Below are 115,343 nucleotides of genomic sequence, written 5' to 3'. Positions count from 1 at the left end.
GTACCGCTTGCATTGTTTGCACTTGTATTTGGTTTTACAAATCAATTAACACGTCATCGTAAAATTGTACGTTGGACGATGCCGATTTGGTTATATGTAAGTTTATCTGGTGTTATTGTTTACTTAATGATCTCACCTTATTACCAATAAAAAATCTCAGCCTGTAGGCTGGGATTTTTTTATTAAGCAAATATTTTTGTGAAATGAAAAAAATATGGTATACAAAAGTATAGTTGCTTTTCATATAGAAGGGATGGTAAAGGAATATGCAAAATTTTGTATTTCGTAATCCAACGAAACTTATTTTCGGTAAAGGTCAATTAGAGCAGTTAAAAACTGAAATTCCACAGTTCGGTAAAAAAGTTCTTCTCGTATACGGGGGAGGCAGCATTAAAAGAAACGGTATTTATGATAATGTAATTTCTATTTTAAAGGATATAAATGCAGAAGTATTTGAATTGACAGGTGTTGAACCGAATCCACGTGTATCAACTGTAAAGAAAGGGATTCAAATTTGTAAAGAAAATGGTGTTGAATTTATTTTAGCAGTTGGTGGAGGAAGTGTGATCGACTGTACGAAGGCAATTGCAGCTGGTAGTAAGTACGATGGAGATGTATGGGATATTGTAACGAAAAAAACATTTGCTAATGAGGCATTACCATTTGGTACTGTACTTACTCTTGCAGCAACAGGATCTGAAATGAATGCAGGCTCGGTAATTACAAACTGGGAAACGAATGAAAAGTATGGATGGGGTAGCCCAGTTACTTTCCCGCAGTTTTCAATTTTAGATCCAGTTCATACTACTTCTGTACCGAAAGATCAAACAATTTACGGTATGGTAGATATTATGTCGCACGTATTAGAACAATATTTCCATCATGGAACGAATACAGAACTACAAGATCGTTATTGTGAAGCTGTTTTAAAAACAGTAATTGAGACAGCACCTAAGCTTTTAAGTGATTTAGAAAATTATGAGCATAGAGAAACTATTTTATATTGTGGTACTATGGCGTTAAACGGCATTTTAGCGATGGGAGTAAAAGGAGATTGGGCGACTCATAATATTGAGCATGCAGTTTCTGCTGTTCATGATATACCACACGGGGGTGGCCTTGCGATTTTATTCCCGAACTGGATGAAACATGTTGTAGAGGAAAATGTAAGTCGTTTTAAACAGTTCGCTATTCGTGTATTTGATATAGAAACAGATGGCAAAACAGATAAAGAAGTGGCTTTAGAAGGAATTAAGGCACTGCGTCAATTTTGGACTTCAATTGAAGCGCCAGCAACATTAGCTGATTACGGTATTGGAGAAAATGAAATTGATATAATGGCTAATAAAGCGATGGCGTATGGTGAATTTGGTAACTTTAAAAAATTAAATAAAGATGATGTTTTAAGTATATATAAAGCTTCTTTATAAGTGAATTTAGAAAAGAAACCTATTTGATTGTTTAATCGAATAGGTTTCTTTTTGCTGTTTATAAATGTTTATGGGTGTTTTTGATTATTTTTGATTGTTTGTGGTTGATTTTTGTGACCGTTTTCATTATACTGTAATCAAAGAAGAGGTGAATAAAATGTTAACTCCTGAACGTCATCAAATGATATTGCAACTTGTAAAAGAACAGAAAGTTGTAAAATTACAGCAATTAGTTGAAAGAACAGAAAGCTCTGAGTCGACAATTCGCCGTGATTTAGCACAATTGGAAAAGCAAAGGTTATTAAAAAGAGTTCATGGTGGTGCCGCTGTTTTAACAGGAAAAGGGCAAGAACCAACGATGGTTGAAAAATCATCCAAAAACATTCAAATAAAACAACAAATTGCTAATTATGCGGCTAGCGTTATTGAACAAGGTGATTGTATTTATTTAGATGCAGGAAGTACAACATTTGAAATGATTCCATTTTTAATAAATAAAGATGTGACTGTCGTTACGAATGGACTTATGCATATTGAAGCTTTAGTTGAAAATAATATTCGTGCGTATTTACTAGGTGGAATGATGAAGAGTAGGACGAAAGCTTTAATCGGTGCTATGGCACAGGAAAGTATGCAGAAGTATCGTTTTGATAAATGTTTTTTAGGTGCAAATGGTGTACATGAACAGCTTGGCTTTACAACGCCAGATCCAGAAGAAGCGCTCTTAAAACAAATGGCATTAACATTAGCAAACGAAGGATATTTCTTAATTGATGAAAGTAAGTTTTCAGAAGTTGCATTTGCGAAAATTGCAAATGTTGAAGAAGCAAATATTATTACAAACCATTTAGAAATTGATTTAAAAAAATATAAAAGACAAACCAATGTAATTGAGGCTGATAAACAATGATCTATACAGTTACTTTAAACCCATCTATTGATTATGTAGTACAAGTTAATTCCTTTGATTTAGGCGCAGTCAATCGAGCAGAGAAAGATATGAAGTTTCCTGGAGGAAAAGGGATTAATGTTTCTCGCGTTCTCCATCGTTTAGGTGTGGAAAATATAGCACTTGGATTTACTGGTGGATTCACCGGTCAATTTATTAAAGGTGTATTACAGGCGGAAGGCGTAATGACAAACTTCATCCAAGTAGACGGAGATTCCCGAATTAATGTGAAAATAAAAGGGCAAGAAGAGACAGAATTAAATGGGCAAGGTCCTAATGTGACAAATGAGCAATTTGAACAATTAATGAAACAAATCGAAAGTATGAAGCAGGGAGATTGCGTTGTGCTAGCTGGAAGTGTACCTGCATCTATCCCAACTACCTTTTATGAATCAATCGCAGCGCTCGGAGCTGAAAAAGGTATTCGAGTAGTAGTCGATGCGAGTGGAAGTGCACTGCAGCATGTAATTAAAAATAAGCCATTTTTAATTAAGCCAAACCATCATGAACTTGGTGAGTTGTTTGGAGTGGAGCTTTCAACAGTAGAGGACGTTTTACCTTATGGAAGAAAATTAATTGAACAAGGTATAAAACACGTTATCGTATCGATGGCTGGAGAGGGAGCTTTATTATTTACGGCAGAAGGTATATATGAAGCGACTGTTCCAAAAGGTGTTGTAATTAATTCAGTTGGGGCCGGAGATTCTCTTGTTGCAGGGTTTGTAGGCAAATATGAACAGACAAAAGATATTGAAAAGGCATTTCAATACGGCGTTGCAACAGGGAGTGCAACAGCATTTTCAGCTGATTTATGTAAGAAGGAAAAAGTAGAAGAATTATTGTCGCAAGTAATTGTAGCTAAGCGATAGGGGGAAGCAACATATGAAAATTACAGAACTATTAAAAAGGGATACAGTCATTATGGATTTGACAGCTTCAAATAAAGAAGCTGTCATAGATGAATTAGTTGAGAAATTAAATGGGGCAAATCGTTTAAATAGTAAAATGGAATTTAAAGAAGCTATTTTAAAGCGGGAGTCCCAAAGTACGACTGGAATAGGGGAAGGTATTGCAATACCTCATGCGAAGACAAAGGCTGTTAAACAACCATCGATTTGTTTTGGTAGAAGTGTAAGCGGTATCAATTATGAGTCGCTCGACGGACAGCCTGCACACTTATTCTTTATGATTGCTGCAAGTGAAGGAGCGAATAATACTCATTTAGAAACGTTGTCTCGTTTATCGACATTATTAATGGATGAAGGGTTTCGCAAGCAACTATTAGAAGCGAAGGATGAAAGTGAGCTTCTTCAACTATTTGATGAAAAAGAGAATGAAAAAGAAGAAGAGATTGAAGTCGCCAAACCAGAAGGAAATGAACCGTACGTATTGGCAGTTACGGCTTGCCCAACTGGAATCGCTCACACGTATATGGCCGCAGATAGCTTGAAAGCAAAAGCAGCAGAGCTAGGAATCGCAATTAAAGTTGAAACGAACGGATCAACAGGTATAAAAAACGGTTTAACAAAAGAAGACATTGAACGAGCAACAGCTATTATCGTAGCAGCAGATAAACAAGTAGAAATGAACCGTTTCGCTGGGAAGCATGTCATTCAAGTACCAGTCGCTGATGGGATTAGAAAAACGGAAACGCTTCTTAATCGAGCTGTAAAGCAAGATGCACCAATCTTTAAAGGTGTAAAAGAAGATGGAAAGGCAGAAAGTACGGAAAAAGAAAAAGGATTAGGAATTTATAAGCATTTAATGAATGGCGTAAGTAATATGCTTCCATTCGTTGTTGGCGGCGGGATTTTAATAGCGCTAGCGTTTTCGTTTGGTGGTATAAAGGCGGAAGGTCCTTTAGCTGAATTGTTCATGTCAATTGGTGGAGGAAAAACAGGTGCGTTTTTATTCCTTGTACCAATTTTAGCTGGATTTATTGCAAGTTCTATTGCTGATCGTCCTGGTTTTATGCCTGGTGTTGTAGGTGGATTTTTAGCGGCGAATGCGAATGCTGGCTTTTTAGGTGGATTAATTGCTGGTTTCTTAGCTGGATATGTTGTTTTAGGGTTGAAAAGATTATTTTCAGGACTACCAGTACAATTAGAAGGAATTAAACCTGTTTTGTTATATCCAGTCTTTGGATTATTGATTACAGGAGTTGTAATGCAAAAAGCAGTGATTCCGCCTGTAGTAGCATTAAATGAAATGTTGACAGGGTGGTTAAATGGTTTAAACGGTACGAATGCTATATTACTAGGTCTTATTTTAGGTGGTATGATGGCAATTGATATGGGTGGTCCAATTAATAAAGCGGCGTTTACGTTTGGTATTGCTGCAATAGAAGCACAGAATTTTGGAGTGCACTCAGCAGTTATGGCTGGTGGTATGGTACCGCCACTTGCGATTGCATTTGCAACTACATTCTTTAAATCAAAGTTTACAGAAGCGGAACGTAAATCTGGTTTAACAAATTATATTATGGGAGCATCGTTCATTACAGAAGGTGCGATTCCGTTTGCAGCTGCAGATCCGGTTCGAGTAATTGTAAGTTGTGTTGTTGGTTCAAGTATTGCAGGTGCGTTATCTATGTTATTCCAAATTACATTACCAGCACCGCATGGTGGATTATTTGTAATAGCGTTAGTAAATAAACCGTTACTATATATTTTCTCTATATTAATTGGAACGATTGTCTCGGCTATTATGCTAGGTGTTTGGAAAAAGAAAGTTCAATAACAAATGAAAAGAGAGCAGCTTTTAGTAGCTGCTCTCTTTTTATTACAAAAAAATAGGTTAACAATTAAATATTGATGTTTTTTGGTAAAAGATATAACGAATTGTGAATTTTTTGTAACAAAAAAGTAACACTGTAATTTTTTCTGGAAAAAAGTTCTTGTGCTCGTATATGAAAAATATATGAAAACCACTGGAGATTGTATGAGAAATACATTTTATTAATATGGAAATTTATGTTACAACTCGTTAATCGTATATTACGAATGCTTTGTAATTGTGTGATTTCTAAAAATTCTAAAAATCTGTTGCTATAATGAAAATACGAAAACAAAGCAAATGGAGGCTATTCATGAAAAAATTATTAGGTATAGCAACAGCAGCAGTTTTTGGTCTTGGGATTTTTGCGGGTTCTGCTAAAGCGGAAACAATTGTAACAACAGACGTATTAAATGTTAGAGAAAACCCAAATGTAGAGTCAAAGCTTGTAGGTAAAGTGTTAAGTGGGAATACACTAGATGTTATAAATACAGAAAATGGATGGACAAAAATTAAGTTGAACGGTAAGGAAGCGTTTGTAAGTGCCGATTTTACAAAGAGCACATATTATGTAACGGCGGGCGTATTAAATGTTCGTGCTGGAGCGAATACTGATTCTGAAATTTTAGGTAAACTTAATAAAAATGATGTGATTGAAACGACGAATCAAGTTCAAAATGAATGGTTACAATTTGACTACAATGGAAAAGTTGGATATGTTCACGTGCCATTTTTAACAGGAACAGCACCTGTAATCGAAAAGAAAGAGGTTGTAGCTCAAGAAGAAGCGCCAGCTAGAACAAATACGCCGGTTAAAAATAATACAGTAGTTAAGAATAAAGAGTCTGTTAAGAGTAACGATTCTATTAAGAATGTAGAATCAAGTAAACCTGTGGTAAAAGAAAAACCGGCTGCAAAACCAGTTGCAAAATCTACTGAAACAAGTGCGCCTACTGGTGGTCGTGAAATTACAGTAGAAGCGACGGCATATACAGCAGATCCGAGTGAGAATGGTTCGTATGGTGGTCGTGTATTAACTGCAATGGGGCATGATTTAACAGCAAATCCAAATATGAAAGTAATTGCTGTTGATCCGAAAGTAATTCCGCTTGGATCAAAAGTATGGGTAGAAGGATATGGAGAAGCGATTGCTGGAGACACTGGTGGTGCGATTAAAGGAAATCGTATTGATGTATTAGTCGGTTCAGATGGTAGTGCTAATAGCTGGGGGCGCAAATCTGTAAAAGTGAAAGTTATACAATAGGTTATCGATATTAATATAAAAAGCGGTTGCTTGAAATTATGTAAGCAGCCGCTTTTTATGGATTATTGAAATGGATAAATAGTTTTACCTGTAATAATTTTATATGCACTGCAAAATTGCGTTTGTATATATTCTGTATTTTTATTTTCTGGATGTAATGTTGTTTCATGAAGGGTAGAATGAAAAGCCCGTAGTAAACAATTTAGGGCGAAGTATAATTCCTCTTGTGAACAATTTTGTTCTTTTATAGAAGTAGCTAAAATGAGGTCTTTTGTCAAAGATGAAAAATTGAGGGTGGATTGTTTCATAGTTAACTCATCCTCTCGAAACTATTTTTATCATGTATATGCAGAATTGGACAAACTATGTTCTTTTTTCTGTATAATTTCATGTACCGAAATGAAAGAACTTGCAATCATGCCGTTAAAATTGGTAAGATTGGGTATAATCAATAGATGGAGTATATTACATAAAGAGAGTTGAATGATATGGGAGAAGTGCAACGTGAAAAAGTTGCTGTCATCATTGGACCAACTGCTGTTGGAAAGACGAAGTTAAGTATCAATCTTGCCAAAGCGTTGAACGGTGAAATTATTAGTGGTGATTCCATGCAGATCTATCGAACGATGGATATTGGAACTGCAAAGGTAACAAAAGCAGAGATGGACGGAATTCCACATTATATGATCGATATAAAAAATCCGGAAGATTCATTTTCTGTCGCGGAATTTCAAGAACGTGTTCGCAAGCATATTCGAGAAATTACAGAACGTGGTAAATTACCAATTATAGTTGGTGGGACCGGTCTTTATATACAATCTGTTTTATTCGATTATCAGTTTACAGATGATGCTGGTGATGTGATATACCGAGAGCAAATGGAAAAGTTAGCTTTAGAACGCGGTGTGGAATATGTACATAAAAAATTGCAAGAAGTAGATCCAGAAAGTGCGGAGCGTATTCATGCAAATAATGTACGACGTGTCATTCGGGCTTTAGAAATTTTTCGCACAACGGGTGAAAAAATGAGTGAACAAATTGAGAAACAAGAAAAAGAGTTACTCTATGATGTTTCATTAATTGGCTTGACAATGGATCGAGAAATGCTATACGATCGCATTAACTTACGAGTGGATTTGATGATGGAACAAGGCCTATTAGAGGAAGTAGAAGGGCTGTATAATAGAGGGATACGAGATTGTCAATCTATTCAAGCGATTGGATATAAAGAAATCTATGATTATTTTGAGAATCGAGTTTCTTTAGAAGATGCGGTATCACAATTAAAGACGAATTCGCGTCGTTATGCAAAGCGTCAATTAACGTGGTTCCGTAATAAAATGGATGTCACGTGGTTTGATGTTACAAACGGTGAAAAAACGTCAGAAATTTTACGATACATAGAAGGAAAGTTACAAGTAAAGTCGAATAATAGTAAGTAGAGAAAAAGAGGAGGATTCGACATGAAGCAATCAATCAATATTCAAGATCAGTTTTTAAATCAACTCCGTAAAGAAAATACGTTTGTTACGCTGTACTTATTAAATGGTTTCCAGCTTCGTGGACTAATTAAAGGATTTGATAATTTTACAGTCCTGCTGGAAACAGAAGGTAAGCAACAGCTTATTTATAAACATGCAATTTCTACATTTGTACCACAAAAAAATGTTTCAATTGAATTAGAATAGTAATGAATTATTGTACATAACAAAAAAGAGCGAGTTTCCTCGCTCTTTTTTTATTTGTCATAAACAATATATAGTGAAATTTAAGCGATTCTAAATACAGTAAGGCGGATGTTAGTATTTCCTGTTGCAGGGATCGTAATCTCATTAAGTGTAGATTGGACAGAGATTCTTGCACCAGCTGCTAATGTTTCTATTGTAGTAAATGAAAGTGAGTCGCCTATTAAATTTGAAGAGAAATTATCAGTTGCGACTGCTCCATTAATTGAAATTCCTACTCCGAGTGGAGCGCATCCTGGCGCAGTTGTAGAAATGGATACGCTAATTACATAAATACCACCGTTAATAACAGTAACTGTATCTGTGCCGTTGAAGATAATATTGTTTACGTTAATTGCAGTACTAAAAATAAAATTATTAAATTGCAGTACTGTTTGCTGAATATTGTTTGTTACAACAATTGTTGCTATAGGGAAGCTAGGTCCAGTAGGCCCAGTAGGTCCGGTAGGTCCACCAGAAGGTCCAGTAGGTCCAGTAACTCCTATGCCAGTAGCGCCGGTAGCACCCGTTGGTCCTTGAATGCCTTGAGGCCCGGTAGCGCCTGTGTTACCTTGAACACCTTGAGGTCCAGTGGCACCAGTAGCACCCGTGTTACCTTGAGCACCTTGAGGTCCAGTAGCGCCGGTAGCGCCTGTGTTACCTTGAACACCTTGAGGTCCAGTAGCACCAGTAGCGCCGGTAGCGCCTGTGTTACCTTGAACACCTTGAGGTCCAGTGGCACCAGTAGCACCTGTGTTACCTTGAGCGCCTTGAGGTCCAGTAGCGCCAGTAGCACCTGTGTTACCTTGAATACCTTGAGGTCCAGTAGCACCAGTAGCGCCGGTAGCGCCTGTGTTACCTTGAACACCTTGAGGTCCAGTGGCACCAGTAGCACCTGTGTTACCTTGAACACCTTGAGGTCCAGTGGCACCAGTAGCACCTGTGTTACCTTGAACACCTTGAGGTCCAGTGGCACCAGTAGCACCTGTGTTACCTTGAACACCTTGAGGTCCAGTGGCACCAGTAGCACCTGTGTTACCTTGAACACCTTGAGGTCCAGTGGCACCAGTAGCACCTGTGTTACCTTGAACACCTTGAGGTCCAGTGGCACCAGTAGCACCTGTGTTACCTTGAACACCTTGAGGTCCAGTGGCACCTGTGTTACCTTGAACACCTTGAGGTCCAGTGGCACCAGTAGCACCTGTGTTACCTTGAACACCTTGAGGTCCAGTGGCACCAGTAGCACCTGTGTTACCTTGAGCACCTTGAGGTCCAGTGGCACCAGTAGCACCTGTGTTACCTTGAACACCTTGAGGTCCAGTAGCACCAGTAGCACCCGTGTTACCTTGAGCACCTTGAGGTCCAGTAGCACCCGTGTTACCTTGAACACCTTGAGGTCCAGTGGCACCAGTAGCACCTGTGTTACCTTGAACACCTTGAGGTCCAGTAGCACCAGTAGCACCCGTGTTACCTTGAGCACCTTGAGGTCCAGTAGCACCCGTGTTACCTTGAACACCTTGAGGTCCAGTGGCACCAGTAGCACCTGTGTTACCTTGAACGCCTTGAGGTCCAGTGGCACCAGTAGCACCTGTGTTACCTTGAGCACCTTGAGGTCCAGTGGCACCAGTAGCACCTGTGTTACCTTGAACACCTTGAGGTCCAGTAGCACCAGTAGCACCAGTAGCACCCGTGTTACCTTGAGCACCTTGAGGTCCAGTAGCACCCGTGTTACCTTGAACACCTTGAGGTCCAGTGGCACCAGTAGCACCTGTGTTACCTTGAACACCTTGAGGTCCAGTAGCACCAGTAGCGCCGGTAGCACCTGTGTTACCTTGAGCACCTTGAGGTCCAGTGGCACCAGTAGCACCTGTGTTACCTTGAACACCTTGAGGTCCAGTAGCACCAGTAGCACCCGTGTTACCTTGAGCACCTTGAGGTCCAGTAGCACCAGTAGCGCCTGTGTTACCTTGAACACCTTGAGGTCCAGTAGCGCCAGTAGCACCTGTGTTACCTTGAACACCTTGAGGTCCAGTAGCACCAGTAGCACCTGTGTTACCTTGAGCGCCTTGAGGTCCAGTAGCACCAGTAGCACCTGTGTTACCTTGAGCGCCTTGAGGTCCAGTAGCACCAGTAGCACCTGTGTTACCTTGAGCGCCTTGAGGTCCAGTAGCACCAGTAGCACCCGTGTTACCTTGAGCACCTTGAGGTCCAGTAGCACCAGTAGCGCCTGTGTTACCTTGAGCGCCTTGAGGTCCAGTAGCACCAGTAGCACCCGTGTTACCTTGAGCACCTTGAGGTCCAGTAGCACCAGTAGCGCCTGTGTTACCTTGAACACCTTGAGGTCCAGTAGCGCCAGTAGCACCTGTGTTACCTTGAACACCTTGAGGTCCAGTGGCACCAGTAGCACCTGTGTTACCTTGAACACCTTGAGGTCCAGTAGCACCAGTAGCACCGTGTTACCTTGAGCACCTTGAGGTCCAGTAGCACCAGTAGCGCCTGTGTTACCTTGAACACCTTGAGGTCCAGTAGCGCCAGTAGCACCTGTGTTACCTTGAACACCTTGAGGTCCAGTGGCACCAGTAGCACCTGTGTTACCTTGAACACCTTGAGGTCCAGTAGCACCAGTAGCACCTGTGTTACCTTGAGGTCCCTGAGGTCCAGTAGGTCCAGTAGGTCCAGGAGGCCCGCCAGAAGGTCCAGTAGGTCCGGTAACTCCTATACCAGTAGCACCCGTGTTACCTTGAGGCCCAGTGGCACCGGTAGCGCCAGTAGCGCCCGTGTTACCTTGAGGCCCAGTGGCACCGGTAGCGCCAGTAGCGCCCGTGTTACCTCGAGGCCCAGTGGCACCGGTAGCGCCAGTAGCGCCCGTGTTACCTCGAGGCCCAGTGGCACCGGTAGCGCCAGTAGCGCCCGTGTTACCTTGAGGTCCAGTGGCACCAGTAGCGCCCGTATTACCTCGAGGCCCAGTGGCACCGGTAGCGCCTGTGTTACCTCGAGGCCCAGTGGCACCGGTAGCGCCAGTAGCGCCCGTGTTACCTTGAGGTCCAGTGGCACCGGTAGCGCCCGTGTTACCTTGAGGTCCAGTGGCACCAGTAGCGCCCGTGTTACCTTGAGGTCCAGTAGCGCCAGTAGCGCCAGTGTTACCTCGAGGTCCAGTGGCACCGGTAGCGCCAGTAGCGCCCGTGTTACCTCGAGGCCCAGTGGCACCAGTAGCGCCTGCTGGTCCAGTAGGTCCGGTAGGTCCTTGAATGAACGAAGCAGAATTAACTAGAGCAGTTTGTAATGCTGCTATTAATTTAAGGAGCTCTTGAAGTGTGCAAGGGTCAATTCGGAATAATTTTGTAATGTATAGTAAATAGTTAATGAGATTTTGAAGCTCAATAAATACAGCGCTTGCTACAAAGGTTGGATTTCTTAATATAGTTATTAAGTTTTTAATAATAGCTAACCCTTGTGCTTTCAGGGAGGAAGTAGCGTCTAGTGAACAAATAAATTTACTCAGTAGGTTCAATGTATCGATTAGGTCTTCAATATTTTGGGGAGATGGATTTGCGAAAAGTTTTGGGATTATTTTTGTTAAATCAATAATAATCGCACGAAATGTTCTAAGTTGAGCTTTAGTAATTGGGATTGATGGAGTATTCGGGATTCGTCCGGCGCTACTTGGAAAGCATGGTTTGGAGAATTTGTTTTGATTGTCGTTATAACGAGACATTAAATCTCTCCTTTCTCACGAAAATGTGAACGAAACTCATCATAGTAGATGCAGAAATTAGTTAAATGGTCATAGTAAAATCGTTTGTTTAAAGAAAAAATAGAAAAAACGCCTTACAATAAGGCGTTTTTTCTATTTTCTGCGTATTGATAATATCGCTTTAAGGAAATTTTTGATTTGAATCCAGCGAGTTTTATAATTTCTGATTCAGGAGTTTCTTTTTTTATTAAGTTTAAAATATAGGTGTTACGAAAATGTTGTCCTGAAATTCCTTTACGTAAATTGGCTCTAGCCACTTCGAGGCGAATCATTTTTTGTATAGCAATTTCCGTTAATGCCTTTGGTGCATCATTTTCATATACCCACCTGTATGTTCCACGGTTAAAATCGAATGCGACAAATAATGGATCATCACTATGGTATTTAGGACGAACTGGTTCTGGGATGCTTTTGTAATAAGTATATAGTTGTTTTTTGTCTTCTTTTGCTAATGTAATTGTTCTTTCTACACCTGCGGTTGCTGGGATTGATAATGTATTAGTTTCAAAGTGAACGTGATGCATTGTTAATGCTGTAAGTTCCTGTAAGGATAAACCGTAGTCTATCAATAGATTTAAAATAGCAATATTGCGATCCATTAATAAAGGGCGCACAGGAAGTTGTTTTTCTGAAAGTCCTTCTAATGAAGTGACTATATACTTTAATCTTTTTTCTTCATCAGGTGAAATGAAATCTTCGTTACGAAGTGTACGGTCTGGTTGAATAGATATTTCCATATTCTTCAATGGATTGGGAATGTTTAGAAAGTGATGCATTCTATTTAATACAGTAAATACACGATGCATCGTTTTTTCTGAGTAATGTCGATTCGTTTTTAAATCGGAAAAGTAATCTTCGTAGTCTTTTGTACAAAGTGTAGCCCATATATTACTGGAAGGGAGCTTTTTGTTTTTTTCTAACCAATGTCCGAAGTCTTCAACGTCATAAACATAACGTTTAATAGTTGAGGGTTTTCGGCCTTTATTCAATAAAAAAATAGAAAAGGCTTGTATTGTATCATGGAATTCCGTTGTCTCCATAGTCCCACCACCTTAATTATTTCTTATATTATAGCAAACTTTTCTGAAAATAGGCATTTACAAGGGGGACAGGAATAATAATATTTGGTGAGTGGATAAAGTGAAACTATAATCAGTGGGGATTTTGTTCATCCTCTGCGATTATTAGTTGAACCAATCGGGCATTTACGGGCGGTTAGCTCCCGCTTAAATACCAAGCGTTTGCTGAATGTCGAGGTGGGAGTCTTACTGCTCGCAAATAGCGGGATAAAATGAGGTGATTGTATGGAACAATCGATGCGAAAGAAAAACAACAATCAAATTAATATTGTGTTAAACCATCGAAAGAAAATTTCTTTGCCAGCCGCAGAAAATAAAACGGTAATTTCAAATGAAACTACAATTAAACATGAAATGCTGCAGAGAATTGAAGAAGAGATGGGGAAGCTTGTTGGGATGGATGATATAAAAAAGATAATAAAAGAAATATATGCTTGGATTTATGTGAATAAAAAAAGACAAGAGAAGGGATTGAAGTCTGAGAAGCAAGTGCTTCATATGCTGTTTAAAGGGAATCCGGGTACAGGGAAGACAACTGTTGCTAGAATGATAGGAAAATTGCTGTTTGAGATGAATATTCTATCGAAAGGCCACTTGGTTGAAGCTGAACGTGCTGATCTTGTAGGAGAGTACATCGGCCATACAGCTCAAAAAACAAGAGACTTAATAAAAAAAGCAATGGGAGGTATTTTGTTTATTGATGAGGCGTATTCTTTAGCTCGAGGAGGAGAGAAGGACTTTGGAAAAGAAGCAATTGATACGCTTGTAAAACATATGGAAGATAAACAACATGGTTTTGTATTGATTTTAGCTGGATATTCAAGAGAGATGAATCACTTTCTTTCATTAAATCCAGGGCTGCAATCTCGTTTTCCATTTATTATTGAATTTGCGGATTACTCGGTAAATCAGCTATTGGAAATTGGAAAGAGAATGTATGAAGATCGTGAATATCAGTTATCAAAAGAAGCTGAATGGAAATTTAGGGATCATTTACATGCGGTGAAGTATTCGTCGCAAATTACATCGTTTAGTAATGGGCGATATGTACGGAATATTGTTGAAAAATCAATTCGTACACAGGCGATGCGGTTGTTGCAAGAAGATACGTATGATAAAAATGATTTAATTGGAATATCGAGTATGGATTTGATGCTCGAAGAGGAGACGCACAGTACATAAACTGTGCGTCTATTTTTGTGTATAAGTTCGTTTACTCTTTTTTTGCTTTTTCTTGGTGCGCTTTATGGAAGCGTTCCATTTTAGCGCTCTTTTCGTGTGCTGAATTAGGGTCGTGTCCAAATTGGTTTACTGAACTTTTTTGAGCTCCTTTATTAACGTGGTTTGTCATTTGTATTCACCTCACTTTAAAAATTAGTATAAACATTATATAAAGAAAAAATCGTTAGAAAAGAAAAACCTCTTTACGATATGTAAAGAGGTTAGATTGCTATTTATGCATTGAACGTTCTTTCGTTTCGATACGTCTGTGCGGTAAATGCCATTTGTAATGAATAGAAACCATGCGGAAGCAAACAATTAAAATGAATAAAATGTAAAGGGCCCAATCGCTAACAATAATTTGAGCGCCAATTAAGAAACCTGCTAAAATTGTCCAAAAGGCATATACTTCAGCTCGAAGAACGAGAGGTTTTCTGCGGGCTAAAAGGTCGCGAATGATACCGCCGCCGATACCAGTTAAAACAGCTGCCACGATTGTGGCACTAATTGGTAAATTTAATTTTTGAGCATATAATGCTCCTTGTACAGCAAATGCTGATAAGCCGATAGCGTCAGTGATATTTTCCCACTTTTTCCAATGACTAATTAACTTATTTGGAAAAAGAAAAATAATAGTCATTGATAAAAGTGCGATTTGGAATAACATGTCTTGTTGCCAAAACGCGACAATCGGATAACCGATTAATAAATTACGAAGGGCACCTCCCCCAAATGCGGTTGCCATTCCTAAAATATACACCCCGAAAATATCATAATCCTCTTCCATTGCAACAATGGCTCCGCTTAGTGCGAAAGCGATTGTGCCTATGATGCTAAAAATCTCCCATGCCATGAATTTTCTCCCCCGCTAACTAGATGAAATGTGCTTCCTCTGCTATTATATTAGAAGGTTTAAATTTCGAAAAGGATGAGTGAACATATTTGATGGAAGAAAAAGAAAAAGTCATATTAGTAGGCTGTCAATTGCCGCAAGATGATGATGAAAAATTTATGCATTCCATGAAAGAGCTTGCATCACTAGCTAAGACTGCGAGAGCGGAAGTGTTAGCTTCAACAACGCAAAAACGACCAAAGTTTCATCCGGCAACTTACATAGGTAAAGGGAAATTAGAAGAGCTTACAATGCTAACTGAAGAATTAGAGCCGGATGTTATTATATTTAATAATGAATTAACGCCGAGTCAAATTCGGAATTTATCCTCAGTATTAGATGCGAGAGTAATTGATCGAACGCAACTAATACTAGATATTTTTGCGCAACGTGCGAAGTCGAGGGAAGGTAAGCTTCAAGTGGAATTAGCTCAGTTGCAATATACAATGCCACGTCTTATGGGGCAAGGGTTGTCCTTATCACGTCTTGGTGGTGGTATTGGAACGAGAGGACCGGGTGAGACGAAACTTGAGACGGATCGTCGTCATATTCGATCGCGTATTGATGAAATAAAGAAACAACTTGCAGTTGTTGTGGAACACCGAAAAAGATATCGTGAGAGAAGAAAAGACAATAAAGTATTTCAAATTTCATTAATAGGCTATACAAATGCAGGGAAATCGACACTGTTTAATAGATTAACGGAAGCTAATACGTTTGAAGAAAACCTTCTGTTTGCAACACTAGACCCAACGACGAGGAAGATGCCGTTACCTTCTGGTTATACAGTATTACTAACTGATACTGTTGGTTTTATACAAGATTTACCCACTTCATTAATTGCTGCTTTTCGTTCAACACTGGAAGAAGCGGGGGAAGCAGATGTTATTTTACATGTAGTTGATTCTGCGGATCCTAACTACATAGGGCATGAAAAAACAGTAAAACGATTATTATCAGAACTTGAAATTAATCATATTCCTATTATTACGTTATATAATAAAAAAGATGAATTACATCAAAACTTTATTCCGTTTCCGAAAAGTGATTTCTTAATGACTAGTGCTTTTGAAGAAAGTGATTTATTGCGTATAAAAGAAGCGATAGAAATGAAAATGAAGAAAGAAATGGATCGTTATCGAGTAGAAATCCCTCCGAGTGAAGGTAAGTTATTAACGCTTTTAAAGACGGAAACGCTATTAGCAAAGATGGAGTTTCTGGAAGATAAATTTGTATATGATTGTGCAGGGTATATTTTTACTCATTCATCGCTTAATGTGCAATTAAAGAGATTTTTAGTGGAAGAAGGAGAAAATAAAAATGTTTGATCGTTTGAAAAATGGAGAAAAAATTGCTCCAATCGTAAAAGAAGTAGAGAATCAGATTACAGAAGTACATAAACGTGCGGATGAAGTAATTGAAAGTAATCAGTTTCGTGTATTAGAAAGTTTTCGTAAACATAAAATTAGTGACTCGCATTTTATCCCGACGACAGGTTATGGTTATGATGATATTGGCCGTGATACGTTAGAAAAAGTGTATGCTGATGTATTTGGGGCGGAAGCTGGACTTGTTCGTCCGCAAATTATTTCAGGTACTCACGCTATTTCTACAGCGTTATTCGGTATTTTACGTCCAGGAGATGAGTTATTGTACATTACTGGGAAACCGTATGATACGTTAGAGGAAATCGTTGGTGTGCGTGGGAAAGGTGTAGGTTCATTTAAAGAATATAATATTGGTTACAATGCAGTTCCGCTAACTGAAGGTGGGCTTGTTGATTTTGAAGCTGTTGCAGCAGCGATTCATAGTAATACGAAAATGATCGGTATTCAGCGCTCGAAAGGTTATGCTACTCGTCCATCGTTTACTATTTCTCAAATTAAAGAGATGATCGCGTTTGTTAAAGAAATTAAACCTGATGTTGTTGTGTTTGTAGATAATTGTTATGGGGAGTTTATTGAAGAGCAAGAGCCGTGTCATGTTGGTGCAGATTTAATGGCGGGTTCGCTTATTAAAAACCCAGGCGGGGGAATTGTAAAAACTGGTGGTTACATTGTCGGTAAAGAACAGTATGTTGAAGCGTGTGCATATCGTTTAACATCTCCGGGAATTGGTGCGGAAGCTGGAGCGTCTTTATACAGTCTGCAAGAAATGTATCAAGGGTTCTTCTTAGCGCCACATGTTGCAGGACAAGCGCTGAAAGGTGCAATTTTTACAGCTGCGTTTTTAGAAAAGTTAGGAATGAACACGTCACCAGCGTGGAATGCACCAAGAACAGACTTAATTCAATCTGTTCAATTTGATGATAAAGACCGTATGGTTGCCTTCTGCCAAGCGATTCAATATGCATCTCCAATTAATTCGCATTTTACTCCGTATGCAAACTATATGCCAGGTTATGAAGATGATGTAATTATGGCGGCGGGAACATTTATTCAAGGTGCAAGTATTGAATTGTCTGCTGATGGTCCGATTAGACCACCGTATGTTGCATATGTGCAAGGTGGATTAACGTATTCGCATGTTAAAATTGCGATTTGTTCTGCGATTGATGAATTGATTGAAAAGAATTTATTAACAATTTCTTAAAGGGGAGCTGTCGATATCGGCAGCTTTTTTCGTATAAAAGTAACGATTTCTGCGATTAGAAAAAAGAATGAAAAAATTTATAAAAAATCATGTAAGAAAAGCTAACATCTATTGACACTAAACATAACATGTTATAAAATGAGAAGCAGTTAAGGCGAAGGAGGAACTGAAAAATGAAAGAAGATAGACGTTCTGCCCCGCTGTTTCCAATTGGTATTGTTATGGATTTAACACAATTGTCTGCACGTCAAATTCGCTACTATGAAGAGCATAATCTTGTTTCTCCAACCCGTACAAAGGGGAATCGTAGATTATTTTCATTTAACGATGTAGATAAGTTGTTAGAGATTAAAGATTTGTTAGATCAAGGCTTGAATATGGCTGGTATTAAGCAAGTGTTACTAATGAAAGAAAATCAAACAGAAGCAGTGAAAGTAAAAGAAGAAACGAAAGAAATTTCAAAAACTGAGCTTCGCAAAATACTTCGAGATGAACTACAACATACAGGTAGATTCAATCGAACTTCATTGCGACAAGGTGACATTTCAAGATTTTTTCACTAAAGATAACTGATTCTGAAGGCGATTAGAGGGACTAAGGAGGAATTTATAATGTCTAGATACACAAAAGAAGATATTTTCCGTTTGGCGAAAGAAGAGAATGTAAAGTATATCCGTTTACAATTTACGGACCTTTTAGGGGTAATTAAAAACGTAGAGATTCCAGTGAGACAATTAACGAAAGCTCTTGATAACAAAATGATGTTTGATGGATCTTCGATTGAAGGTTTCGTACGTATTGAAGAATCTGATATGTATTTATATCCTGATTTAGACACTTGGGTAATTTTCCCTTGGACAGCTGAAAAAGGTAAAGTAGCTCGACTAATCTGTGATATTTACAATGCAGATGGCACTCCATTTGATGGAGACCCACGTAACAACTTAAAACGTGTGTTAAAAGAAATGGAAGCTTTAGGATTTTCAGACTTCAATCTTGGACCAGAGCCAGAATTCTTCCTATTTAAGGTTGATGAAAAAGGAAATCCAACATTAGAATTAAACGATAACGGTGGATACTTCGACCTTGCGCCGATGGATCTAGGGGAAAACTGTCGTCGTGATATCGTTCTTGAACTTGAAGAAATGGGATTTGAAATTGAAGCATCTCACCATGAGGTTGCTCCAGGGCAGCATGAAATTGACTTTAAATATGCAAATGCAATTCGCTCATGTGATGACATTCAAACATTCAAACTTGTTGTAAAAACAATTGCTCGTAAACATGGTTTACACGCAACATTTATGCCGAAACCACTATACGGTGTGAACGGTTCAGGTATGCACTGTAACTTATCATTATTTAAAAATGGTGAGAACGTATTCTTTGATGCAAACGGTGACTTACAACTAAGTGATGATGCTCGTCACTTCATCGCAGGTATTTTAAAACATGCACCAGCATTTACAGCGATAGCAAATCCAACTGTAAACTCATATAAACGTCTAGTACCTGGATATGAAGCGCCTTGTTACGTAGCATGGTCTGCACAAAACCGTAGCCCGTTAGTACGTATCCCTGCATCTCGTGGTATTAGTACACGCGTAGAAGTACGTAGTGTTGACCCAGCTGCAAACCCATATTTAGTAATGGCTACATTATTAGCTGCAGGTCTTGATGGAATTAAAAACAAATTAACTCCACCAGCTGCAGTAGACCGTAACATCTATGTAATGACAAAAGAAGAGCGCGAAGAAGCAGGTATCGTTGACTTACCAGCAACATTAGCGCAAGCGTTAGTTACATTACAATCTAATGAAGTAGTATGCGGTGCACTAGGAGAACACTTACTTGAGCACTTCATCGAAGCGAAAGAGATTGAGTGGGATATCTTTAGAACACAAGTTCACCAATGGGAACGCGATCAATATATGTCTCTTTACTAAGAGGCTTGAACCCTTGATACAACTCGTATCAAGGGTTTTTTAATTCCCTATTATTACAATTTTATATGGTTGCAAAATGAAAAACAGCCACATAAAAGCCAATAATTAATAACAAGTAGTGATATCATAGAAAAACATTATCAGATAAATGTAAGTTTTATATAATTTGTGAAATGAAAAAGCCTTGATACTACGGTATCAGGGTTTTTTTAGTGAAGTTATTGGATATGTTAACTACTAGATAATGGATTGTTTTTGGTTATTTTGAATCATGTTACTAAGAAAATCTTTTCAAAAGAATTGATCTTATCTTTTTTAATCACTTGTGCTAAAACTTAATAATTCTTTACTGCCTTGTACAACGCGAGCGATGATTTTTATGTCCTCATCTGCAAGGCTATAAGTTTGTGGCTTGTGAATCAGATTATTACTCAATGATATTAACGTAATGATGCTCAGTTATAACACAGTCTTATTCAGAATTTCGTTAGTTCATTTTCTAAATTTAGGGAATAAATATAGCTTAGTACCTTGCAATAAACAATACTAAGTGGTATATTATGGATAAATCAGGTACCGTGTATTGAACAGTACTAAGATAGGGAAGGAGGATGGCACTTGAACGTTCAGTTTAAAAAAGGTGTGCTTGAACTTTGTGTATTAGCACTTGTAAAACGTAAAGATAGTTACGGTTATGAACTTGTTCAGCAAATCTCTAATAAATTTTTAATATCGGAAGGATCAGTATACCCTTTATTACGTCGTTTGACGAAAGAAGGGTATTTTCAAACGTATTTAAAGGAATCTACGGAAGGGCCACCTCGTAAATATTATCAATTAACAGAGCGAGGGGAGACGCAATTTCATTTGTTAGTAACAGAATGGCGTGATTTTGCGAAAGGGGTACAAGAAATTATTGAAGGGGTGGAATGGGATGAGTAAAGAAGGGTTTCTTAAAGAATTATTAAGTTATCTTAGAAAGTTACCAGAGGAAGAGAGGCAAGATATTTTATTGGATTATGAGGAGCACTTTCAGTTTGGACTAGAAGAGGGGAAAACTGAATCAGAAATAATTCAGGGCCTTGGTTCTCCGAAAGTAATCGCAAAAGAGTTACTTGCGATGTATCGCTTCGATGAAATGAAAAAAAATCCATCGACTTCAAATGTGACAAGAGCTGTTATGGCAGCGATTGGACTTAGTTTGTTTAATTTTATTATTGTGTTAGGCCCGTTAGTTGCAATTGTTGCTTTTATATTTTCTTTTTGGATTGGTGGTATTGCTAGTGTAGTAACACCATTTCTCGTTATTGGAAAAGTGTTTATGGGTACTTTTATATGGTTGGATCTTTTCGTTAGTATAACGTTTGTGGGAGTAGGTTTATTGTTATGTATTATCGCTTTTTATAGTACAAAGTGGTTTAAGAGATTGTGTGTACGATATGTAATATGGAACTTCAAAATGATAAAAGGAGAGTAAATGATGAAAAAACTATTTTTAATCGCTATCGCTTGTATCATTATTGGAGTAATAGGAATTTCCCAAACATATGAAAAAGCAGTACAAACTGCTGAAAAAGGCGATAAAGAAGATGTAATTAAAAACGAAACATTAAAAAATATAGAAGTTAAGTTAGATGCCGGAGATATTGTTATCCAAAAATCTCCTGATTCTTCTTTTTATGTAAAGCAATCAGGAGATGTACGTAAACAAGAGATTCGTATTGCAGAAGATGGTGACACATTAAAAATTATTGGGGAAAGAGAAAAAGGTGCTTCATTTGATTTTTCTTTTTATGATTTTAGGTTTCAAACGTCTAAATTGACTCTCCTTGTGCCCGAACGCTCTTATCAAGATGTAAAAGTAAATTCATCTGCTGGACAAATCGAAATGAGTGATGTGAAAAGTGATAGCGTAAGTGTTAGAACACTTGCTGGAGAAGTAGAGTTGAAACAAGTAACGGCTAAGAATGTGGAGGGATCGACAAAAGCTGGTGAGGTGAACTTTAAGAAGGTATTAGGGAAAGTGACCGCAAAAACAACAAGTGGGGAAATAAATATTCAAGATCATGATTCTAAGTATAATCTAGAAGCAAGTTCAACTGCGGGAGATATAGATATTACTTTATCGGAAAAACCACAAGATGCGGTAATTACTGGGCAAAGTGCTGCCGGAGATGTAACAATTTTTAATGAAGAAAATAATAACGTAACAATTGGCAATGGTAGTAAAAAGATTAGTGGTAAAACGGCTGCGGGAGATGTGACGATTGAAACTCGTTAATAAGAAATAGAATGTATGGAAATCTATCAAAATACAAAAAAAGAAGATAATTACCGTATATAAATAAGGTAATTATCTTCTTTTTATTATTTTTAATGTAAATCACGATATACGCCAATTACTTTCCCGATAACTGACACTTGTTTTAAAATGATAGGTTCTAATGAAGAGTTTTCTGGTTGTAGACGGAAATGGTCTTTTTCTTTATAGAAACGTTTAACAGTTGCTTCGTTATCTTCTGTTAAAGCGACTACAATTTCACCATTATATGCAGACTGTTGTTGGCGAACAACAACTAAATCTCCATCGAAAATACCAGCTTCAATCATACTATCTCCAGAAATACGTAACATGAACACTTGGTCTGCTCCAGCAACAATACTAGCTGGAAGTGGGAAATGTTCCTCTACGCTTTCAACCGCTGTAATTGGTAAACCGGCAGTAACTTTTCCGACAATTGGAACTTGAATAACAGATTGTGTTTCCGTATCCATTCGGTCTTCACCTAAAATTTCAATGGCACGTGGTTTTGTTGGATCGCGTCGAATGTATCCTTTTTCTTCTAATCGTGATAAATGTCCGTGCACTGTAGAACTAGAAGCGAGGCCGACTGCTTGACCAATTTCACGTACGGAAGGTGGATATCCTTTTTCTTGTACTTTTAGCTTAATAAAGTCGAGAATGTCTTGCTGGCGTTTCGTTAACTTTTCCATGTTTTCTAACACCTCGTTTTCTTTCATTTTTCTTATTAATAAGTATAACATGTGAAAAAACATTCTACAAACATAAGTTCGAACAAATGGCGGATTTATGTTACACTATAGGGAAATAATAGGGAGAAAGAGGGGTTCAAAATGAATGCAATTATTTATGCACGTGTGAGTACAACGAAAGAAGCGCAAGAAACATCATTATTACGTCAAAAAGATGAATTATTGCATTTAGCTGAGCGCTATCAAATGAATGTTACTAAGGTGATTGAAGAGCAGGCTAGTGGATATACAATTGAACGTGACGGTATATTAGAGGTGTTGGATACAATTCGAGACGAACAAATTGATGTGTTACTTATACAAGATGAAACGCGTCTTGGTAGAGGAAATGCGAAGATCGCGTTAATGCATTGTTTACATAAAGAAGGCATAAAAGTATATACGCATACACATAATGGTGAATTACAATTGTCGGATTCTGATTCGATGGTATTAGATATTATTGGTATTGTTGAAGAATATCAAAGAAAGATTCATAATATGAAAATTAAACGAGGTATGCAACGTGCAGTAGAAAAAGGTTATCGTCCAGAAAAAAATTTAAAAAATCGTCATTTAAGTGTAGGAAGAGAGAAAAAAGAAGTGCCAATTGAGGAAATTGTACGTTTGCGAAAAAGTGAACTCACGTTTGAAGAAATTGCAGCAACATTACGTGGATTTGGTCATAATGTTTCAAAGGCAACTGTACATCGTAGATATGTAGAGTATACGAAGCAATTGCTTGATAAAGAAGAGTAACTATTGTATGATAATAATCAGTTTTGATTAGAAGGGGGATTCGAGATGATTAATCACGAACTCGTTGAACGCATTAACTTCTTAGCGAAAAAAGCAAAAGCTGAAGGTTTAACTGAAGAAGAGCAACGTGAGCGTCAATCGCTACGTGAACAATATTTAAAAGGATTTCGTCAAAATATGTTAAACGAACTTAAAGGTATTAAAGTTGTTAACGAAGAAGGTACAGATGTTACACCGACGAAATTAAAAGCTTTAAAAAAGCAAGATAATGCAAAATTAAATTAAAAGATGGGCGAAGCCCATCTTTTTTATTTGTAAAAATCGTTATTTAATAACTTTCCAGTTGTTATTAACTGTTGCTTCTATCGTTTTATGTTCCAATATATAATTAGCGATAAGTTCAGACATATCTGTGGGTATATCTTTTACTACTGGTTTGTTTTGAAACATAAAGAAATTTCCCCCGCCACTTGCACGATAATTATTCATTACAACGTCATATTCTTCATTCATATTAAGAGGAGCACTGTCATGCTGTAAAGATTCTACTCTTTCACCAATTGGTTTTGAAATGTTTAATACGTATGAAATCCCTTCCCACATATCATAATTATAATGTTGTGGCTTTGGTTCTATGTAGGTAGGACTTACGGTGATGGATCCATCTGTTTTTAATGTGAAATAAGAAGCAGAGAGTTCAAGAGCGTTTTTTATATCTGCTCCAGTTATTCTAATTACTTTTAATGTGTTTGGATAAATATAATTAGAAACGATGTCACGCATTGTTACATGTTCCGTGAAACCTGGAGATGTATTATGGAACAAACTTGTACAAGAAATTGATACATTAGCTATATCCATCTGTATTTTATTTATGAATTCGATAAAAGGATGATCATGCAAACGAGTTTGCATAGCATCTGAAATTTGCATGCCCCCTTGAATGATTCCAATAGGTTGATCAAGCCACTTTTGTGTTTTCTCTTCGTAATCGGCTACCAATGAAAGTACATCTTGGTCCGTCTCAACTCCTTGTACAGATAATAATTCAGAAGAACTCTCTTTTTTCACCCATTTATGTTTTGTTTTTTCGAATGTTATTTTTACTTTTCCAACTGAGTGTCCATTGCATCCAGTCTGTAAAATTGTTACACCGTTAGCCATTGTGTGAGAAATTTCTCGGTGTTGATGACCTGTTAGTAAAAGATCTATACCTTCAATTTCATGGCACATTGCATATCCTTGGTTTTCTCCTGTTAACACTTCAGTCGGTACCCCGGTTTGTAAATCTCGTTCAACTCCCCCGTGATACGCTACGACTAGTAAATCTGGTTTCTCATGTTTGCGAATGTAAGAAACCCATTCTTTTGTAGTCTTTAATGCATCTTCAAATAGTAAATCTTTAATGTGATGGGGTTGTTCCCAATTGGGAATGTAATGCGTTGTCACCCCTAAAATAGCAATTTTTATATTTGATTCAATATGTTTTATTACATATGGTTTCCCGAAATAAGGTTTTTTACTGTTTTTATCTAAAATGTTTGCTGATAGGTACGGGAAGTTCGCAGTAGTCACAGCATTATTTAATATATCCATCCCGTAATTAAATTCATGATTGCCGATAATTGCAGCGTCATACTGTAAGTAATTCGCTAATAAGGACATTGGGTTTTTTTTGTTTTTTTCGTATGTAACATAATGATAAGTAAATGGTGTGCCTTGAATAAAGTCGCCATTATCAATTAAAAGAACGTTTCTATTTTTGGAACGTTCTTTTTTTATAAGAGTAGAAATTTTAGCTAAACCAAGTTCTGCTGGGGAGTTATCTTGGTAGTGAATAGGATAAACAGTGCCATGTATATCGCTTGTTAATAAGATGTTTAAAGTTACAGTTTGATTTTGTTCCAATATGACTCACCTTTTCTATTGTTATCTTCCAATTCATCATATCAAATATGTGAAGAGAATTTTAATGTGAGTGTATAGAATGTGTAAAGATTCTGTAAATAATCAATTATTTGTAAAAAATATGTGATATATTTCTTCATGTTTATGAAAGGTTATTTTATAACAATGAAAAATGGAGGCATTAACATGTTGAAAAAAGTTTTTGCAATGAGCACAACAGTTGTACTAGCAGCGGGATTATTAAGTGGCTGCGGGACGAAAGAGTCAAGTGCAAGTAAAAATGAAGATACGAAAAAAGGGTATGTACCGAAGACTTTAAATGTTCAATTTGTTCCTTCTCAAAATGCGGATACGTTAGAGGCGAAGGCAAAACCGCTTGAGAAGCTATTAAGTGATAAGTTAAATATTCCAGTAAAAGTTAGTATTTCAACGAACTACAATACAATTGTAGAAGCGATGGCATCTAAACAAGTAGATGTAGGATTTTTACCGCCAACAGCGTACGTATTAGCACATGAAAAGAAGGCTGCAAATGTAATTTTACAAGCACAACGTTTTGGAGTAGATGATGAAACGGGAGCTCCTACAAAAGATTTAGTAGATTATTATAAATCTGAGTTTGTTGTTAAAAAAGACTCTAATATAAATAGTGTAAAAGATTTAAAAGGTAAAAAGATTGGTTATCAAGATGTAACATCATCAGCAGGGTATGTATGGCCTGCAGCTGTTCTATTAAAAGAGGGAATTGATCCGTTAAAAGATGTGAAACCTGTTACATTAAAAGGTCACGATCAGTCGCTTATTGCTCTTTTAAATGGTGACGTAGATGCGGCTGTTGTATTCCAAGATGCTCGTAATATTGTAAAAAAAGATTATCCGAATATATTTGATCAAACGAAAATAGTGAAATTTACTGAGAAAATTCCGAACGATACAATTTCTGTACGATCTGATTTAGATGCAGAGTGGAGCAAGAAATTACAAGATGCTTTCATTGAAATTGGAAAGAATGAGGAAGGTCACAAAATCATTAAAGAAGTATATTCACATGAAGGATATGTTAAATCTGATGATAGTAAATTTGATATCGTTCGTGAATATGGGAAGAAAGTAAAAACGCAATAATACATATGAAAATGGCAGCTAGCTGAAAGGGGATGTTTTCAGTTAGTTTGCCATTTTGAATACATAGAAGGTAGGTAAGATGTGTGATAGAGTTTCGAAATGTCTCCAAAGTGTATCCAAATGGTACAAAAGGATTGAATAATATAAACTTGAAAATTCAAAAAGGTGAGTTTGTTGTAATGGTAGGGCTGTCTGGAGCTGGAAAATCTACACTTCTCAGATCTGTAAATCGTCTTCATGAGATTACCGAAGGAGAAATCATTATTGAAGGTGAGTCTATTACTGCTGCGAAAGGAAAAGAATTAAGGCGTATGCGCCGGGATATCGGTATGATCTTCCAAAGTTTTAATCTTGTAAAGCGATCAACAGTATTAAAAAATGTATTAGCTGGTCGTATTGGATATCATTCCACATTACGTACAACGTTAGGTTTGTTTCCGAAAGAAGATGTGGAGCTCGCATTTCAAGCGTTAAAAAGAGTGAATATTTTAGAAAAAGCATATGCACGTGCTGATGAATTATCAGGAGGACAACAGCAACGTGTATCAATAGCTAGAGCATTGGCACAAGAAGCAAAAATCATATTGGCAGATGAGCCTGTTGCATCGTTAGATCCACTTACGACAAAGCAAGTATTAAATGATTTGAAAAAAATCAATGAAGATTTTGGAATTACAACAATTGTGAATTTGCATTCTATTGATTTAGCTAGGCAATATGCGACACGTATTATTGGATTACATGCAGGAGAAATTGTTTTTGATGGTTCAGTAGAAGAGGCGACAGATGAAAAATTTGCTGAAATTTATGGAGATGTAGCACAGAAAAATGAATTGTTAGAGGTGGCAGTTAAATGAGTGACGTAACGATATATTCGAAATCGATACCGAAGCCGCCGAGTAAGTTAAAACATATGTTAACGTTTATTCTAGTCATTTTACTGTTGTGGGGAAGTAGTATACAGGTCGACGCATCATTTTCAAAGCTAGTAGTTGGTTTTCCTAATATGATGGATTTGTTAAAAGAAATGGTGCCGCCAGATTGGAGTTATTTTCAAGTTATTACAACAGCAATGTTAGATACAATACGTATGGCGATTATTGGGACGACTTTAGGAGCGATTTTAGCTATTCCACTTGCACTGTTTGCGGCAAGTAATGTGTTTACTAGTACATTTTTATACAGTCCAGCTCGATTGATTTTAAATTTTATTCGAACGATACCAGATTTATTATTAGCGGCAATTTTCGTAGCTATTTTTGGAATAGGACCACTTCCGGGTATTTTAGCTCTTACTTTTTTCTCAATTGGGCTCGTGGCGAAATTGTTGTATGAATCAATTGAATCAATTGACCCGGGCCCACTAGAAGCGATGACAGCTGTAGGGGCTAATAAGGTGCAATGGATTGTTTATGGAGTCATTCCACAAGTAAAAGCACACTTTGTTTCCTATGTACTATATACATTTGAGGTGAATGTACGTGCAGCGGCTGTCCTAGGTTTAGTAGGAGCAGGTGGTATTGGATTATATTATGATCGTACACTTGGATTTTTACAATATAAACAAACTGCTTCTATAATTATTTATACCCTTATTGTTGTTTTGTTAATTGACTACATTAGTACATTGTTGCGGGAGAAACTATAATGAATAGAACGACGATGATTGTGCCAAAACCGAAGAAACCGAGTATATATCGCTGGATTATTTTAATAGCACTTACAGTTGTATATGCATGGGCCTTTTCAGGAGTGCCATTAGAGGGGATAAAGGACACAGCAGGTGAAATTACGAAAGCAATTATGACAGGGATATTGAATCCAGACTGGTCGTATGTATCTTTGCCAGATGGTGAAGATTTATTACATGGATTAATTGATACGTTGGCAATTGCAATATTAGGTACATTTATTTCTGCATTTTTATCTGTTCCGTTTGCCTTTTGGGCGGCAACGAATATGAGTAGTGGAAAATTAACTTCAGGATCTGGGAAATTTGTACTTAGTTTTGTTCGTACGTTTCCTGAATTAGTTATGGCTCTTTTATTTATAAAAGCTGTTGGTCCAGGCTCTTTTGCAGGAGTATTGGCCTTAGGATTACATTCTATTGGAATGTTAGGGAAACTATATTCAGAAGGAATTGAAAACATAGATAATGGACCGACGGAAGCGTTACTAGCAACAGGAGCAAACCGTTTTCAAATACTTTGGTATGCAGTGTTACCACAAGTGTTACCGGATTTTCTATCGTATACGTTATACAGATTTGAAATTAATGTACGATCCGCTGCGATTTTAGGGGTTATTGGAGCAGGAGGGATTGGTACACCTTTAATTTTTGCGCTGAGTTCACGGAATTGGTCTCGTGTTGGGATTATTTTATTAGGTATCATTTTAATGGTAATTATAATTGATTTGATTTCAAGTTCGATTCGGAAAAGGATTGTTTAACTTATTTGAAAAGCATCGAAGTTAGATGCTTTTTTATGTTTTTAAAAACGTAAGTATAGAAGAAAATTGTATAAATATACAGATAATTCCCTTTCTTTTTAAAATAAAAATAATGAAAAAGTATGTCATATTGAATGCCCATACATTCCCGGAAACATTGATTTTTTTATAAAAAATCAAAAAAATATCAACATATTTGTCGATACATGTTGTATAATCTTGCGTGGGAAGCTATCATATAAATGTATAAAACGTTTACTAATATAAGCGAAGGGAAGAATAGCATGTCACATTCAATCGAACAACTTTCTATCAACACGATTCGCACATTATCCATCGATGCGATTGAAAAAGCAAACTCTGGTCACCCAGGAATGCCAATGGGTGCAGCACCAATGGCTTATACATTATGGACTCAATTTATGAAACACAATCCAAATAACCCAACGTGGTTTAACCGTGATCGTTTCGTATTATCTGCAGGTCATGGTTCAATGTTATTATACAGCCTACTTCACCTATCTGGTTATGATGTAACAATGGATGACTTAAAGAACTTCCGTCAATGGGGAAGCAAAACTCCAGGACATCCTGAGTACGGTCATACAGCTGGTGTAGATGCAACGACTGGTCCACTTGGACAAGGTATTGCAACTGCTGTAGGTATGGCAATGGCTGAAAGACATTTAGCTGCTAAATATAACCGTGATGCGTATAATGTAGTAGATCATTATACATACGCTATTTGTGGTGATGGAGATTTAATGGAGGGCGTTTCTGCTGAAGCATCTTCATTAGCTGCTCATTTACAATTAGGTCGTCTTGTTGTGCTTTATGATTCAAACGATATTTCATTAGATGGCGATTTAAATCGTTCATTCTCTGAAAGTGTAGAAGATCGTTACAAAGCATACGGATGGCAAGTAATCCGTGTTGAGGATGGAAACGATATTGAAGCAATCGCGAAAGCAATTGAAGAAGCGAAAGCTGACGAAAAACGCCCAACGCTAATTGAAGTAAGAACGACAATTGGTTTCGGTTCTCCAAACAAATCAGGAAAATCAGCTTCACATGGTTCTCCACTTGGTGTAGAAGAAACAAAATTAACGAAAGAAGCATATGCTTGGACTGCTGAGCAAGACTTCCACGTAGCAGAAGAAGTATATGACAACTTCCGTAAAACAGTACAAGATGTTGGTGAAACTGCGCAAGCTGAGTGGAACACGATGCTAGGTGAATATGCACAAGCATACCCAGAATTAGCAAACGAATTCCAAGCAGCAATGAACGGTCAACTTCCAGAAGGTTGGGAGCAAAACCTACCAACTTATGAATTAGGATCAAAAGCAGCAACTCGTAATTCTTCTGGTGCTGTAATTAATGCAATTGCAGAGTCTGTACCATCATTCTTCGGTGGATCTGCTGACCTTGCTGGTTCTAACAAAACATACATGAATAACGAAAAAGACTTTACAAGAGATGATTACAGCGGTAAAAACATTTGGTACGGTGTACGTGAGTTCGCAATGGGTGCAGCAATGAACGGTATTGCACTACATGGTGGTTTAAAAACTTACGGTGGTACGTTCTTCGTATTCTCTGATTACTTACGTCCAGCAATTCGCCTTGCAGCATTAATGCAATTGCCAGTAACGTATGTATTCACACATGACAGTATCGCTGTTGGTGAAGATGGTCCAACACATGAACCAATCGAGCAATTAGCAGCGCTTCGTGCAATGCCAAACGTTTCTGTTATCCGTCCTGCTGATGGTAACGAATCTGTTGCAGCTTGGAGACTTGCTTTAGAATCTACAAACAAACCAACTGCTTTAGTATTAACTCGTCAAGACCTTCCAACATTAGAAGGTGCAAAAGATGATACGTATGAAAAAGTAGCAAAAGGTGCATATGTAGTTTCTGCAAGCAAGAAAGAAACGGCTGATGTAATCTTACTTGCAACTGGATCTGAAGTAAGCCTAGCTGTTGAAGCTCAAAAAGCATTAGCAGTAGACGGCGTTGACGCAGCTGTTGTCAGCATGCCATCTATGGATCGCTTCGAAGCTCAAACTGCAGAGTACAAAGAATCTGTATTACCAAAAGCAGTAACAAAACGTTTCGCAATCGAAATGGGTGCTACATTCGGATGGCACCGTTACGTAGGTCTTGAAGGAGATGTGTTAGGTATCGATACGTTCGGTGCTTCTGCTCCTGGTGAGAAGATTATGGAAGAGTATGGATTTACTGTAGAGAACGTTGTTCGTAAAGTAAAAGAAATGCTTTAATGATTTCAGAAAAATCTCTCCGGCATGGAGAGGTTTTTCTATGTAAATGAGTTTTTTCGACAGAAAAAGTTTTTTATCTCTCCGCAGTCAGACAATCATTGCAAATTTTCTTATATATAATGAAGAGAAAAGGTTGTCCAGATTGGGAGTGGAAAAATGAAAACGTATGAATTGTATTTAATTCAAGAGGATATTGCGAAAGCTTATTTTGGTCGTGAATATTTGTTTTTTGATTTATTTGCTCGATTTTCAGAATCTGGGTCCCTTTCGGAGAAAAAAGTGTTATATAAGCAAATGATGTATATAACGATGCCATTGCAAGTAATGAAAATTCATCATAAATTAGAACAAGCTTTGCGCGTTCTTGGTAAATATGATAGAACACATCATACACATACACTTTATACGGGAGCGGAGTACGGCGAAATAATGGTGAAACCGCACTATATTCGTATGAATACCTCTGGAAATGTCTCTATGGAAACAACATTCTTTGAGGTGTTAAGAAAGTGTGAATTAACATTTTTAGCTATGGATTATGAAAATACAAAGTACGGATGGCTGAATCCTCTAAAACAAGTACGAACATATGTGTAAAAAATGTCGAATTGTATCTTGTCTTATTGAAAAGGTTTTAGTACACTGTAAGGTAGACAACATGAAGGAGGAAAATATATGCCAATTTGGTTAGGTATTCTAGTGGGCGTAGTAGCACTAGTAGCAGGCGTGGCGTTAGGATTTTTCATTGCCCGCAAATATATGATGAATTACTTACAAAAAAATCCACCAATTAACGAACAAATGTTAAAAATGATGATGATGCAAATGGGACAAAAACCTTCCCAAAAGAAAATCAATCAAATGATGAGCGCAATGAACAAGCAACAAATGAAATAAGCGCTAAAAGACACTCGCTAAGAGTGTCTTTCTTTTTGTTAGTTATAGTTTTTAAAACTTTTAAAAATTCTGTATTTTTGGTAAACTGAAAACATCGCTCATTTTAAGGGAGGAGGAAAAAAATGAAAGTGTTTATGAATTTAGCGTGGTTTTTTAAACAAGAAAAACGAGCGTACATAACTGGAATTATTTTATTGTTTGGCGTTGCACTTTTAGAACTTGTAGCACCAAAAGTAATTGGAATCGTTGTAGATGAAATTAATGATGGAACATTGACGACCGATAAGTTACTAAAATGGGTTGTACTATTAGTAATTGTAGGCATTACGATGTACATATTACGTTACATATGGCGTATTATGATTTTCGGGTCTTCGTTAAAATTAGCTCGCCAATTACGAAAAAATTTATATGAACATTTTACAAAGATGAGTCCATCTTTCTATCAGTCAAATCGAACAGGTGATTTAATGGCACATGCGACCAATGATATTCAAGCGATCCAGCAAACTGCTGGAGCGGGTGTTTTAACGCTTGTTGATTCATTAGCTGTTGGGGGATGTGTACTCGTAGCGATGGGTTTTACAATTAGTTGGAAGTTAACATTGTTAAGTTTAATTCCGATGCCGATTGTAGCCATTTCGACAAATTATTATGGAACGTTATTACATAAAAGGTTTCATAAAGCACAGCAATCGTTTTCGGAAATTAATGATAAAGTGCAAGAGAGTATGAGTGGAATGAAAGTGATTCGATCGCTTGGACAAGAGAAAGAAGATTTGCAGGCGTTTCGAAAAAAATCAGAAGATGTTGTGCATAAAAATGTGTTAGTTGCACGTATTGATTCGTTATTTGATCCGACAATCGCTCTTATCGTTGGATTTTCTTTTTTAATTGCAGTATGTTACGGATCGGTATTAGTTGTAAGAGGTGAATTAACAGTAGGTGATCTCGTTACATTTACGACATATTTAGGTACCCTCGTTTGGCCAATGTTAGCGTTTGGATGGTTGTTCAATATTATGGAGCGTGGGCGTGCTTCATATGACCGTGTAGAAAAAATTCTTTCACAAAAATCAGATGTAGTAAATAGAGAAAATGCTGTACATACGATAGCGAGCGGTAATGTTTCGTTTGCCGTTGATTCATTTTCGTATAAGAAAAATGAACTGTTACATTTAAACGATATTCACTTTGATTTGAAGAAGGGCGAAACGCTAGGAGTTGTAGGACGTACAGGTGCAGGGAAAACGACTTTATTAAAATGTTTAATCCGTGAGTATGATCATTTTAATGGTGAATTAAAAGTTGGGGAGCGAGATATTCGAGATTTAACACTTCATGGTGTCCGTTCTGCTATTTCATATGTGCCACAAGATCATTTTTTATTTTCAGCAAGTATTGGTGAGAATATCGCCTTTGGAAAGGCGGATGCTACATATAATGAAATTACCCAAGCTGCAGATATTGCTTGTATTCATAATGATATCCTCCAATTTTCAGAAGGATATGAAACAGTAGTAGGGGAAAGAGGCGTTTCGTTATCTGGTGGTCAAAAACAGCGAATCTCTATTGCTCGTGCTTTATTAACAAATGCTGAAATTTTAATTTTGGATGATTGTTTATCAGCGGTAGATGCAAAAACAGAAGAGACAATTTTAAGTGCCTTAAAGAGGGAAAGAGCAGGGAAAACGACGATTATTACTGCACACCGATTAAGTGCAATTCAGCATGCCAATCTTATTCTTGTTGTTGATGAAGGTAGAATTGTACAAAGAGGTACACATGAGGAATTAATGAAGGAAAACGGCTGGTATAAAGAAATGTATGAAAGTCAGCAATTAGAAGCTTTAGTTGAGAAAGGAGGCGTATGATGGTAGAGAAGAAGCGAAGTGATTTAAGTAGATTGCTTTCTTATATGAAGCCATATAAAGGGTTGCTATCTTTAGCGTTTATCTTTTTAGTTGGTGCGACAGTAACGGAAATGATGGGGCCTTTTTTAATTAAACAATTCCTCGATGAACACCTAGTACCGCGGGATTTTGAACGATCAGCACTCGTTACTTTATTTGTAATTTACATAGTTGCTCATTTATTAAAAGTATTATTTACGTATTTAAATCTATTGTACTTTCAGAACATTGCTTTTAAGATTGTTCAAGATATGCGAGTTGAAGTATATGAACATGTTCAAAAGCTGTCATTAAGTTTCTTTGATCGTACGCCAATTGGTACGCTCGTATCTCGTATAACGAATGATACGGAAGCGATTAAAGATTTTTATGTCAGTGTATTATCAACATTTGTGAAAAATGTAGTCTTTTTAGTAGGTATTTTAATAGCGATGTTTTTATTAGATGTAAAATTAGCGTTATTTTCTCTCGTATTAATTCCGATAATGTTCGCGATTATGGTATTATATCGCCGGAAAAGTGCAGCTTTTTATTTAGAAGTACGTAATCAACTAAGCGTGTTAAATGCAAAATTGAACGAGTCCATACAAGGAATGAATATTGTTCAAGTGTTCAGACAAGAAAAACGTATGAGAAAAGAGTTTGAAGAAGTGAATAATAAACATTATAGTGCAGGGCGACGTACTTTGAAGTTAGACGCATTACTTTTACGACCAGCTACGGATTTAGTACATATTGTAGCTATTGCGTTAGTACTAGGTTTATTTGGGATTGATGCTTTAAAGAGCCCTGTTGAAGTAGGAGTTTTATATGCTTTTGTTAACTATATACATCGTTTCTTCCAACCTGTAAATGAGATGATGATGAAATTGTCCTTTTTCCAACAGGCACTTGTTTCGTCATCACGTGTATTTCATTTAATGGACGAGAAAGATTTAGCACCGGTTCAAAAAGGCAATGAGAATCCTCAAGTTGTGGATGGAGATATTGAATTTAAAAATGTTACTTTTTCGTATGATGGAAAGCGTGACGTTTTAAAAAATGTATCATTTCACGTGAAACAAGGGCAAACGGTTGCTTTTGTTGGGCATACTGGTAGCGGAAAAAGTACGATTATGAATTTGTTAATGCGATTTTATAATCTTAAGTCAGGAAATATTGTAATAGACGGTGTAGATTTAGAAAAATTTGAAGAACGAGAAATTAGAAAGAAAATAGGACTCGTATTGCAAGATGCATTTTTATTTGCTGGAAATGTAAAGCAAAATATTCGTATGTATAATGAAGAAATTACGGATGAAGAAGTAAAAGAAGCTGCTCGATTTGTGCAAGCGAATACGTTTATTGAAAAGTTACCAGAGCAGTATGAAACAGAAGTAGTAGAAAGAGGTGCAGCATTTTCAAGCGGTCAACGACAATTAATTGCTTTTGCTAGAACTATAGCAACGAATCCGAAAGTATTAGTATTAGATGAAGCAACAGCTAATATCGATACAGAAACAGAAGAGGCTATTCAAACAGCGTTGCAACAAATGCGAAAAGGTAGAACGACGATAGCCATTGCGCATAGGTTATCTACAATTCAAGATGCAGATCAAATTTTTGTGATGCATGATGGAGAGATAGTAGAAAGAGGAACACATCAAGAATTACTAAGTGAGCAAGGTTTGTATTATAATATGTACTTGTTACAAAATAAAGGGAGTTTGCAAAAGGCCTTGTAAATACAAGGTCTTTTTTATTTTGTATACAAAATATATTTACTCTTTGTTTCTATAGCATAAATGTCGTGTCCTCTTATGAAATTTGTACATATTGTATGTATACGAAGTAAAAAAATTGATAGGAGATTTTATATGCAAAACAGATCGAGTTCAAATGTTACGTTTATTGATGTGTCTCATTGGGAAGGGAATATTGATTGGAATGCAGTGAAGGCATCTGGAATTCCAGCAGCGTATGCAAAAGCGACAGAAGGTGTAAATTATATTGATCCTACTTTTACTAAAAATGTACAAGCAGCCCGAAGTGCGAATGTATTAATTGGTGCATACCATTTTGCACATCCAGAACAAAATGATGCAATTTCAGAGGCGAAATATTTTGTGAGTATATTACAAAGTAACCAGACAGACTTAATGCCAGTTCTGGATTTAGAATCACCAAAAGATCCGAGTAATAGTAATTTAACTGGTAGCGCTATATCGAATTGGGCAAGAAGCTTCATAAATTATGTGAAACAGGCTACTGGAAAAGATGTAATGTTATATACAGGAGTTTGGTATATTAATGAGTTCGGAATTAGCGGATTAAGTGATATTCCACTTTGGATTGCTAAATACTCTAGTACACCGCCTGCTGATGCTGGTGGATGGACAGCGTGGACAGCATGGCAGTACACAGATTCTGGACAAATTTCAGGTGTAGGAAATTGTGATGTATCAGCTGCAGTTTCACTAGAAGCTTTACAAGGGAATGGAGTAAGTGGTGGAGGGAATGTTTCTCCGCCTAATAATGCAACTCCAGTGTACGGGGTTGCTATAATTAATGGAGATAATGTGAATTTGAGAAGTGGACCATCTTTGCAGTCTAGTGTAATTCGCCAATTGAATCGTGGCGAAACATATGAAGTTTGGGGAGAACAAGATGGATGGCTTTGTTTAGGGACAAATCAGTGGGTATATAATGATCCGAGTTATATTCAGTATAAACATTATGTGGCGACTATTACTGGTGATAATGTAAATTTACGTGACGCTCCATCATTAAAAGGAAATGTTATAAGACAGTTACATCATGGTGAATCGTATCGAGTATGGAGTAAGCAAGATGGATGGCTTTGCTTAGGGACAAATCAATGGATATACTACGATCCAAGTTATATTCAGTATGGTGTACAATAGAGTGAAAATAAAAGGTGCCCCGTCAGAGGTGCCTTTTATCCCGCATTAACTGGCGGTAAGACCCCCACCTCAAAATTCAGCGGAAGCAAAGAAGTTAGGGGGGATCAATTGCCAGTAAACGCCCGATTGGTTCAACTAATAATCAGTGGGGAAGGAACAAAACCCCCACTGATTAAAGTTTCACTTTATTAAAAATATACAACTTTTACAAAGTCTATATCGAAACCATAGTATACTATAGTAGATATATTTTAAAAAAATAATAGAAAATGAAATAAAGGGGTAAAAATATGAATTATGTGCTAATAGGTGCGGTTTTAATATTATTAGCTGTAGTATTTGTGCTGTTTTATAAAAATAAACAGTTAGAATCAGAGAGTCAGCAAGTAGAATTTGAAAAGAAACAAGCAATTGAAACGTATGAAAACGAAATTGCAGCTACGGTGATAGAGCATAAAGAACAACAAAATAATTTAAAAAATATGGAACAGAAAAAATACAATGATTTACAAGTAAGTGCAAATAGAGAAATTGAAAATATGCGTATGATGAAAAATCAATTAGCTATGCAGCATAGTAAAGAACGTAGTGAAATGCAAAATAAACATAATAACGAAATACATATGTTTCAAAAATTAATTGCAAATTTACGAGAATATACTAAAAACGGTGCTGAAATGAATACGTACGAAACATTACATTATATGAAGCGAGGATTCATAGAGCAAGGCATCATATTAGATGCTGAATTTCAAGTCATGCCGAATGTTTTTATTAAAAATAATAGTGAAATAAACGATAATAGAATCCATCATCTCATCTTGTGCAAAACTGGTATTTATCTACTGGAGACGAAAGAATGGAACGAGAAATTAATTCATGGTTTAACGAAAGAAAATGCTGGTATATATTCATTTATGATTGATGAAATGGGTAAGTATCAACAAGAAGTTGAAAAAGAAGAGACATTTGAATATATAGTAGGTAAAGATTCGTCAACTATGCAAGTGAAAAATGAAGGAAATCCAGTATATAAGGCGAAGAAACTATCTAAAATTTTATACAATTGTTTGAATGAAATACAGGCTAATAGTATAAAAGAAAAGGTAAAACCAGTTGTATATTTTTATAATGAAAATGGAAAAGAAATAATAGATCTTTCTAGTGAGGAAACACCTAGATTAAAAGATCGGGAGCAAATTGTAACGTTCTTCAGAAATGAAATCTTAGCAGGGAAAGTAGTATATACAGTGCAAGAATTAGAACAGATTCGAGAAATGATTAGCCGGATGAATTATATAGTGAGTTAAAAGGGGAGATCTTTCTGAACGCTATGCTACGTGGCATTTTGTATGTCTATTTTTGTTTGTATATAGTAATGTACATTCTATTTATATTCGTCATTGATATGGTCCATATACCCTTAAGTGTAAGGAGCATTTTTGTAGTATTCATACCATTTGTTTTATTAGTCATGATTCAAAGGGCTATTTTATATGTTTCTAAAAATCGTAATGAAGAAAAGAAGCAAATGTTGGGGGGGTTAATAGTAGCACTCATACCATTAATAGTGTGCACTGTACAACTAAGTGTAAATGAATATACATCAAAGTTTAATCAAAATAGATGGTTAAATCATGCAGATAAGCGGGTATATATGGTAGATGATCTATTACAAAAATATAAATTAATAGAGAAATCAAATGAAGAAATTATACAATTGTTAGGAGCTCCAACGGAAACGAGAAGTGGGGAAGAAGGAGTTACCACTTTGTATTATCTTGGGACTGAACGTGGCTTTATTCCAATAGATAGCGAACAGCTTGTTTTCCAATTTGATAGAGATGGAAAAGTCATGGAATATACGGTGCATAAAGATTAAAGAAACGTAGAGGGAAGCTATATGTTATAGCTTCTTTTTTATTTTTCAATATGTCACGGAAGGGGGAGGAGGTTTTTGAGTGGAATAAGGAATGAAAGCGGAGGTGATGCATATATATAGATGCATTGGGTGATTATTAGTCCGATTGGTGAGGGGTAATAATTAATAAGTACGGACAAAAACCCCACTCATTAAAGTTTCACTTTATCATATTGTATAAATGAAAAGGAGGTAAGACGGTGAAAGCAATCCCGACTGATGTCCTGAGTAAAGAATTGATGGAAAGAGAAGGAGTTATCTCTATTACAGTAAAGGAATTTGAAAAGATAGAAGTAGCTGGAGTGGTGGTCGCTGGTCCAGCAGTTATTTTGATTAATCAAGATTAAGTACATATCATTGAAATAAAAAGCATCCATCTAGGATGCTTTTTATTTGTATGTAAGGATAAATATGATGGATAATTGTGTTATTGGAGGGAAAGTCTGTGGCAATAATTATAACAATGTTAGTAATGGGTATTTTATTAGGATTTGTTGGAGCTGGAGGAGCTGGGTTTATTATCGCGATACTCACTTTAGTATTCCAAATCCCTATTCATGTTGCTCTTGCAACATCTTTAACTGCAATGGCATTTACGACATTATCAGGTGTTGTAAGTCATTACCGTGAAGGCAATGTTGCACTTATTATAGGCGGGATTGTTGGGGGATTTGGCGCAATTGGCTCTTATATTGGTTCTAAATTTGGTTCACTTATACCAGCACATCTTCTTCATTGGTTTACAGCTGGGATGTTATTTTTATCGGCAATTTTTATGTTTATTAAATTAATTATGTTCCAAAACAAAGAAAAGTCGTCTTTATATAAACATAAAGAGTTTTCCGTGAACTACTTGTTGAAATGTGTATGCCTTGGATTAGTTACTGGAATGATGGCTGGTTCATTTGGGATTGGTTCTGCACCGTTTATTCAACTTGGATTAATGGTTCTATTGGGACTTACGATTCAGCAATCTGTAGGGACAACAATGCTTGTTATATTACCGATTGCAATTGGAGGCGGGATAGGATATAGTTCGGAAGGATATTTAGATTATATATTGTTATTACAAGTATTGATTGGGACCATGTTAGGGGCATACATTGGCGCGAAGTTTACAAATTATGCACCGCGAACGCTTTTGAGGTTTTCGATGATTATGACACCGGTTTTAGCTGGTTGTATGCTATTGATGGAATAAAGTGAAATTATAATCAGCAGGGGGTTACTGCCTACAAATAGCGGGATAAAATTAATATAGCAAACTATTAATATATTTTACGAATGAATTATATAGGTAATTCATATTTCCCATATAAAAGGATTTGTTTTAATATTATGAGTGTAAAGTTCGAGTATTCGAAGTACTACTTGAATTATATCCCTATCCCTTTTCTAAAAATGCGAACAAGTTTTGCCCTATTCTATTCAATAGTTAATTGCATAGAAATATATTGTTCGATGACCATTATGGAACGTACATAATGGGAAAATCCCGATCCTTAAAGAGGATGCCCCTAATCTTCATGTGAAAATATGATCGGATATGAAAGCTGACCAATTTATGGTCAGCTTTCTTTTTGTTCGAAAATTATTTCTTCTTTAATTTCTGTTTGCAATAATACAGTTTTTCCAAAGCGACGTTTGCATTCCGCGCGCACTTTTTCAAGGGCTAGTAGCTGAGTAGTGGCGGGAACTGTGACAATAGCTTGGCGAGGTTTTCGATTTTCTTCACAAAAGACACATTCCACGACATAATTAGAAATCATATTTTCATCCTTCCAGTTTTAATTTCTAAGAAGGGATTGTCTATGAAGTTGATGTAACTTTTCGTCATTGTTTTATTATTTCCTCTTTTTTTCAAGGGGAAAATAATAAAGAAGGCGAATTTTAGTAGGGGAGGGATGTTTATGGAGAGATGGATAGGTAGTGCAGCGGTATGTGTAAATGAAAGAAATGAAGTTTTAATGGTACTGCAGGGCAAAGAGGGAGAAGAAAAAAGGTGGTCTGTCCCAAGTGGAGGACTTGAAAAGGGAGAGACACTAGAAGAATGTTGTATCAGGGAAGTTTGGGAAGAAACAGGTTACAATGTGGAAGTTGTAAATAAAATATATGAAAAAGAGGGTATTACATACGGTGTTCCAGTGTATGTCCATTATTATTTTGTTAAACAAATAGGCGGTAATATGAAAATCCAAGACCCTGATGAGTTAATACATGAAATTGTTTGGAAAGGGATACATGAAGTTGAACAATTGTGTTTAGCTTTTCCAGAGGATTATGAATTGCTGTGCCAATATATAGATAAAGAAGCAAGTATGTAAATACTTGCTTCTTTAATGTATCCAAGACAAGAAAAGCGGAACGATAACTAAACTAGCGCCTGCTGTTAAAAGCATGGATAAACTTGCAATTGTTCCTTCCACAGGACCGATTTCGAATGCTTTTGATGTACCGGTTCCATTTGCGCTCGTTCCTAACATAATACCTTTTGCGATTGCTGTTTTAATACGGCAAATACGTATGAGAGAAGGGCCGAGCAATGCTCCTGTTAAGGCAGTTAAAACGACAAATACAGCAGTTAATTGTGACATACCACCAATCATTTCTGAAATAGCCATTGCGATTGGTGTTGTTACGATATGTGGCGCTAAACTATGTTCTAGTGATGAATCAATTTGAAAATAATTTGCTAGTAGTGCTGAAGTAATGACTGATAAAAACGAACCGACAATGACATTAAGTAAGATAGCCATTCCATGTTTCTTTAATAAATCAAAGTATTTATAGATTGGCCATGCAAAAGCAACTGTTGCGGGTTTTAATAATTCAGTTAACCAGTGACCACCAGATTCATATGTTTCATAAGGTGTATCTAATCCGAGCAATAAAGCAATTAAAATAATGGGACAGACGAGAAGAGGAGAAAGTAGACTCCAATTCCAGCGTTGATACATTTTTTTTGATAGCCAATATGTGAATAGTGTTAATAGTAAACAAAGAAATCCGATCATTGCGTTGATCCTTTCCGCTTTAGTAGCAATTCTGTTAAAAGTCCTGTAACTAAGGTAACGCAAAGAGTGCTAATCATAATAATTAAAATGAGATCGATTCCATATTGTGTTAGTGTATCTCTGTAACGTATGACAGCGACTGCAGAAGGGATGAAAAATAAAATAAGTTCTTTTAATAAAAAATCTGCTCCGTCCTGTATCCATTCTTTTTTAACTAGGTTAAATTTTAATGAAATTAATAATAAAAAAATACCGATTATACTTCCTGGAACTGGGAGGTGTGCCTGTTTTGCAATCCATTCACCTGTCCAAGCGAAACAAAATAGTAATAAAATTTGTCCGCTTAACTTCCACCATTTCATACAGTAACCACCTCTTTCTTTTTTTACATAAAAATTGTAAAAAAGAATTAACAATTTCTACTATACGTTCATTCAAAATATTTGTCTAATATATAAATTATATGTTATTAATATATTAGACATATTAATCGAAAGTGAAAAGGGTGTCCAAAAATGGAATTACGGCATTTGCAATATTTTGTTGTTGTGGCAGAAGAGTTACACTTTGGACGGGCGGCTGCTCGTTTACAAATGACACAACCACCACTTAGTCAACAAATACAGCAATTAGAAAAAGAAATGGGAGTTACATTATTTTCAAGAACGAAAAGAAAGGTTGAACTAACAGAAGCAGGAGAAATGTTTTTAAAAGAAGTAAAAAAGGCGTTTGAACAAATTGAAAAAGCAGTAGAAGTTGCACAAAGTGCGCAAAGGGGAGAAGTAGGATCACTTTCAATTGGTTTTGTAGGTGCGGCGATATATGATATTTTACCATCAATTGTTAGGGAATATAGAAAAAAATTTCCGAGAGTGTCTGTTGCATTACATGAATTGTCAACACCAGATCAAGTTCATGCACTTCATGATAACCGTATCGATATTGGCTTTTTACGTCCACCAATTCCAACGCAATTATTAGAATTAGAGCCAATTCAAAGGTTATCTTGCACCTTATGTTTACCAAAGGCACATCCACTTGCAGAGAAAGATGAAATACATATAGAAGATTTACGAGATGAGCCGTTTGTATTTATTACGAGACCAGTATGGCCAGCTTTGTATGATACAATTTTATCTCTTTGCAGAGAAGTTGGATTTAGTCCGCGTATTGTACAAGAAGCAACAGAGTATCAAACAGTTATGGGGCTTGTAGCAGCAGGGATTGGAATTACAGTAATACCCGTGTCGGCAAATAAGTTATATAAAACAGAAGTTGTATATAAAGAGTTATATGATTCTAATTTTGTTGCAGAAATGTCAGTGGCTTACAAAAAAATGAATAGTAATCCAGAGCTACTAGAGTTTTTAAAAATTGCAAGAGAGAAGAAAAGAATAGAAGTAGAAGATGAGCAATAGTAGTAACAGAATATGGATTTAATTCAAATTCATAAAAGTACACCTTATTAAACAATAAAGCGGAAATGCAACTTAAGTTGCATTTCCGCTTTATTGTTCTTTTTTTAGCTCGATACTAAATAGATAAACGTGTTCATTTTCTTTTAAGAGTAGATCAATACCAGTTTCTTCATCAATGGTAGGAACGCTTACAGTTTCTTTACTGGTTTGGATTACAGCAGCTAAAGTTGTTTTTTGATTGTATTTTAAATTTTTTATAGATTGGATTGTAGTAGTTGCAGAGCTATTTACGCTTGGTGGCGCTTCTTCAGGAACAAGTGTTGAACCACCTTCAATATTCAGATACCACTGCCTTTTTTCTTGTATATCTTTATCGAATTGGAAATGTGGTGGTAAAAAAGAAAGCTTTACTTTCTTTTTTGAAAAATGTGAGGTAGCTATATTAGCAATTTCTTTTGTTTTTTTACCATTGTTATAATAATCAATTGTAGCATTTATTTCATCTTTATCATTTTTAAGAGTAACGTTATAAAACATGCTATTTCCTTCTTGAAAAGGAGTCATTTGTAAAATAGAAGCTTGCTCTTTTGTTAATTTGTATGGCTCAACAACGGCAACTTCATTGTTTTTTATTTGGCTACAACTTGTGAGTAATAATAAACACAAGATTGATAGTAATTTTATACGCATGCAATCTCCTCCTTTTTACAATTATATTCTAAATGTGATTTTTTATCATTTCGTTTTCTAGGACTAAAGACTTAGAAGAAATTCCGATTGTAGTGCGATGTTTAAAATGTCATATTTTTATACACTAGTAGTATAGAATGCGTATGTAATAAGGTAGGGGAAGAATTTTATGTCTTTATGTCGGTTAGCGAGAAAAAATATTAGAACATTTGCTACCAAAAGGATGAAGCAATTTATGTGGATTGCTATGAGTACTATGATTTTGTTTTTTATGATATCGTTACAATTTAATGAAGGAGCTATTTTGAAAGTAGGGGATGCATTTGTATTTCAAATGTATTTTTACACACTGTTTATTGTACTAATTTTCATATGTATTTTTACTACATATAAAATGATGTACTCCCTTTTGCTAGTGAGGAGAGAGGAGTTTACATCTTATGTAGCAGAAAATATAAAAAGAAAAGAAGTACTATGTTTATTATGTCAGGAGCAATTATTCATTTATGGAGCAGCGTTTGTTTTTGGATTAGTTAATGGGATGTTATTTTTAAAATTATTTACGGTTATCTTTATGAAAATCGCAGGGATACAAGGAGTAAATAGTGCGCCAATTACAATATATGCAGTTGTAATTATTAGTATAATTATGATGACTGTCGTTTTAATAACGATGATGCAATGTTATCGATTTGTTCGAAGTTTAAAAGATGAAAATTCGTTGCGATTAAAAGAAAGGGCATGAGAAATCATGCTTTTTTCAATTTTACACATAAAAATAATCATGTTACAGTGAAAAGACCTGACAAAGAATAGGAAGGAAAGGTTGTATAGAATGACAAATGAACAATCAATTGTAAAAGTCGATCGGTTAACGAAGCGAATCGGCTCAAAGACACTTGTACAAAATATTAGTTTTGAAGTGAAAAAAGGCGAGGTTGTCGGTTTACTCGGACCAAACGGTGCTGGAAAAACGACTTTAATGAGAATGATGGTTGGTATGATCCGTATGACAGAAGGTGAAGTATGGATTGATGGTCAATCTGTGAAACAGCAATTTGAAAAAACCGCTGCGAAAATTGGGGCGGTAATTGAGACACCCGAATTTTATCCTTTTTTGAGCGGGTATGAAAATTTAACATATTTCGGACGAATGAATGGTAATGTGACCGAAGAACGTATTGATGAAGTAGTGAAATTGTTAGGGATGGGACAAGTAATTGATCGCAAAGTAAAAGCGTATTCACTCGGCATGAGACAACGTTTAGGAATCGCTCAGGCGCTTATTCACGATCCAGACGTGTTGATACTAGATGAACCGACAAATGGATTAGACCCTAGTGGAATACATGAAATGAGAATGTACATAAAAAAAATTGCACATGAACAAGGAAAAGCTGTACTTGTATCAAGTCACTTACTTTCAGAAGTTGAATTAATGTGTGACAGAGTTATCATTATTCAGCACGGGGAATATGTGGCTACGCAAAATATTCAGCATAGCCAAAGCGAAGAGATGGAGACGATCCGTATACGTGTAGATGATGCGAATAAAGCAGCGGAAATATTAGGGCATGATGTTTTAGTAAAAGATAATGAATTACTTATTAATGTAAAAGATGAAGAAATCCCAAATGTTATTCGTACATTGCTTGAGAAAAATATTCAAGTGTATCGTGTATATGAAGAAAGAAAAACGTTAGAAGAGCAATTTTTAGAATTAACAGGGGGAAAAGATATTGTTTAATTTAGTATATAACGAACTGTATAAAATATTTAAGCGGAAGCGAACGATTATTCCATTTGCGGTTATTGCAGTATTAATAATCGGATTAGGGTGGGTTACGGTAAAGTATTTTGAACCGGAAACAAAAGGATGGAAAGTAGATTATACAGAACGTACTGTAGAAATTGAGAAAAAGCTTGGCATGAAAAAAGAAGTTATTTTAGCAGAAAAATCAGGGGATGAGCTTGTAAAAGAATACCAGCTTAAGATGAAGCATTTAGATACAGATACAGCACCGGCAAGCAGTTCTCCACTTTCTTTCATGAGAGATACAGGTTTTATCGTATTTCCAATTTTGCTCCCATTTATCCTCGTGTATGCAAGTACAATTTTTGCGAATGAATATAGCTGGGGAACATATAAATTTTTAACAATCCGTCCGGCGAGTCGATTTAAAATTTTAACAGCAAAGTTTTTAGCAATCGTTATATTTGCAGCTTTATTGTTTATATTTAATATGATTTTCTCCGCTTTATGTGGACTTGTTATTTATAAATTCCAACAGCCTGCATGGAGTGAGTTTATTTTCCAAGATGGAAATATAATAAAACAAAATATTTTTGTGGAAGCAAGTAAATATTTTGTTTTATCGTGGTTACCAACGGTTGTGTATGCATCGTTTGCATTTATGATTTCTGTGTTAACGAGATCTAGTGGAGGTGCAATTGGTATTTCACTATTCCTTGCTTTATCAGGCAATATTGCGTTATTAGCAGCCACTAGATATAACTGGGCGAAATATTTATTGCCAGCAAACACAGATTTATATAGTATTTCAAAGAATGGAAGTTTTATTGATGGAGTAACATTCCCATTTGCATCATGTATGTTACTACTTTATTTGTTCGTATTTTTATGTATTTCATATACTGTGTTTTTAAAACGTGATTTAACTTAATAAGAAAAGCCGTTCAGGGTGCTGAGATGCACTTTGAACGGCTTTTTTTATGAGAATTGTTTAAGTGCTCTTTCGGCTAGTAAAGCAAAGTATTCTGCACTTATAGGCAGTGCCTCTTCATTAATTGTAAAAGCAGGATGATGCCATTCATGTGTACCGCTCGTTCCCATAAAGACGAATGAACCTGGTATTTCCTGTTGGTAAAATGAGAAATCTTCTCCAGCCATTGACGGACTAGGCGAGATGATATTAAGATTCATCTTTGTGGCAACTTGAGTAGATAAGTCTGTAAGAGCTTTATCGTTGTGAACAGCAGGAGGACCTGAATAAAAACGGAATTTCGTTTTTACACCTAATGCATCAGATACACCTTTAATAATACGCTCCATGAGTGCTGGAATCTTTTCACGTGTTTCAGCTTGGAACGTGCGAATCGTTCCTTCTAACATAGCTTTTTCAGGAATCACGTTCCACGTATTTCCTGCATGAATATTTGTAACACTAACAACCGCATTATGAGATGAACTTATATTTCGGCTTACAATTGTTTGCAGTGCCATCACAATTTGAGAGGATGCGACAATAGGATCTACGCCAGCATCTGGTACAGCCGCGTGTGTACCAACTCCGTGAATTTCAATTTCAAATCGATCAACTCCAGCCATCAGTGGACCATCTTTAATGCCAATTGTACCTACTGGTAAATCAGGTTTATTATGCATGCCGAAAATCGCTTGCACATTACGTAAATGTCCAGCATCAATAACTTTGCAAGCGCCATTACTACTTTCTTCAGCTGGTTGGAATATGAAGCGAACCGTTCCATTTAGGGAAGATTCTCTTTCTTTTAATAAGAAAGCAGTACCTAAAATAGCAGCTGTATGAAAATCGTGTCCACAAGCATGCATTTTCCCTCGTACTTTAGATGCATAGGACAAATGTGTTTCTTCTTGAATAGGAAGGGCATCAATATCAGCACGAACTGCTACAATTGGTCCGTTTTTATTACCAGACACTTCAGCGATAATTCCTGTTTCTAAATTGGAATCAATGATAGTAATATTTTTTTCTTCTAACCAATTTTTTATTGCTTTTGTTGTTTCGAACTCTTCATATGATAGTTCTGGATACTCATGTAAATGTCGACGGATGGAAATAAGTTTTTCTTTTAGTTGATTTGAAATAGATACCATGTAGTATGCCTTCTTTCTTCAGCAAAATATTTACCATAAGTATACAACAATAAAAGAGAGGATTCTCAAATGAAAATCCTCTCTCGTTTATCCCATAAAAGCCCGATTGGTTCAACTAATTAAAGTTTCACTTTATGCTGCGACTTTTTTATGCGTATGATGTTTACGATAACGTCCACGCATTGCGTATGCAATTTGCGGGATTGCAATCCCAATTAATATAAGTGATACACCGAACCATTGTGAAGATAGTACAGCCTCTTTTAAAACGAATACTGACATAATTGTTGTAACTGGTAGTTCCGCTGCACCAAGAATAGTCGCTAAGCCAGAACCGATTTTTGGAATCCCGATTGTAAAGGCAATAGATGGAATAACGATACTAAATGTTCCTAATCCTAAACCGTATTTCCAAAGACCTTGAGAAATGGCACCATTAAAAATAAATGTTGGTGGGAATACAATCATGACTAAAGTTAAAGCACCAGTCATTAAGAGAACACCGCGCGGTAATGAAGGTACTTCAACAGCAACTTTTCCGCTTACGAAAATGTATGTTGCGAATGTAACAGCAGATAATAAACCTAAAATGACCCCAGTCGTATCGAAAGCACCTACTGATTGTTCAAGTAAACCACTTGATAAAAATGTCCCTACAAGTAAGAAAATAACAGAAATAACTTTTTCTCTTGAAGGTAATGTTTTTGTTGCGACTGCTTCAATGATAATTCCGACCCAAACGAATTGGAATAAAAGAATAATTGCAATAGAAGCTGGTACAGTTTTTAATGAAGCATAATAAAAAATTCCGGTAAAACTTGCAGATGTTCCTGCAACGAATAAAAGTAATGCTTGCTTTAAAGGAACGCGATGTCTAGAAAATAGAAGTGTAATAGCAAGCAAAATAATCCAACCGAACAAATATTGGCTGCCAATTACCTCTCCAAGTGAAAATCCTTCTGCATATGCAAGCTTAACAAAAATAGCTAAAATTCCATAACTACACGCTCCTAATAAAACTAAAAGAGAATAACGAAGCATGAAAAATTCCTCCCATCTATATGAAGTTATTCCGTATCGAAAATATATAACTAGAGGGAAGTATACAAAATTAGAAATAAAGGGTCAAATGAAAGAAAAGTATGACATTTTATAGGATAATAATAAAAGTATGATATTTATGCATAATCTTGAAATTTTTAATAGTAGAAGTATTATAAAATAAACTTTGCATTGTATAGAGATAGCATTTGAAAAAAATATTTTTTAAACCAATATGTATATAGACGTACTAGTAACGTGCTAATTATTTGAGAAACTATGTTACCTTTGTTATGGTAATAACAATTAAAGGAGTTTTATAATCCATTTGGTTTTTTTCTATATAATAGAAGGAAATGAAAACGTTTTATTAGAAACTGTGAGGAAGTGCGGTTTTTCTTATTGCCACGTTGTAAAAGTGATTTCACGAATTGTTCATAGTATTTTTATGTGTTTTTGTTACAATATTTAGGGAGAGGAGTGGAATGATGCAAGATATTAGTATTTTTTTAGCGTTTGGCGCCGGGTTCTTATCATTTATTTCCCCATGTTGCTTACCGCTTTATCCGGCATTTTTATCGTACATAACAGGTATGTCGGTTTCTGAATTGAAAGAAGAAAATGCAATGCTTCGCAAAAGAAGTATGATACATACAGCGTTTTTCTTACTTGGATTTTCAATTATATTTATTGCAATTGGATTTGGTACAAGTTTTATTGGAGGAATCTTTACTGACTATAAAGATTTAATCAGACAGTTAGGTGGTATATTTATCATCGTGTTCGGCTTAATTATTGTCGGGGTGTTTAAGCCGAAATTTTTAATGCAAGACCGTAAATTTACATTTAAAAATCGTCCAAGTGGCTATTTTGGATCAGTACTAATCGGATTAGCTTTTGCAGCAGGGTGGACGCCATGTACCGGACCAATTCTAGTGTCTGTAATTGGATTAGCAGCAACAAATCCAGAATCAGCAATGATATATATGATTGCTTACATACTTGGATTTGCAATCCCGTTTTTCGTACTGTCATTCTTTATTACGAAAATGTCTTGGATTAAAAGAAATAGTATGGCCTTCATGAAAGTCGGAGGATATATTATGATTGTTATGGGTGTCTTCCTATACTTTAACTGGATGACGAAAATTATCGTATATTTCTCAAGTTTATTTGGTGGTTTTACTGGTTTTTAGTATTATTCTGCGAAAATGTTGGAAATACTAACGGAAAAGCATATAATGAAAGTATATTTTGCATATAGCCACAAAAAAGGATGAGAAAATATGAACATAGTTCTTTTATCAAGTATCGTTGCTGTTTGTATGGCTGTCGGTGCGATGTTTATTCGTTTAAAAGCAGCTAAGAAACCTGCAACATTGAAAAAAATTATACTTCCACCATTTTTTATGAGTACGGGTGCATTGATGTATGTTTTTCCTGAATTTCGATTAACTCCAGCAGAAATGTTAGAAGCAATTGGTGTCGGTTTGATTTTCTCTATTTTTCTTATTAAAACATCTAAATTTGAAATTAGAGGACAAGAGATTTATTTGAAGCGTTCAAAAGCCTTTGTTTTCATATTAATTGGATTACTTGTAGTGCGGATTGTATTTAAAACCTACTTAAGTCAATCTCTTGATTTAGGACAACTTAGTGGCATGTTCTTCTTACTTGCGTTTGCGATGATTGTGTCATGGAGAATTGCAATGTATCGTTCCTTTACGAAATTACAGAAGGAAATGGAAAAAGAAGATGGTTTTTATAATGAAAAAGATATGAAGCTAACTTAAAAACTGTATATGTACCAAATAAAAAGACAGCGTCAAAGGCGCTGTCTTTTTTATCGAAAATAATATGAAGTTACTTTGCGAGTAAAGATCGATAGTTAGAATAATCAATCTTTTTTTCTTGTAGTTTTTTTATTAAAAATTTATGATCACGCTTTGGTGTGGCAATGATATACCCTTTAATAATTAAGTCTTGTGTAATTTGAGAGGCATTTTCTTGTAATGCAAGTTCCCCGATTTTGCCAGCAATCTTTGATTTTGCAACATCACGAAATAGTTCTGGAACAGGGCTTACAAGCTCTTCTAACAATTGTTTTTGTTCATCATCCCATAAATGTCTCGTTTTATTTATGTAGTGTTCTTCCCAATCCAAAATGGACATGCCGTCTTCTTTTGGTAATCGTTTCAGGAATTTTCTGAACATAAAGTATCCACCGATAGACATAAGCCCTAATAAAATAACCGTCCATAATACAATGAACCAACTGAACCATCCTTCGAGCACGCATATCCCCCCTTAATGATAGCGGTTTTCTTTTATTCATATTATATACAGTGAGATTCATAGAAAGCAAGAACGCTTGGTCATTTTGACCAAGCGTTATAGTTTAAACGAAGTATAGTTGTTCAACACATAAATTATTATTATCGTCTTCAACATACTCAATAATAAGTGTGCCAACTTTACGATCTTTATCTTCAGTTGTGAAAATAGAGTAAGAAGTAAAACGTGTTTTTGATAGGCCGCTTATATGTGTAGGTAAAGAAATGTAGTCGTTATCGCGGAAGAATTCCATCAGTTCAATATCCTCAAATTCTTTTCGGTCAACTTGTTTGTTTGTATAGCGGCGTTGAAGTTGTTTTAAAGATTCATTCCAAGAAATTGCTTTTGTGTCGTATACCATTGTTCTATCTCCTTACTGTATGTAATTATTAAGAACATACGTTCTAATCTAGTATACTCTTTTTATTAGAAAAGAGAAAGCAAAAAATAATGTAAGCTTGGATTTCCAAGCTTACATTATTGATGCGTCCGTCATAATCTCTATTTTTCATTATAAGTTAGATAAGAATAAGAAACAAGATGATATATATAATGTTGAGAGTTTTCAAGATTCTGTATATTATAGGTGTACTAAAGTGTAAGGGAATGAGAGGTGTGGCATACGTAATTTCACTGCAAGGGCCGATGGCTAGCGGAAAAACAACATTAGCAAAAAGGTTAGAAAAGAGAGGGTTTCGAGTTATATATGAAAATCCATATCCAATTGTAGAGAAGCGAAAAAAATTGAATTTAGACATGAATTCAAAAGTAGGGTTTATTATGAATCAAAAAATGTTTATGGAAGCAAAAATAAAGGAGTTTCAAAATGTGAAAGATTCAGTCGTAATTTTTGATCGCGGACCAGAAGACATTGAGTTTTTTACACTCTTTTATCCAACGATTATAGGAGAAGAGTGGGATATAGAAACTGAATTGAAAGATGAATTATATAAATTAAGAGCATGCCGTTCGGATGTGATTTTTTACTTAGATGTTACGAAAAAGAATGTATATGATAGAAAAAATAATGATAGAACAAGAAACAGAAGTACGTTTGAGGAGCAATTTAAATTAGTAGAAACTGAAAAAGACTGGTATAAAAAATTTCCTGTAACTTATGTGGACACGAATAGATTAACAGTGGACGATTTAGAGGTATATTTTATGGACTGGTTAAAGGAGAGAGGGCTATGAAAAAAATACTTTTATTTGTATACTCAACATTTGCAGAGTTTGAAATAACAGTAGCGACGGCATTGCTGAAAAATAAATATGAAATCATTACAGCGGGCTTAACTAAAGAATTGGTTATAAGTGAAACTGGATTGCAAGTGCAGCCGCATATAGAAGTAAGTGAAGTATGTGTAGATGAGTATGAGGGGATACTTATTCCAGGTGGAGAAGAAGGACAGTTGGAAGATGCAAAACCTCTTTTTTCAATCATTCGTCAATTTCATGAACAAGAAAAATTAGTGGCGGCAATTTGTGCTGGACCGTATGCACTAGCAAAAGCAGGGTTATTTAAAAGGATTTCTTATACTGCGACTATAGATTATCAAAAATTTGATTGTTTTCCAGTAGAAAATTTTGTGTATGAAGAAGTTGTGAAACACTCAAATATCATTACAGCACAAGGGCATGCATTTGTACCATTTGGAATAGCAATTGCCTCTTATTTTGGAGTGGCAGACGAACATAATACAGATTTTTATTGTGGTAAAGGCAATGTAGTAATGGAGAAACTTTTACGAGAAAACGTGTAAAAGCTAGCAAATGCTAGCTTTTTTCTTTTTGACACCGATAAATTACTAACGTTTTTGGATCGCGCCATATACCGTTATGGAGAGATAATTCCTGGTTGATTTCTTCTGTTAGCCATTCTTTCATCTCGGCTTGAAGATACATATTATCGGGTATATTTAGCGATGGGAACATGCTAGAAATATAGTTTACAATCGGAGTAGCATGATGAAAAACGAGAGCATTATGAATAACTGTTTCTTCAACAGTTGGAAAAACAGATTGTAATATCTCTTTACCGTTTTCTAAACAAAATGGAGTGACTGATGATGTTGTTTTCGGTAAATCAAATGCGTCTAACATACGGTTACACATTTCAACTATACGAGGTAGTGTAACGCTAGAATTTGTTGTAGCTAAAAGTGTTCCGCCAGGACGAATTACTTTATGGAATCCTTGAATTGTTTTTTCAACATCTTTCACATGGTATAACATATGTCTTGCAATTATTAGGTCATAACAATTTGTTTCGAAAGGAAGTTTACTAGCATCCCCTCGTTTCCATTCTATTAAGTTATTTGTTTTAGCAGCTTCAGCAAGCATAGCTTCGGATTGATCAAACCCGGTTAATGGGCCTTTATGACCATTTGTTTGTAAAAGGGAAAGGAATTTTCCACTAGCGCACCCAACCTCTAATATGTTTTCTTCCCCTTGAAGTTGTAAATGTTTAATGACGAGTTTATCTAAATCTACGTGTTTTTCTTCGTAATGTGTATGTGTGTCGATGCGTGTTTGTAAATGGTTGCTAACGTTATATTGACGTTTTACATCATTCATTTTGTCGCATTCCACCTTTGTGCAAAATTGTTGGATTGCATGTGTTAATACATCTGTTTTCTTTAAACCTTCGTAATGGAGTGCTAATTCAAACCTTTCAAGTAATTTCTCTTCAATTCGAAAATGAATATCTTTTCGTTTTGTCACTGAAATTTCGCCCCTTTGCATCTGTTAGTGAGACTATAGCACGTCTGGAAATTTTGTGTAAATCATTTGTGTACACAAAATTATGGGGATGAAAAAAATGTTTGAATATGATTTTAAACTATTGACGATTTAAACGTTTTCATATATTCTTAAATTAAGTAATATTCAAATAATTCAAAAGAAATGAGAGAGTCACATGCTTCTTCAAGGAACACATCGAATTGGTCGTATGGCCATGCTGTTGGCACTTGCGGATGAGAATGAAAGTCCTGTATTATCCATTCCAAAAGGTTGGAAGTATTGTACGGGGAAAGTGGGTTCGATGAATTCGCAAAAGGTTGTCGCAGCAATGGAAACAGCGGCTAAAAGCAACCAAGTTATTGAAACAGACGTTTACAGAGAAACACATGCACTTTATCATGCAATTATGGAAGCTTTGTACGGAGTGACGAGAGGTCAAATTCAGTTAGCAGACGTTCTTCGTACAGTAGGACTTCGTTTTGCGATTGTGCGCGGTACACCATACGACGGAAAAAAAGAAGGCGAATGGGTTGCTGTTGCATTATATGGAACGATTGGTGCACCTGTAAAAGGATCTGAGCATGAGGCGATTGGTTTAGGAATTAATCACATATGATTTGCCCATAGTCTATTAGTTAGAAGGGGGCCTTACTTTTTTAGGACAGAAGTCTGTCTTAAAAAGATAAGGTCCCCTTTTGCCTTTTTAAGGAGGAAAAATGATGATTACGTTAACAGGACATACATTGACAGTTGAAGAAATGAAGAGGTTATTACTGGAAGGAGAAGGTGTAACAGCTTGTCCAACTAGTATGCAAAAGGTAGCGGAGTGCCGCGAAGTAGTTGAGAAAATTGTAGAGGACGGAAAAGTCGTTTACGGAATTACAACTGGATTTGGAAAGTTTAGTGATGTGCTTATCCAAAAAGATGATGTAAAGGCACTTCAACATAATTTAATTCAGTCACATGCATGTGGGATTGGTGATCCATTCCCGGAAGAAGTATCGCGTGGAATGTTAATTTTACGAGCAAACACGATGCTTAAAGGAGTATCAGGCGTAAGGCCGCTTGTTGTAAATATGCTTCTTGAGTTTGTAAATCGTAAAATTCATCCAGTTGTTCCGCAACAAGGTTCACTTGGTGCAAGTGGAGATTTAGCGCCTTTATCTCATCTCGCGCTCGTATTATTAGGCGAAGGTGAAGTGTTCTATAAAGGGAAACGCGTTCATGCAATGGTTGCTCTTACAGAAGAAGGGCTTGAGCCAATTGAACTTGAAGCGAAAGAAGGTCTTGCGTTAATTAATGGTACGCAGGCGATGACAGCACAAGGAGTTCTTTCTTATATAGAAGCAGAAGCAACGGCGTATCAAGCTGAACTAATTGCTTCAATGACAATTGAAGGGTTACAAGGCATTATTGATGCATTTGATGAAAATGTTCATAAAGCACGTGGTTATAAAGAGCAAGTGGAAGTAGCAAGCAGAATTCGTGACATTCTTCACGATAGTAAATTAACAACAAAACAAGGAGAACTACGTGTACAGGATGCCTATTCACTTCGTTGTATCCCGCAAGTACACGGTGCTTCTTGGCAAGTTTTAAATTATGTAAAAGAAAAATTAGAAATTGAAATGAATGCAGCAACAGATAATCCGCTTATCTTTGATGGTGGGGAAAAAGTAATTTCGGGTGGGAATTTCCATGGTCAACCGATTGCGTTTGCGATGGACTTCTTAAAAGTAGGAATGGCAGAACTTGCAAATATTTCGGAGCGCCGTATTGAGCGTTTAGTGAATCCGCAATTAAATGATTTACCACCATTTTTAAGTCCAGAACCAGGACTACAGTCAGGTGCAATGATTATGCAATATGCTGCAGCGTCACTAGTTTCTGAAAATAAAACGTTAGCACATCCGGCGAGTGTAGATTCAATTCCGTCTTCTGCTAACCAAGAAGATCATGTAAGTATGGGAACAATTGCTTCACGCCATGCACATCAGATTATTCAAAATGCAAGACGTGTTCTTTCTATTGAGATGATTTGTGCGATGCAAGCAGCAGAATATCGCGGAATTGAAAACATGAGTACAGTGACGAAGAGCTTCTACCATCAAGGTCGTCAGCAGGTGCCATCTATTAAAAATGACCGTATATTCTCAACAGATATTGAAAATATTGCGCATTGGTTAAAAACGAATTATTCGATAAAAGAAAGATTAGATGTAAACGCAGCACTATAAAATGAGAAAAGGGAGAGATTGAAATGGAAAAAGTACAACAAACAATTCGCGCGCCAAGAGGTACAGAGTTACAAACGAAAGGGTGGGTGCAAGAAGCTGCACTTCGTATGTTAATGAACAATTTAGATCCTGAAGTTGCTGAAAAACCAGAAGAATTAGTTGTATATGGCGGAATTGGCCGTGCAGCTCGTAACTGGGAAAGTTATCAGGCGATTGTAGATTCATTAAAAACGTTAGAAAGCGATGAAACGTTACTTGTTCAATCAGGAAAGCCAGTTGCCATTTTTAAATCACATGAAGATGCACCTCGCGTTTTGTTAGCGAACTCAAACTTAGTACCAAAATGGGCAAACTGGGATCACTTCCGAGAACTAGAGAAAAAAGGTCTTATGATGTACGGACAAATGACAGCTGGTAGCTGGATTTACATTGGAACGCAAGGGATTCTACAAGGAACATATGAAACATTTGGTGAAGCAGCTCGTCAACATTTCGATGGTTCATTAAAAGGTACATTAACACTTACTGCTGGTTTAGGTGGTATGGGTGGTGCACAACCTCTTGCTGTAACGATGAACGGCGGTGTTGTCATTGCTATTGATGTTGATAAGCGCAGCATCGATCGTCGTATTGAAAAGAGATACTGTGATATGTATACAGAATCATTAGAAGAAGCGTTAACGGTTGCGAACGAGTATAAAGAGAAGAAAGAACCGATTTCTATTGGTTTATTAGGAAATGCGGCAGAAATTTTACCAGAACTAGTGAAGCGCAATATTACACCAGACTTAGTTACAGATCAAACATCTGCTCATGATCCATTAAACGGTTATATTCCAGTAGGCTACACGTTAGAAGAAGCAGCGAAACTTCGTGAAGAAGATCCAGAACGCTACGTACAATTATCAAAAGAAAGTATGACAAAACATGTGGAAGCAATGCTTGCTATGCAAGAAAAAGGCGCAATTACATTTGATTACGGAAATAACATTCGCCAAGTTGCTTTCGATGAAGGTTTGAAAAATGCATTCGATTTCCCAGGATTCGTTCCAGCATTTATCCGTCCATTATTCTGCGAAGGAAAAGGACCATTCCGCTGGGTAGCACTTTCTGGTGATCCAGAAGATATTTATAAAACAGACGAAGTAATTTTACGTGAGTTCGCTGATAATGAACATTTATGTAACTGGATTCGTATGGCACGTCAACAAGTTGAATTCCAAGGGCTTCCATCACGTATTTGTTGGCTTGGTTACGGTGAGCGAGCGAAATTTGGTCGCATCATTAATGAAATGGTTGCAAATGGTGAATTATCAGCACCAATCGTTATCGGTCGTGACCATTTAGATTGTGGATCAGTAGCATCTCCAAATCGTGAAACAGAAGCGATGAAAGATGGTAGTGATGCAGTAGCTGACTGGCCAATTTTAAATGCATTAATTAATAGTGTAAACGGTGCAAGCTGGGTATCTGTTCACCACGGTGGTGGCGTTGGTATGGGTTATTCACTTCATGCGGGAATGGTTATCGTTGCAGATGGAACAGAAGCAGCAGCAAAACGAATTGAGCGCGTATTAACTTCTGACCCTGGTATGGGTGTTGTTCGTCACGTGGATGCAGGGTATGACTTAGCTGTGGAAACTGCGAAAGAAAAAGGCGTTAACATTCCGATGATGAAATAAGGAGGAGAAAACATGCTGGACACTTTACTAATAAATATCGGTCAATTACTAACAATGGATCAAGAAGATGGCTTGTTAAGACGGGAAGCGATGAACACGCTTCCTGTTATCGAAAACGGTGCGGTTGGAATTGAAAATGGTGTAATTACTTTCGTTGGAACAGCGGAAGAAGCGAAAGGATTACAAGCGAGAGAAGTTATTGATTGCGGCGGGAAAATGGTTTCTCCTGGTCTCGTTGACCCGCATACTCATCTTGTATTTGGTGGATCTCGTGAAAATGAAATCGCACTAAAACTACAAGGAGTTCCGTACTTAGAAATTTTAGAACAAGGCGGAGGCATACTTTCAACTGTAAATGCAACGAAACAGGCGTCGAAAGAAGAACTTGTTCAAAAAGCGAAATTCCATTTAGACCGTATGCTATCTTTCGGAGTTACTACTGTAGAAGCGAAGAGTGGTTACGGATTAGATGATGAGACGGAATGGAAACAATTAGAGGCAACAGCACAATTACAAAAAGAGCATCCGATCGATTTAGTTTCAACATTTTTAGGTGCTCATGCAGTTCCGAAAGAGTATAAAGGTAGATCGAAAGAATTTTTACAATGGATGTTAGACCTACTACCAGAAATGAAAGAGAAGCAATTAGCGGAGTTCGTTGATATTTTCTGTGAAACAGGTGTGTTCTCTGTAGAAGAATCAAAAGAATTTTTATTAAAAGCGAAAGAGCTTGGCTTTGATGTGAAAATTCATGCAGATGAAATCGACCCTCTTGGTGGTGCGGAAGCAGCGGCAGAAATCGGTGCAGCATCAGCGGACCATTTAGTTGGTGCTTCTGATAAAGGAATTGAAATGCTTGCAAATTCTAATACAGTAGCAACTTTATTACCAGGAACAACTTTCTATTTAAATAAAGAAAGCTTTGCTCGTGGACGTAAAATGATTGATGAAGGTGTTGCAGTTGCGTTAGCTACAGACTTTAACCCAGGTAGCTGTCCAACTGAAAATATTCAGCTTATTATGAGCATTGCGATGCTAAAATTGAAAATGACACCAGAAGAAGTTTGGAATGCCGTAACGGTTAACTCATCATATGCCATTAACCGTGGTGATGTAGCTGGGAAAATTAGAGTTGGTCGTAAGGCAGATTTAGTTTTATGGGATGCTTACAATTATGCTTACGTACCGTATCATTACGGCGTAAGTCATGTGAATACAGTATGGAAGAATGGTAATATTGCATATACAAGAGGTGAACAATCGTGGAGCACGGCCACTATTTAAAGAAAAATGCAAAGTTTATTGATCGTGAAGTGACGAAATGGAGTGAGATGATTAAAGATTGGGAGGAAGGTGTGGAAATATTCGGTGCTGCCTTAATTGGAGCACCCCTTTCTAAACCGTCTATTAGTCATTCAGGAGCGAGTTTTGCGCCAAAAACAATTCGTGCGATGTTAGATGCATATAGCACATATGCAATTACAGAAGAACACGATATGAAAGAAAGTGTCTTATATGATTGCGGCGATATTACGATGCATGTGACGGATATAAAAGAAAGTCATAAACGAATTGCGAAAACAGTTGGGCATGTAACGAAAGTAAACCCGAACATGATACCAATCGTTCTTGGCGGTGACCACTCGATTAGTTTTCCGAGTATAACAGGTTTTGCAAACAGTAAAGGAAAGGTCGGAATTATTCAATTTGATGCTCATCATGATTTACGTAATTTAGATGATGGAGGCCCGTCAAATGGTACACCATTCCGTAGTTTACTAGAAAATGATGTCATTACTGGAAAACAACTTGTTCAAATTGGAATTCGTAATTTTTCTAATGCACGTGCGTACCATGAATATGCAATAGAGCATGGTGTAACAGTGTATACAATGAAAGACGTACGAGAGCGAGAAATAAAAGATATTATCACGGAAAGTATTGAAATATTAAGAAATCAAGGTGTGACTTCTATTTATATTTCTCTTGATATGGATGTGCTAGACCAAGCGTTTGCACCAGGTTGTCCAGCAATTGGGCCTGGTGGGATGGATAGTACGACTTTACTAGATGCGATTGAATTCCTGGGTAAAGAACTGCTCGTTCAAGGGATGGATATAGTAGAGATTGATCCAACTCTTGATTTCAGAGATATGACGAGTAGAGTAGCAGCGCAAGTGATTATGAGTTTTCTTTTAGCGAGGGAAACGGTTAGTAAGCAGGTTAGTATATAGACGGAAAAGTAGATATTTATGCTTTATCAAAAACACATCACTACTGAAATGTAGTGATGTGTTTTTGTGTTAAAGGAGAATGAATGTATGTGGAACCGTTAATGGAATTGCGATTTTTATAGTGTATTGTGTAAATTTAATTTCTTGCTTCTTAAGTATTGACGCGTAAAATAATTTTATGATAAAATAAAAATTTTGATAAAAAACTAAAAGTGTGTTAAGCTTGAGAAGGTTACCATATATGGAGGTGGATTATTTGTTTCAAATTGGCGATAACATTGTTTATCCAATGCAGGGAGCAGGTATAATTAAAGCCATAGAAGAGAAGGAAATCTCAGGAGAAAAACAACAGTATTATGTTATAAAAATGTCGGCTAGTAATATGGAACTAATGATTCCAGCAGGGAGAATATTGAATTCGAATATACGACCAGTTACGGATATAACCGCATTAGCACACATAATGGATATTTTTCAACATGGGGAATCAGATAGATTACTTACGTGGAAACAAAGGTATAAATTGAACACTGATAAAATAAAGACGGGTAAAATGCAAGAAGGTGCTGAAGTTGTACGTGATTTAATGCGTATACAGAAAGAAAAAGCACTTAATGCAAGCGAAAAGAAGATGTTAGATAACGCATATGAATTTTTGATTAGTGAACTGGGATTAATTGAAGGTATCACAGAAAATCAGATAAAAAGCTTTTGTTAAGGTTCATTACAAATAATGTATTATATCCCAAAAAAGATCTTGAATTTTTTGGGAACATAATTATAGAAAATTTATCATTTCAAAGACATTCAACTCTTTCAAACCACTTTTAGAGCATTACCTCTATTGTTATTACTACAATCAAATCCATTTTTATTTTTTAATTTCATTTATGAATGTTCGAAGTTTAATTGAATACTTCGATAAAATAGTTACTTGATTTTTGCAATCCTGATTCACACTGGCACGGACGAGGAGCCGTAAGGATGAAAGAGAGGTAGGGCTTTCATTGTTTTAGGTATATAAGTTATTATTTTTAGAAGAATACCGAACCATTTTCACTTCTATTGATAAGGTGTTTTTTATTAAAGAGATAAACGAATTGACAGCCATATATGGTCAACAAAAAAGGTTTCCTCCTAAGGAAACCTTTTTAATATTATTTATAGCATTTTGTTTTTTGGATATTCGAATTTTTTATTGTAAAGTCGTAAAAATTGACGTTACTATCTAAAAGTAAGTATGATGCGATTATAGTAAGATTTTTTAGGGGGAAGAAAAATGACAAGTTCAAGTAATAAAGCAGCGAGTATTTATGAAGGAACAAATGTAAATGCTGGGGGATTTTTTGAAAACGTTGAAGAAACAAAGTTGTTTGATCCAATTCAAGTTGGAACTTGGTCTCTTCGTAATCGTATAGCGATGGCACCGATGACAAGATGCTTTGCAGATAATGAGACTGGAGCAGTTGGTGCTGATGTAGTGGAGTACTACAGAAAACGTGCTGCGGATGGAATTGGACTAATTATTACAGAAGGAATTGTCATTAGTCCGAGAGCAAAAGGAAACCCAGGAGTACCAGGTATTTATACACAAGAACAAATCGATTCTTGGAAACCTGTTACAGAGGCAGTACATAAAGAAGGCGGGACGATTATTGCTCAAATATGGCATGTTGGGCGTATGAGTCATCATGAAATAATTGGTGGTCAAATGCCACAAGCACCATCGGCTATCGCTGCAGAGGGAAATGTTCCACGCTTTCGTAAACCGTTTGATACGCCAGAAGCAATGACGTTAGAAGAAATACAAGAAGTGATCGGTCAATACGCACAAGCTGCGAAAAATGCGATCGAAGCTGGATTTGATGGAGTAGAAATTCACGGTGCACACGGATATTTAATCGATCAATTTACGTATGAGTTTGCGAATAAGCGAACAGATAAATATGGTGGTGATTTAAAACAAAGGTTAACGTTTATGAAAGAAGTAACGGCGGCTGTAATAGAAGCTGTTGGAGCTAATAAAACACTTCTTCGTTTCTCTGCTTTCAAAGGTGATAATCCTACTTATATGTGGGAAAATCCTGAGTTTGCAATTGAAACGTTCATAAATATGTTTAAAGAGGTTGGGTTAACGATAATCCATCCTTCAACGATGAATTATACGCAAGAGATTGCTGATGGAAAGAATTTTCATCAACTAGTAAGAAAATATTGGGATGGTACGATTGTTGGGGTTGGTAATTTAAATCCGAAAGAGGCCGAAGAAGCGTTGCAAGAAGGAACGATTGATGTAGCGGCATTCGGAAGACCGTTAATTGCTAATCCAGACTTTGTTCATCGAATTAAACACGCTGAAAGTTTAGTTGAATATGACGCGAAAGAGCATCTTGCTACGTTAGTATGAATAAAGATAAAAGGAGAGCACGTCGAGTGTTCTCCTTTTATTATGGAACTTCATAGGGGGAAGCGGGATGAGTGAAACGCTACTCGTTATTATTAGTATATTACTATTTTTAATGTTGCTTTTAATCGTCTTTTTTATCATTACATTTTTTATAAAAAAACGAACACACCATTCTATTTTAAAATTACATCCGTACTTAGGAAGAATGCGCTACTTACTGGAAAAGATAGGGCCTGAATTTCGACAATATTGGTTTGATCATGATACGGATGGAAAGCCTTTCTCACGTTATGATTTTCAAAGTGTTATGTTTTTAGCGAAATATCGCTCTGAAATACTTGGTTTTGGATCAAAACGAGATTTTGAAGCTTCTGGATATTATATTGCTAATACATTATTTCCGATATTAACTGAGGAATTAAGTGTGAATCTCACGCAAGAGCGGGAAGGTAAAAAGTACGTGATTCATAAAGAAGGGTTATTTTCAAGAAGAGAAAAATTGACAGCGGATACAACGAATCTTTGGCTGTACGAAGAAGATGATGCAATTATAGTCGGTGAGAACCGTAAATATCCGTGGAAGCTACATGGCATGTTTGGTGCATCTGCGACTTCTTACGGTGCGATTGGAGAAAATTATATTTTAGCGAGTGGTTTTGGAGCAAAAATGGCAGGCGGATCGTGGATTAATACGGGTGAAGGTGGCGTTATTCCAGAACATTTACATACAGGAGCGAATATCGTTGCGCAAATTGGTCCAGGGTTATTTGGATACCGTGATGAAGACGGTAATTTTTCAATGGGAAAATTCATGGAGAAAGCGAAAGAAAGTAATATTAGAGCATTCGAATTGAAATTTGGGCAAGGTGCTAAAATACGTGGTGGTCATTTAGAGGGACAAAAAGTAAATGAGAAAATTGCTTTTGTTCGCAACGTCCGAAAGGGAGAGACGATTAATTCACCGAATCGATTTTCATTTTTAAAGAATGCAGCGGATACACTTTGTTTTATTCAACAGTTGCAAGAAAACAGCGGTAAACCAGTTGGAATGAAAATTGTAATTGGTCAGCAGGAGCCTTTGGAAGATTTAATAAAAACAATGAAAGAACTAAACATTTACCCAGATTTTATTACAATCGACGGTTCAGAAGGCGGGTCAGGGGCAACGTATAAATCGATGGCAGATTGTATGGGACTGCCGCTTATTCCAGCATTACTTACATTTATTGATACAGCAAACCATTATGGTGTCCGTAACAAGTTTAAAGTATTTGCATCGGGTAAATTAATCACACCAGATAAAGTGGCGATTGCTTTAGCGATTGGGGCGGATGCTGTAAGTTCAGCCCGCGGATTTATGATGGCAAGCGGCTGTATTATGGCCCTTCAATGTAATTCTGGCCAATGTCCATCTGGTGTAGCCACGACGAATCCGCATTATCAAAAAGCGTTAGATCCGTATGAGAAGAAGTGGCGAGTCATGAATTATATTATTAGTATGAGATATAGTTTATTTTCATTAGCGGCAGCGGCGGGAGTGAAGAGCCCGCGCCATTTAACTAGAGAGCATATTGTGTTTAAAGACGAGGTGGGGAGAGTAGTTCCACTTTCGGAATTGTTTCCTATAGTAAATCAAACCTAAAAGTATATTTGATATGTAAGATTTTTTAGAGGAATAATCATATTTTTGGAAAGATTAGGAGTATAATAGGGAAGTATTTTTGAAAATGACTATTTTTAGGGAGAGATTCACTTGCAGCAAGGTTCGTACAGTATTACAATTTTTTTACTCGTCATAGGGCTCGTTATATTTAGACGCATGCGCTCTATGAATCGACCAATTAATAATAAAGGAAGACGACTACTATTGCCATTATTCTTTTTATTACCAGGTTTTTCTTTATACGCAGCACCGATACAACTTGCTGGTTGGCAAATTGGTATAGCTGCTGGGATCGGACTGTTATTATCAATTCCACTTATTATTTTAAGTGGGTATGAAGTCAGAGAAGATGGTCAAATTTATGCAAAAAAAAGTATCGCTTTTATTGCTACATTTTTAGTTATCGTTCTTTTACGTGCTTATTTTAGAAGACATTTACAAGGTCTAGATCCAAAGTCAATCGGCATTCTTTTCTACACTCTTGCGGTTTGTTATATAGTACCTTGGCGTATTGGATGCTATATGAAATTTCGTAAAGTATATGTAGAGAAAGCGAAATTTGAGACATCAATAAGCTAAAAGTCATACATTTGTATGGCTTTTAGTTTTTAAAATTTATCGGGTAATGGAATGAAAATAAGGTGTGAAAAAACCCTCTTTAATTTTCTGAATATTATTACTTTAATTTCTTGAAAAATCATTGTAATCCACTGGGATAAAGGCGTTTATAAAGGTTTTCACGTGTAATGAAAAGTGCTCATTCACTTGAAAGAACAAAAAATGTTTGTTAAGGTAGGGAACCATAAGCGAAAACAAGAAAATAGAAAAAGTCATTTTTCGAAATTTTGAATGGCTTATGGACTAAGGGAGAGATTTGGTGAAGATTGAAATTATGGTTTCGCTTGCTATTTATATGGCAGGTATGTTGTATATCGGATATTGGTCTTATAAGAAGACATCCGATTTATCAGATTATATGTTAGGCGGGAGGGGACTCGGTCCAGCAGTTACAGCTTTATCAGCTGGTGCTTCTGACATGAGTGGTTGGATGTTAATGGGATTACCTGGTGCGATGTATGCAACAGGATTATCAAGTGTATGGATTGCGATAGGTTTATTAATAGGTGCGTATGCAAACTATTTAATCATTGCCCCGCGTTTACGAACGTATACAGAAGTGGCAAATGATTCAATTACGATTCCAGACTTTTTAGAGAATCGGTTTAAAGATCGTACGAAAATACTTCGTTTTGTCTCCGCTGTCGTCATTTTAGTATTTTTCACATTTTATGCGTCGGCTGGTTTAGTTTCGGGTGGACGTTTGTTTGAAAATTCTTTTAACCTTGATTATAAAATTGGTTTATTTGTAACAGTGGGTGTCGTTGTTGCGTATACACTATTTGGTGGCTTTCTAGCCGTAAGTTGGACGGACTTTGTGCAAGGTTGTATTATGTTTATTGCGCTTGTACTAGTGCCAATTGTTGCCTTTACGGATGTCGGTGGTATAACAGAAACATTTAATACCATTAAGCAAGTCGATGCATCGCATTTAGATATGTTTAAAGGAACCACAATACTTGGTATTATTTCATTTTTAGCATGGGGCCTTGGATATTTTGGTCAACCACATATTATTGTCCGCTTTATGGCAATTACCTCTATTAAAGATTTAAAAACTTCTCGTAGAATCGGTATCGGTTGGATGACGATTTCAATTATAGGTGCAATGCTTACTGGTCTAATTGGTATCGCCTATTATGCTAAAAATAATACGACATTACAAGACCCAGAAATGGTCTTTGTAACATTCTCCAATATTTTATTCCATCCGTACATTACAGGATTTTTATTATCAGCTATTTTGGCTTCGATTATGAGTAGTATTTCCTCACAATTACTTGTTATTTCAAGTGCAGTAACGGAAGACTTCTATAAAACATTTTTCCGTCGTAATGCAAGTGACAAAGAACTTGTATTTATCGGTAGATTGTCAGTATTAGTAGTAGCTATGATCGCAGTTGTTTTAGCGTATCATCCAAGTGATACAATTTTAACACTTGTCGGTTATGCTTGGGCTGGATTTGGTTCAGCGTTCGGACCAGCCATTTTATTAAGTTTATATTGGAAAAGGACGAATAAATGGGGCGTTCTTGCAGGTATGATTGTTGGTGCAGTAGTTGTTATAGCATGGGTACAAATTCCAAGTTTAAAAGCAATTATGTATGAAATGGTACCTGGATTCTTCTGTAGTTTATTAACTGTTATTGTTGTAAGTTTATTAACGAAAGAACCCGTTAAGGCAGTTCATCGTGAATTTAATGAGATGGAAGCAGTACTGGAAGAAGAAAAGAAATGATTTGCAAAAAGAGTAAACGGTGAATAGCGTTTACTCTTTTTACATGTAAAATGAAAGTAAGGACTTATTGACAATAAAAAATAAGTAACTTATAATAAATCTTAAGTTCGAGATAAATAATGTTCATAATAAAAATTTATTATGGTTATAAATCGAACAAATATTTTTTACGAATTATCTTGAATTCAAGATAATTCAATAGATTAGACACCGATACGTAATTTTGTAATTAATATCTCGAATTCGAGATAAAATTATAATGACGGATTTTACTTTGTAGCATGGACAAAATTAATAATGAACTTAAATGTAAAAGAATTTTTATAATGAAATAAAAAAGGAGTGGAAGAAATGGAAAAGAAAACAATGGGAATCCATCATATTACAGCGATTGTAGGGCATCCACAAGAAAATGTAGACTTTTATGCTGGTGTATTGGGGTTACGTTTAGTGAAACAAACAGTGAATTTTGATGATCCAGGTACGTACCATCTTTATTTTGGAAATGAAGGAGGAAAGCCTGGAACAATTATTACGTTTTTCCCATGGGCAGGTGCTCGTCAAGGTATTATTGGAGATGGTCAAGTAGGAATTACGTCTTACGTTGTACCAAAAGGTGCAATGGAGTTTTGGGAAAATAGATTAGAAAAATTCGATGTTTCGTATACAAAAATGACTCGTTTTGGAGAGCAGTATTTAGAATTTGATGATCCGCATGGTTTGCATATAGAATTAGTTGAAAGAGAAAAAGGCGAATTAAATAATTGGAGTTTTGGAGAAGTTACACCAGAAGTAGCAATTAAAGGGTTTGGAGGTGCTGTTCTTTTATCTACACAGCCTCAAAAAACAGCTGAATTGTTAGAACATATTATGGGTCTTGAAAAAATTGGAGAAGAGGGTGAATTTGTTCGATTCCGTTCTTCTGCTGACATTGGAAATATTATTGATTTGAAATTATCAACAATCGGTCGTGGCCAAATGGGCGTTGGCACAGTTCATCATATTGCCTGGAGAGCGAGTGACGATGCTGATCAGCTAGACTGGAAAGAGCATGTGTCGCGTTTTGGATATCACGTAACTCCTGTACAAGATCGAAATTATTTTAACGCGATTTATTTTAGAGAACATGGTGAAATCTTATTTGAAATTGCAACAGATCCTCCTGGTTTCGCTCATGATGAATCGTTAGAGACGATGGGTGAGGAATTAAAGTTACCGGAACAATATGAACAACATAGAAAACAGATTGAACAAACGCTTTTACCATTTGAAGTGAGAAATTTAGATTAAAGTGATTGAAGGGGGAACAGGATTATGATGAAACATGTTTTTCAAAAAGGAAAAGATACGTCAAAACCAGTGTTGTTATTACTTCATGGCACAGGTGGTAATGAATTAGATTTACTACCACTTGCAGAAATAGTTGATCCGGAAGCGTCGGTATTAAGCGTTAGGGGAAATGTGTTAGAGAATGGGATGCCGCGTTTCTTCCGCCGATTAGCAGAGGGCATTTTTGATGAAGAGGATTTAATTTTCCGTACGAAGGAATTAAATGAATTTTTAGATGAAGCGGCTAAAGAATATAAATTCGATAGAAATAACATTGTAGCTATCGGTTATTCGAATGGGGCAAATATCGCAGCAAGTTTATTATTCCATTACGAAAATGCATTGAAAGGTGCTGTGCTTCATCACCCAATGGTACCAAGAAGAGGAATGCAATTAGCAAATTTAGCAGGGAAATCTGTGTTTATTGCTGCTGGGACAAATGACCCAATTTGTTCATCAGCAGAGTCAGAGGAATTGAAGATACTATTAGAAAATGCAAACGCGAATGTAACAATGCATTGGGAAAATCGAGGGCATCAATTAACGATGGGTGAAGTAGAAAAAGCAAAAGAGTGGTATGACAAAGCATTTTAAAAAAGAAGCATCTGCTAACGATTAGCAGATGCTTCTTTTTTATTTAAGACTGGATTGCAAGATGAGATGAAGAAAGTGGTAGCTCAATATCAACAATTGTACCTTCATTTAATTCGCTTGAAATGTGTAATTTACCATGATGTTCTTCAATTATTTTGTAACACATCATTAATCCTAGTCCTGTGCCTTTTTCTTTTAAACTATAAAAAGGTTCGCCTAGACGGGAGATACGATCTTCTGGAATGCCACAACCTTCATCGATAATTCGTATTAAGATGAAATTATCCTCTAATGGTTTTGTTTGGATGAAAATATTTCCGCCATTTGGCATCGCTTCTATCGCATTTTTTAATATGTTTATAAAAACTTGTTTTAATTGGTTGCCGTCACATTGAATATCATATACGTAATCAAAATGATCCATGATGATATGAACGCTATGCATAATTGCAGTCGGTAAAATAAATGTAACTACCTCTTCAATTAAAGTTTGTATGTTACAAGTTTGGATAGATAATACTTGTGGCTTAGACATCGCCATAAATTGACTCGTGATGGATTCCATTTGTGAAATCTCACTTAACATAACATCGATATACCATTTTTGCTCCTCATTTATTTCAGGGAGGAGCAATGTTAGAAAACCCTTTAGGGAAGTGAGTGGATTTCGAATTTCATGGGCAATTCCAGCTGTCAGTTGTCCGACTACTGCGAGCTTCTCAGATTTTCGTAGTAACTTTTCAGTTTCTTTTAGCTCAGTAACATCTCTCCCCATCACGATAAGACCTTTGCGAGAACCATCAGGATGATAAAGCGGAACTTTTGATATACTTAAGATTAAATCGAAATCATCTCTATGTATAATAAATTCCTCGCCATGAAGAATTTGTCTTTGTTGCCATGCTAGTTCATCGACTTCTTCACAATGTAAAAAAGCTTCTCGGTATGCTTCATTATATTGAATGAGTTCGCTATCTTTTTTCCCGTGGTAAGGTACATGATGGAAGTTGAAGCAAGAAAGTGCGTAGTCATTTGCCTCAAGCCAGCGCCCTTCATGATCTTTAAATATAACAAACGCAGGCATGGAATTTACTAATGTACGTAATCTCTTCTCACTTTCTTTTAGCATATTCTCAATTCTTTCTGATTTTTCAAGTGGCTTCATAATAGCGTATACACCAGTAAGACGATTTTGAACAAAAATAGGAACTAGTTTTGTCACAACATCTAATAAGAATCCATTTTTATGATAAATAGATAAGATATACTCTTGTTGATTATCCGCTTCAGTATTCTTTATATTTTGTAATACTTGCTCAGAAATATGGGCTCCTAAAATGGAGGTAATATTTTTCTGTTCTAATTCTAAAGAAGTGTAACCTAATATTCTTTCGGCAGAAGGATTTATATGTAGAATAACTCCTTCTAAGTTTAATGAAATAATACTATCAGGATTATGTTCGAACAGAGATGCGTACATTTCTGTTAATGAACGATCTTGTATATGGTTTCGCAAACGTCTAGAAATGTTCGGATGACGTTTTTTTTGAGTTGGTGAATATTTTTTACGACTCATAATAGTTCCTCCGTACAAATAGCATCTAAAAAGATTTGTCTATTCATAACTATAATATAGATGTGATGTGTATTTCTATAAAAAATGGAAGTTATAGAATAAATTTTGTTTTTTTATTTTTTTTGCAAAGTGAATGCAGGATGGTAATAAGGGGAGCTTATATTGTTTTATAAACCTTTTGTAAGTTACAGACGGCTGTTTTCCGTATAACATTAGGGTAGAGGAGGGGGAGAGAAAATGAAAAATTATATTCAAGGGATTGATCACGTGCAAGTAGCTGCACCTGTAGAGTGTGAAGAAGAGGCGCGTGATTTTTATGGGAATAAAATTGGTATGGTAGAAATTCCAAAGCCAGAAGAGTTGAAAAAACGAGGTGGATGTTGGTTTAAATGTGGAAATCAAGAAATCCATATTGGTGTCGAGCGGAACTTTACACCAGCTAAAAAGGCTCATCCAGCTTTTTATGTGAATGAAATTAATGAATTTAAGCAAACACTTATAGAGCAAGGTGTAAAAGTGATTGATGATTATGCACGGCCAGATGTAATTCGATTTTACGTATCAGACCCGTTTGGAAACAGAATTGAATTTATGCAAAATAAAGACTAGGTGTATTCCCACCTAGTCTTTAACTTCTTCTGAAAAGTCCTAACACTTCTACAGTTTCTGTAATATTAACGAATGCATTCGGGTCAATTTCAGAAATTGTAAGTTTCATACTTGCTAATTCTTCACGAGAAACGACCGTCATAAGTACACGCTTTTTCTCGCTTGAATAAGCGCCTTCGCCATCAAGTAACGTTATTCCACGTACAACAGTTGAAAGAAGCTGTTTTTTCATTTTTTCTGCTTCATTTGTTACAATCATAAGTGTAACTTTACGATGTTTTGTATGAACAGCATCAATTACTTTACCAGTTACATAAATTGAAAGTAAGCTTGTAAGTGCAACATCCCAGGTGAAGAAGAATCCTGCGATTATTACAACGACTGCATTTAAAATAATAAGGAATCCGCCAAGTTTAATGTCTCGCTTGCGGGATAAAAGCATACCGATAATATCAAATCCACCAGTGGATCCATTACAGTTAAAAACAAGACCAATACCAGCTCCGGCGATGACACCTCCGAAGATAGAAGATAACAATGGATCTGTTGCTACGACTTTTACTGGAACGTAGTATAATGCAACAGATAATACAACTACAGAGACAACTGTGTTAAAAATTACTTTTTTTCCAAGACCTATGTACCCTAAAATAAGGATAGGTAAGTTTAATACAAAGTTAATAATGCCTGTGTTTACAGGGGTTACAATCCCTAAAATAATAGCAATTCCGCCAATTCCACTACTTAAAATTTTGTGGGGGATAAGGAAAAGATTAAAGGCAACCGCAATAATAATAGAACCGATAATAACACCAAGGAATCTGACCATTTCTTTCCCGTCCTTCACTGAAAAATTCATATTATTTCAAGATTATATATGATATTGAAAGTTTTGGGTAAAAACAGTTTATTTTGGTAAATTAGATTAATCGAAAGAATTTGAGTATTTTATCATTTGAAAGGGGATACAGTTGTGAAGATAAAAACATATCAACAGAAAAGCCCGTTGAAGCAAGAATGTGAGGATTCTTATTTTTGTAATAAAGATAAAAAGATTTATGGTGTATGTGACGGTGCAACACCACTTGTCCCGTTTCGTGATGAAAATGGACATAATGGAGCATACATCGCTTCGCATTTATTTGCAAATTATTTTACTGCATTACGAGAGAATCATAGTTTACAATTTGCAGTTGCCAAAGCAAATGAAGCATTACAAAGCAAAATGTTAGAATATGAAGTAGACACGAGAAAAAAAGAGCATTTGTGGTGCACATGTATCGCGGCAGTTCAAATAGTTGGTGAGAAAATTGAATATGCGCAGCTTGGGGACTGTATGATTGTCGCAACTTTTCAAAATGGAACGATGCAAGTATTAACGAAAGACACAGTTGAAGGAATTAGTAAACGAGCAAAAAGGAAGAGGGAAGAAGATCGTAAAAAAGGGTTATCTGTACCAGAAGAATATGTTTTTCAAGATGTGCGAGAACAGTTAAAATACAATCGTTATCTTGCAAATATGCCAAATGGTTATTCAGTTGCAAATGGAATGAAAGAAGCGATACATTATTTACAACATGGTGAATTAGATATAGATGAAGTGAGTGGAATTTTTATTTGTTCAGACGGGTTATTCCACCCAGATTGGTCATTAGAACAAACTGTTGCATATATAAGAAAGAATAGTATAAACGAATATGTAGCAATCATTGAAAAGCTGGAAGGGGAAAAGAGAATAAAACCAGATGATAAAACGATTATTATGATTGATTTTTAAGAGGAGGCAGTTCAAATGGAAATTAAATATGTCAATCTAACATTTCAAGATGAATTAGTTCCTTTAGAAAAAGTAAATCAACTGATTATCCACCATACAGCTGAAGATGGATGGGACGTGTATAAAACGCATGAATTTCATCAAACTGTAAGAGGGTGGAGCGGGATTGGTTACAACTATTTTATCGAAAAGGACGGAACTGTAGTGGAAGGGCGAGGTTTACATATTGGAGCGCACGCGAAAGACCATAACCGCCATACAATTGGAATATGTATGACGGGAAATTTCGATAAATACGATCCAACTCCTGCACAAGTGAATGCATTATATTCTTTATGCAAAATGTTTATGAAGCAATTTGCTATAAAGAAAGAAAATATACTAGGTCATAGGGAGTTAGAAGGAGTTACAAAAAGCTGTCCTGGTAATCGTTTTTCTATGGTAGAGTTAAGGAAGGTATTATCTTAAATATAGAGGAGTAACAACGATGATGAATATAAAAATAACAAATGATAAAAAAGAAGAACTTGTAGCGCAAATTCAGCAATTTTTCGTTGAAGAAGATTTAGATGAAATTGGACGTTTCCAAGCAGAGCGTTTAATAGAAGAAATGGTTAAATTAGTTGGACCATTTGCATACAATCAAGCAATTGGAGATGCAAGAAAGCTTGTAAGTGAGAAATTAACGAATATCGAAGAAGATTTATACGTGTTAGAGAAGAATGAAGGAAAATAAAAAAAGAGCCGATGGGCTCTTTTTTATTTTTCTTTCTTATGTTCTTTATATTCATGTACTTTTTCTTTCACATTACCAACTGTATCTTTAGCAGTGCCTTTCACCTTATCCCATTTTCCTTCAGCTTGTAATTTCTTATTGTCAGTTACTTTCCCGACAACTTCTTTTACTTCACCTTTTACCTTATCAATGGCACCTTCTACTTTTTCTTTTAAACCATGATCATGTTTAGTCATACATTTCTCCTCCTTGTAGTTTGATTAGAATTCTCTTTTCATATTGCAAGTTGAATGATGTATCTAGTAATAGCGTAACAAATCTAGTTGGAATATTCAAATGATTAATAGGATAGAAAAGGAATTGTCATAAAATGTTTAAAAATGTAACGGAAGGAGAAAGAAAGTAAATTATAATATGTCTTTTGCGGTCCATATTGATTTTGTATAAGCAATTTTCATGTGGGCACGTTCCATGTTATTTTGACTGCCGCTACCAAAGCGGGCTTGGCCAACTATTAAATGACAATTTGTCGCTATAGCTTTTTCTATTCTTTTTTGAATTAATGCAGTATGACAGCCGTTACGTTGAAATTCTGGCAAAGTAGCAGAAGCAGCTAATGATGCGACACCCTTATTTATATACAGGACACCAATACTAGCAGGGATATTTTGAACTTCAGCTATGAAAAAATGCCATCCTGGTTCATTGTAAAGAATTTCATTATTTTGGCGCACACCATCTGTTGTAAAGGATGGCATATTAAATCCACGTACATAAATGTCTGCAAAAATATCAAAATCATTTTCTTTTAGTTTTCGTATTGTAATATTAGAAGGAAGAAGTGATGAACCCTCTCTCGGTATACTATACAAAGCAGTATGGAAGCTAGATTGATAAAACCCTTTTTGAGATAAGTATTGAAATAATTCAGTTGTACCTTGTGCTGGGGTAATTTCAAAACGACAAGTGATTTGTAGTGATTGATAATAAGAGATAATTTCATCTAACTCATCTGTATTTGTAAATGTAATACCTTTTACCGTATTAAAAGCAGGACCAGCAATTATTTTTGATGAAAAGGCAGTGGCACTACCGAATTTTTTCATTTGCACTTGCATTGGGTTTCCGCTCATTGTTTGTAGTCTCTCTAATTTAGAAGAGAGCATATCAATTTCTGCATTTTCAATTTCTGTTGCCATATCGAGTGTCATAACAGTAGTCATAAAATTCCTCCGTTAATAAATATATTTCATAGTACATATACGATTTTTGTTTTGAGATTCCTGTTGAAATGTGAGAGAATAAGAGGTTTTTTGGAAGGGAAATGGAAGTGAACTGTCGAAGGGAGTAGAAATAGATTAAAGGTGGTGCTCTCATGAAACAAAAAGCCGTGCAGACATGCTCTAATTGTGGTTCTCAAAATATAGGAGAAGGTGAGTTTGTCGGATATGCACAAATACGGAAAAAGGAAACGATGTTCACATCTTCGCCGGTGGATGCTTATATTTGTACAGATTGTGGGAATATCCTTTTATTAAAGGTAAGGAATTATGAAAGGTTTAAACAGAAACCGTTATGATTATTGAGAAGTGGTCATATCCAACTTTGTATACGAAACGACTTATGTTAAGGAAAATGAATATGAGTGATAGTTTACATATATATGAGTATGCTACAGATAAAGAGATGACAACTTTTACTGTATGGGATGCTCATCGATCGTTATGTGACACATATAACTATATAGAAGAAATTGTGGGTCAGTACAATGGAGGGCAAGTAGCACCTCTTGGAATTGTATTAAAAGAGGAAAAAAAACTTATAGGCACGTGTGGATTTATAAAATATGATTTGGTCACACATACAGCAGAAATTGCATACGCCTTATCTCGAAAATATTGGGGAAGAGGATTAGCTACGGAGGCTGTGTTAGCTTTTTTCTACTATGGTTTTCATGAATTGCATCTTAATAGTATTGAAGCGGGATGTGATTCAGAAAATGAAGCATCTGAAAAATTAATGAAACGTTTGAATATGGAGTACAAATATACAATTCAGAAGGATATGTTTATTAAAGGTAAGAATCGTGATACAAAAAGGTATTTTATATCTAGAGAAAGATATATGAATCAATGAAATATCTTACATTGAAAACTCCTTTAAATGAATTAAGGAGTTTTTTTATTTTGATAACAACAAATGGACTATTAGGAAGCGCTATTTTTATTAACGTTCTAAGTATAGAAAAAAAACGCTATATAACACAATCGCAACCGCAAGTTGACAAAGTGCAACCGCAGGAAGATAGAGATAAGGGCAATGTTTACATACAATTTAGGTAAGAAAACAAAGGGGGACACACATATGGGATTTGGTGAAAAGCTTTTTAGATTAAGAAAGGAAAAGGGCCTTTCTCAAGAAGCATTAGCTGAAAAATTAAATACCACAAGGCAAGCAGTTAGTAAATGGGAAAACGGTCAAGGTTTTCCTGAAACTGAAAAATTAATAATGATTGGAAATGTATTTGAAGTATCACTCGACTATTTATTAAAAGAAACTGCAGAGCAAAGTAACGAAAAGGAAAATGGTTACTATGTAAGTAAGGAAATGGCAGAAGGGCATGTAGTGTATGGACAAAAAATTTCTAAATATATTGCGTTAGGATTTAGTTTGCTTATTTTATCTACAATACCGTACTTATTATTTAAAGAAAATGCGACAATGTCTACGTTTCTTGTCATTATCATTGCAGTGCTTGGGATTGGAGCAATGATGGCATCTGTAACGATAGAAGAGAGTCGATACAATGTATTGAAAAAGGAAGAACTACTATTTGATCAAAACTTTCTAAAAGAATTGACCAAAAGATATGCGACTATTAAGAAGAAGTATACGGCAGTAGTGATCGTTGGATTTTGTTTTATTGCAGCAGGAGCGATACCGTTTTTATTTGAGAAAAAACGAATTACCTCAGGAGAACTCGCACAGTATTATCCTTATTGTGTTGTACTTATTGCTATCGGAGTTTATCTTTTTGTTCGTGTGTTAGGGGTGTTAGAGACGTATCGGATTTTAGTAGAAAATAAGGAATACAGTAATCGTTTTATTTTTAAATTGAAAAAGAAAGTAAGGAAAAAGGTAGATAGTTTATAAAAAATAAAAAACATGTTTCGAATCAATGTATTCAAAACATGTTTTTTATCGTTCTGAATTATTTCCAAAGAAATAATTCAGAAAATACAGAAAAATATCGTAATCATTTGTAGAAGTCTGTTATAATAAACGGAAAATGAAAACGTTTTAAAGGGGGACATAACCAATATGATGATGAATGTACCGCTAACAATTAGTTCTATGATGGAAAGAGCAGAGAAACTGTTTTCGAAGAAAGAAATTGTTTCACGGACGCATGATACAGTTACAACGTTAACGTATAAGCAATTAGGGGAAAGGACGAGAAGACTTTCCAGTGCGTTGAAAAGGCTTGGAATTAAAGTAGGTGAACGTGTAGGAACATTAGCGTGGAACCATCATCGGCATGTGGAAGCGTATTTTGCTATTCCAGGTATTGCTTCTGTTTTGCACACAATTAACATTCGTTTATCTCCTCAACATATTTCATACATTATTCAGCACGCAGAAGACCGAATTCTACTTATAGATGAAGATCTCGTACCGCTTGTTGAAAATATTCAATCACAATTATCAACTGTACAAGCTTACATTATTATGACTGATAAAGATGAACTCCCAAATACTACGCTGAAGCCTGTATATCATTATGAAAAGCTATTAGAAGAAGGCGATCCAAATTTCCAATTTGTAAAAGATATTGATGAAAATACACCAACTGGTATGTGTTATACGTCAGCGACTACAGGAAATCCGAAAGGTGTTGTATATACGCATCGTAGTACTGTATTACACTGTATGGCACTCGGTTTAGCTGATACAGCTGCTTTATCGGAAAGTGATGCAGCAATGGCAATCGTCCCGATGTTTCATGTGAACGCTTGGGGACTTCCTTTTGCGGCTACTTGGTTTGGATCAAAACAAGTTCTTCCTGGACCGATGTTTACTCCGAAAATTTTATTAGAAATGATTCAATCAGAAAAAGTGACGTTAGCTGCGGGTGTGCCGACAATTTGGCTCGGCGTATTACAAGAGTTAGAAAATAATAGTTACGATTTATCTAGTATGACGAGAATACTATGCGGAGGTGCAGCGGCGCCGAAAAGTGTTATTAAAGCATTTGAACAGAAACATAATGTTCCGTTCATACATGCATATGGTATGACTGAAACGAGTCCACTCGTAACACTTGCACGTTTAAAAAGTTATGAAACGGAATTATCGTATGAAGAGCAACTAGAAATTCGCTCCAAACAAGGATATCTTGTACCTGGTGTCGAGATGAAAGTAGTCGGTACAAATGGTGAAGTGAAGTGGGATGGTACTGAGATGGGAGAATTATGTTTACGAGCACCTTGGATCGCTGAAAGCTATTATAACGATGATCGTACTGTTGAAGTTTTTCGCGATGGATGGTTATATACTGGTGATGTTGTCACAGTGGATGAGGAAGGTTGCGTGAAAATTGTTGACCGTACGAAGGATGTTATTAAAAGCGGGGGAGAATGGATTTCTTCGGTCGATCTTGAAAATGCTTTAATGGCACATGATGCTATATTTGAAGCGGCTGTCGTTGCAGTTCCTCACCCTCAGTGGCAAGAGCGACCAATTGCCTGCGTTGTTCAAAAGAAAAATAGTACGGTTACAAAAGAAGAAATATATGAGTTTTTAAAACCACAGTTTGCGAAGTGGTGGTTGCCAGACGATATTGTCTTTATGGAAGAAATACCGAAAACATCTGTTGGGAAGTTTTTAAAACAGGCGCTTCGGAAAGAACTGGAGCATTTGCATAGAGAGAAATAAGTGAACTCCTATTTGTAAACTCTAATACGTTAACGGTTGACAAAAGAGGAGTGGAAAGATAATATAATTTTTATGATATGTTATCTAAAAACAATTTTAAGTTTACAAATAGGAGAAGCAAATATGAATACAAAAAATTTAGTTTTCGTCGCTTTATTTAGTTCTATTATGGGAGTGTTAGGGTTAATACCTCCGATTGCTCTTTCTATTACACCAGTTCCGATTACATTGCAATCACTCGGTGTTATGCTTGCGGGTGGGTTGTTAGGGTCACGCCTTGGTGCATTAAGTCAGCTTATTTTCTTACTTATTGTAGGAGTTGGAGCACCATTACTTGCTGGTGGCCGCGGTGGCCTTGGTGTATTTGTTGGGCCAAGTGCAGGATATTTACTTGGTTACATCATTGGAGCGTTTGTTATTGGTTATTTAATTGAGCGTTTACGTGAAGTTTCTATTATAAAAGTATTATGTATTAATATAATTGGTGGTATTTTCGTAGTTTATGTATTTGGTATTATTGTACAAGCGTTTTTAATGGATGTTTCTGTATGGGAGACAATGAAAGTGAGTGCTGTGTTTTTACCAGGGGATTGTATAAAAGCAATTATTGCGGCAGTTCTCGTAACAAAATTACATCGTTCATTGAAACATATTATTACACCCGCTTTAAAGAATGGAAAATATACAAATGCGGGATGATAAAGGGAAGAAACACGTACATTGCGTGTTTCTTTTTATTATTTTTGTAAAGAAAGGACGTCTCATATGGGTGTTACAAAAAAATACAAAAAGCAAGCCTCTTTACAACCAAATAAAATAGCGATAAAGGAAAATGATAGAGTTTTAACATATAAAGAGTGGTTCGAATCAGTTTGTAAAGTAGCCAACTGGTTGCATGCAACAGAATCAAAAAATAAAACAATAGCAATCCTATTAGAAAATCATATAGAGTTTTTACAACTATTTGCTGGTGCTGCTATGGCCGGGTGGGTTTGTGTTCCGTTAGATATAAAGTGGAAACAAGATGAGCTCAGAGAAAGAATTGAAATCAGTAATCCGGATATGATTGTGACAGAAAGATATAAGGTAAATGATTTACCGCATGAAGAAGGAAGAGTAATTGAAATTGATGAGTGGAAAAGAATGATGGAGAAATATCTTCCTACACATTCCACTGTAGAAAGTTTACGAAATGCTCCCTTTTATATGGGATTTACATCAGGATCAACTGGAAAAGCAAAAGCATTTTTACGCGCACAGCAATCGTGGGTTCATAGTTTTGATTGTAATGTACATGATTTTCATATGAAAATGGAGAATTCAATTTTAATAGCTGGGACGCTCGTTCATTCTCTTTTCTTATACGGGGCAATAAGTGCATTATATGTAGGACAAACGGTGCACATTATGAGAAAGTTCATTCCGAATCAAGTATTAGATAAGTTAGAAACTGAAAATATATCGGTTATGTATACAGTTCCGACAATGCTTGAATCTTTATATAAAGAAAATAGATTAATAGAAAATAAAATGAAAATTATTTCATCAGGAGCGAAATGGGAAGCTGAAGCGAAAGAAAAAATAAAGAATATATTTCCTTATGCGAAAAGATATGAATTTTATGGTGCATCAGAGTTAAGTTTTGTAACAGCACTAGTCGATGCAGAAAGCGAAAGAAGGCTAAATTCAGTAGGAAAACCTTGTCATAATGTGCAAGTTCGAATATGTAATGAAGCAGGCGAAGAAGTACAAAAAGGCGAGATAGGAACTGTTTATGTGAAAAGTGATCAGTTTTTTATGGGATACATAATAGATGGGGTTTTAACACAGGAGTTGAATGCAGAAGGCTGGATGACAGTGCGAGATGTAGGCTATGAAGATGAAGAAGGCTTTATATATATTGTTGGTAGAGAGAAGAATATGATTTTATTTGGAGGAATCAATATTTATCCAGAAGAAATAGAAAGTGTATTACATGAACACCCAGCTGTTGATGAAATAGTTGTAATTGGTGTGAAAGATAGTTACTGGGGTGAAAAGCCCGTCGCGATCGTAAAAGGAAGTGCTACGAAACAACAATTAAAGAGTTTTTGCTTACAACGATTATCCTCGTTTAAAATACCGAAAGAATGGCATTTTGTAGATAGAATACCTTATACAAATAGTGGGAAAATCGCTCGTATGGAAGCAAAAAGTATGATTGAAAACAGGGAGAAAATATATGAATAGAGCAGTTATTGTAGAGGCGAAAAGAACACCTATCGGTAAGAAGAATGGGATGTTAAAAGAGTATGAAGTTCAGCAATTAGCAACACCGCTTCTTACGTTTTTAAGTAGAGGAATTGAGAGAGAGATAGACGATGTTATATTAGGTAATGTTGTTGGGCCAGGAGGGAATGTTGCGAGACTATCTGCTTTAGCGGCAGGACTTGGCTATCATATTCCTGGTGTAACGATTGATCGGCAATGTGGTGCTGGTTTAGAAGCAATTCGAACTGCGTGTCATCTCATTCAAGGAGGGGCAGGTAAGTGCTATATCGCCGGAGGAGTAGAGAGTACAAGTACGTCACCTTTTCAAAAAAGAGCACGATTTTCACCTGAAACAATTGGTGATCCTGACATGGGAGTAGCGGCTGAATATGTTGCGGAGCGTTATAACATAACGAGAGAAATGCAAGACGAGTACGCTTGTCTTAGTTATAAGCGGACACTGCAAGCGTTAGAAAAAGGCTATATACATGATGAAATATTTTCTTTTAATGGATTATTAGATGAATCTATAAAGCTAGAAATGAATTATGAACGAATCATTAAAAGAACAAAACCCGCATTTTTACAAAATGGAACAGTGACGGCAGGTAATTCATGTGGTGTAAATGATGGGGCATGTGCTGTTCTTGTAATGGAAGAGGGACAAGCCCTAAAGTTAGGTTATAAACCTGTCCTTCGTTTCGTTCGTAGTGCTGTAGTGGGAGTGAATCCAAATCTTCCAGGAACTGGTCCGATATTTGCGGTGAACAAATTATTAAATGAAATGAATGTAAAAATAGAGGACATCGATTATTTTGAAATAAATGAAGCATTCGCCTCAAAAGTTGTTGCTTGCGCAAAAGAGTTACAAATTCCGTATGAAAAATTAAATGTAAATGGTGGGGCAATTGCGCTCGGTCATCCGTACGGTGCATCTGGGGCTATGCTTGTAACACGTTTGTTTTATCAGGCACAAAGAGAGTCTATGAAATATGGAATTGCTACATTAGGAATTGGAGGCGGGATAGGGATTGCGCTATTATTTGAGAAAGTAGAAAATTAGAATGTTTGAAGTGTAGGGCAGGCGTATTCATTTATATCTATCTTATTTTAATTCTCATTGAAAGCCTCTTATCAAATATAGAGAATAATAGGAGGTTTGGATGTTTTATTGTCTACAATTGATATGAAACTGTGATGCAAAATTCACCTTGATGTAGACCAGATCCAGTTGTTATTTGGATACTAGTAAAATTTTTTATTGTAAAATTACTAGTACTTCCAGGTTGAATTATGATTGAGTTTAAGACATTTGTATCTTGAAAGAAAGTAACAACTATTTCTTGAACACCTGTCTCGTATTTGATATATCCAGTTGAAGAAATATAATTTAACAAATTGTTAGTATATATAGTCTGTATTCCCATCTCTCCACCTGTGATAGACCAAGGAATGCAAATTTTATCTTTTATTATTGCTGATGGAGTGCAACAAATAACTTTATTCATGGTATATCCCAGCCTTTCATATAAAGGTATATTTAAATATATGTTGTTGTTTATGAGTATGCTTGTATGTTTTTGCTATATAGGATTATGTCCTTAATTTTAGAAGCTGTATTTGCTAATAAGGAGCATACAAATGGAGAATAAATACTTCTCTTCGTCATTGGAGGAGAAAAAGTTTGGAGAAGATAAAGGACTTAAGGTATTAGAGAAGATATGTGATGAGAAAATGAAGAAAGGGAAGGATAGTGCACCGGATAAATCGATTTGTATGATTAGTTATATTGTATATTCACTCCTAAAACATATATATAATGTCCTAGGAGTAAATTTAAAATTTGTTTTAGAATTTGATTTTTAATGAATTCACTCTAGTTTTCTACTTTTTGAGGAACATAAGCATTGCTACCAGGTTTTGTTTTTATTTCATTCCAAGCAGCAATCGCATCAGCTTTTGCTTTTCCTTTATTATTTGGATCTTCGAAAAAGTCCCGAGTAAAGCGATTGTATTCAAATTGCGCGCTGATCGTTGTTTTATAAGTAGGATCTTTTTTTCGTTCGTTTTCTTCATACCAAAATGTTATCGCGTCTTCATATGTTTTTCCAACATTCTCTTTAAAAAACTTTTGAAGAGCTACTGTAAAGCGGAAGTTTGTTCCGATTTTTTCTTTGAAAAAAGCACGAACACCTTCGCTACAGCGGTGATTTTTAGTAATAATCGTTTGAAGAGAAAGGTCTTTATAAGAGAGGGGAGCTTTGCTCACTTTTTGCACAGAGCTGTTTTTTAAGACTTTCCCCGTAGTTAAATAATGTGAGATACGCTCGGTTATTTCGGTCTTAGAGCCACTAGCTGGCAAACCATGCTCGCGACAAAATGTTTGCAGTTCTGCTTTTAACCAATAATAGTTTTGAAAATCTTCAAGTGATATAGATTTTATTAAAGGTGGACGCATGAATATAACAACTTCTTTCTTCCATAATTTTCTTTAATTATAAAACGTATGTTCTCTTTGTGGAAGGATTAATTTGTAAATATAACAGGAAGAGGAGATTACATATGGAAAATGTAATGCAAGTTCGTGTTACGGGAATTTTAATTGAAGATGAAAAAGTATTGCTAGTAAAGCAAAAAGTGGCTAATCGCGATTGGTCTTTACCTGGAGGAAGGGTAGAGAATGGTGAAACGTTAGAAGAAGCGATGATTCGAGAAATGAGAGAAGAAACGGGATTAGAAGTTAAAATTAAGAAGCTACTCTATGTTTGTGATAAACCAGATGCTAGTCCATCTTTGTTACATATTACGTTTCTGCTTGAAAGGATTGAAGGTGAAATTACACTACCTTCTAACGAGTTCGATCATAATCCGATTCATGATGTGCAAATGGTACCGATTAACGAATTAAGTTATTATGGTTTTTCGGAAACTTTTATCAATCTTATAAGTGGCGGTTTTGCAAATGCAGGAAGTTATCAAGGGTTGAAACAACATATAGGCCTGTAAATATAGTTGAAGGATAGCCGTTAGCTATCCTTCATAAACATGTTTTACACTGCTGACTGTAAAGAAGAGACAAGCTGATTTAAAAACTCGTCCCCGTTCATCACCGATTTTCCGCCGCCGCGTGCACTCTTTTTATTTCCGCCACCTTTTCCTTCAATTGCAGGAAGAGCATCTTTTAAAAGAGCATTCATATCGAGCGTTACTGTTTTTCCGCAAGCGAGAATACATTGTAGTTTGTCATCATTTTCGATGACGAAATACGTAATTGCATGCTCTTGTTGTTCTGTAATGATAGCTGATAGTTTTGCAATTTCTTGCATAGAACGATCTGTAAATGCTTTAGAAATAAGTAACCCAGCATGTATTTCGGTGGGCTGTTGCAGTAATTCATTTGCCTCTGCAAATAATAATTTTTCATTCATTGTTTGTATTGTTTTTTCGTTTTCCTTTTGAGAGGTAAGAAGCTGTGCTACTTTTGCTGGGATATCAGTTTCGCTACTGTTTAATTGTTTGGAAACATCTTTCATAATTTGTTGCTGTTGCCCCATTAATTTAAGTGTACGCCAACCAGCGATAAAGGTTAAGCGTATACCACCTTTATTGCGCTCCCATCCTAGTACTTGAATAGAACCAACTTCACCAGTGCATTTCGGATGGGTTCCACCACAGCCATTGTAGTCGTAATTTTCGATAATAACAACACGTATATTCTCTGTCATAGTTGGTTCTTTACGAAGAGGTAATGTTTTTGCTTCTTCTAAGTTCATCCACTCTATACGGATTGGGTGGTTTTCAAAAACGATTTTATTGGCAATTTGTACTGCCTTTTCAACCGTTTCTGCATGCAGATTTTCTGTTTCTAAATCAATTGTTATCGTTTCTTTTCCAAGATGGAATCCAATCGTAGGTATGTTGAAATAGTCCCAAAAAACAGCAGATAAAATGTGCTGAGCTGCATGTTGCTGCATATGATCAAACCGGCGCTCCCAATTGATTTTACCTTCTACGTCTTCTGTGTGTAATTGTTCTGCAATGAAGTGGCGGATTTCTTCGTCGACTTCTTCAACATCAAGTACAGCAATACCATTTAAAGTTCCAGTGTCATGTGGTTGTCCGCCACCAGTCGGATAAAATGCGGTTTCGTTTAAAACAACGTATAAGTTACCGTCTTTATCATAATCTTGCTTTATAATTTTAGTAGTAAATTCTTGCTTATAAGCGTCAGTGTAATATAATTTGTGCTCCAATTTTCTTTCTCCTCTCGCATTAACTAGTTTCATTGTAAAGCAATTGAAATTAGTTTCCTAATATTTCAGAAGAAAGAAACTATTTTTAGAATTTTCTTGCTATAATAAGAAGAAAATGCGGGGGTGGAATAAATATGTTATATGAAAATGGCGTAGATAAACTGCTTAGTTTAAGCAAAAATATTTCTGAATTGTATCGAGAATTAAATGAAATGACCCGGATTTTAACGGATTGTAATCGAGAAAGTGTGAAGTTTGATCGGTTATATGTAAAAGAGTTACTTTGGAAGAAAGAAGATGTAATAGAGAAATATGACCAGCTACTTGTACAACTTTGTATTAACGAATGCTTTGATCTAAAAAGTGTCATTACAGGCGAATATAAGTATACATATGAAGAAGTGGAGAACATCGTTTTACAATTTAATGAGAAGTATAATGTTGCAATATTAATTAAAGATGTTTGTAAAGAATTACAGTTTACATATGGCATAGATATGGATATAACGAGAACAGCGCGGGTATCAACAGCGCAAGTATAAAAAGGGAAAAGAAAGCAGATCCTTTGCTTTCTTTTTTTATGTAAGAACAGGGAGAGTAGGTTTTTAAGATGAAGGGGAAGTTGCAAAATATTCATCCGTTAGGAATGACAATTATAATAGGGACTTTATTTGCGAGGTTCGCCACGTCAATGAGTATTCCTTTTTTAGCAATTTATTTAACGACTGTGAAAGGTGTATCAGCTGGAATGACAGGTGCTATTATCGGAACGAGTGCACTTGTTGGAGTGTTTGCTAGTTTTATCGGAGGGAATTTATCAGATCGATTCGGTCGAAATATGATTATAATATGGTCCATGATCGTTTGGGTCTTTGTATTCATTGGTTTTTCACTTGCAGATCATGTTTTAAGTTTCTTTTTATTAAATGCTTTGAATGGATTATGTAGGTCATTTTTTGAGCCAACATCAAGAGCGTTATTATCAGATTTAACGAAACCTGAGTATCGTTTACTCGTATATAATTTGCGTTACGGTGCAATCAATGTTGGAGTAGCGATTGGCCCACTTGTCGGGTTACAGATTGGAAGCGCAAAATCAACAATTCCGTTTTTAGTAGCAGCTGGAGTATACATTTTATATACAGCTATATTAGCGTTCCAATTTAAGAAGTATCCGATTGAAAAAGAGAAAGTAAATATAGAAAAGCCTGTCACAATGTTAAAGGCAATTCGTATTTTGAGAAAGGATGTCGTATTTTTAGTTGCACTAGTTGGTATTATTTTGAGTAATTGTGGTTTTTCTCATTTAACGACAACAGTATCTCAATATTTTGCAAATGCACATATATTTCAGGATGGAGTGAAATTATTTTCATATATGCTAGCTTTAAATGCGATTGTTGTAGTCGTAATTCAATACCCTGTTATTCAAATTTGTAAAAAGTATACACCGTTAGTATCCATTATGGTGGGAACTTTATTTGTGAGCGGAGGATTATTTGGATTTGGAGTAGTAGAATCTCTACTAGGTGCTGCCGTTTGTACAATTATTTTTACAATTGGAGAAGTCTTAATGTTTTCAATGACGGATGTATTTATTGATGATATTGCTGTTGCGCATCTAAAAGGAACATACTTCGGTGCGATGGGTTTTTCGGGAATTGGAGCAGTAATAGGTCCGTGGTTTGGAGGAGTACTTCTCGATTACTACGGGTACCAAAATGGGTTTGCAGTATTTTCAGCACTAGCTATATTTTCAACTGTGGCATTTCCTGTGCTTTTAGTTACAAAAGGTTTATCGAAAAAAAGATATGATAGAAATTCTAATATAGAGATGCATGCGAAATAACATAAGCCCCAGTAACCAACTGGGGCTTATGTTTGTATTATATTAATTCTTAATTTGAAAAAAGAACTTTCTTTTCATGTTTATCAGCAACTTCATTTTTGGAAATATGAATGGCCAAAAAACCATTCTCTAAGCAGGCTAGCATCTTCTTATAAATAACATTAGCGGGTAAAGGAATAGTTCGCTGCAAAGAAATGTTTTTATGAAGTATGCAAATGTTTAGGCCTGTCTCCATCTTTTTAATGACTACATTTTGTTCATTGGCATTTGGTACATCAGTTTCCAAAATGTATTCTTGTTCAGTTTCGCAAAGGTCAATATGAATTTGATTTGGGAAACTAAAGTTACTACAAGAGTCAGAACAAAACTGATCCATCCATTCTTCGAAACCATCAACATGAAAAAGACAATCCTTCTTTTTCTTGCCCATGTAAGACACCCTCCGTAAAATCTCAATTCATACTATGTTATGCATGAATGAAGTAGGGGTGAAGAATAAATGGAAAAATATAAACATTGTATGTGGTAAAGGCAGCTATTGTGAACCTTTTGTTTTACATATCATGATGTGCATGATGTTTTTGGCGTGAATGGTTACGATTTTTTACTTTATGAGATCCGCTTAATGGTTCAGGTTGTCCCTTTTTTTCTTTTGCTTCACGATTGTTTTTGCTCATTGTATGTGACACCTCCTCTTTCTCTTTAGAATGAGAGAAGTTTGCAAATTTATACGAGAATGTTTTTAGAAAAAAAGGTAAAGATAATTGGGACTAACTATTATGGAAAGGGGATTATATAATGCCATATCATAAAGATAAACAGCAAGCTTTTCAAGCAGCGCAGCAAGGAGTTACACAAGCAGAACATGCATATAACAACATTGTGAAAAATGATCCAAACTACGGTCATGATTTAAAAGAGTTACGCCAAGAGGTTCAGGAGGCGTATGAACAGATTCAAAATGCGTTAGAAGTAGCTTCGGAAACACAACGCCCACAACTTGAGCAATACGAAAATAATCTCCAAAATATTATGCAACATGTAGATCAATTAGAAAAGTAAATGAGGTTGTTGTGTATTTGACAACCTCTTACTTTAATGAACATTATGCGAAAACAGAAAATTTTTCTATTCGTTTTTTCTTTATTATGCGCAGTACATATATTTCAAGTTGAAAAAGTGGAAGCGAAAATGTTGCTCAGAAAAGAGCTAGAACCAACTGGCTATGTAACGTGGGAAGTACCTAATAATGAAAAGATTATTGCCATTACATTTGATGATGGCCCAGATCCAACTTATACACCGCAAGTTTTACATTTATTACGTCAATATAAAGCAGAAGCAACATTTTTTATGATTGGATTTCGAGTGCAGCGCAATCCATATTTAGTGAAACAGGTGTTAAAAGAGGGACATGAAATTGGAAATCATACGATGAATCATTTGTATGCGAGTAATTCATCAGATGAAAAATTAGAAAATGATATTTTAGATGGAAAGAAATTTTTCGAAAAATGGGTGAAAGAACCTTTGCTATTCCGTCCTCCTGGCGGATATATTAACGATGCTGTATTTAAAACAGCGAAAGAAGCTGGTTATCAAACCGTTCTATGGTCGTGGCATCAAGACCCGCGTGATTGGGCAAATCCAGGGGTTGAATCTATCGTAAATCATGTAGTAAAAAATGCTAAAAGTGGCGATATCGTATTGTTACATGATGGAGGAAATGATCGTAGTCAAACAGTAGCAGCGCTAGCAAAAATTTTACCTGAGCTAAAAAAACAAGGATATCGATTTGTAACGGTTTCGGAATTACTACGTTATAAACATTAGAAAAAATCCCAAAAGGAAAATGAACCTTTTGGGATTTTTCGTTACTGATTCTTTTTACGTTTCTTATTATTTTGTCGCTCTGCCGGAGTTAAAGGCTCATTTGCAAACTCTTCGTTATAACCAGCACCTTGTCCTTGTGCGGATGCTGCATTCATTCCTGAAATAGTATGATTTGCTTTTCTTTTACCCATTTTATTTCACCTCTATAACATTTTTTTGTATGTTGAATGATGAGCAGTTCATAGTGTGTATGAACTATAAGTAAAGCGCTAATAGAGCACTTTACTTTATGGTAATAGTATTCATAAGGAGCATAAACACTATTCAAATTTAGAAACATAAAGAAAACTTATGATAATCTATAAGTTTCTTATTATTTACTTATTTAGAAAGTTGTAATAAGATATTATCGTAAGGTATTGAAAAGTTTGTCTACATTTTATATTCAGACAACTTAGTCACGTTTAACAGGGGGGAAACATAATGGTCAAACATAATCCATTTCAATCACGTGCAACTTTTGAAGTAGATGGAAAAACGTATCATTATTATGATTTGAAAGCGCTTGAAAATGCAGGGGTTGGCAACGTATCTCAATTACCATATTCCGTGAAAGTTTTACTTGAATCGGTACTTCGTCAAGTAGACGGACGTGTAATTACAGAAGAGCATGTTACAAATTTAGCGAAATGGGGAACGAAAGATGTGCAAGATATCGATGTTCCATTTAAACCATCTCGTGTAATTTTACAAGATTTCACTGGTGTACCAGCTGTTGTTGATTTGGCTTCGCTTCGTAAAGCAATGGCAGACATGGGTGGAGATCCTGATAAAATCAATCCAGAAATTACTGTAGATCTTGTAATTGATCACTCTGTACAGGTTGATAGAGCGGGTACGGCAGACGCGCTTGCATTCAACATGGACTTAGAGTTTAAACGTAATGAAGAACGTTATAAATTTTTAAGCTGGGCACAAAAATCATTTGATAACTATCGTGCAGTTCCACCAGCTACAGGTATTGTACACCAAGTAAACCTTGAATATTTAGCACCAGTTGTTCATGCTGTGAAAAATGCTGAAGGTGACTTAGTTGCATACCCAGATTCATTAGTTGGAACAGACTCACATACAACAATGATTAATGGTATCGGTGTTCTTGGATGGGGCGTTGGTGGTATTGAAGCAGAAGCAGGAATGCTTGGACAGCCTTCATACTTCCCAGTACCTGAAGTAATCGGTGTGAAATTAACCGGTACACTTCCAAGTGGTACTACAGCAACTGACGTTGCATTAAAAGTAACGCAAGTATTACGTCAAAAAGGTGTAGTTGGTAAATTCGTTGAGTTCTTCGGTAACGGACTAAAGAGTATGCCTTTAGCTGACCGTGCAACAATTTCAAACATGGCACCAGAATACGGTGCAACTTGTGGATTCTTCCCAATCGACGATATTTCATTAGAATACTTACGTTTAACAGGTAGAGATGAAGAGCAAATTCGCGTTGTTGAAGAATACTGTAAAGCGAACGGTTTATTCTATACAGCAGACAGCAAAGATCCAATTTACACTGATCTTGTTGAAATTGATTTAAATACAATTGAATCTAACCTTTCTGGACCGAAACGCCCACAAGATTTAATTCCACTTTCAGATATGAAAGATGCGTTCCACAAAGCTGTTGTAGCACCAGTTGGAACACAAGGACTTGGATTTAATGAGCAAGAGTTCGATAAAGAAGTGAAGGTTACATTAGAAGATAAAGAAGTAACGATGAAAACAGGTGCAATTGCAATTGCTGCAATTACAAGTTGTACAAATACATCAAACCCATACGTATTAATTGGGGCAGGTTTAGTTGCGAAGAAAGCAATTGAAAAAGGACTTAAAGTACCTGAGTACGTAAAAACATCATTAGCACCAGGATCTAAAGTTGTTACTGAGTACTTAGATAAATCAGGTTTAACAACATATTTAGATCAATTAGGTTTCCAAACAGTTGGTTACGGCTGTACGACTTGTATCGGTAACTCTGGCCCATTAGCGCCAGAATTAGAAGAAGCAATCGCAGCAAACGATTTACTAGTAACATCTGTTTTATCTGGTAACCGTAACTTTGAAGGTCGTATTCACCCGCTTGTAAAAGCGAACTACTTAGCATCACCACCACTTGTTGTGGCATATGCACTTGCAGGTACTGTTGATATTGACCTGAAAAATGATGAAATTGGTAAAGATGCAAATGGCAATGCTGTTTACTTCAACGATATTTGGCCATCAGCTAAAGAAATTGAAGATGTAGTTCAAAGCGTTGTTACATCTGAACTGTTCAAGAAAGAATATGCACAAGTATTTAATAGCAATGAGCGTTGGAATGAAATCCAAACTTCAAATGAAGCTTTATATACTTGGGATAATGATTCAACATACATTCAAAACCCACCATTCTTTGAAGGATTATCTAAAGAGCCAGGTGAAGTTGAAACGTTATCAGGCTTACGCGTAGTTGGTAAATTTGGTGACTCTGTAACGACAGACCACATTTCACCAGCAGGTTCAATCGGTAAGCACACACCAGCTGGACGCTACTTATTAGAAAACGGCGTACAACCAGTTGACTTCAACTCTTACGGTTCTCGTCGTGGTAACCATGAAGTTATGATGCGTGGTACATTCGCGAACATCCGTATTAAAAACCAAATCGCACCAGGAACAGAAGGCGGATATACAACATATTGGCCAACTGGTGAAGTAACATCTATCTATGATGCTGCTATGAAATATAAAGAAGATGGCACAGGCCTTTTAGTTGTTGCTGGTAAAGATTACGGTATGGGAAGTTCTCGTGACTGGGCTGCAAAAGGTACAAATTTATTAGGTATTAAAGCAGTAATCGCAGAAAGCTTCGAGCGTATTCACCGCAGTAACTTAGTGTTAATGGGTGTGTTACCACTTCAATTTAAAGATGGCGAAAGCGCTGAAACGTTAGGTCTTGTTGGTAACGAGTCATTTGAAATTCAAATTGACAAAACAGTTAGACCACGCGATCTTGTAAAAGTAGTTGCAACTGATCTAGATGGCAACGAAAAACAATTTGAAGTAGTAGCTCGTTTCGATAGTGAAGTTGAAATTGACTACTACCGTCACGGTGGTATTCTGCAAATGGTTCTTCGTGAGAAAATTGAAGAGTCTAAAGTGTCGAACTAAATAATTGAAATGAATGATAAGGAAGCTAACAATTGTTAGCTTCCTTATTTTATGGAAAGGGATGAAACCATTTGGTTTCATCCCTTTCTTTTTACTATAAACAATGGAGGAAACGTCATGAAAGAATATAAAAGAATTTTGTTACCGTTACAGAAAGAAAAAATATTAGTAATAGCAGCTGTATGCAGTGGGCTTTTTGCAGCTATTTTAAATCTCTCCCGTCCACTATTCATGGGACTAATTGTAGATAACCTGATTCAACGAGAGCTGAAAGGAGCGTATCTTTACATTACTTTGTTTACAGCTAGCCGTTTGTTGATGTGGGTGAACAATCTTTCATTTGATTATGTAAGCTCAAAAGCGAGTCAGCGAATATTACGAGAGAAGCGTATAGATGTATTGCGCCAATTTTTCCTATTACCGTTTGAAGAGAGTGAGAAAATCAAACAAGGAGAGTTAGAAACTTTGGTCGTGTCTGATATTCCGAACTGGGTCAGATTATATGGCTCTATATTAATAGAATATATACACGCTATTGCCCAATTTATTGGAGCTTTCATAGCACTACAACATATAGATATACAGTTTATATTGTGGGTAACTCCGTTTTTATTTTTAAGTACAATTGTTCCAATACTGATGGGAGAAAAGGTAAGAGATATTGCAAGCGTTTCTCAAAAAAATCACTCAAGTGTTGTAGAGATGGTGTCACAGTTTGTAAAGGGGATACAAGATTTGCGGAGTTTACAAAAAGAAAAATGGGCAATTCGCTTATTTAAAAGAGTAACGGCACAATCGTATAAATGAGAAGTAAAGAAGACGATGATGCAACATTGCATTGGAGTAGTTGGAACGGTGATTGAAACAGGAGCATATATTGTTGTTCTCATTATAGGTGCACAAAAAATAATGAGGGGAGAAATAGAAGTTGGTTCACTCATTGCAGTGTTAGCGACAATTGAGATGCTCTTTTTCCCTGTCCGTTATGTGGGCGATTTATTAATAATGACACAAGTTGCAGTCGCTTCGGCAAATAGAGCTTTTTGCTTTTTAAATAAACGAGCAGTAGATAGCAATGTAGAAAGAGCGATGGGAATCAGGATAACAAATGTTTCATTTCAGGAGAATGACGAAGAGAAATGCAGAATTCATAATATTGATTTGCAAATTCGTCCTGGTGAACTCGTTATGATTGTGGGAGAAAGCGGTGCAGGAAAAACAACGCTTTTAAAGTTAATAACGGGCTTGTATAAACCATCTAACGGTAGATTGCTTATTATGGTAATGAAGCTCGTATGACTACAGTGTGGCAAGAACCACGTTTTTTCCGAACGACGGTAACAGAGAATATGTATTTCGGGGAAGAGGGTTTAGAAAATCAGTTAGAAAAAAATAGTGAACTTATAAATGTAACGCCGATTATTAGAGGGTTACCTGAAGGGAGTCAAACTGTGCTACATAAAAGCGGTGAAGAGTTTTCGGGAGGCGGAAGAAAACGTCTTGCATTATTGCGCGCGATTGTATCAAATCCAACTCTTATTATTTTAGATGAACCGACGGCTGGGTTAGATCCGGGCAATCAAGAACTGGTTTGGAATATGATTGAAGGGATAGGAAGAGATGTAACGAGAATTGTGGCAACACATGATGTAGAGAGGGTGGTACTAGCAGATCGTATTGTCATAATGAAAGAAGGAAATATTGTTGCATGTGAGGGTCCAGAAAAATTAATACATAGTCATTCATTTTTTAAGAGATGTGAATAAAGATAAGAGCAATGCTCTAATCTTTATTCAGTGTCATTTAGTTGATTCTCGATAGATTCGGAGTGATTTAGATCAACGTTAAAAGTAGCAGTCATAAGGAAAGTGGCAATTCCAAGAATTAAGAAAAGGACGAATGAGACTAGAGAGACGTAGAGACAAATACGTCCTATTTTCTTTTTTTCAAGATCTTTACTAAAGAGTGAAATGATCCATGTAATAATACCGACTGGGTATAAAAGAAAACTAAGAATATATAATGTTGTTTTTTCGAATGAATTCATAAACAATCCCCTTTTGTTGTAGGTTTATAACTATGAGAGGAAAAAGGTGAATGGGTCCATAATTAGATAAGCAACACTTCATCTGCTTTTCTAATTATATGATAAAATTGCACTTTTAATAAGAATATTCTAATTATTTCGATTGTGAATATTTCCAAGCTTGTCCGTATAAGCTAAAATAAGGTATATAGTATTTTGATGAATGTGTTAAAAGAAGATAATACGTTAGGGTGATATAAAATGTGGCGGAAGCTTACGATTATTGTAGTGTTACTTTGTTTAGCGGGATATGCAGCTTATGAACAGTTTGGTCATAAAGAGCAGGCGGTAAAAGTGAAGCAAGAAAAAAGTGAAGCTGCTATGAAAGAGATGATTGCAAGTAATGGTATTGAAATAGGGAAGAGTGCACCAGACTTTACATTAACGAATTTAGATGGAACGAATGTAAAGTTATCAGATTTAAAAGGAAAGAAAGTGATTGTAAACTTTTGGGCAACGTGGTGTGGACCATGTCAGCAAGAAATGCCGGATATGGAAGCTTTCTATAAAGAACATAAAGAGAACGTAGAAATTTTAGCAATAAATTATACGCCTTCAGAAAAAGGTGGGGGAGTAGAAAAGGTAAGCAATTTTGCTAAAGAAAAAGGAATTACTTTTCCTATTTTATTGGACAAGAACATTGATGTGACAACAGCTTATAAAGTAATTACGATTCCAACTTCGTATTTTATAGATACAAAAGGTGTCATTCAAGATAAGTTTATTGGGCCGATGACGCAAAAAGAGATGGAGAAAAGAGTTGCTAAATTAAAATAATGGTGAAAAGGTAGAGGTGGAGAGTTCCCATTTCTGCCTTTTCTTTTTCAAGTAGTAATAACTTCATGATATGATGTAAGAAATATAAACGTTTAGAGATAAAGGAGTGTATGGAGTGGGGAATGTATCCTTACCGTTAGATTATGTTGTAATTGATTTTGAAACAACAGGATTTAACCCTTATAATGATAAAATTATTCAAGTTGCAGCAGTGAAATATCGTAATCATGAATTAGTAGATCAATTTGTTTCATACGTGAATCCAGAGCGGCCAATTCCGGACCGAATAACGAGTTTAACAGGTATTACTAATTATCGCGTTTCAGATGCACCGACGATTGAAGAAGTGTTACCTTTATTTTTAGCATTTTTACATACAAATGTTATTGTGGCCCATAATGCTTCTTTTGATATGCGCTTTTTGAAAAGTAATGTAAATATGCTTGGGTTGCCTGAACCTAAAAATAAAGTAATTGATACTGTATTTTTAGCAAAGAAATACATGAAGCATGCGCCTAATCATAAACTTGAAACGTTAAAACGAATGCTGGGAATTCGTTTAAGCTCTCATAATGCATTTGACGATTGCATTACGTGTGCTGCTGTTTATCAAAAGTGTGCAGCTATTGAAGAAGAAGGGAAACGAAAAGTAAATAAGGCTATGCTTGATGAAACTGCGGTATATGAAGCGGTCAAAGAAATACTTGCATGTAATAAACGTAATGTAGAATGGCTACGTTGTATGAACGTAGGAAGTTATTTAGATATAAAAGCTTTTTATCCAGTTATGAGATTAAAGGTAAAAGGGCGAAAGAAATATGTATTAACAGAGATATTAGAAGAAGATGTGAAAGAAATATGTACAAGTTTAAAATGTGAACCGGCGTTAAAAAGTGAAGTTGGTAATACGAGAATTATGCTTAATAGCTTAGAGGATGTTATGAAATTAGAAAGTTATATTTTAGAGCAGTATGATTTTGTATTACAGGCGCTTCATGATTATAAAGAAAATGAAATGAATGCAGATGAAAAGTTGAAAGAGTATTTAAATATTATGGTATAAAAAACTCCGTGTGCAATATATTGTACACGGAGTTTTTTTAGGAGTACTAAAACATAAAATTTTCTTGCAAATCTGATTAAAGAGTTTTTTGTTTGCTCATACTATGTAATAAGAAAGCGAAGGAGAGAGGGTGAACAACATGAGAAGAAGTCGCCGTAAATCGTTTGAAGAACTTGTAAATGAAAATAAACAACAATTATTAAGCGATCGTGAGGCAATTGATCGCATTGAAGAGCGCATTGAAAAACGTTATGAAATGAAACTTTTTAAGCAAGCTGAATAATTCTTAACACTAGTACGATACTAGTGTTAAGGAGGCGATAGTAATGGGTAATCCGAAAAAAAATTCAAAAGACTTTGCACCGAATCATATTGGAACACAATCAAAAAAAGCTGGTGGAAATAAAGGAAAGCAAATGCAAGATCAAACAGGTAAACAACCGATTGTTGATAATGGTTAAAGAAAAGGAGAATATTACATTCTCCTTTTTTATGTATAAATTTGAGGAAAGATAGGTAATTTAAGATGGTGTGTATATACAATATTAGGAGGGAAGTACATGCCAAATCCAGATAATCGAAGTGACAACGCTGAAAAGTTACAAGAAATGGTGCAAAATACAGTTGATAACTTTAATGAAGCAAAAGAAACAGCGGAACTTTCTAATGAAAAAGATCGTGCTGCTATTGAAGCAAAAAATCAAAGACGTTTAGAAAGTATTGACTCATTAAAAAGTGAAATCAAAGATGAATCTTAACAAAATGTACAAAAAGGGCTGACTTTTGTCAGCCCTTTTTCGTAATCGTAAAGTTTTCAACAAGTAAACGCCAATTTTGTGGAAATGGCAAGCCAATCTTCCAATAACTAATACCGCCAATGCCCTGCTCTTTCATTAAATTGAATTTACTTTGAATAGACCTCGCATCTTCAAACCAAACTTCATGTTGTACGCCATTTTCGTCAAAGTAATTAAAATGTGGAGCTTGAGCTGTGAAATCATAGCGGATAGGAACATTATATTTACGAGCAAGTGCAACAGCTGCGACAGAGCTAACTGCTTTTGCTGGTGGATTCCCTTGTTTGAACGGAAGTTTCCAATCGAATCCGTATAAGTTTTGCCCCATCATAATTTTTTGGGGAGGCATTTGAGATTTTGCGTATTGAAGTACTTCTTTTACAGGACCGATAGGAGAGATTGCCATTGGTGGCCCGCCCTGCCAACCCCAGTCATATGTCATAATGACGACGAAATCAACAATTTGCCCTTGCGCTTTATAATCATGGGCTTCGAAAAACTTTCCCTTTTGATTTGAACTTGTCTTCGGTACGAGAGTTGTGCTTAATGTGTACCCGCTAGGTAAGCGTGTTTTTACATTTCGTAAAAAGCGATTATACGCCTCGCGGTCTTCGGGTGCTATACTCTCGAAATCGAAATGAATGTCTCGCATGCCATATTTTTCAGCTGTTTGCAAAATGTTAGTAATAAATTTGTTTTGAATCGTTGCGTCGCGTAAAATAACCGATGTTAGATCGGCACTGAAATTACCATTTTCAATATTTGTAATAACGAGCATAGGGATTGTTTGCCCTTGCGTTGCAATATTAGCAATTTTAGCTGTTTCAGTAGGTTCTTTTAATGTGCCATCTCTTTTTGCCTCAAAACTAAAATAAGCTAAATATGTTAAAAATGGATTGATGGCACGTGTAGCATTAACTAAACTCTCTTTAATCGGTATAGTGGAAGGTTGTAAATAAGCGATGGATTCTACAGCCCGTTTTGTGCCTTTTGGTACATATAATTGTTGTCCGACATGGAGAATAGATTTTAAAGATAAATTATTAACTTTAGCTAAACTAGCGAGGGGGACATTATATGTTTGAGAAATCCGATAGAGGCTGTCACCAGGCTGTACATAATAATTATTTCCTTTCGTATTAACGATAAGTGCCTGACCAACAACGAGCGTTTCAGCGGGATTTAGTCCATTGTCTTTTACTATTTCGTCAGGTGTTGATCCATATTTTGATGCCAAGCTATATACGCTATCACCGCTACGAACCGTTACAATTTGAATCATATGCTTGCTCCTTTCGGGAAAAGATTCACTATTTTTATTTTATTTTTGATGTCACTGTATTATGATTAAATGTATGCAAGGTAGCAGAAGTGAAAGAAGGCGAATATACATATGTTTGTAGCAGAACATGAAGTTGAAATCCGTTATGCGGAAACAGATCAAATGGGTGTTGTTTACCATTCAAACTACTTAGTATGGCTTGAGTTAGGTCGCACGAAACTTATACAAGATTTAGGTTTTTCATATGTTGAAATGGAGAAAGAAGGAATTATTTCTCCTGTGTTAGATTTACAAATTTCATACCGTAAAGCGATGCGTTACGGAGAAAAAGCAATCGTAAAAACATGGGTAGATACTGTCAGCCCACTTCGCGTTGTATATGGATATGAAATATATAATGGTGATGGTGAACTTTGTATTACTGCAAGTACGACGAATATTTGTGCGAAAAAAGAAGGGTTCCGCCCTGTATCATTTAAAAAGTTATATCCTGAGTGGTATGCGAAATATGAGGAAATTAAGAAAAAATAAAAAAGCGTGGCAGAAGCCACGTTTTTTTATTTTTCATAATTAAATTGTGGGAAGTCGTCACCTTCGTTAAGTGTAACAGATAAATTATGTCCATCGAAGAACCATTCATCATCGCCTTCAATAAAGAAGTTAATACCTTCTTCTTGAATTTGAACAGCAGGATGTGCAGGATCATCTTTACGAATCCCTAAAGAAAGTCCTTTTTGCACAGTACTGCAACCACCGTATTGTACGAAAAAGCGTAGTGTTTCATTTGATTGTAAGTTTAATTCATTTTTATACCATTGTGCTGCTTCTTTTGTTACGGAAAGATTCATGTATAGTTCCTCCAAATTATGTTGCTTTTTCTTTAGTATAAAAAATAACGCAAAAAGACGCTATTAATATGCTTCACGTTTTCTTTTTGCGTTATGTGGGTTACGATCTTATTTTTGCTTTTTTGAAAAGTTTGCTTTTGGTTCAGTTTTATTTATAATTCGTCCGATATTTGCACGGTGTTTATAAATAACCATACCTGCTAATAAACACATCGCAATAATGAAGATTTTATCCCCGCTAACAATGGATGCAATAACAGCAACAACTGCTGTTACCATAGAAGAAAGTGATACGTATCTTGTTGTAAATAAAAGGGTGAAAAATACAACAGCCAATATTGCAAAAACAACTGGTGAATAGCATAATAGCACCCCAGCAGAAGTTGCAACTGCTTTACCACCGCGGAATTTCGCGAAGATTGGATAGACATGTCCAAGAACAGCCGCTAACCCGAACCATAGTGGATGAATATCTAATCCGAAAATCATTGGTAGACTTGTTGCTAATGTCCCTTTTAAAATGTCAGCAATTGTAACGGTAAAACCTGCTTTTTTCCCTAATGTGCGGAATGTGTTTGTTCCGCCTAGATTACCGCTCCCGTGCTCACGAATATCGATTCCGTAGCCGATTTTTCCAACAACTAGTGCAAATGGAATCGAGCCAAGTAAGTAGGCAACGATAAATAAAAGATATGTAGTAACCATAAGTTCAGTCTCCTTTATTCAAATGTGTTGATAAAGGGTAAAAAGAGTTTTTCCCGTATATTGTACCATACATTTGTAAAGAGCACATTTCTTTTTTGTAAATGAAAAATTCATTATTTCGTGAAAAAAATTTCACAGTAATGTTACATTTCTCACAGAAACAGTAAGACTATATGTAGTAACATTTTAATCAAAAGATAACAACATATTGGTGGAGGGTTATAAATGTTACAAAATAATACACGTGGAGAAGAAGAATTAATGAAAGTGTTCGAGACAATAGTCCACGGCAATGAACAAGATTTAATGCAAGAAAATGCAAATGTAGACGGCCGCTCTCCAATGGGCGTAATGGGAACATTTGCATCTGAGAGTGCAAAATATTATGCTGTTGAGAATTTATTGTCAGATCAAGTGAAAAAAGCGATAAATGAAAATATATTATATCCACATGATTTAGATTTTTATGCGACAGGAACGACGACTTGTTCACAAATTCCGTTAGCGCAAATGCTTGCTAACGGTTTTCATACTGGACATGGACATATGAGACAACCGCAAGACATTAAAAGTGCATTGGCTCTTTCGTCTATTATTTTTCAAGCGAATCAAAATATGCAGCATGGTGGTCAATCGTTTGCACTCTTTGATATTGATTTAGCACCTTATGTACGAAAAACAATTGAGAGACATAAAAAACGATTACAATCATATCCGCTTACGAAAGAACAAATAGAAGAATTCGCATGGAAAGAAACGGAAAATGATACGTATCAAGCGTGTGAGGCTTTCGTTCATAATTCAAATAGTATGCATAGTAGGGGCGGAGGACAAGTACCGTTTATTTCTATTAATTACGGAACAGATACATCAAAAGAAGGAAGAATGTTAATTAAACAACTTTTAAAAGCGACACAAGCTGGACTTGGTAAAGGAGAGACACCGATTTTTCCGATTCAAATTTTCAAGATGAAAAAAGGTGTGAATTTTGAAGAAAGTGATCCGAACTACGATTTATTTGAATTAGCATTAGAGACAACGGCTGAACGATTGTTCCCTAACTTTTCATTTTTAGATGCTCCGTTTAATGCAGTACATTATGATGGAAGACCAGAAAGTGAAGTATGTTACATGGGATGTCGTACCCGTGTTATGTCTAATATACATGGAGAAGAAACAGCGATTGGTAGAGGGAATTTATCATTTACGTCTATTAATTTAGTGAAATTAGCGTTAATTAGTGGTTCAAAAGAAGCGTTTTTTGAAGCGCTAAACTATTATTTAGATTTAGGAATTAAGCAGCTATTAGAAAGATATGCGTATCAATGTACGAAGCGAGCAAGAGATTTTCAGTTTTTATATTCACAAGGTGTATGGCGTGGTGGAGAAACGTTGCAGCCTGAAGACTCCGTAGCCTCGATTTTAAAACAAGGGACGTTAAGTATTGGTTTTATCGGTCTTGCGGAATGTTTAGTAGCTTTAACAGGAAAGCATCATGGGGAAGATGGAGAATCATGGAAACTTGGGTATGAAATTATTTCCTTTATGAGAGATAGAATGGATAAAGCGACAGAAGAACATCAACTGAATTTCTCAGTAATTGCAACTCCAGCAGAAGGATTATCAGGGAAGTTTGTGAAAAAAGATAGAGAAGAATTTGGTGAAATTAACGGTATAACGAACCATAATTACTATACGAATTCATTCCATATTCCAGTTTATTATAACATTCAAGCGATAAATAAAATCCGTTTAGAAGGCCCGTTCCATGCTCTCTGTAATGGAGGACACATTACTTATATTGAACTAGATGGAGCAGCAATGCATAACAAAAAGGCATTAAAACAAATTGTACAAGCCATGGCAGAACATGGCGTTGGATACGGTTCAATTAATCATCCTGTTGACCGTTGTAAGTGCTGTAGTTATCACGGGGTTATTGGGAATGAATGTCCAAGTTGCGGGAATAAAGATGAGGCTAATATAGAAAGAATTCGCCGTATAACAGGCTATCTTGTAGGAGATATGTCGAAGTGGAATAGTGCGAAACGTAGTGAAGAGATAGATCGGGTGAAACATAAATGAAAGTGATGAATATTATTCATGATAGTGTAGTAGATGGAGAAGGATTGCGGACAGTCGTGTTTTTTGCGGGCTGTCCGCATCGTTGCGTTGGTTGCCATAATCCGAAATCGTGGAATATTTGCAATGGAACGGAAATGACAGTAGAAGAAATTGTGAAAGAGATTGCAAGTAATCCATTAACTGATGTAACATTTTCAGGTGGAGATCCATTTTTTCAAGCTGCTGAAGTGAAAAAGGTAGCAAAAATCGTAAAAGATTTGAAAAAAAACCTATGGATGTATACAGGTTATACGTTAGAAGAGATACAGAGTTCTCAAAATAATGATATGATAGAGTTGTTACATTATGGGGATGTTTTAGTCGATGGAAGGTTTGAAATTGAGAAAAAAGATTTAGCACTTCCATTTCGCGGAAGCTCCAATCAACGTATTATTCGATTGAAAGAGTAAAAAGGCGGGATAGATTATATGAATAAAACAGTATTGCTTGTTGAAGATGAAAGAAGATTACGTGAAATTGTTAGTGATTATTTTCGTAATGAAGGCTTTGAAGTAATCGAAGCAGAAGATGGAAAAAAAGCGTTAGAGTTATTTGCAGAGCATGAAATTGATTTAATTATGTTAGATATTATGTTACCGGAAATAGATGGATGGTCTGTTTGTAGAAGAATTAGAAAAGAATCAGCAGTACCAATTATTATGTTGACAGCACGTTCGGATGAGGATGATACATTGCTAGGTTTCGAATTAGGTGCAGACGAGTATGTAACGAAACCATTTAGCCCGAAAGTATTAGTAGCTCGCGCAAAGACGTTATTGAAACGTGCGGATGGTGCGGTAGGAGTAGCGGAAGAAAATGCTATGTCTTTAGCTGGAATAGAAGTAAATCGTCTATCTAGAACTGTTTTAGTAGATGGAGAAGAAATTATATTGACACATAAAGAATTTGAACTTCTTGTGTATTTAATGGAGAACAAAGGAATCGTGTTGTCACGTCAACATTTATTAGATCAGTTATGGGGATATGACTATTACGGTGATGACAGAACGGTTGATACCCATATTAAAAAACTTCGAAATAAGCTAGGAGATAAAGCAAAGCATATCGGTACTGTTATTCGAGTTGGTTATAAATTTGAAGAATAATCTAGAACGATTTGTGTAATTTAGCCTAGGGAAATGGCGATTTTATACTCTCTTTTGAAGGTAGAATGTACAAAAAATACTTTTTTTGTCTACAATGTTAGATAGGAGTATTTTTTTAATTAGATTTCACGATGAGTTCACAAGAAGGACACAAAACGTGACTATACTGAAAATACGAATTCACCAGAGAGGGGAAATAAAACATGGGATATTACGACGGACCAAATTTAAATGAAGAGCATAGTGAAACGAGAGAAGTGAGAAAATCAGGTAGTAAAAAAGGCTATTTCTTCACAGGTTTAGTGGGGGCTGTAGTCGGAGCGGTTTCGATTAGTTTTGCAGCACCATATATGCCATGGGCTCAAAATAATGGAGCGCCAGTATCATCATTTAGTTCGGATTTAAAAGTAGAAGGTACTGTAGTTCCTGTTGTAAATAAAGCGAAAAATGAAACTGATTTACCTGGTATGATTGAAGGGGCGAAAGATGTTGTTGTAGGTGTTATTAATATGCAACAAAGTGTTGATCCATTTGCAATGCAACCGACAGGTCAAGAACAACAAGCTGGTTCAGGATCAGGTGTTATTTATAAAAAAGCAGGGAATAAAGCATATATCGTAACAAACAACCACGTAGTAGATGGTGCAAATAAACTTGCTGTAAAACTAAGTGATGGTAAAAAGGTAGATGCAAAGTTAGTAGGGAAAGATCCTTGGTTAGACTTAGCTGTTATTGAAATTGACGGGGCTAATGTGAATAAAGTTGCAACTTTAGGTGACTCAAGTAAAATCCGCGCGGGTGAAAAAGCAATTGCAATCGGTAACCCACTAGGTTTTGATGGAAGTGTAACGGAAGGTATAATCAGTAGTAAAGAACGTGAAATTCCAGTTGATATTGATGGCGATAAACGACCAGATTGGCAAGCACAAGTTATTCAAACAGATGCAGCGATTAACCCTGGTAACAGTGGTGGTGCATTATTTAACCAAAATGGTGAAATAATTGGGATTAACTCAAGTAAAATTGCACAACAAGAAGTTGAAGGAATTGGATTTGCTATTCCAATTAATATCGCAAAGCCAGTTATTGAATCACTTGAAAAAGACGGAGTAGTGAAACGTCCAGCGCTTGGAGTAGGTGTCGTTTCATTAGAAGATGTGCAAGCTTATGCAGTCAATCAATTGAAAGTACCGAAAGAAGTAACTAATGGTGTTGTATTAGGTAAAATTTACCCAATATCACCGGCTGAAAAAGCTGGTTTAGAGCAATATGATATCGTAGTAGCGTTAGATAATCAAAAAGTAGAGAATGCGCTTCAATTCCGTAAATATTTATATGAAAAGAAAAAAGTAGGCGAGAAAGTAGAAGTTACATTCTACCGTAACGGTCAAAAAATGACGAAATCGGCTACTTTAGCAGATAATTCAGCTACAAAGAATCAATAATTGAAATAAAAGAAAGTCTCTTTCATATTGAAAGAGACTTTCTTTATCGGCTATACTAAAGGAATAGGAGGGATTAATTATGACAATTGAAAACCCAACTCGTACGGAAATTGGTGAAGTGTTAAAGAAAAGCAAAACAATTGCGGTTGTTGGATTATCAGATAAGCCAGAACGTACATCGTATATGGTTTCAAAAGCAATGCAAGATGCTGGATACCGCATTATTCCAGTTAATCCAACAGTAGATGAGGTGCTTGGAGAAAAGGCAGTTTCTTCACTAAAGGATATTAAGGAACACGTTGACATAGTAAATGTATTTCGTCGCTCAGAGTTTTTAATGGATGTTGCAAAAGAATTCGTAGAGATTGATGCAGATGTTTTTTGGGCACAATTAGGAGTACAAGATGAGGATACATATAAATTTTTAAAAGAAAAAGACTATACTGTAATAATGGATCGTTGTATTAAAGTAGAACATGCGATGACAAAATAGTATAGATTTAAAGGTAGAAAGATTGATTCAGCCCTCATTATAGATAAGTAGGGCCGATGAACGAGGTGTTCATCATGAGATTTTTTAAAGGCTGTTTTTGGGGGTTGTTATTTGTAATCCCATTTTGGATCTTGATCATTTGGATCATAATAAAGGTTTGGAATGTGTAATCTTGGAATACATATCCATTTCTCGTTGACAAACGATTATTTTTCTGAAATAGTAGCCTAGAGGAATCCTTGTGAGAAAACAAGGATTTTTCTATTGAAAATGGTATATAAAAGAGATAAGATAACTTGCCAAAACTATAGTCGAGGCGTTATTCTATAATAGAAACATATGTTCTGATTTTGGATTAGGAAAGGGGCAAGGAGTTTGGCGAAGCATCAGTTCCAATATAATGAAGATGCGATTCAAGTGTTAGAAGGACTTGAAGCCGTTCGAAAACGCCCGGGTATGTATATCGGGAGCACGGACAGCCGTGGATTGCATCATTTAGTATATGAAATAGTAGATAACTCCGTTGACGAAGCGTTAGCGGGATTTGGCGACGAAATTTCAGTCGTAATACATAAAGATAATAGTATTAGCGTTATAGATAAAGGGCGAGGAATGCCTACGGGAATGCATAAACTTGGGAAACCTACACCTGAAGTTATTTTAACTGTACTTCATGCCGGTGGTAAGTTTGGTCAAGGTGGTTACAAAACGAGTGGTGGTTTGCACGGTGTTGGGGCATCGGTTGTAAATGCCTTATCAGAATGGTTAGTCGTAACGATTAAGCGTGACGGAAATATTTACGAACAACGCTTTGAAAATGGCGGTGTTCCTGTAACGACGCTTGAGAAAATCGGGAAGACGAAAGAGTCTGGTACTACGATGCATTTCAAACCAGATACAACGATTTTCAGCACAACAAATTATAATTATGAAACATTATGTGAGAGATTACGTGAATCTGCATTCTTATTAAAAGGAATGAAAATCTCGATAAAAGATGAGCGAAATGATTTAGAGGATGTATTTCATTATGAAACGGGAATTGAAGCTTTCGTTTCATATTTAAACGAAGAAAAAGATTCCATTCATCCAGTTGTATATTTCACTGGTGAACAAAATGGAATTGAAGCAGAACTAGCATTTCAATTTAACGATGGCTACTCAGAAAACATTTTATCGTTTGTAAATAACGTACGTACAAAAGATGGTGGAACACACGAAGCTGGATTTAAAACAGCGATGACGCGTGTGTTTAACGAGTATGCTCGTAAAGTAGCACTATTAAAAGAAAAAGATAAAAACTTAGAAGGCACAGATATTCGTGAAGGTGTAGCGGCTATCGTTTCGGTACGTGTACCAGAAGAAGTGCTTCAGTTTGAAGGGCAAACGAAAGGAAAACTAGGTACAAGTGAAGCGCGTTCTTCAATTGATGCCATTGTATCTGAGCATTTAGCATACTTTTTAGAAGAAAATCCTGATGTAGCTACACTTCTTGTGAGAAAAGCAATTAAAGCAGCACAAGCCCGTGAAGCAGCCCGTAAAGCAAGAGAAGAAGCGCGTAGTGGTAAGAAAAAGAAAAAATCAGAAGGTACGTTAAGCGGGAAATTAACACCTGCACAATCACGTAACCCGCAAAAAAATGAACTTTACCTAGTAGAGGGTGACTCTGCCGGCGGTTCTGCGAAACAAGGACGAGACCGACGTTTCCAGGCCGTATTACCGTTACGTGGTAAAGTAATTAATACAGAAAAAGCAAAGCTTGCTGATATCTTTAAAAATGAAGAGATTAATACAATCATTTATGCGATTGGCGGCGGTGTAGGAAATGAATTTGATGTTGAAGATATTAACTACGATAAAGTTGTAATTATGACCGATGCCGATACGGATGGGGCTCATATTCAAGTATTGTTATTAACGTTCTTCTACAGATATATGAAGCCACTTATCGAAGCTGGTAAAGTGTTTATCGCACTTCCTCCTTTATACAAAGTAAGTAAAGGAAAAGGTAAGAGTGAGGTAATTGAATACGCTTGGTCAGATGAGGAATTAGACGGTGTAACGAAAAAAGTTGGAAAAGGCTATATGTTACAACGTTATAAAGGACTTGGTGAAATGAATGCGGATCAATTATGGGAAACAACAATGAATCCTGAAACGCGTACATTAATTCGCGTGAAAATTGATGATGCAGCAAGAGCAGAGCGTCGCGTTACAACATTAATGGGCGATAAAGTAGAACCGCGCCGTAAATGGATTGAACGTAATGTACAGTTTGGTATGCAAGAAGAAGGAAATATTTTAGAAAATGAAATGATTATGGAGACGGAGGTGGAATAACATGCAAGCAGAGAAGTTTCATGACCTCCCGCTTGAAGACGTGTTAGGTGATCGCTTTGCACGTTATAGTAAATATATTATTCAAGATCGTGCACTTCCAGATGCACGTGATGGCTTAAAGCCAGTACAAAGACGTATTTTATATTCTATGTATGTAGAAGGTAATGTACATGATAAAGCGTTTCGTAAATCAGCTAAAACAGTAGGTAATGTTATCGGTAATTATCATCCACATGGAGATTCCTCTGTATATGAAGCAATGGTACGCTTAAGCCAAACTTGGAAAGTACGTAATGTTTTAGTTGAAATGCATGGTAATAACGGTAGTGTTGATGGGGACCCAGCGGCAGCGATGCGTTATACGGAAGCTCGTTTATCACCAATCGCATCTGAATTATTACGTGATCTTGATAAAGAAACAGTTGAATTCGTGTCAAACTTTGATGATACGAGTGAAGAACCGGTTGTATTACCAGCAGCGTTCCCGAATTTATTAGTGAACGGATCTACAGGGATTTCCGCTGGTTATGCAACAGAAATTCCTCCGCATCATCTTGGAGAAGTTATTGATGCTACAATGATGCGTATTGATAAGCCAAATAGTACTGTTGATGATTTATTAACAGTTATGAAAGGACCAGATTTCCCAACAGGCGGTATTATTCAGGGGATTGATGGTATTAAAAAGGCGTATGAAACAGGTAAAGGTAAAATTATTATTCGCGGAAAAGCAGAAGTTGAAACAGTGCGCGGTGGGAAACAACAAATTGTAATCACTGAAATTCCTTACGAAGTGAATAAGGCAAATCTTGTAAAGAAAATGGATGAATTACGTCTAGATAAAAAGTTAGATGGTATTGCTGAAGTGCGTGATGAGACAGATCGTACTGGTTTACGGATTGTTGTTGAATTAAAAAAAGAAGCAAATGCCGAAGGTATTTTAAATTATTTATATAAAAATACAGATTTGCAAATTCCATATAACTTTAATATGGTAGCGATCAATAATCGTCGTCCAACACTTATGACATTACCGAAAATTTTAGATGCTTATATTGGACATCAAAAAGAGGTTATTACGAGACGTTCGCAATATGAATTAAGAAAAGCAGAAAATCGTCAACATATTGTAGAAGGTTTAAAGAAAGCATTATCGATTTTAGACCAAGTAATTGAAACAATTCGAGCTTCAAAAGATAAACGTAACGCGAAAGATAATTTAAGTGCAAAATTTGGCTTTACAGAAGCACAGGCAGAAGCAATTGTTTCCTTGCAATTATATCGCTTAACGAATACAGACATTACGGCGTTACAAGAAGAAGCAGATGAGCTTAATAAGAAAATTATTGAGCTACAGGCAATTTTACAAAGTGAAAAAAGATTACTTCAAGTAATTAAAACAGATTTAAAGAGAGTTAAGAAAACATATAGTGATGATCGACGCGCGATTATTGAAGATCAAATCGAGGAAATTAAAATCGATGTAGAAGTTATGATCCCACAAGAAGATGTCATCGTTACTGTAACGAAAGAAGGATATGTGAAACGTACTGGATGGCGCTCACACAATGCCTCAAACGGCAAAGACTTCGGTATGAAAGAGGGTGACATCTTACTTGAACGATTCGATACGAATACGACAGAGACAGTCCTCTTATTTACGAATAAAGGAAACTATATATATCTGCCAGTATACGAAATGCCAGATATTCGTTGGAAAGATTTAGGTCAGCACGTTGCTAATATCGTTTCACTCGACCGGGATGAAACAATCATTTGGGCAACGGTTGTACAGAACTTTGAGGAAGAAAAACGATTTATCGTATTTGTAACAAGAAATGGTATGATAAAGAAAACAGAATTAAATCAATATAAAGTTCAGCGTTATTCAAGGGCATTCGTTGCTGTAAACTTGAAAAAAGATGATGAAGTTGTCGATATATTTGCGACAGATGGAACGAGTGATATCGTTCTTGCTACACACGGTGCATATGCACTTATTTTCCATGAAGATGAAGTAAGTCCAGTCGGTGTAAGAGCTGCTGGCGTGAAAGCAATTAATTTAAAAGAAGATGACTATGTCGCTTCTGGTAAACCGTTAAATGGTGACAAAGATCAACTTATTCTCGTAACACAGCGCGGTGCTGTAAAACGTCTAAAAGCATCAGAAATTGAAAAATCAACGAGGGCGAAACGAGGTCTTGTTATTTTCAAAGAATTAAAACGTAATCCGTACCGCATTGTCGGTATTGAAATTGTTCGGGACGATGAATTAGTTTACATGAAGACAGAGAAAAACATTGTAGAAGAGATTGATCCGAAAGCGTATCGAAATAAAGACCGGTATAGTAATGGTAGCCTAGTGCTAGATGTTAATGATACTGGTGAAGTAGTAGAAACGTGGACGAAGAAAAGACCAGAATAAAGAGGGCATCTTGCTATGAATAATAGCAAGATGCTTTTTTCTAGGCAATTTATTATGTAAATAATAATAATCTTGTTATAATAACTGAATGAAATCGTTCTCATAAAGTGAAACTTTAATCAATGGGGATTTTCTTTATCCACACTGATTATTAGTTGAACCAATCGGGCTTTAACAAGCAGTTGATTTCTCACCTAATTCCTTAGCTTTCGCTGAATTTTTGGTTAGGAATCTTACTGCCTGTTAAAGCGGGACAAATGGAGGGGCAACATGAAAAAAATAGGTGTAGGGATTGTAGGATTTGGTTTTTCTAGTACGACATTTCATATCCCACTATTGCAAACGATAGAAGAATATGATATTCGTGCTGTATTATCCTCAAAAGAAGAGGTAGTAAAAGAAACATTACCAAATGCTAATGTTGTTAGTACAATTGATGAATTGGTGAAGCGAGCTGATGTTGACTTAGTTGTTATTACATCACCTAATACAACTCATTTTCCATATGTAAAAGAAGCAATTTTAAACGGTAAGCATGTTGTTGTAGAAAAACCATTTGTTGTCTCAATTGAAGAAGGGGAAAAGCTTATTTCATTAGCAGAGCAGCATAATGTAATGTTAAGCGTATATCATAATCGTCGTTTTGATAATGATTTCTTAACAATTAAGAAATTGTTAGGAGAAAACAGAGTAGGGAATGTATACGCATATGAATCGAATTTTGATCGTTTCCGTCCACATGTACGTGATCGATGGAGAGAAAAAAATCTACCAGGCTCCGGTATATTATACGATTTAGGGTCGCATTTAATTGACCAAGCGTTATCAATATTCGGGAAACCAGATGCGATAAGTGCAGATGTAATAAAACAACGACCAGGTGCAGAGGTGGATGATTATTTCCACATAGTACTTCATTACGGAGTTAAACGTGTCATTTTACGTAGTAGCAGTTATGTGAAAAAAGCTGGACCGCATTTTATAGTGCATGGAGAGAAAGGTTCTATCGTGAAGTACGGTATGGATTCGCAGGAAGAGCAATTAAAAAATGGAATGAAGCCAGGTGATAACGGTTATGGAGTAGACGATGAAGAGAATTTTGCTACTTTAGAAACAGAAGAAAACTTAGAGCGTATTCCAACAGAAGTCGGTTGTTATGACAATTATTATAAAGGTGTGCGAGATAGTATATTAAATGGTGAGAAACTACCTGTAACAGCAAAAGAAGGTTTAGATGTTATTAAACTGATTCAATTAGCGATTGAAAGCAGTGAAAAAGGTAGAGTCATTTCTATAAAATAAAAAGACACGAAATTCGTGTCTTTTTTATTTTTGTGGAACAGAAAGACCATAGAAGAACATAGTGACTATATCTTGTATATGTTTTTCGCGATTTCCTTCAAGAAGTTGTGCCCCAAAATCATCACCTAATTTAGTAAACATTTGAATGTAAAGTAACATCATTTCTTTAGTAAGGTGTGGATTAATTTCGTTTTTGCGCTGAGCTCGTTCTAATATTTCTAAATACCAGGGCAAGATTTTTTCATTTTGATAACTATAAATAAACTTTCGGAGTTCTTCGTCCCTTTGCATCATTTGCAGTAACATATCAGGTTGAAATAACCCGCCAGTATTCATTTTTCTTACAATCATTTTTTGCATCATATCATGAAAAGGTAATTTTTCTTCTGCAAGATCTTTATAATATTGAAATTCAGATATGATAAATTCTTGTATAAGCTCCCTAAATAACGCATCTTTACTTCCGAAATGATTATAAATTGTAACTTGAGAAACGTTGGCTTCTTTTGCGATATGTTCTATTTTCACTTCATTAAATCCACGTTCTGAAAATAATACGAATGCTGCTTCTTTAATGGCACGTTTTTTCTTTTCTTTTACTCTTTCAAAGCCGTTCAATGCAATCACCTCACTTAAAATATACAAGAAAAAATAATGGAAAACAATAATTTTGAAATATGAACTAATAAATATTTCAAAAAGTTGTTGCGAATATGGAAGATGAGGAGTACAATAATTTTGAAATATCACGTATTAAATATTTCAAAAAATGAGGTGGAATTATGATTTCAGTTCAAGATGTCACAAAACAGTTTTCGAATGGAAAAGGTTTGTTTCATATTACATTTGATGTAAAAAAGGGAGAAGTATTTGGTTATTTAGGCCCAAATGGTGCTGGAAAATCAACGACGATTCGTAATTTAATGGGATTTATAAAACCGACAGCTGGTAAAGCGACAATTTTTGGATTAGATTGTTGGAATGAAGCAGCGAAAATTCAAAGGGAAGTTGGTTATCTACCGGGTGAAATTTCTTTTATTGAAGGAATGAACGGATTAGAGTTTTTAAAATTAATGCAAGGAATGCGTGGATTAAAGGATACAAAAAGACGAGATGAACTAATAGAGCGTCTGCAATTTGATGTGAAAACACAGATTCGCAAAATGTCTAAAGGAATGAAGCAAAAAGTAGGGATAGTCGCTGCATTTATGCACGATCCAGAGGTGTTAATTTTAGATGAGCCAACATCTGGGCTTGATCCACTTATGCAGCAAGTGTTTATAGATTTAATATTAGAGGAAAAGCAAAGAGGAAAAACAATTCTTATGTCTTCGCATATTTTCACTGAAATTGAGAGAACTTGTGACAGAGTAGCTATTATTAAAGATGGTCGACTCGTAACGGTTGAAAATATTCACGATTTACAAAGTATGAGAAGACAGGTGATAGATGTAACAGTATCATCACAAGAAGAGATTGAGTCTCTTACAAAGTGTAATTTGCAATTTGAAGCGGTAAAAGGCAGAGAGGCATCTATCATTGTACAAGGAAACTATCAAACTGTTTTACAAACACTTTCAAACTACAATGTAACGGCACTTCAAACGAGAGCGATGGATTTAGAACATTTATTTATGCATTATTACGATAAGAAAGAAGGGATAACGCATGAATAAGCAATTATTTTTAGCTAGTTTGAAAGAAACACAAAAAAGTATTTTGAGTTATGCGTCTGGTGCAGCTTTATATCTGTGGTTATTAATTTGGATATTCCCGTCAATGGTATCAGCAAAAGGGCTAAATGAATTAATAGGTGCCATGCCTGATAGTGTGAAAAAAATCGTTGGTATGGAAAGTCCGATTCAAAACGTAATGGATTTTCTAGCGGGCGAATACTATAGTCTATTGTTTATTATCATTTTAACAATTTTTTGCGTAACAGTTGCGACACATTTAATTGCTCGTCATGTAGATAAAGGAGCAATGGCTTACTTGCTAGCAACGCCTGTATCTAGAGTACGAATCGCAATTACGCAAGCGGCTATTCTTATATTAGGACTACTGATTATTGTAGCGGTTACGTATGTAGCGGGTATAGTAGGTGCTGAATGGTTTTTAGAGGATAATAACTTAAATAAAGAATTATTTTTGAAGATAAATGTAGTCGGAGGGCTCATATTTTTAGTCGTTAGTGCCTATTCATTTTTCTTTTCTTGTATATGTAATGACGAAAGAAAAGCACTAAGTTATTCAGCGAGTTTAACTATCTTATTTTTCGTATTGGATATGGTAGGGAAGTTAAGTGATAAGTTAGAATGGATGAAAAACCTATCATTATTCACGCTGTTTCGTCCGAAAGAAATTGCTGAAGGATCATATAATATATGGCCGGTAAGTATAAGTTTAACTGCTGTAGCGCTTTGTATTTTTATCGTAGCGATTGTAGTATTTAGGAAGAGGGATTTACCGTTATAGAGTAGAAAGTCCACTGAGAAAGTGGGCTTTTTTTATTTGTAAATTTAAACTAGTATGTTTATTGCATCCTTATAAAGGATATTTATCTTTTTAATTAAAAAAATATTCAAAAAAGTGAACCTTTTTCTAGGTTCATACGTCTAATATATGTAAAGTTAAATTGGAAGTGATGAAGTGAGGATGAAACAGGAGGAGCGATTGTGAAAGTAATCCCTTTATATAAAATGATTATAAAAGAAGAAACGGATGTTTCTTTAGCGAAAAAAGGTGATCATGAAGCCTTTATAGCGCTTATACATACAGAAAAAGTGAAGATGTATCGAATAGCAAAGGCGATGTTACGTGATGAGACAAATATAGAGGATGCGATACAGACAACAATTTTAAAAGCCTATGAAAATATAAAAAAATTAAAAAAAGAAGAATTTTTTCAAACTTGGTTAATTCGAATACTAATAAATGAGTGTAACAATATTATTAGAGCGTATAAAAATGTAATTGTGACAGAAGAGAATGATTACAATATGAGTGCGTGTGATCAGTATGAAGATATAGATTTGTGTAATGCGATTCAATCGTTACATGAAGAATTAAGAGCTGTTACGGTGCTTTATTACTATGAAGATATGAATCAAGAGAGTATAGCAAAGCTGTTAGAAATACCGAAAGGAACAGTGAAATCAAGATTATCACGCGCGAGGGAACAACTACAAAAACGATTAAAGATGGAATAGGGGGTGTAAAGGATGGATAATGAAAAATTATTTGATGAGAAATTAAAAAAGAGAATAAAAGATGAAAATGTTATAGTACCTCCAGAGTTAAATGAAAAAATTAATGGCACGCTACATAATCTTCAGGTAAAAAAGAAGAGTTACAAAATTCATATGATGATAATTAGTGCAGCGGTTTGTATACTTTCAGTGGTATCTATGTCTGAGTTTTCTATACAAAGTTTTGCGCAAAATGGTGGAGTATTTGAATATGTAAAGAAAAAAGCGTTTTCTGATTATGAAAATGAAGAAGAAATAAAATCGAATGTACATTATCCAGATAAAGAAAAGATTCATCAAAAAATGCTAGATTCTATTGATTATTTTAAAAATATTTCAGGACAATTTGAGGAATATTCTAGCTCATCAAGAATTGCTACAACATATAAGTATGCGATTGATACGGAGAAACAAAGAGGTATCTCTTCGAAAGAAGATAAACTAGCCAAAAAACGAACAATTATATATAACGAGGGCAAGAAAAAAGAGTTTGATGATGAGAAGTATACCTATAAAGAGACAAAATGGAACCCGAAAGAAAGAAACAATGAACTATTAAAATTAAATCCTACGGAAAGGTTAGTGAGAAAATCAGATGAGAAAAAGAGATATGATGATGAATATGTAGGGCTAGCTAAATATAGTATTCAATCAGAATTCGCAGATTTATTAATTCGATATAAAGATTGGAATTATAAAGAAACGAAATATCTTGGATTAGATTGTTACAAAATTGAAGGAGTTATAAACATAGAGATGCCTGTTAGCACCTCTGAAGATTTAAGAGGGAAATTCGAAATGGTTGTGGAGAAAAATACAGGGATTATGTTGAAATTTCTTAGTTTTCAAGAAGGCTTGATTCAATATTCAGTTACGACTGAATGGATACAAATAGATAAGGGATTGAAAGAAAGTATGTTTCAAAAGGATAGCGCTAAATATGAAAAAATGAAAAACATATTGGATCAATAGAAACAGGAGGAGAGTAAATGGGGAATCATTCATCTTTAAGAGAAGAGAAAAATAAGCAAAAATATAAAAAGAAAAAGATAATAAGTTTACTACTGGCGGTATTACTATTTGGTGGAATTGGCTATGGAGCCTATGTATATATGAAAACTTCTAGTCTTGTACAAAAATCTAATTTGAATTTAGCACGAGGTGAAAAATCCAATTTACGTGAGAAATCTGTAAAGCCAATTGCAAATCATGTTTCACTTTTAATTATGGGAATTGATGAAAATCAAGAACGACAAAAGGAATATAATGGTGCATTTCATACAGATGCATTATTGTTAGCGACTTTTAATAAAGACGATAAAACAGTGAAATTAACGAGCATACCGCGTGATACATATACATATGTTCCAGTTGAAAAGAAAAAAGATAAAATAACCCATGCATATGGAAGTGGTTTCGTTAAAAATGGTAAAGATGGAGGACCGCAAGCTTCTGTGGAAGCGGTAGAAAAATTGTTACAGGTGCCTGTTGATTATTTTGTGAAATTTAATTTTGGTTCCTTTACTAAAATTGTTGATGGGTTAGATGGTATTGAAGTGGATGTCCCAGTTGAATTTACGGAGCAAAATAGTAAAGATGAACCTGATGCGATTCATTTGAAAAAAGGATTACAAAAATTAAATGGGGAAGAAGCACTTGCACTAGCAAGAACGCGCCATATTGATAGTGATGCAATGAGAGGACAACGCCAACAACTTATTATTGAAGCGATTTTAAGTAAATTAAAAAGTGTAGGATCGATTACGAAGTTAGAAAAAATAGTTGAGGCGGTTGATGGTGATTTTAAAACAAATTTAGTAATGGATGATATTTTA

At 35.8% G+C, this 115,343-nt stretch carries 121 protein-coding genes and 2 pseudogenes (2 of these 123 cut by a window edge); 92 read left to right on the top strand and 31 right to left on the bottom strand.

The window, feature by feature from the left end:
* The 6 genes from NST27_RS18145 to entD all read left to right on the top strand — a co-directional run.
* A protein-coding gene (locus tag NST27_RS18145; protein WP_000228314.1) for a DUF420 domain-containing protein crosses the window boundary here: on the top strand, positions 1–150 show its final stretch. Its footprint begins 393 nt before the window's first position; 150 of the gene's 543 nt are visible here — the last part of the coding sequence; its start codon lies off the left edge, out of view; its stop codon occupies positions 148–150.
* A gap of 116 nt (positions 151–266) precedes the next feature.
* Positions 267–1,430: an iron-containing alcohol dehydrogenase gene (locus tag NST27_RS18140; RefSeq protein WP_001179092.1), complete on the top strand. Its 1,164-nt coding sequence runs from the start codon at positions 267–269 to the stop codon at positions 1,428–1,430.
* A gap of 157 nt (positions 1,431–1,587) precedes the next feature.
* Positions 1,588–2,340 (top strand): DeoR/GlpR family DNA-binding transcription regulator, encoded by a 753-nt coding sequence (locus NST27_RS18135; protein WP_047386661.1) that lies wholly within the window; start codon positions 1,588–1,590, stop codon positions 2,338–2,340.
* Positions 2,337–3,248, top strand: coding sequence for a 1-phosphofructokinase (gene pfkB, locus NST27_RS18130; RefSeq protein ID WP_000640830.1), 912 nt, complete (start codon positions 2,337–2,339; stop codon positions 3,246–3,248). The genes NST27_RS18135 and pfkB overlap by 4 nt, the downstream gene beginning before the upstream one ends.
* A gap of 13 nt (positions 3,249–3,261) precedes the next feature.
* Positions 3,262–5,118, top strand: a complete 1,857-nt coding sequence (locus tag NST27_RS18125) for a PTS fructose transporter subunit IIABC (protein ID WP_000704595.1) — start codon at positions 3,262–3,264, stop codon at positions 5,116–5,118.
* Between the two features lie 349 nt (positions 5,119–5,467).
* Positions 5,468–6,418 (top strand): cell wall-binding protein EntD, encoded by a 951-nt coding sequence (entD, locus tag NST27_RS18120; RefSeq protein ID WP_000734613.1) that lies wholly within the window; start codon positions 5,468–5,470, stop codon positions 6,416–6,418.
* A 62-nt stretch (positions 6,419–6,480) separates the two neighbouring features.
* On the opposite strand, the gene NST27_RS18115 is transcribed toward entD, so the two are convergent.
* Positions 6,481–6,726, bottom strand: coding sequence for a hypothetical protein (locus NST27_RS18115; RefSeq protein ID WP_000814435.1), 246 nt, complete (start codon positions 6,724–6,726; stop codon positions 6,481–6,483).
* Positions 6,727–6,906: 180 nt separating this feature from the next.
* Here NST27_RS18115 and miaA point away from each other — a divergent pair, with 180 nt between their 5' ends.
* Positions 6,907–7,860: a tRNA (adenosine(37)-N6)-dimethylallyltransferase MiaA gene (miaA, locus tag NST27_RS18110; RefSeq protein WP_000504958.1), complete on the top strand. Its 954-nt coding sequence runs from the start codon at positions 6,907–6,909 to the stop codon at positions 7,858–7,860.
* 21 nt (positions 7,861–7,881) lie between these two features.
* The gene (gene hfq, locus NST27_RS18105) at positions 7,882–8,106 is read left to right on the top strand and encodes an RNA chaperone Hfq (protein WP_000813896.1); all 225 of its coding nucleotides are present in this window, start codon (positions 7,882–7,884) and stop codon (positions 8,104–8,106) included.
* 80 nt (positions 8,107–8,186) lie between these two features.
* Here the strand turns inward: hfq and NST27_RS18100 are convergent.
* Both NST27_RS18100 and NST27_RS18095 read right to left on the bottom strand, forming a co-directional pair.
* A pseudogene (locus NST27_RS18100) lies at positions 8,187–11,857 on the bottom strand (Gly-Xaa-Xaa repeat protein).
* A 113-nt stretch (positions 11,858–11,970) separates the two neighbouring features.
* Positions 11,971–12,936: a tyrosine-type recombinase/integrase gene (locus NST27_RS18095; RefSeq protein WP_000450331.1), complete on the bottom strand. Its 966-nt coding sequence runs from the start codon at positions 12,934–12,936 to the stop codon at positions 11,971–11,973.
* A 264-nt stretch (positions 12,937–13,200) separates the two neighbouring features.
* Here NST27_RS18095 and spoVK point away from each other — a divergent pair, with 264 nt between their 5' ends.
* Complete coding sequence (spoVK, locus tag NST27_RS18090; protein ID WP_000438177.1) at positions 13,201–14,157, top strand: stage V sporulation protein K; 957 nt, start codon at positions 13,201–13,203, stop codon at positions 14,155–14,157.
* 31 nt (positions 14,158–14,188) lie between these two features.
* Here the strand turns inward: spoVK and NST27_RS18085 are convergent, their stop codons facing one another.
* Positions 14,189–14,326 (bottom strand): hypothetical protein, encoded by a 138-nt coding sequence (locus NST27_RS18085; RefSeq protein ID WP_000181505.1) that lies wholly within the window; start codon positions 14,324–14,326, stop codon positions 14,189–14,191.
* A gap of 99 nt (positions 14,327–14,425) precedes the next feature.
* Positions 14,426–15,049 (bottom strand): trimeric intracellular cation channel family protein, encoded by a 624-nt coding sequence (locus NST27_RS18080; RefSeq protein WP_000312274.1) that lies wholly within the window; start codon positions 15,047–15,049, stop codon positions 14,426–14,428.
* Positions 15,050–15,141: 92 nt separating this feature from the next.
* Here NST27_RS18080 and hflX point away from each other — a divergent pair, with 92 nt between their 5' ends.
* From hflX to NST27_RS18045, 7 genes are all read left to right on the top strand, one after another.
* Positions 15,142–16,416 carry a GTPase HflX gene (gene hflX, locus NST27_RS18075; protein ID WP_000391411.1) on the top strand — a complete coding sequence of 425 codons (1,275 nt, stop codon included), beginning with the start codon at positions 15,142–15,144 and terminating at the stop codon, positions 16,414–16,416.
* Positions 16,409–17,680: a methionine gamma-lyase family protein gene (locus NST27_RS18070; protein WP_000460282.1), complete on the top strand. Its 1,272-nt coding sequence runs from the start codon at positions 16,409–16,411 to the stop codon at positions 17,678–17,680. Before hflX ends, NST27_RS18070 begins: the two co-directional genes overlap by 8 nt.
* Before the next feature lie 173 nt (positions 17,681–17,853).
* On the top strand, positions 17,854–18,243 hold the full coding sequence (gene glnR, locus NST27_RS18065) for a transcriptional repressor GlnR (protein WP_000656783.1): 390 nt from the start codon (positions 17,854–17,856) through the stop codon (positions 18,241–18,243).
* Positions 18,244–18,291: 48 nt separating this feature from the next.
* Complete coding sequence (glnA, locus tag NST27_RS18060; protein ID WP_000092763.1) at positions 18,292–19,626, top strand: type I glutamate--ammonia ligase; 1,335 nt, start codon at positions 18,292–18,294, stop codon at positions 19,624–19,626.
* A gap of 618 nt (positions 19,627–20,244) precedes the next feature.
* Positions 20,245–20,568 (top strand): PadR family transcriptional regulator, encoded by a 324-nt coding sequence (locus NST27_RS18055; RefSeq protein ID WP_001102632.1) that lies wholly within the window; start codon positions 20,245–20,247, stop codon positions 20,566–20,568.
* Positions 20,561–21,103, top strand: coding sequence for a DUF1700 domain-containing protein (locus NST27_RS18050; protein ID WP_000031379.1), 543 nt, complete (start codon positions 20,561–20,563; stop codon positions 21,101–21,103). The genes NST27_RS18055 and NST27_RS18050 overlap by 8 nt, the downstream gene beginning before the upstream one ends.
* On the top strand, positions 21,104–21,907 hold the full coding sequence (locus NST27_RS18045; RefSeq protein ID WP_001986547.1) for a DUF4097 family beta strand repeat-containing protein: 804 nt from the start codon (positions 21,104–21,106) through the stop codon (positions 21,905–21,907). It begins immediately after the preceding gene.
* Between the two features lie 92 nt (positions 21,908–21,999).
* Here NST27_RS18045 and lexA read toward each other — a convergent pair whose 3' ends face one another.
* A complete protein-coding gene (gene lexA / locus NST27_RS18040; protein ID WP_000413738.1) occupies positions 22,000–22,620 on the bottom strand; it encodes a transcriptional repressor LexA in 621 nt (206 codons plus the stop codon).
* 141 nt (positions 22,621–22,761) lie between these two features.
* On the opposite strand from lexA, the gene NST27_RS18035 reads away from it, so the two are divergent.
* Both NST27_RS18035 and NST27_RS18030 read left to right on the top strand, forming a co-directional pair.
* Positions 22,762–23,418, top strand: coding sequence for a YneB family resolvase-like protein (locus tag NST27_RS18035; RefSeq protein WP_000991472.1), 657 nt, complete (start codon positions 22,762–22,764; stop codon positions 23,416–23,418).
* 45 nt (positions 23,419–23,463) lie between these two features.
* On the top strand, positions 23,464–23,703 hold the full coding sequence (locus tag NST27_RS18030; RefSeq protein WP_000607015.1) for a DUF896 domain-containing protein: 240 nt from the start codon (positions 23,464–23,466) through the stop codon (positions 23,701–23,703).
* Between the two features lie 39 nt (positions 23,704–23,742).
* Here the strand turns inward: NST27_RS18030 and NST27_RS18025 are convergent, their stop codons facing one another.
* Entirely contained in the window at positions 23,743–25,326 is a 1,584-nt protein-coding gene (locus NST27_RS18025; protein WP_047386639.1) for a bifunctional metallophosphatase/5'-nucleotidase, read from the bottom strand.
* Positions 25,327–25,512: 186 nt separating this feature from the next.
* Here NST27_RS18025 and NST27_RS18020 point away from each other — a divergent pair, with 186 nt between their 5' ends.
* From NST27_RS18020 to NST27_RS17955, 14 genes are all read left to right on the top strand, one after another.
* A complete protein-coding gene (locus NST27_RS18020; RefSeq protein ID WP_000915058.1) occupies positions 25,513–26,451 on the top strand; it encodes a phosphate/phosphite/phosphonate ABC transporter substrate-binding protein in 939 nt (312 codons plus the stop codon).
* Positions 26,452–26,534: 83 nt separating this feature from the next.
* Positions 26,535–27,308: a phosphonate ABC transporter ATP-binding protein gene (gene phnC / locus NST27_RS18015; RefSeq protein WP_000569246.1), complete on the top strand. Its 774-nt coding sequence runs from the start codon at positions 26,535–26,537 to the stop codon at positions 27,306–27,308.
* On the top strand, positions 27,305–28,099 hold the full coding sequence (phnE, locus tag NST27_RS18010) for a phosphonate ABC transporter, permease protein PhnE (RefSeq protein WP_047386637.1): 795 nt from the start codon (positions 27,305–27,307) through the stop codon (positions 28,097–28,099). The genes phnC and phnE (NST27_RS18010) overlap by 4 nt, the downstream gene beginning before the upstream one ends.
* Entirely contained in the window at positions 28,099–28,902 is an 804-nt protein-coding gene (phnE, locus tag NST27_RS18005) for a phosphonate ABC transporter, permease protein PhnE (protein WP_001082386.1), read from the top strand. The genes phnE (NST27_RS18010) and phnE (NST27_RS18005) overlap by 1 nt, the downstream gene beginning before the upstream one ends.
* Before the next feature lie 284 nt (positions 28,903–29,186).
* Positions 29,187–31,187 (top strand): transketolase, encoded by a 2,001-nt coding sequence (gene tkt, locus NST27_RS18000; RefSeq protein WP_000019766.1) that lies wholly within the window; start codon positions 29,187–29,189, stop codon positions 31,185–31,187.
* 156 nt (positions 31,188–31,343) lie between these two features.
* Complete coding sequence (gene sirA / locus NST27_RS17995) at positions 31,344–31,784, top strand: sporulation inhibitor of replication protein SirA (RefSeq protein ID WP_000860645.1); 441 nt, start codon at positions 31,344–31,346, stop codon at positions 31,782–31,784.
* Positions 31,785–31,862: 78 nt separating this feature from the next.
* Complete coding sequence (locus NST27_RS17990; RefSeq protein ID WP_001123317.1) at positions 31,863–32,084, top strand: YneF family protein; 222 nt, start codon at positions 31,863–31,865, stop codon at positions 32,082–32,084.
* A gap of 122 nt (positions 32,085–32,206) precedes the next feature.
* Positions 32,207–33,958 (top strand): ABC transporter ATP-binding protein, encoded by a 1,752-nt coding sequence (locus NST27_RS17985; protein ID WP_000862450.1) that lies wholly within the window; start codon positions 32,207–32,209, stop codon positions 33,956–33,958.
* Complete coding sequence (locus NST27_RS17980; RefSeq protein ID WP_000229518.1) at positions 33,958–35,721, top strand: ABC transporter ATP-binding protein; 1,764 nt, start codon at positions 33,958–33,960, stop codon at positions 35,719–35,721. Before NST27_RS17985 ends, NST27_RS17980 begins: the two co-directional genes overlap by 1 nt.
* Positions 35,722–35,853: 132 nt before the next feature.
* Positions 35,854–36,900, top strand: coding sequence for a GH25 family lysozyme (locus tag NST27_RS17975; protein ID WP_047386635.1), 1,047 nt, complete (start codon positions 35,854–35,856; stop codon positions 36,898–36,900).
* A gap of 290 nt (positions 36,901–37,190) precedes the next feature.
* Complete coding sequence (locus NST27_RS17970; RefSeq protein ID WP_001110274.1) at positions 37,191–38,210, top strand: NERD domain-containing protein; 1,020 nt, start codon at positions 37,191–37,193, stop codon at positions 38,208–38,210.
* Positions 38,211–38,233: 23 nt separating this feature from the next.
* Positions 38,234–38,782, top strand: a complete 549-nt coding sequence (locus NST27_RS17965) for a hypothetical protein (RefSeq protein ID WP_000943749.1) — start codon at positions 38,234–38,236, stop codon at positions 38,780–38,782.
* Between the two features lie 239 nt (positions 38,783–39,021).
* Positions 39,022–39,168 carry a BC1881 family protein gene (locus NST27_RS17960; protein ID WP_000644411.1) on the top strand — a complete coding sequence of 49 codons (147 nt, stop codon included), beginning with the start codon at positions 39,022–39,024 and terminating at the stop codon, positions 39,166–39,168.
* Between the two features lie 98 nt (positions 39,169–39,266).
* Positions 39,267–40,022, top strand: coding sequence for a sulfite exporter TauE/SafE family protein (locus NST27_RS17955; protein WP_000974667.1), 756 nt, complete (start codon positions 39,267–39,269; stop codon positions 40,020–40,022).
* A gap of 367 nt (positions 40,023–40,389) precedes the next feature.
* On the opposite strand, the gene NST27_RS17950 is transcribed toward NST27_RS17955, so the two are convergent.
* Positions 40,390–40,590, bottom strand: coding sequence for a DUF3903 domain-containing protein (locus NST27_RS17950; protein WP_000625226.1), 201 nt, complete (start codon positions 40,588–40,590; stop codon positions 40,390–40,392).
* A gap of 141 nt (positions 40,591–40,731) precedes the next feature.
* Between NST27_RS17950 and NST27_RS17945 the strand changes: the two genes are divergently transcribed.
* Positions 40,732–41,145, top strand: coding sequence for an NUDIX hydrolase (locus NST27_RS17945; RefSeq protein WP_047386629.1), 414 nt, complete (start codon positions 40,732–40,734; stop codon positions 41,143–41,145).
* 12 nt (positions 41,146–41,157) lie between these two features.
* On the opposite strand, the gene NST27_RS17940 is transcribed toward NST27_RS17945, so the two are convergent.
* On the bottom strand, positions 41,158–41,835 hold the full coding sequence (locus NST27_RS17940; RefSeq protein ID WP_000578965.1) for an LrgB family protein: 678 nt from the start codon (positions 41,833–41,835) through the stop codon (positions 41,158–41,160).
* Positions 41,832–42,197, bottom strand: a complete 366-nt coding sequence (locus tag NST27_RS17935; protein ID WP_000872365.1) for a CidA/LrgA family holin-like protein — start codon at positions 42,195–42,197, stop codon at positions 41,832–41,834. The genes NST27_RS17940 and NST27_RS17935 overlap by 4 nt, the downstream gene beginning before the upstream one ends.
* 153 nt (positions 42,198–42,350) lie before the next feature.
* On the opposite strand from NST27_RS17935, the gene alsR reads away from it, so the two are divergent.
* Complete coding sequence (gene alsR, locus NST27_RS17930; protein ID WP_000423235.1) at positions 42,351–43,253, top strand: acetoin biosynthesis transcriptional regulator AlsR; 903 nt, start codon at positions 42,351–42,353, stop codon at positions 43,251–43,253.
* 90 nt (positions 43,254–43,343) lie between these two features.
* Here the strand turns inward: alsR and NST27_RS17925 are convergent, their stop codons facing one another.
* A complete protein-coding gene (locus NST27_RS17925) occupies positions 43,344–43,943 on the bottom strand; it encodes a hypothetical protein (RefSeq protein WP_001220607.1) in 600 nt (199 codons plus the stop codon).
* Positions 43,944–44,112: 169 nt separating this feature from the next.
* On the opposite strand from NST27_RS17925, the gene NST27_RS17920 reads away from it, so the two are divergent.
* The 3 genes from NST27_RS17920 to NST27_RS17910 all read left to right on the top strand — a co-directional run bounded on the left by NST27_RS17920 (position 44,113) and on the right by NST27_RS17910 (position 46,627).
* Complete coding sequence (locus NST27_RS17920; RefSeq protein WP_000050627.1) at positions 44,113–44,688, top strand: hypothetical protein; 576 nt, start codon at positions 44,113–44,115, stop codon at positions 44,686–44,688.
* Positions 44,689–44,778: 90 nt separating this feature from the next.
* Complete coding sequence (locus NST27_RS17915; protein ID WP_000180622.1) at positions 44,779–45,690, top strand: ABC transporter ATP-binding protein; 912 nt, start codon at positions 44,779–44,781, stop codon at positions 45,688–45,690.
* A complete protein-coding gene (locus NST27_RS17910; RefSeq protein WP_047386626.1) occupies positions 45,683–46,627 on the top strand; it encodes an ABC transporter permease in 945 nt (314 codons plus the stop codon). The genes NST27_RS17915 and NST27_RS17910 overlap by 8 nt, the downstream gene beginning before the upstream one ends.
* 47 nt (positions 46,628–46,674) lie before the next feature.
* On the opposite strand, the gene NST27_RS17905 is transcribed toward NST27_RS17910, so the two are convergent.
* Positions 46,675–47,820, bottom strand: coding sequence for a M20 peptidase aminoacylase family protein (locus tag NST27_RS17905; RefSeq protein WP_000253670.1), 1,146 nt, complete (start codon positions 47,818–47,820; stop codon positions 46,675–46,677).
* 132 nt (positions 47,821–47,952) lie between these two features.
* Positions 47,953–48,861 carry an EamA family transporter gene (locus NST27_RS17900; RefSeq protein WP_000947046.1) on the bottom strand — a complete coding sequence of 303 codons (909 nt, stop codon included), beginning with the start codon at positions 48,859–48,861 and terminating at the stop codon, positions 47,953–47,955.
* 322 nt (positions 48,862–49,183) lie between these two features.
* On the opposite strand from NST27_RS17900, the gene NST27_RS17895 reads away from it, so the two are divergent.
* The 3 genes from NST27_RS17895 (at position 49,184) to NST27_RS17885 (ending at position 50,654) form a co-directional block, all read left to right on the top strand.
* The gene (locus NST27_RS17895) at positions 49,184–49,333 is read left to right on the top strand and encodes a peptidase T (RefSeq protein WP_080008939.1); all 150 of its coding nucleotides are present in this window, start codon (positions 49,184–49,186) and stop codon (positions 49,331–49,333) included.
* Between the two features lie 16 nt (positions 49,334–49,349).
* Positions 49,350–50,057, top strand: coding sequence for a cytochrome c-type biogenesis protein CcdA (gene ccdA / locus NST27_RS17890; protein ID WP_001152676.1), 708 nt, complete (start codon positions 49,350–49,352; stop codon positions 50,055–50,057).
* A gap of 90 nt (positions 50,058–50,147) precedes the next feature.
* Positions 50,148–50,654 carry a CcdC family protein gene (locus NST27_RS17885; protein WP_001028440.1) on the top strand — a complete coding sequence of 169 codons (507 nt, stop codon included), beginning with the start codon at positions 50,148–50,150 and terminating at the stop codon, positions 50,652–50,654.
* Positions 50,655–50,724: 70 nt separating this feature from the next.
* On the opposite strand, the gene NST27_RS17880 is transcribed toward NST27_RS17885, so the two are convergent.
* On the bottom strand, positions 50,725–51,156 hold the full coding sequence (locus NST27_RS17880) for a DUF2621 domain-containing protein (protein ID WP_000889387.1): 432 nt from the start codon (positions 51,154–51,156) through the stop codon (positions 50,725–50,727).
* A gap of 103 nt (positions 51,157–51,259) precedes the next feature.
* The gene (locus tag NST27_RS17875) at positions 51,260–51,556 is read right to left on the bottom strand and encodes a hypothetical protein (RefSeq protein WP_000262400.1); all 297 of its coding nucleotides are present in this window, start codon (positions 51,554–51,556) and stop codon (positions 51,260–51,262) included.
* Positions 51,557–51,801: 245 nt separating this feature from the next.
* Here NST27_RS17875 and NST27_RS17870 point away from each other — a divergent pair, with 245 nt between their 5' ends.
* Positions 51,802–52,389, top strand: coding sequence for an AAA family ATPase (locus NST27_RS17870; RefSeq protein ID WP_001986424.1), 588 nt, complete (start codon positions 51,802–51,804; stop codon positions 52,387–52,389).
* Positions 52,386–52,958: a DJ-1/PfpI family protein gene (locus tag NST27_RS17865; RefSeq protein WP_000722230.1), complete on the top strand. Its 573-nt coding sequence runs from the start codon at positions 52,386–52,388 to the stop codon at positions 52,956–52,958. The genes NST27_RS17870 and NST27_RS17865 overlap by 4 nt, the downstream gene beginning before the upstream one ends.
* Before the next feature lie 13 nt (positions 52,959–52,971).
* Here the strand turns inward: NST27_RS17865 and NST27_RS17860 are convergent, their stop codons facing one another.
* Positions 52,972–53,919 carry a class I SAM-dependent methyltransferase gene (locus tag NST27_RS17860; RefSeq protein ID WP_000166755.1) on the bottom strand — a complete coding sequence of 316 codons (948 nt, stop codon included), beginning with the start codon at positions 53,917–53,919 and terminating at the stop codon, positions 52,972–52,974.
* A gap of 196 nt (positions 53,920–54,115) precedes the next feature.
* On the opposite strand from NST27_RS17860, the gene hutP reads away from it, so the two are divergent.
* The 12 genes from hutP (at position 54,116) to NST27_RS17800 (ending at position 68,442) form a co-directional block, all read left to right on the top strand.
* Complete coding sequence (hutP, locus tag NST27_RS17855; RefSeq protein WP_000926516.1) at positions 54,116–54,556, top strand: hut operon transcriptional regulator HutP; 441 nt, start codon at positions 54,116–54,118, stop codon at positions 54,554–54,556.
* Positions 54,557–54,659: 103 nt separating this feature from the next.
* Entirely contained in the window at positions 54,660–56,177 is a 1,518-nt protein-coding gene (hutH, locus tag NST27_RS17850; RefSeq protein WP_000631875.1) for a histidine ammonia-lyase, read from the top strand.
* A gap of 23 nt (positions 56,178–56,200) precedes the next feature.
* Positions 56,201–57,859 (top strand): urocanate hydratase, encoded by a 1,659-nt coding sequence (hutU, locus tag NST27_RS17845; RefSeq protein ID WP_000416946.1) that lies wholly within the window; start codon positions 56,201–56,203, stop codon positions 57,857–57,859.
* Between the two features lie 12 nt (positions 57,860–57,871).
* Positions 57,872–59,143 (top strand): imidazolonepropionase, encoded by a 1,272-nt coding sequence (gene hutI / locus NST27_RS17840; protein WP_000887540.1) that lies wholly within the window; start codon positions 57,872–57,874, stop codon positions 59,141–59,143.
* Positions 59,122–60,093: a formimidoylglutamase gene (gene hutG, locus NST27_RS17835; RefSeq protein ID WP_000399827.1), complete on the top strand. Its 972-nt coding sequence runs from the start codon at positions 59,122–59,124 to the stop codon at positions 60,091–60,093. Before hutI ends, hutG begins: the two co-directional genes overlap by 22 nt.
* Before the next feature lie 256 nt (positions 60,094–60,349).
* Positions 60,350–60,811, top strand: coding sequence for a CarD family transcriptional regulator (locus NST27_RS17830; RefSeq protein ID WP_170317877.1), 462 nt, complete (start codon positions 60,350–60,352; stop codon positions 60,809–60,811).
* A 561-nt stretch (positions 60,812–61,372) separates the two neighbouring features.
* Positions 61,373–62,500 (top strand): alkene reductase, encoded by a 1,128-nt coding sequence (locus NST27_RS17825; protein ID WP_000204589.1) that lies wholly within the window; start codon positions 61,373–61,375, stop codon positions 62,498–62,500.
* A 67-nt stretch (positions 62,501–62,567) separates the two neighbouring features.
* A complete protein-coding gene (locus NST27_RS17820; protein WP_000005161.1) occupies positions 62,568–64,142 on the top strand; it encodes an FMN-binding glutamate synthase family protein in 1,575 nt (524 codons plus the stop codon).
* 111 nt (positions 64,143–64,253) lie between these two features.
* On the top strand, positions 64,254–64,742 hold the full coding sequence (locus NST27_RS17815; RefSeq protein WP_001183922.1) for a cytochrome c biogenesis protein CcdC: 489 nt from the start codon (positions 64,254–64,256) through the stop codon (positions 64,740–64,742).
* 298 nt (positions 64,743–65,040) lie between these two features.
* Positions 65,041–66,519 (top strand): sodium/proline symporter PutP, encoded by a 1,479-nt coding sequence (gene putP / locus NST27_RS17810; RefSeq protein ID WP_000687597.1) that lies wholly within the window; start codon positions 65,041–65,043, stop codon positions 66,517–66,519.
* A 351-nt stretch (positions 66,520–66,870) separates the two neighbouring features.
* Positions 66,871–67,809, top strand: a complete 939-nt coding sequence (locus tag NST27_RS17805; protein WP_000412731.1) for a ring-cleaving dioxygenase — start codon at positions 66,871–66,873, stop codon at positions 67,807–67,809.
* Between the two features lie 24 nt (positions 67,810–67,833).
* A complete protein-coding gene (locus NST27_RS17800; RefSeq protein WP_000975484.1) occupies positions 67,834–68,442 on the top strand; it encodes an alpha/beta hydrolase in 609 nt (202 codons plus the stop codon).
* 43 nt (positions 68,443–68,485) lie between these two features.
* Here NST27_RS17800 and NST27_RS17795 read toward each other — a convergent pair whose 3' ends face one another.
* Positions 68,486–70,018 carry a BA3702 family sensor histidine kinase gene (locus tag NST27_RS17795; protein ID WP_000087657.1) on the bottom strand — a complete coding sequence of 511 codons (1,533 nt, stop codon included), beginning with the start codon at positions 70,016–70,018 and terminating at the stop codon, positions 68,486–68,488.
* A 237-nt stretch (positions 70,019–70,255) separates the two neighbouring features.
* Here NST27_RS17795 and NST27_RS17790 point away from each other — a divergent pair, with 237 nt between their 5' ends.
* Positions 70,256–70,627 (top strand): VOC family protein, encoded by a 372-nt coding sequence (locus NST27_RS17790; protein ID WP_000800767.1) that lies wholly within the window; start codon positions 70,256–70,258, stop codon positions 70,625–70,627.
* A 19-nt stretch (positions 70,628–70,646) separates the two neighbouring features.
* Here the strand turns inward: NST27_RS17790 and NST27_RS17785 are convergent, their stop codons facing one another.
* Positions 70,647–71,456 (bottom strand): YitT family protein, encoded by an 810-nt coding sequence (locus NST27_RS17785; RefSeq protein ID WP_000251344.1) that lies wholly within the window; start codon positions 71,454–71,456, stop codon positions 70,647–70,649.
* Positions 71,457–71,582: 126 nt separating this feature from the next.
* Between NST27_RS17785 and NST27_RS17780 the strand changes: the two genes are divergently transcribed.
* The 3 genes from NST27_RS17780 to NST27_RS17770 are packed head-to-tail and all read left to right on the top strand — an operon-like array spanning position 71,583 to position 73,140.
* Positions 71,583–72,404: a protein phosphatase 2C domain-containing protein gene (locus tag NST27_RS17780; protein WP_033689224.1), complete on the top strand. Its 822-nt coding sequence runs from the start codon at positions 71,583–71,585 to the stop codon at positions 72,402–72,404.
* A gap of 15 nt (positions 72,405–72,419) precedes the next feature.
* Entirely contained in the window at positions 72,420–72,872 is a 453-nt protein-coding gene (locus NST27_RS17775) for a peptidoglycan recognition protein family protein (protein ID WP_000404193.1), read from the top strand.
* A 19-nt stretch (positions 72,873–72,891) separates the two neighbouring features.
* Complete coding sequence (locus NST27_RS17770) at positions 72,892–73,140, top strand: DUF2164 domain-containing protein (protein ID WP_000981079.1); 249 nt, start codon at positions 72,892–72,894, stop codon at positions 73,138–73,140.
* Positions 73,141–73,163: 23 nt separating this feature from the next.
* Here NST27_RS17770 and NST27_RS17765 read toward each other — a convergent pair whose 3' ends face one another.
* Together NST27_RS17765 and NST27_RS17760 are read right to left on the bottom strand one after the other, a co-directional pair.
* Complete coding sequence (locus NST27_RS17765; RefSeq protein WP_000160410.1) at positions 73,164–73,376, bottom strand: CsbD family protein; 213 nt, start codon at positions 73,374–73,376, stop codon at positions 73,164–73,166.
* A gap of 171 nt (positions 73,377–73,547) precedes the next feature.
* Positions 73,548–74,363, bottom strand: coding sequence for a GNAT family N-acetyltransferase (locus NST27_RS17760; protein WP_000214348.1), 816 nt, complete (start codon positions 74,361–74,363; stop codon positions 73,548–73,550).
* A 152-nt stretch (positions 74,364–74,515) separates the two neighbouring features.
* Here NST27_RS17760 and NST27_RS17755 point away from each other — a divergent pair, with 152 nt between their 5' ends.
* From NST27_RS17755 to NST27_RS17725, 7 genes are all read left to right on the top strand, one after another.
* Positions 74,516–74,719 carry a hypothetical protein gene (locus tag NST27_RS17755; RefSeq protein ID WP_000810193.1) on the top strand — a complete coding sequence of 68 codons (204 nt, stop codon included), beginning with the start codon at positions 74,516–74,518 and terminating at the stop codon, positions 74,717–74,719.
* Entirely contained in the window at positions 74,716–75,276 is a 561-nt protein-coding gene (locus NST27_RS17750; RefSeq protein WP_000582841.1) for a GNAT family N-acetyltransferase, read from the top strand. Before NST27_RS17755 ends, NST27_RS17750 begins: the two co-directional genes overlap by 4 nt.
* A 228-nt stretch (positions 75,277–75,504) precedes the next feature.
* Complete coding sequence (locus tag NST27_RS17745; RefSeq protein ID WP_047386618.1) at positions 75,505–76,293, top strand: helix-turn-helix domain-containing protein; 789 nt, start codon at positions 75,505–75,507, stop codon at positions 76,291–76,293.
* Between the two features lie 168 nt (positions 76,294–76,461).
* Positions 76,462–78,075 (top strand): long-chain fatty acid--CoA ligase, encoded by a 1,614-nt coding sequence (locus NST27_RS17740; RefSeq protein WP_061661791.1) that lies wholly within the window; start codon positions 76,462–76,464, stop codon positions 78,073–78,075.
* Positions 78,076–78,198: 123 nt separating this feature from the next.
* Entirely contained in the window at positions 78,199–78,774 is a 576-nt protein-coding gene (locus NST27_RS17735) for a biotin transporter BioY (RefSeq protein WP_001093332.1), read from the top strand.
* A 66-nt stretch (positions 78,775–78,840) separates the two neighbouring features.
* The gene (locus tag NST27_RS17730) at positions 78,841–80,304 is read left to right on the top strand and encodes an acyl-CoA synthetase (protein ID WP_000539234.1); all 1,464 of its coding nucleotides are present in this window, start codon (positions 78,841–78,843) and stop codon (positions 80,302–80,304) included.
* Entirely contained in the window at positions 80,297–81,388 is a 1,092-nt protein-coding gene (locus tag NST27_RS17725) for an acetyl-CoA C-acyltransferase (protein WP_001078002.1), read from the top strand. Before NST27_RS17730 ends, NST27_RS17725 begins: the two co-directional genes overlap by 8 nt.
* A gap of 112 nt (positions 81,389–81,500) precedes the next feature.
* On the opposite strand, the gene NST27_RS17720 is transcribed toward NST27_RS17725, so the two are convergent.
* Positions 81,501–81,833, bottom strand: a complete 333-nt coding sequence (locus NST27_RS17720) for a DUF3992 domain-containing protein (protein WP_061661792.1) — start codon at positions 81,831–81,833, stop codon at positions 81,501–81,503.
* 133 nt (positions 81,834–81,966) lie between these two features.
* On the opposite strand from NST27_RS17720, the gene NST27_RS17715 reads away from it, so the two are divergent.
* Complete coding sequence (locus NST27_RS17715; protein ID WP_000428982.1) at positions 81,967–82,191, top strand: hypothetical protein; 225 nt, start codon at positions 81,967–81,969, stop codon at positions 82,189–82,191.
* 10 nt (positions 82,192–82,201) lie between these two features.
* Here NST27_RS17715 and NST27_RS17710 read toward each other — a convergent pair whose 3' ends face one another.
* Positions 82,202–82,783 carry a DUF6434 domain-containing protein gene (locus NST27_RS17710; protein ID WP_001247720.1) on the bottom strand — a complete coding sequence of 194 codons (582 nt, stop codon included), beginning with the start codon at positions 82,781–82,783 and terminating at the stop codon, positions 82,202–82,204.
* Positions 82,784–82,887: 104 nt separating this feature from the next.
* On the opposite strand from NST27_RS17710, the gene NST27_RS17705 reads away from it, so the two are divergent.
* Positions 82,888–83,331 carry an NUDIX hydrolase gene (locus tag NST27_RS17705; protein WP_000432562.1) on the top strand — a complete coding sequence of 148 codons (444 nt, stop codon included), beginning with the start codon at positions 82,888–82,890 and terminating at the stop codon, positions 83,329–83,331.
* 44 nt (positions 83,332–83,375) lie between these two features.
* Here the strand turns inward: NST27_RS17705 and NST27_RS17700 are convergent, their stop codons facing one another.
* On the bottom strand, positions 83,376–84,578 hold the full coding sequence (locus NST27_RS17700) for a serine-tRNA(Ala) deacylase AlaX (RefSeq protein ID WP_000400391.1): 1,203 nt from the start codon (positions 84,576–84,578) through the stop codon (positions 83,376–83,378).
* 134 nt (positions 84,579–84,712) lie between these two features.
* Here NST27_RS17700 and NST27_RS17695 point away from each other — a divergent pair, with 134 nt between their 5' ends.
* Positions 84,713–85,120, top strand: a complete 408-nt coding sequence (locus tag NST27_RS17695) for a hypothetical protein (protein ID WP_000965133.1) — start codon at positions 84,713–84,715, stop codon at positions 85,118–85,120.
* Between the two features lie 68 nt (positions 85,121–85,188).
* A complete protein-coding gene (locus NST27_RS17690; RefSeq protein ID WP_000676827.1) occupies positions 85,189–86,427 on the top strand; it encodes an MDR family MFS transporter in 1,239 nt (412 codons plus the stop codon).
* Between the two features lie 49 nt (positions 86,428–86,476).
* On the opposite strand, the gene NST27_RS17685 is transcribed toward NST27_RS17690, so the two are convergent.
* Both NST27_RS17685 and NST27_RS17680 read right to left on the bottom strand, forming a co-directional pair.
* A complete protein-coding gene (locus tag NST27_RS17685) occupies positions 86,477–86,857 on the bottom strand; it encodes an Hsp20/alpha crystallin family protein (RefSeq protein WP_000516730.1) in 381 nt (126 codons plus the stop codon).
* Positions 86,858–86,981: 124 nt separating this feature from the next.
* Complete coding sequence (locus NST27_RS17680) at positions 86,982–87,104, bottom strand: small acid-soluble spore protein P (RefSeq protein WP_000042141.1); 123 nt, start codon at positions 87,102–87,104, stop codon at positions 86,982–86,984.
* Between the two features lie 121 nt (positions 87,105–87,225).
* Between NST27_RS17680 and NST27_RS17675 the strand changes: the two genes are divergently transcribed.
* Positions 87,226–87,489 carry a hypothetical protein gene (locus NST27_RS17675; protein ID WP_001146293.1) on the top strand — a complete coding sequence of 88 codons (264 nt, stop codon included), beginning with the start codon at positions 87,226–87,228 and terminating at the stop codon, positions 87,487–87,489.
* A 45-nt stretch (positions 87,490–87,534) separates the two neighbouring features.
* Entirely contained in the window at positions 87,535–88,260 is a 726-nt protein-coding gene (gene pdaB, locus NST27_RS17670; RefSeq protein WP_030027157.1) for a polysaccharide deacetylase family sporulation protein PdaB, read from the top strand.
* A gap of 41 nt (positions 88,261–88,301) precedes the next feature.
* On the opposite strand, the gene sspO is transcribed toward pdaB, so the two are convergent.
* Entirely contained in the window at positions 88,302–88,451 is a 150-nt protein-coding gene (sspO, locus tag NST27_RS17665) for an acid-soluble spore protein SspO (RefSeq protein ID WP_000518053.1), read from the bottom strand.
* A 292-nt stretch (positions 88,452–88,743) separates the two neighbouring features.
* On the opposite strand from sspO, the gene acnA reads away from it, so the two are divergent.
* On the top strand, positions 88,744–91,467 hold the full coding sequence (gene acnA, locus NST27_RS17660; RefSeq protein WP_000238561.1) for an aconitate hydratase AcnA: 2,724 nt from the start codon (positions 88,744–88,746) through the stop codon (positions 91,465–91,467).
* Between the two features lie 117 nt (positions 91,468–91,584).
* Positions 91,585–93,233: pseudogene (locus NST27_RS17655) on the top strand (ABC transporter ATP-binding protein).
* A gap of 23 nt (positions 93,234–93,256) precedes the next feature.
* Here NST27_RS17655 and NST27_RS17650 read toward each other — a convergent pair.
* Complete coding sequence (locus NST27_RS17650) at positions 93,257–93,514, bottom strand: hypothetical protein (protein ID WP_001083886.1); 258 nt, start codon at positions 93,512–93,514, stop codon at positions 93,257–93,259.
* Positions 93,515–93,754: 240 nt separating this feature from the next.
* On the opposite strand from NST27_RS17650, the gene NST27_RS17645 reads away from it, so the two are divergent.
* From NST27_RS17645 to tlp, 5 genes are all read left to right on the top strand, one after another.
* Complete coding sequence (locus tag NST27_RS17645) at positions 93,755–94,330, top strand: peroxiredoxin family protein (RefSeq protein WP_000269055.1); 576 nt, start codon at positions 93,755–93,757, stop codon at positions 94,328–94,330.
* Between the two features lie 115 nt (positions 94,331–94,445).
* Positions 94,446–95,393 carry a 3'-5' exonuclease gene (locus NST27_RS17640; RefSeq protein ID WP_000528755.1) on the top strand — a complete coding sequence of 316 codons (948 nt, stop codon included), beginning with the start codon at positions 94,446–94,448 and terminating at the stop codon, positions 95,391–95,393.
* Between the two features lie 139 nt (positions 95,394–95,532).
* Complete coding sequence (locus tag NST27_RS17635) at positions 95,533–95,676, top strand: FbpB family small basic protein (RefSeq protein WP_001254703.1); 144 nt, start codon at positions 95,533–95,535, stop codon at positions 95,674–95,676.
* Between the two features lie 43 nt (positions 95,677–95,719).
* Positions 95,720–95,854, top strand: a complete 135-nt coding sequence (gene sspN / locus NST27_RS17630) for an acid-soluble spore protein SspN (protein WP_000527987.1) — start codon at positions 95,720–95,722, stop codon at positions 95,852–95,854.
* Between the two features lie 99 nt (positions 95,855–95,953).
* On the top strand, positions 95,954–96,151 hold the full coding sequence (tlp, locus tag NST27_RS17625; protein WP_001133511.1) for a small acid-soluble spore protein Tlp: 198 nt from the start codon (positions 95,954–95,956) through the stop codon (positions 96,149–96,151).
* Between the two features lie 28 nt (positions 96,152–96,179).
* Here the strand turns inward: tlp and NST27_RS17620 are convergent, their stop codons facing one another.
* Positions 96,180–97,472, bottom strand: coding sequence for a glycosyl hydrolase family 18 protein (locus NST27_RS17620; RefSeq protein WP_000614861.1), 1,293 nt, complete (start codon positions 97,470–97,472; stop codon positions 96,180–96,182).
* A gap of 111 nt (positions 97,473–97,583) precedes the next feature.
* Between NST27_RS17620 and NST27_RS17615 the strand changes: the two genes are divergently transcribed.
* A complete protein-coding gene (locus NST27_RS17615) occupies positions 97,584–98,003 on the top strand; it encodes an acyl-CoA thioesterase (RefSeq protein WP_000495812.1) in 420 nt (139 codons plus the stop codon).
* A gap of 26 nt (positions 98,004–98,029) precedes the next feature.
* Here the strand turns inward: NST27_RS17615 and NST27_RS17610 are convergent, their stop codons facing one another.
* Together NST27_RS17610 and plsY are read right to left on the bottom strand one after the other, a co-directional pair.
* Entirely contained in the window at positions 98,030–98,320 is a 291-nt protein-coding gene (locus NST27_RS17610; RefSeq protein ID WP_001054453.1) for a HesB/YadR/YfhF family protein, read from the bottom strand.
* Positions 98,321–98,428: 108 nt separating this feature from the next.
* Positions 98,429–99,025: a glycerol-3-phosphate 1-O-acyltransferase PlsY gene (gene plsY / locus NST27_RS17605; RefSeq protein WP_000258974.1), complete on the bottom strand. Its 597-nt coding sequence runs from the start codon at positions 99,023–99,025 to the stop codon at positions 98,429–98,431.
* A 225-nt stretch (positions 99,026–99,250) separates the two neighbouring features.
* Here plsY and NST27_RS17600 point away from each other — a divergent pair, with 225 nt between their 5' ends.
* The 8 genes from NST27_RS17600 (at position 99,251) to NST27_RS17565 (ending at position 110,260) form a co-directional block, all read left to right on the top strand.
* Complete coding sequence (locus NST27_RS17600; protein WP_000940073.1) at positions 99,251–101,110, top strand: anaerobic ribonucleoside triphosphate reductase; 1,860 nt, start codon at positions 99,251–99,253, stop codon at positions 101,108–101,110.
* On the top strand, positions 101,107–101,559 hold the full coding sequence (gene nrdG / locus NST27_RS17595) for an anaerobic ribonucleoside-triphosphate reductase activating protein (protein ID WP_000867077.1): 453 nt from the start codon (positions 101,107–101,109) through the stop codon (positions 101,557–101,559). Before NST27_RS17600 ends, nrdG begins: the two co-directional genes overlap by 4 nt.
* An 18-nt stretch (positions 101,560–101,577) precedes the next feature.
* Entirely contained in the window at positions 101,578–102,255 is a 678-nt protein-coding gene (locus NST27_RS17590; protein WP_001044679.1) for a response regulator transcription factor, read from the top strand.
* A 203-nt stretch (positions 102,256–102,458) separates the two neighbouring features.
* The gene (locus tag NST27_RS17585) at positions 102,459–103,700 is read left to right on the top strand and encodes a S1C family serine protease (protein ID WP_061662070.1); all 1,242 of its coding nucleotides are present in this window, start codon (positions 102,459–102,461) and stop codon (positions 103,698–103,700) included.
* 79 nt (positions 103,701–103,779) lie between these two features.
* Complete coding sequence (locus tag NST27_RS17580) at positions 103,780–104,193, top strand: CoA-binding protein (protein ID WP_000151387.1); 414 nt, start codon at positions 103,780–103,782, stop codon at positions 104,191–104,193.
* Positions 104,194–104,568: 375 nt separating this feature from the next.
* Positions 104,569–106,533 (top strand): DNA topoisomerase IV subunit B, encoded by a 1,965-nt coding sequence (gene parE, locus NST27_RS17575; RefSeq protein WP_001062202.1) that lies wholly within the window; start codon positions 104,569–104,571, stop codon positions 106,531–106,533.
* A gap of 1 nt (position 106,534) precedes the next feature.
* On the top strand, positions 106,535–108,958 hold the full coding sequence (parC, locus tag NST27_RS17570) for a DNA topoisomerase IV subunit A (protein WP_001147465.1): 2,424 nt from the start codon (positions 106,535–106,537) through the stop codon (positions 108,956–108,958).
* Between the two features lie 270 nt (positions 108,959–109,228).
* Entirely contained in the window at positions 109,229–110,260 is a 1,032-nt protein-coding gene (locus NST27_RS17565) for an oxidoreductase (protein WP_000719773.1), read from the top strand.
* 24 nt (positions 110,261–110,284) lie between these two features.
* Here NST27_RS17565 and NST27_RS17560 read toward each other — a convergent pair whose 3' ends face one another.
* The gene (locus NST27_RS17560; RefSeq protein ID WP_118043338.1) at positions 110,285–110,887 is read right to left on the bottom strand and encodes a TetR/AcrR family transcriptional regulator; all 603 of its coding nucleotides are present in this window, start codon (positions 110,885–110,887) and stop codon (positions 110,285–110,287) included.
* 155 nt (positions 110,888–111,042) lie between these two features.
* Between NST27_RS17560 and NST27_RS17555 the strand changes: the two genes are divergently transcribed.
* From NST27_RS17555 to NST27_RS17535, 5 genes are all read left to right on the top strand, one after another.
* Positions 111,043–111,936 carry an ABC transporter ATP-binding protein gene (locus tag NST27_RS17555; RefSeq protein WP_000626582.1) on the top strand — a complete coding sequence of 298 codons (894 nt, stop codon included), beginning with the start codon at positions 111,043–111,045 and terminating at the stop codon, positions 111,934–111,936.
* Positions 111,929–112,735 (top strand): ABC transporter permease subunit, encoded by an 807-nt coding sequence (locus tag NST27_RS17550; RefSeq protein WP_001041436.1) that lies wholly within the window; start codon positions 111,929–111,931, stop codon positions 112,733–112,735. The genes NST27_RS17555 and NST27_RS17550 overlap by 8 nt, the downstream gene beginning before the upstream one ends.
* Before the next feature lie 200 nt (positions 112,736–112,935).
* Positions 112,936–113,469 carry an RNA polymerase sigma factor gene (locus NST27_RS17545; RefSeq protein WP_000864723.1) on the top strand — a complete coding sequence of 178 codons (534 nt, stop codon included), beginning with the start codon at positions 112,936–112,938 and terminating at the stop codon, positions 113,467–113,469.
* Between the two features lie 12 nt (positions 113,470–113,481).
* The gene (locus NST27_RS17540) at positions 113,482–114,480 is read left to right on the top strand and encodes a hypothetical protein (protein ID WP_000368246.1); all 999 of its coding nucleotides are present in this window, start codon (positions 113,482–113,484) and stop codon (positions 114,478–114,480) included.
* 17 nt (positions 114,481–114,497) lie between these two features.
* Positions 114,498–115,343: the 5' portion of an LCP family protein gene (locus tag NST27_RS17535; protein ID WP_000526724.1), read on the top strand. Its footprint extends 192 nt past the window's final position; 846 of the gene's 1,038 nt are visible here — the first part of the coding sequence; it begins with the start codon at positions 114,498–114,500; its stop codon lies off the right edge, out of view.

Source organism: Bacillus sp. FSL W8-0770, from assembly GCF_038008705.1.
GTDB lineage: Bacteria > Bacillota > Bacilli > Bacillales > Bacillaceae_G > Bacillus_A > Bacillus_A cereus.
This window is presented reverse-complemented; position numbering and strand designations above follow the sequence as displayed.

Bases quoted from the DNA above. Each gene is read 5' to 3' on its own strand.
- pfkB (WP_000640830.1), top strand. From the start codon at position 2,337: ATGATCTATACAGTTACTTTAAACCCATCTATTGATTATGTAGTACAA.
- tlp (WP_001133511.1), top strand. From the start codon at position 95,954: ATGCCAAATCCAGATAATCGAAGTGACAACGCTGAAAAGTTACAAGAA.
- NST27_RS17790 (WP_000800767.1), top strand. From the start codon at position 70,256: ATGAAAAATTATATTCAAGGGATTGATCACGTGCAAGTAGCTGCACCT.
- NST27_RS17725 (WP_001078002.1), top strand. From the start codon at position 80,297: ATGAATAGAGCAGTTATTGTAGAGGCGAAAAGAACACCTATCGGTAAG.
- NST27_RS17650 (WP_001083886.1), bottom strand. From the start codon at position 93,514: ATGAATTCATTCGAAAAAACAACATTATATATTCTTAGTTTTCTTTTA.
- NST27_RS17915 (WP_000180622.1), top strand. From the start codon at position 44,779: ATGACAAATGAACAATCAATTGTAAAAGTCGATCGGTTAACGAAGCGA.
- lexA (WP_000413738.1), bottom strand. From the start codon at position 22,620: ATGGAAAAGTTAACGAAACGCCAGCAAGACATTCTCGACTTTATTAAG.
- NST27_RS17925 (WP_001220607.1), bottom strand. From the start codon at position 43,943: ATGCGTATAAAATTACTATCAATCTTGTGTTTATTATTACTCACAAGT.
- hutP (WP_000926516.1), top strand. From the start codon at position 54,116: ATGCTTCTTCAAGGAACACATCGAATTGGTCGTATGGCCATGCTGTTG.
- NST27_RS17645 (WP_000269055.1), top strand. From the start codon at position 93,755: ATGTGGCGGAAGCTTACGATTATTGTAGTGTTACTTTGTTTAGCGGGA.
- NST27_RS17920 (WP_000050627.1), top strand. From the start codon at position 44,113: ATGTCTTTATGTCGGTTAGCGAGAAAAAATATTAGAACATTTGCTACC.
- NST27_RS17795 (WP_000087657.1), bottom strand. From the start codon at position 70,018: ATGAGTCGTAAAAAATATTCACCAACTCAAAAAAAACGTCATCCGAAC.
- phnE (WP_047386637.1), top strand. From the start codon at position 27,305: ATGAGTGACGTAACGATATATTCGAAATCGATACCGAAGCCGCCGAGT.
- miaA (WP_000504958.1), top strand. From the start codon at position 6,907: ATGGGAGAAGTGCAACGTGAAAAAGTTGCTGTCATCATTGGACCAACT.
- NST27_RS18095 (WP_000450331.1), bottom strand. From the start codon at position 12,936: ATGGAGACAACGGAATTCCATGATACAATACAAGCCTTTTCTATTTTT.
- sspN (WP_000527987.1), top strand. From the start codon at position 95,720: ATGGGTAATCCGAAAAAAAATTCAAAAGACTTTGCACCGAATCATATT.
- NST27_RS17540 (WP_000368246.1), top strand. From the start codon at position 113,482: ATGGATAATGAAAAATTATTTGATGAGAAATTAAAAAAGAGAATAAAA.
- NST27_RS17805 (WP_000412731.1), top strand. From the start codon at position 66,871: ATGGAAAAGAAAACAATGGGAATCCATCATATTACAGCGATTGTAGGG.
- alsR (WP_000423235.1), top strand. From the start codon at position 42,351: ATGGAATTACGGCATTTGCAATATTTTGTTGTTGTGGCAGAAGAGTTA.
- nrdG (WP_000867077.1), top strand. From the start codon at position 101,107: ATGAAAGTGATGAATATTATTCATGATAGTGTAGTAGATGGAGAAGGA.
- tkt (WP_000019766.1), top strand. From the start codon at position 29,187: ATGTCACATTCAATCGAACAACTTTCTATCAACACGATTCGCACATTA.
- NST27_RS17760 (WP_000214348.1), bottom strand. From the start codon at position 74,363: ATGACTACTGTTATGACACTCGATATGGCAACAGAAATTGAAAATGCA.
- glnA (WP_000092763.1), top strand. From the start codon at position 18,292: ATGTCTAGATACACAAAAGAAGATATTTTCCGTTTGGCGAAAGAAGAG.
- NST27_RS18050 (WP_000031379.1), top strand. From the start codon at position 20,561: ATGAGTAAAGAAGGGTTTCTTAAAGAATTATTAAGTTATCTTAGAAAG.
- NST27_RS17720 (WP_061661792.1), bottom strand. From the start codon at position 81,833: ATGAATAAAGTTATTTGTTGCACTCCATCAGCAATAATAAAAGATAAA.
- NST27_RS17775 (WP_000404193.1), top strand. From the start codon at position 72,420: ATGGAAATTAAATATGTCAATCTAACATTTCAAGATGAATTAGTTCCT.
- spoVK (WP_000438177.1), top strand. From the start codon at position 13,201: ATGGAACAATCGATGCGAAAGAAAAACAACAATCAAATTAATATTGTG.
- NST27_RS17885 (WP_001028440.1), top strand. From the start codon at position 50,148: ATGAACATAGTTCTTTTATCAAGTATCGTTGCTGTTTGTATGGCTGTC.
- NST27_RS17765 (WP_000160410.1), bottom strand. From the start codon at position 73,376: ATGACTAAACATGATCATGGTTTAAAAGAAAAAGTAGAAGGTGCCATT.
- NST27_RS17900 (WP_000947046.1), bottom strand. From the start codon at position 48,861: ATGCTTCGTTATTCTCTTTTAGTTTTATTAGGAGCGTGTAGTTATGGA.
- NST27_RS17870 (WP_001986424.1), top strand. From the start codon at position 51,802: ATGAGAGGTGTGGCATACGTAATTTCACTGCAAGGGCCGATGGCTAGC.
- NST27_RS18020 (WP_000915058.1), top strand. From the start codon at position 25,513: ATGTTGAAAAAAGTTTTTGCAATGAGCACAACAGTTGTACTAGCAGCG.
- NST27_RS17755 (WP_000810193.1), top strand. From the start codon at position 74,516: ATGAAACAAAAAGCCGTGCAGACATGCTCTAATTGTGGTTCTCAAAAT.
- NST27_RS17745 (WP_047386618.1), top strand. From the start codon at position 75,505: ATGGGATTTGGTGAAAAGCTTTTTAGATTAAGAAAGGAAAAGGGCCTT.
- hflX (WP_000391411.1), top strand. From the start codon at position 15,142: ATGGAAGAAAAAGAAAAAGTCATATTAGTAGGCTGTCAATTGCCGCAA.
- NST27_RS17785 (WP_000251344.1), bottom strand. From the start codon at position 71,456: ATGGTCAGATTCCTTGGTGTTATTATCGGTTCTATTATTATTGCGGTT.
- NST27_RS17730 (WP_000539234.1), top strand. From the start codon at position 78,841: ATGGGTGTTACAAAAAAATACAAAAAGCAAGCCTCTTTACAACCAAAT.
- NST27_RS17710 (WP_001247720.1), bottom strand. From the start codon at position 82,783: ATGCGTCCACCTTTAATAAAATCTATATCACTTGAAGATTTTCAAAAC.
- NST27_RS17550 (WP_001041436.1), top strand. From the start codon at position 111,929: ATGAATAAGCAATTATTTTTAGCTAGTTTGAAAGAAACACAAAAAAGT.
- NST27_RS17965 (WP_000943749.1), top strand. From the start codon at position 38,234: ATGCTACGTGGCATTTTGTATGTCTATTTTTGTTTGTATATAGTAATG.
- phnE (WP_001082386.1), top strand. From the start codon at position 28,099: ATGAATAGAACGACGATGATTGTGCCAAAACCGAAGAAACCGAGTATA.
- NST27_RS17635 (WP_001254703.1), top strand. From the start codon at position 95,533: ATGAGAAGAAGTCGCCGTAAATCGTTTGAAGAACTTGTAAATGAAAAT.
- NST27_RS18030 (WP_000607015.1), top strand. From the start codon at position 23,464: ATGATTAATCACGAACTCGTTGAACGCATTAACTTCTTAGCGAAAAAA.
- NST27_RS17875 (WP_000262400.1), bottom strand. From the start codon at position 51,556: ATGGTATACGACACAAAAGCAATTTCTTGGAATGAATCTTTAAAACAA.
- pdaB (WP_030027157.1), top strand. From the start codon at position 87,535: ATGCGAAAACAGAAAATTTTTCTATTCGTTTTTTCTTTATTATGCGCA.
- NST27_RS17770 (WP_000981079.1), top strand. From the start codon at position 72,892: ATGATGAATATAAAAATAACAAATGATAAAAAAGAAGAACTTGTAGCG.
- NST27_RS18035 (WP_000991472.1), top strand. From the start codon at position 22,762: ATGAATGCAATTATTTATGCACGTGTGAGTACAACGAAAGAAGCGCAA.
- NST27_RS17985 (WP_000862450.1), top strand. From the start codon at position 32,207: ATGAAAGTGTTTATGAATTTAGCGTGGTTTTTTAAACAAGAAAAACGA.
- plsY (WP_000258974.1), bottom strand. From the start codon at position 99,025: ATGGTTACTACATATCTTTTATTTATCGTTGCCTACTTACTTGGCTCG.
- NST27_RS17615 (WP_000495812.1), top strand. From the start codon at position 97,584: ATGTTTGTAGCAGAACATGAAGTTGAAATCCGTTATGCGGAAACAGAT.
- NST27_RS18140 (WP_001179092.1), top strand. From the start codon at position 267: ATGCAAAATTTTGTATTTCGTAATCCAACGAAACTTATTTTCGGTAAA.
- NST27_RS17825 (WP_000204589.1), top strand. From the start codon at position 61,373: ATGACAAGTTCAAGTAATAAAGCAGCGAGTATTTATGAAGGAACAAAT.
- NST27_RS17800 (WP_000975484.1), top strand. From the start codon at position 67,834: ATGATGAAACATGTTTTTCAAAAAGGAAAAGATACGTCAAAACCAGTG.
- NST27_RS18125 (WP_000704595.1), top strand. From the start codon at position 3,262: ATGAAAATTACAGAACTATTAAAAAGGGATACAGTCATTATGGATTTG.
- NST27_RS17585 (WP_061662070.1), top strand. From the start codon at position 102,459: ATGGGATATTACGACGGACCAAATTTAAATGAAGAGCATAGTGAAACG.
- parC (WP_001147465.1), top strand. From the start codon at position 106,535: ATGCAAGCAGAGAAGTTTCATGACCTCCCGCTTGAAGACGTGTTAGGT.
- NST27_RS17990 (WP_001123317.1), top strand. From the start codon at position 31,863: ATGCCAATTTGGTTAGGTATTCTAGTGGGCGTAGTAGCACTAGTAGCA.
- NST27_RS17620 (WP_000614861.1), bottom strand. From the start codon at position 97,472: ATGATTCAAATTGTAACGGTTCGTAGCGGTGATAGCGTATATAGCTTG.
- ccdA (WP_001152676.1), top strand. From the start codon at position 49,350: ATGCAAGATATTAGTATTTTTTTAGCGTTTGGCGCCGGGTTCTTATCA.
- NST27_RS17735 (WP_001093332.1), top strand. From the start codon at position 78,199: ATGAATACAAAAAATTTAGTTTTCGTCGCTTTATTTAGTTCTATTATG.
- NST27_RS17980 (WP_000229518.1), top strand. From the start codon at position 33,958: ATGGTAGAGAAGAAGCGAAGTGATTTAAGTAGATTGCTTTCTTATATG.
- NST27_RS18135 (WP_047386661.1), top strand. From the start codon at position 1,588: ATGTTAACTCCTGAACGTCATCAAATGATATTGCAACTTGTAAAAGAA.
- NST27_RS18045 (WP_001986547.1), top strand. From the start codon at position 21,104: ATGATGAAAAAACTATTTTTAATCGCTATCGCTTGTATCATTATTGGA.
- hutH (WP_000631875.1), top strand. From the start codon at position 54,660: ATGATTACGTTAACAGGACATACATTGACAGTTGAAGAAATGAAGAGG.
- NST27_RS17565 (WP_000719773.1), top strand. From the start codon at position 109,229: ATGAAAAAAATAGGTGTAGGGATTGTAGGATTTGGTTTTTCTAGTACG.
- acnA (WP_000238561.1), top strand. From the start codon at position 88,744: ATGGTCAAACATAATCCATTTCAATCACGTGCAACTTTTGAAGTAGAT.
- NST27_RS17905 (WP_000253670.1), bottom strand. From the start codon at position 47,820: ATGGTATCTATTTCAAATCAACTAAAAGAAAAACTTATTTCCATCCGT.
- NST27_RS18070 (WP_000460282.1), top strand. From the start codon at position 16,409: ATGTTTGATCGTTTGAAAAATGGAGAAAAAATTGCTCCAATCGTAAAA.
- sirA (WP_000860645.1), top strand. From the start codon at position 31,344: ATGAAAACGTATGAATTGTATTTAATTCAAGAGGATATTGCGAAAGCT.
- NST27_RS17580 (WP_000151387.1), top strand. From the start codon at position 103,780: ATGACAATTGAAAACCCAACTCGTACGGAAATTGGTGAAGTGTTAAAG.
- NST27_RS17705 (WP_000432562.1), top strand. From the start codon at position 82,888: ATGGAAAATGTAATGCAAGTTCGTGTTACGGGAATTTTAATTGAAGAT.
- NST27_RS17680 (WP_000042141.1), bottom strand. From the start codon at position 87,104: ATGAGCAAAAACAATCGTGAAGCAAAAGAAAAAAAGGGACAACCTGAA.
- NST27_RS17600 (WP_000940073.1), top strand. From the start codon at position 99,251: ATGTTACAAAATAATACACGTGGAGAAGAAGAATTAATGAAAGTGTTC.
- hutU (WP_000416946.1), top strand. From the start codon at position 56,201: ATGGAAAAAGTACAACAAACAATTCGCGCGCCAAGAGGTACAGAGTTA.
- NST27_RS18080 (WP_000312274.1), bottom strand. From the start codon at position 15,049: ATGGCATGGGAGATTTTTAGCATCATAGGCACAATCGCTTTCGCACTA.
- NST27_RS17590 (WP_001044679.1), top strand. From the start codon at position 101,578: ATGAATAAAACAGTATTGCTTGTTGAAGATGAAAGAAGATTACGTGAA.
- entD (WP_000734613.1), top strand. From the start codon at position 5,468: ATGAAAAAATTATTAGGTATAGCAACAGCAGCAGTTTTTGGTCTTGGG.
- NST27_RS17695 (WP_000965133.1), top strand. From the start codon at position 84,713: ATGTTATATGAAAATGGCGTAGATAAACTGCTTAGTTTAAGCAAAAAT.
- NST27_RS18115 (WP_000814435.1), bottom strand. From the start codon at position 6,726: ATGAAACAATCCACCCTCAATTTTTCATCTTTGACAAAAGACCTCATT.
- NST27_RS17940 (WP_000578965.1), bottom strand. From the start codon at position 41,835: ATGATCGGATTTCTTTGTTTACTATTAACACTATTCACATATTGGCTA.
- NST27_RS17715 (WP_000428982.1), top strand. From the start codon at position 81,967: ATGGAGAATAAATACTTCTCTTCGTCATTGGAGGAGAAAAAGTTTGGA.
- NST27_RS17740 (WP_061661791.1), top strand. From the start codon at position 76,462: ATGATGATGAATGTACCGCTAACAATTAGTTCTATGATGGAAAGAGCA.
- NST27_RS17945 (WP_047386629.1), top strand. From the start codon at position 40,732: ATGGAGAGATGGATAGGTAGTGCAGCGGTATGTGTAAATGAAAGAAAT.
- NST27_RS17970 (WP_001110274.1), top strand. From the start codon at position 37,191: ATGAATTATGTGCTAATAGGTGCGGTTTTAATATTATTAGCTGTAGTA.
- NST27_RS18085 (WP_000181505.1), bottom strand. From the start codon at position 14,326: ATGACAAACCACGTTAATAAAGGAGCTCAAAAAAGTTCAGTAAACCAA.
- NST27_RS17865 (WP_000722230.1), top strand. From the start codon at position 52,386: ATGAAAAAAATACTTTTATTTGTATACTCAACATTTGCAGAGTTTGAA.
- NST27_RS17750 (WP_000582841.1), top strand. From the start codon at position 74,716: ATGATTATTGAGAAGTGGTCATATCCAACTTTGTATACGAAACGACTT.
- NST27_RS17610 (WP_001054453.1), bottom strand. From the start codon at position 98,320: ATGAATCTTTCCGTAACAAAAGAAGCAGCACAATGGTATAAAAATGAA.
- NST27_RS17685 (WP_000516730.1), bottom strand. From the start codon at position 86,857: ATGGGCAAGAAAAAGAAGGATTGTCTTTTTCATGTTGATGGTTTCGAA.
- NST27_RS17690 (WP_000676827.1), top strand. From the start codon at position 85,189: ATGAAGGGGAAGTTGCAAAATATTCATCCGTTAGGAATGACAATTATA.
- NST27_RS17950 (WP_000625226.1), bottom strand. From the start codon at position 40,590: ATGATTTCTAATTATGTCGTGGAATGTGTCTTTTGTGAAGAAAATCGA.
- NST27_RS17820 (WP_000005161.1), top strand. From the start codon at position 62,568: ATGAGTGAAACGCTACTCGTTATTATTAGTATATTACTATTTTTAATG.
- NST27_RS17675 (WP_001146293.1), top strand. From the start codon at position 87,226: ATGCCATATCATAAAGATAAACAGCAAGCTTTTCAAGCAGCGCAGCAA.
- NST27_RS17555 (WP_000626582.1), top strand. From the start codon at position 111,043: ATGATTTCAGTTCAAGATGTCACAAAACAGTTTTCGAATGGAAAAGGT.
- hutI (WP_000887540.1), top strand. From the start codon at position 57,872: ATGCTGGACACTTTACTAATAAATATCGGTCAATTACTAACAATGGAT.
- glnR (WP_000656783.1), top strand. From the start codon at position 17,854: ATGAAAGAAGATAGACGTTCTGCCCCGCTGTTTCCAATTGGTATTGTT.
- hfq (WP_000813896.1), top strand. From the start codon at position 7,882: ATGAAGCAATCAATCAATATTCAAGATCAGTTTTTAAATCAACTCCGT.
- sspO (WP_000518053.1), bottom strand. From the start codon at position 88,451: ATGGGTAAAAGAAAAGCAAATCATACTATTTCAGGAATGAATGCAGCA.
- NST27_RS17935 (WP_000872365.1), bottom strand. From the start codon at position 42,197: ATGAAATGGTGGAAGTTAAGCGGACAAATTTTATTACTATTTTGTTTC.
- NST27_RS17975 (WP_047386635.1), top strand. From the start codon at position 35,854: ATGCAAAACAGATCGAGTTCAAATGTTACGTTTATTGATGTGTCTCAT.